Source organism: Amycolatopsis sp. cmx-4-83, assembly GCF_046548815.1.
In the GTDB taxonomy this organism is placed as follows: domain Bacteria; phylum Actinomycetota; class Actinomycetes; order Mycobacteriales; family Pseudonocardiaceae; genus Amycolatopsis; species Amycolatopsis pretoriensis_A.
The window spans coordinates 111,701-227,043 of sequence record NZ_JAEBEF010000006.1 but is presented as its reverse complement, the minus strand read 5'-3'; the positions used below and the strand labels follow the sequence as shown (position 1 = coordinate 227,043).

General features: G+C 72.6%; 88 protein-coding genes and 1 pseudogene (2 of these 89 running past the window's edge). 33 read left to right on the top strand and 56 right to left on the bottom strand.

Annotation, left to right across the window (positions count from 1 at the left end; genetic code table 11):
- Window positions 1-124: the 3' end of an NAD(P)/FAD-dependent oxidoreductase gene (locus tag ACLJQM_RS19920; RefSeq protein WP_410632313.1), read on the top strand. 1,088 nt of this gene lie to the left of the window's left edge; the window shows 124 of its 1,212 coding nt (coding positions 1,089-1,212); its start codon lies off the left edge, out of view; the stop codon is at window positions 122-124.
- A 40-nt stretch (window positions 125-164) separates the two neighbouring features.
- Here the strand turns inward: ACLJQM_RS19920 and ACLJQM_RS19915 are convergent, their stop codons facing one another.
- The 4 genes from ACLJQM_RS19915 to ACLJQM_RS19900 form a co-directional block, all read right to left on the bottom strand.
- The gene (locus ACLJQM_RS19915) at window positions 165-599 is read right to left on the bottom strand and encodes a hypothetical protein (protein ID WP_360769379.1); all 435 of its coding nucleotides are present in this window, start codon (window positions 597-599) and stop codon (window positions 165-167) included.
- Window positions 600-709: 110 nt separating this feature from the next.
- Entirely contained in the window at window positions 710-1,369 is a 660-nt protein-coding gene (locus ACLJQM_RS19910; RefSeq protein WP_360769381.1) for a response regulator transcription factor, read from the bottom strand.
- Window positions 1,366-2,865, bottom strand: coding sequence for a GAF domain-containing sensor histidine kinase (locus ACLJQM_RS19905; RefSeq protein ID WP_410632550.1), 1,500 nt, complete (start codon window positions 2,863-2,865; stop codon window positions 1,366-1,368). The genes ACLJQM_RS19910 and ACLJQM_RS19905 overlap by 4 nt, the downstream gene beginning before the upstream one ends.
- A 149-nt stretch (window positions 2,866-3,014) precedes the next feature.
- Window positions 3,015-3,413 (bottom strand): pyridoxamine 5'-phosphate oxidase family protein, encoded by a 399-nt coding sequence (locus tag ACLJQM_RS19900; protein ID WP_410632312.1) that lies wholly within the window; start codon window positions 3,411-3,413, stop codon window positions 3,015-3,017.
- A 238-nt stretch (window positions 3,414-3,651) separates the two neighbouring features.
- Between ACLJQM_RS19900 and ACLJQM_RS19895 the strand changes: the two genes are divergently transcribed.
- Window positions 3,652-4,266, top strand: a complete 615-nt coding sequence (locus tag ACLJQM_RS19895; protein WP_360769385.1) for a sigma-70 family RNA polymerase sigma factor — start codon at window positions 3,652-3,654, stop codon at window positions 4,264-4,266.
- A gap of 9 nt (window positions 4,267-4,275) precedes the next feature.
- Window positions 4,276-4,806: an AAA family ATPase gene (locus tag ACLJQM_RS19890; RefSeq protein WP_410632311.1), complete on the top strand. Its 531-nt coding sequence runs from the start codon at window positions 4,276-4,278 to the stop codon at window positions 4,804-4,806.
- On the opposite strand, the gene ACLJQM_RS19885 is transcribed toward ACLJQM_RS19890, so the two are convergent.
- Together ACLJQM_RS19885 and ACLJQM_RS19880 are read right to left on the bottom strand one after the other, a co-directional pair.
- Entirely contained in the window at window positions 4,775-6,166 is a 1,392-nt protein-coding gene (locus tag ACLJQM_RS19885) for an MFS transporter (RefSeq protein ID WP_410632310.1), read from the bottom strand. The genes ACLJQM_RS19890 and ACLJQM_RS19885 overlap by 32 nt on opposite strands.
- A 384-nt stretch (window positions 6,167-6,550) precedes the next feature.
- Window positions 6,551-7,351: an IclR family transcriptional regulator gene (locus ACLJQM_RS19880; RefSeq protein ID WP_410632309.1), complete on the bottom strand. Its 801-nt coding sequence runs from the start codon at window positions 7,349-7,351 to the stop codon at window positions 6,551-6,553.
- Window positions 7,352-7,467: 116 nt separating this feature from the next.
- On the opposite strand from ACLJQM_RS19880, the gene ACLJQM_RS19875 reads away from it, so the two are divergent.
- The 3 genes from ACLJQM_RS19875 to ACLJQM_RS19865 all read left to right on the top strand — a co-directional run bounded on the left by ACLJQM_RS19875 (window position 7,468) and on the right by ACLJQM_RS19865 (window position 11,339).
- Window positions 7,468-8,685, top strand: coding sequence for a CaiB/BaiF CoA transferase family protein (locus ACLJQM_RS19875; protein WP_410632308.1), 1,218 nt, complete (start codon window positions 7,468-7,470; stop codon window positions 8,683-8,685).
- 1 nt (window position 8,686) lies between these two features.
- On the top strand, window positions 8,687-9,589 hold the full coding sequence (locus ACLJQM_RS19870; protein WP_410632306.1) for a hydroxymethylglutaryl-CoA lyase: 903 nt from the start codon (window positions 8,687-8,689) through the stop codon (window positions 9,587-9,589).
- Between the two features lie 319 nt (window positions 9,590-9,908).
- A complete protein-coding gene (locus ACLJQM_RS19865; RefSeq protein WP_410632305.1) occupies window positions 9,909-11,339 on the top strand; it encodes a DUF1996 domain-containing protein in 1,431 nt (476 codons plus the stop codon).
- Window positions 11,340-11,409: 70 nt separating this feature from the next.
- Here ACLJQM_RS19865 and ACLJQM_RS19860 read toward each other — a convergent pair.
- Window positions 11,410-11,612 (bottom strand): annotated as a pseudogene (locus tag ACLJQM_RS19860) (IS30 family transposase); the annotation flags it as partial.
- 333 nt (window positions 11,613-11,945) lie between these two features.
- On the opposite strand from ACLJQM_RS19860, the gene ACLJQM_RS19855 reads away from it, so the two are divergent.
- The 4 genes from ACLJQM_RS19855 (at window position 11,946) to ACLJQM_RS19840 (ending at window position 16,160) form a co-directional block, all read left to right on the top strand.
- Complete coding sequence (locus tag ACLJQM_RS19855) at window positions 11,946-12,080, top strand: hypothetical protein (protein WP_255482016.1); 135 nt, start codon at window positions 11,946-11,948, stop codon at window positions 12,078-12,080.
- A 73-nt stretch (window positions 12,081-12,153) separates the two neighbouring features.
- On the top strand, window positions 12,154-14,460 hold the full coding sequence (locus ACLJQM_RS19850; RefSeq protein ID WP_410632304.1) for a YcaO-like family protein: 2,307 nt from the start codon (window positions 12,154-12,156) through the stop codon (window positions 14,458-14,460).
- A 10-nt stretch (window positions 14,461-14,470) separates the two neighbouring features.
- Window positions 14,471-15,697 carry an MDR family MFS transporter gene (locus ACLJQM_RS19845; RefSeq protein WP_410632303.1) on the top strand — a complete coding sequence of 409 codons (1,227 nt, stop codon included), beginning with the start codon at window positions 14,471-14,473 and terminating at the stop codon, window positions 15,695-15,697.
- The gene (locus tag ACLJQM_RS19840; protein ID WP_410632302.1) at window positions 15,690-16,160 is read left to right on the top strand and encodes a GNAT family N-acetyltransferase; all 471 of its coding nucleotides are present in this window, start codon (window positions 15,690-15,692) and stop codon (window positions 16,158-16,160) included. The genes ACLJQM_RS19845 and ACLJQM_RS19840 overlap by 8 nt, the downstream gene beginning before the upstream one ends.
- Here ACLJQM_RS19840 and ACLJQM_RS19835 read toward each other — a convergent pair.
- Window positions 16,120-17,343 (bottom strand): MFS transporter, encoded by a 1,224-nt coding sequence (locus ACLJQM_RS19835; RefSeq protein WP_410632301.1) that lies wholly within the window; start codon window positions 17,341-17,343, stop codon window positions 16,120-16,122. The genes ACLJQM_RS19840 and ACLJQM_RS19835 overlap by 41 nt on opposite strands.
- A 75-nt stretch (window positions 17,344-17,418) precedes the next feature.
- On the opposite strand from ACLJQM_RS19835, the gene ACLJQM_RS19830 reads away from it, so the two are divergent.
- A complete protein-coding gene (locus ACLJQM_RS19830; protein ID WP_410632300.1) occupies window positions 17,419-17,949 on the top strand; it encodes an ArsR/SmtB family transcription factor in 531 nt (176 codons plus the stop codon).
- A 50-nt stretch (window positions 17,950-17,999) separates the two neighbouring features.
- Here ACLJQM_RS19830 and ACLJQM_RS19825 read toward each other — a convergent pair whose 3' ends face one another.
- The 8 genes from ACLJQM_RS19825 to ACLJQM_RS19790 form a co-directional block, all read right to left on the bottom strand.
- Entirely contained in the window at window positions 18,000-18,758 is a 759-nt protein-coding gene (locus ACLJQM_RS19825) for a hypothetical protein (protein ID WP_410632299.1), read from the bottom strand.
- Window positions 18,759-18,903: 145 nt separating this feature from the next.
- The gene (locus ACLJQM_RS19820) at window positions 18,904-20,343 is read right to left on the bottom strand and encodes a glycoside hydrolase family 3 protein (protein WP_360769422.1); all 1,440 of its coding nucleotides are present in this window, start codon (window positions 20,341-20,343) and stop codon (window positions 18,904-18,906) included.
- Window positions 20,344-20,346: 3 nt separating this feature from the next.
- Window positions 20,347-21,177 (bottom strand): carbohydrate ABC transporter permease, encoded by an 831-nt coding sequence (locus ACLJQM_RS19815; RefSeq protein ID WP_247023720.1) that lies wholly within the window; start codon window positions 21,175-21,177, stop codon window positions 20,347-20,349.
- Window positions 21,174-22,160, bottom strand: a complete 987-nt coding sequence (locus ACLJQM_RS19810; protein WP_360769425.1) for a carbohydrate ABC transporter permease — start codon at window positions 22,158-22,160, stop codon at window positions 21,174-21,176. The genes ACLJQM_RS19815 and ACLJQM_RS19810 overlap by 4 nt, the downstream gene beginning before the upstream one ends.
- Complete coding sequence (locus tag ACLJQM_RS19805; RefSeq protein ID WP_247023721.1) at window positions 22,157-23,461, bottom strand: sugar ABC transporter substrate-binding protein; 1,305 nt, start codon at window positions 23,459-23,461, stop codon at window positions 22,157-22,159. The genes ACLJQM_RS19810 and ACLJQM_RS19805 overlap by 4 nt, the downstream gene beginning before the upstream one ends.
- A 946-nt stretch (window positions 23,462-24,407) precedes the next feature.
- The gene (locus ACLJQM_RS19800; RefSeq protein ID WP_410632298.1) at window positions 24,408-25,283 is read right to left on the bottom strand and encodes an FHA domain-containing protein; all 876 of its coding nucleotides are present in this window, start codon (window positions 25,281-25,283) and stop codon (window positions 24,408-24,410) included.
- Window positions 25,284-25,368: 85 nt separating this feature from the next.
- Window positions 25,369-27,471 carry a (Fe-S)-binding protein gene (locus ACLJQM_RS19795; protein ID WP_247023724.1) on the bottom strand — a complete coding sequence of 701 codons (2,103 nt, stop codon included), beginning with the start codon at window positions 27,469-27,471 and terminating at the stop codon, window positions 25,369-25,371.
- A gap of 31 nt (window positions 27,472-27,502) precedes the next feature.
- The gene (locus tag ACLJQM_RS19790) at window positions 27,503-28,024 is read right to left on the bottom strand and encodes a hypothetical protein (protein WP_360769435.1); all 522 of its coding nucleotides are present in this window, start codon (window positions 28,022-28,024) and stop codon (window positions 27,503-27,505) included.
- Window positions 28,025-28,245: 221 nt separating this feature from the next.
- On the opposite strand from ACLJQM_RS19790, the gene ACLJQM_RS19785 reads away from it, so the two are divergent.
- Window positions 28,246-28,908 (top strand): nitroreductase family protein, encoded by a 663-nt coding sequence (locus ACLJQM_RS19785; RefSeq protein ID WP_410632297.1) that lies wholly within the window; start codon window positions 28,246-28,248, stop codon window positions 28,906-28,908.
- 46 nt (window positions 28,909-28,954) lie between these two features.
- Here the strand turns inward: ACLJQM_RS19785 and ACLJQM_RS19780 are convergent, their stop codons facing one another.
- From ACLJQM_RS19780 to ACLJQM_RS19770, 3 genes are all read right to left on the bottom strand, one after another.
- Complete coding sequence (locus tag ACLJQM_RS19780; RefSeq protein WP_410632296.1) at window positions 28,955-31,045, bottom strand: EAL domain-containing protein; 2,091 nt, start codon at window positions 31,043-31,045, stop codon at window positions 28,955-28,957.
- 89 nt (window positions 31,046-31,134) lie between these two features.
- Window positions 31,135-32,226, bottom strand: coding sequence for an alpha/beta hydrolase (locus tag ACLJQM_RS19775; RefSeq protein WP_410632295.1), 1,092 nt, complete (start codon window positions 32,224-32,226; stop codon window positions 31,135-31,137).
- 71 nt (window positions 32,227-32,297) lie between these two features.
- Window positions 32,298-33,617, bottom strand: coding sequence for a cytochrome P450 (locus tag ACLJQM_RS19770; protein WP_410632294.1), 1,320 nt, complete (start codon window positions 33,615-33,617; stop codon window positions 32,298-32,300).
- Window positions 33,618-33,739: 122 nt separating this feature from the next.
- Between ACLJQM_RS19770 and ACLJQM_RS19765 the strand changes: the two genes are divergently transcribed.
- A complete protein-coding gene (locus ACLJQM_RS19765) occupies window positions 33,740-34,555 on the top strand; it encodes an SAM-dependent methyltransferase (RefSeq protein ID WP_247023730.1) in 816 nt (271 codons plus the stop codon).
- A gap of 10 nt (window positions 34,556-34,565) precedes the next feature.
- On the opposite strand, the gene ACLJQM_RS19760 is transcribed toward ACLJQM_RS19765, so the two are convergent.
- Window positions 34,566-37,481, bottom strand: a complete 2,916-nt coding sequence (locus ACLJQM_RS19760) for a glycoside hydrolase family 3 C-terminal domain-containing protein (RefSeq protein ID WP_410632293.1) — start codon at window positions 37,479-37,481, stop codon at window positions 34,566-34,568.
- 334 nt (window positions 37,482-37,815) lie between these two features.
- Between ACLJQM_RS19760 and ACLJQM_RS19755 the strand changes: the two genes are divergently transcribed.
- Genes ACLJQM_RS19755 through ACLJQM_RS19735 form a run of 5 tightly spaced genes read left to right on the top strand, consistent with a single transcriptional unit; the run spans window position 37,816 to window position 43,829 of the window.
- Window positions 37,816-38,820 (top strand): LacI family DNA-binding transcriptional regulator, encoded by a 1,005-nt coding sequence (locus tag ACLJQM_RS19755; protein WP_360769455.1) that lies wholly within the window; start codon window positions 37,816-37,818, stop codon window positions 38,818-38,820.
- Window positions 38,821-38,854: 34 nt separating this feature from the next.
- A complete protein-coding gene (locus tag ACLJQM_RS19750; RefSeq protein ID WP_410632292.1) occupies window positions 38,855-40,081 on the top strand; it encodes an extracellular solute-binding protein in 1,227 nt (408 codons plus the stop codon).
- The gene (locus tag ACLJQM_RS19745; protein WP_396126808.1) at window positions 40,078-41,016 is read left to right on the top strand and encodes a carbohydrate ABC transporter permease; all 939 of its coding nucleotides are present in this window, start codon (window positions 40,078-40,080) and stop codon (window positions 41,014-41,016) included. Before ACLJQM_RS19750 ends, ACLJQM_RS19745 begins: the two co-directional genes overlap by 4 nt.
- Window positions 41,013-41,816, top strand: coding sequence for a carbohydrate ABC transporter permease (locus tag ACLJQM_RS19740; RefSeq protein WP_360769460.1), 804 nt, complete (start codon window positions 41,013-41,015; stop codon window positions 41,814-41,816). The genes ACLJQM_RS19745 and ACLJQM_RS19740 overlap by 4 nt, the downstream gene beginning before the upstream one ends.
- Before the next feature lie 9 nt (window positions 41,817-41,825).
- Entirely contained in the window at window positions 41,826-43,829 is a 2,004-nt protein-coding gene (locus ACLJQM_RS19735; RefSeq protein WP_410632291.1) for a TIM-barrel domain-containing protein, read from the top strand.
- On the opposite strand, the gene ACLJQM_RS19730 is transcribed toward ACLJQM_RS19735, so the two are convergent.
- Entirely contained in the window at window positions 43,830-44,390 is a 561-nt protein-coding gene (locus tag ACLJQM_RS19730; protein ID WP_247023736.1) for a TetR/AcrR family transcriptional regulator, read from the bottom strand. It lies immediately after the preceding gene.
- Window positions 44,391-44,473: 83 nt separating this feature from the next.
- On the opposite strand from ACLJQM_RS19730, the gene ACLJQM_RS19725 reads away from it, so the two are divergent.
- Window positions 44,474-45,355, top strand: a complete 882-nt coding sequence (locus tag ACLJQM_RS19725; protein ID WP_410632290.1) for an aldo/keto reductase — start codon at window positions 44,474-44,476, stop codon at window positions 45,353-45,355.
- A 60-nt stretch (window positions 45,356-45,415) separates the two neighbouring features.
- Here the strand turns inward: ACLJQM_RS19725 and ACLJQM_RS19720 are convergent, their stop codons facing one another.
- The 13 genes from ACLJQM_RS19720 to ACLJQM_RS19660 form a co-directional block, all read right to left on the bottom strand.
- On the bottom strand, window positions 45,416-46,531 hold the full coding sequence (locus ACLJQM_RS19720; RefSeq protein WP_360769466.1) for a GntG family PLP-dependent aldolase: 1,116 nt from the start codon (window positions 46,529-46,531) through the stop codon (window positions 45,416-45,418).
- Window positions 46,532-46,548: 17 nt separating this feature from the next.
- Window positions 46,549-48,024, bottom strand: coding sequence for an argininosuccinate lyase (locus ACLJQM_RS19715; RefSeq protein WP_410632289.1), 1,476 nt, complete (start codon window positions 48,022-48,024; stop codon window positions 46,549-46,551).
- 118 nt (window positions 48,025-48,142) lie between these two features.
- The gene (locus tag ACLJQM_RS19710) at window positions 48,143-49,336 is read right to left on the bottom strand and encodes an ATP-grasp domain-containing protein (RefSeq protein WP_247023743.1); all 1,194 of its coding nucleotides are present in this window, start codon (window positions 49,334-49,336) and stop codon (window positions 48,143-48,145) included.
- Window positions 49,333-50,367 (bottom strand): pyridoxal-phosphate dependent enzyme, encoded by a 1,035-nt coding sequence (locus tag ACLJQM_RS19705; protein WP_360769474.1) that lies wholly within the window; start codon window positions 50,365-50,367, stop codon window positions 49,333-49,335. The genes ACLJQM_RS19710 and ACLJQM_RS19705 overlap by 4 nt, the downstream gene beginning before the upstream one ends.
- Window positions 50,368-50,372: 5 nt before the next feature.
- On the bottom strand, window positions 50,373-51,296 hold the full coding sequence (locus tag ACLJQM_RS19700) for a kinase (protein WP_410632288.1): 924 nt from the start codon (window positions 51,294-51,296) through the stop codon (window positions 50,373-50,375).
- Between the two features lie 11 nt (window positions 51,297-51,307).
- Window positions 51,308-55,300: a non-ribosomal peptide synthetase gene (locus ACLJQM_RS19695; RefSeq protein WP_410632287.1), complete on the bottom strand. Its 3,993-nt coding sequence runs from the start codon at window positions 55,298-55,300 to the stop codon at window positions 51,308-51,310.
- Window positions 55,297-75,336 carry a non-ribosomal peptide synthase/polyketide synthase gene (locus ACLJQM_RS19690; RefSeq protein WP_410632285.1) on the bottom strand — a complete coding sequence of 6,680 codons (20,040 nt, stop codon included), beginning with the start codon at window positions 75,334-75,336 and terminating at the stop codon, window positions 55,297-55,299. Before ACLJQM_RS19690 ends, ACLJQM_RS19695 begins: the two co-directional genes overlap by 4 nt.
- Before the next feature lie 17 nt (window positions 75,337-75,353).
- Entirely contained in the window at window positions 75,354-75,560 is a 207-nt protein-coding gene (locus ACLJQM_RS19685) for an MbtH family protein (protein WP_125315379.1), read from the bottom strand.
- The gene (locus tag ACLJQM_RS19680; protein ID WP_410632284.1) at window positions 75,557-76,873 is read right to left on the bottom strand and encodes an MFS transporter; all 1,317 of its coding nucleotides are present in this window, start codon (window positions 76,871-76,873) and stop codon (window positions 75,557-75,559) included. Before ACLJQM_RS19680 ends, ACLJQM_RS19685 begins: the two co-directional genes overlap by 4 nt.
- Before the next feature lie 379 nt (window positions 76,874-77,252).
- Window positions 77,253-78,506, bottom strand: a complete 1,254-nt coding sequence (locus tag ACLJQM_RS19675) for a glutamate synthase-related protein (RefSeq protein ID WP_410632283.1) — start codon at window positions 78,504-78,506, stop codon at window positions 77,253-77,255.
- Window positions 78,503-79,486: an asparagine synthetase A gene (locus ACLJQM_RS19670; RefSeq protein WP_247023751.1), complete on the bottom strand. Its 984-nt coding sequence runs from the start codon at window positions 79,484-79,486 to the stop codon at window positions 78,503-78,505. Before ACLJQM_RS19670 ends, ACLJQM_RS19675 begins: the two co-directional genes overlap by 4 nt.
- A gap of 31 nt (window positions 79,487-79,517) precedes the next feature.
- Window positions 79,518-80,768 (bottom strand): methylaspartate mutase, encoded by a 1,251-nt coding sequence (locus ACLJQM_RS19665; protein WP_247023752.1) that lies wholly within the window; start codon window positions 80,766-80,768, stop codon window positions 79,518-79,520.
- Window positions 80,765-81,250 (bottom strand): cobalamin B12-binding domain-containing protein, encoded by a 486-nt coding sequence (locus ACLJQM_RS19660; RefSeq protein WP_360780650.1) that lies wholly within the window; start codon window positions 81,248-81,250, stop codon window positions 80,765-80,767. The genes ACLJQM_RS19665 and ACLJQM_RS19660 overlap by 4 nt, the downstream gene beginning before the upstream one ends.
- A gap of 423 nt (window positions 81,251-81,673) precedes the next feature.
- On the opposite strand from ACLJQM_RS19660, the gene ACLJQM_RS19655 reads away from it, so the two are divergent.
- The 4 genes from ACLJQM_RS19655 (at window position 81,674) to ACLJQM_RS19640 (ending at window position 87,972) form a co-directional block, all read left to right on the top strand.
- A complete protein-coding gene (locus ACLJQM_RS19655) occupies window positions 81,674-84,532 on the top strand; it encodes a type 2 lanthipeptide synthetase LanM family protein (RefSeq protein ID WP_410632282.1) in 2,859 nt (952 codons plus the stop codon).
- Window positions 84,533-84,569: 37 nt separating this feature from the next.
- Window positions 84,570-84,749, top strand: coding sequence for a hypothetical protein (locus ACLJQM_RS19650; protein ID WP_160702386.1), 180 nt, complete (start codon window positions 84,570-84,572; stop codon window positions 84,747-84,749).
- 92 nt (window positions 84,750-84,841) lie between these two features.
- Window positions 84,842-85,015 (top strand): hypothetical protein, encoded by a 174-nt coding sequence (locus ACLJQM_RS19645; protein ID WP_247023755.1) that lies wholly within the window; start codon window positions 84,842-84,844, stop codon window positions 85,013-85,015.
- Between the two features lie 68 nt (window positions 85,016-85,083).
- Window positions 85,084-87,972 carry a helix-turn-helix transcriptional regulator gene (locus ACLJQM_RS19640; RefSeq protein ID WP_410632281.1) on the top strand — a complete coding sequence of 963 codons (2,889 nt, stop codon included), beginning with the start codon at window positions 85,084-85,086 and terminating at the stop codon, window positions 87,970-87,972.
- An 18-nt stretch (window positions 87,973-87,990) separates the two neighbouring features.
- Here ACLJQM_RS19640 and ACLJQM_RS19635 read toward each other — a convergent pair whose 3' ends face one another.
- On the bottom strand, window positions 87,991-88,374 hold the full coding sequence (locus tag ACLJQM_RS19635; RefSeq protein ID WP_247023757.1) for an ATP-binding protein: 384 nt from the start codon (window positions 88,372-88,374) through the stop codon (window positions 87,991-87,993).
- Window positions 88,375-88,469: 95 nt separating this feature from the next.
- Between ACLJQM_RS19635 and ACLJQM_RS19630 the strand changes: the two genes are divergently transcribed.
- On the top strand, window positions 88,470-89,081 hold the full coding sequence (locus ACLJQM_RS19630) for a TetR/AcrR family transcriptional regulator (protein ID WP_410632280.1): 612 nt from the start codon (window positions 88,470-88,472) through the stop codon (window positions 89,079-89,081).
- A gap of 22 nt (window positions 89,082-89,103) precedes the next feature.
- On the opposite strand, the gene ACLJQM_RS19625 is transcribed toward ACLJQM_RS19630, so the two are convergent.
- Entirely contained in the window at window positions 89,104-89,661 is a 558-nt protein-coding gene (locus ACLJQM_RS19625; RefSeq protein ID WP_247023759.1) for a YceI family protein, read from the bottom strand.
- Window positions 89,662-89,769: 108 nt separating this feature from the next.
- Between ACLJQM_RS19625 and ACLJQM_RS19620 the strand changes: the two genes are divergently transcribed.
- The 4 genes from ACLJQM_RS19620 (at window position 89,770) to ACLJQM_RS19605 (ending at window position 93,355) form a co-directional block, all read left to right on the top strand.
- Window positions 89,770-90,258: a MarR family winged helix-turn-helix transcriptional regulator gene (locus tag ACLJQM_RS19620; RefSeq protein ID WP_360780638.1), complete on the top strand. Its 489-nt coding sequence runs from the start codon at window positions 89,770-89,772 to the stop codon at window positions 90,256-90,258.
- Window positions 90,255-91,238, top strand: coding sequence for a glutathione S-transferase family protein (locus ACLJQM_RS19615; RefSeq protein ID WP_410632279.1), 984 nt, complete (start codon window positions 90,255-90,257; stop codon window positions 91,236-91,238). Before ACLJQM_RS19620 ends, ACLJQM_RS19615 begins: the two co-directional genes overlap by 4 nt.
- Before the next feature lie 22 nt (window positions 91,239-91,260).
- The gene (locus tag ACLJQM_RS19610) at window positions 91,261-92,019 is read left to right on the top strand and encodes an SDR family NAD(P)-dependent oxidoreductase (RefSeq protein WP_410632278.1); all 759 of its coding nucleotides are present in this window, start codon (window positions 91,261-91,263) and stop codon (window positions 92,017-92,019) included.
- 250 nt (window positions 92,020-92,269) lie between these two features.
- Entirely contained in the window at window positions 92,270-93,355 is a 1,086-nt protein-coding gene (locus ACLJQM_RS19605) for a helix-turn-helix domain-containing protein (protein WP_410632277.1), read from the top strand.
- Between the two features lie 6 nt (window positions 93,356-93,361).
- Here the strand turns inward: ACLJQM_RS19605 and ACLJQM_RS19600 are convergent, their stop codons facing one another.
- Together ACLJQM_RS19600 and ACLJQM_RS19595 are read right to left on the bottom strand one after the other, a co-directional pair.
- On the bottom strand, window positions 93,362-94,258 hold the full coding sequence (locus tag ACLJQM_RS19600) for an IS5 family transposase (RefSeq protein ID WP_410632549.1): 897 nt from the start codon (window positions 94,256-94,258) through the stop codon (window positions 93,362-93,364).
- A gap of 136 nt (window positions 94,259-94,394) precedes the next feature.
- Window positions 94,395-95,327, bottom strand: coding sequence for a helix-turn-helix transcriptional regulator (locus ACLJQM_RS19595; RefSeq protein ID WP_410632276.1), 933 nt, complete (start codon window positions 95,325-95,327; stop codon window positions 94,395-94,397).
- A gap of 62 nt (window positions 95,328-95,389) precedes the next feature.
- Here ACLJQM_RS19595 and ACLJQM_RS19590 point away from each other — a divergent pair, with 62 nt between their 5' ends.
- Window positions 95,390-96,532, top strand: coding sequence for an epoxide hydrolase family protein (locus ACLJQM_RS19590; RefSeq protein WP_360780621.1), 1,143 nt, complete (start codon window positions 95,390-95,392; stop codon window positions 96,530-96,532).
- 15 nt (window positions 96,533-96,547) lie between these two features.
- Here the strand turns inward: ACLJQM_RS19590 and ACLJQM_RS19585 are convergent, their stop codons facing one another.
- The 5 genes from ACLJQM_RS19585 to ACLJQM_RS19565 all read right to left on the bottom strand — a co-directional run bounded on the left by ACLJQM_RS19585 (window position 96,548) and on the right by ACLJQM_RS19565 (window position 100,772).
- The gene (locus ACLJQM_RS19585) at window positions 96,548-97,765 is read right to left on the bottom strand and encodes an MFS transporter (protein WP_410632275.1); all 1,218 of its coding nucleotides are present in this window, start codon (window positions 97,763-97,765) and stop codon (window positions 96,548-96,550) included.
- The gene (locus ACLJQM_RS19580) at window positions 97,758-98,999 is read right to left on the bottom strand and encodes a glycosyltransferase family 2 protein (protein WP_410632274.1); all 1,242 of its coding nucleotides are present in this window, start codon (window positions 98,997-98,999) and stop codon (window positions 97,758-97,760) included. The genes ACLJQM_RS19585 and ACLJQM_RS19580 overlap by 8 nt, the downstream gene beginning before the upstream one ends.
- A gap of 127 nt (window positions 99,000-99,126) precedes the next feature.
- Entirely contained in the window at window positions 99,127-99,660 is a 534-nt protein-coding gene (locus ACLJQM_RS19575) for a GNAT family N-acetyltransferase (protein WP_360780612.1), read from the bottom strand.
- 1 nt (window position 99,661) lies between these two features.
- The gene (locus ACLJQM_RS19570; RefSeq protein WP_360780673.1) at window positions 99,662-100,174 is read right to left on the bottom strand and encodes a TetR family transcriptional regulator C-terminal domain-containing protein; all 513 of its coding nucleotides are present in this window, start codon (window positions 100,172-100,174) and stop codon (window positions 99,662-99,664) included.
- The gene (locus tag ACLJQM_RS19565; protein ID WP_410632272.1) at window positions 100,116-100,772 is read right to left on the bottom strand and encodes a GNAT family N-acetyltransferase; all 657 of its coding nucleotides are present in this window, start codon (window positions 100,770-100,772) and stop codon (window positions 100,116-100,118) included. The genes ACLJQM_RS19570 and ACLJQM_RS19565 overlap by 59 nt, the downstream gene beginning before the upstream one ends.
- A 136-nt stretch (window positions 100,773-100,908) precedes the next feature.
- Here ACLJQM_RS19565 and ACLJQM_RS19560 point away from each other — a divergent pair, with 136 nt between their 5' ends.
- Window positions 100,909-101,508, top strand: a complete 600-nt coding sequence (locus tag ACLJQM_RS19560) for a hypothetical protein (RefSeq protein ID WP_360780605.1) — start codon at window positions 100,909-100,911, stop codon at window positions 101,506-101,508.
- Window positions 101,509-101,526: 18 nt separating this feature from the next.
- On the opposite strand, the gene ACLJQM_RS19555 is transcribed toward ACLJQM_RS19560, so the two are convergent.
- The 10 genes from ACLJQM_RS19555 to ACLJQM_RS19510 form a co-directional block, all read right to left on the bottom strand.
- On the bottom strand, window positions 101,527-101,715 hold the full coding sequence (locus ACLJQM_RS19555) for a hypothetical protein (RefSeq protein WP_247023770.1): 189 nt from the start codon (window positions 101,713-101,715) through the stop codon (window positions 101,527-101,529).
- 113 nt (window positions 101,716-101,828) lie between these two features.
- Window positions 101,829-103,520, bottom strand: a complete 1,692-nt coding sequence (gene groL / locus ACLJQM_RS19550) for a chaperonin GroEL (RefSeq protein ID WP_410632271.1) — start codon at window positions 103,518-103,520, stop codon at window positions 101,829-101,831.
- A 10-nt stretch (window positions 103,521-103,530) separates the two neighbouring features.
- Window positions 103,531-104,556 (bottom strand): NAD(P)-dependent alcohol dehydrogenase, encoded by a 1,026-nt coding sequence (locus tag ACLJQM_RS19545; protein WP_410632270.1) that lies wholly within the window; start codon window positions 104,554-104,556, stop codon window positions 103,531-103,533.
- Complete coding sequence (locus ACLJQM_RS19540; RefSeq protein ID WP_410632269.1) at window positions 104,553-105,251, bottom strand: metal-sulfur cluster assembly factor; 699 nt, start codon at window positions 105,249-105,251, stop codon at window positions 104,553-104,555. Before ACLJQM_RS19540 ends, ACLJQM_RS19545 begins: the two co-directional genes overlap by 4 nt.
- Window positions 105,248-106,285: an amidohydrolase family protein gene (locus ACLJQM_RS19535; protein ID WP_360780593.1), complete on the bottom strand. Its 1,038-nt coding sequence runs from the start codon at window positions 106,283-106,285 to the stop codon at window positions 105,248-105,250. The genes ACLJQM_RS19540 and ACLJQM_RS19535 overlap by 4 nt, the downstream gene beginning before the upstream one ends.
- A 102-nt stretch (window positions 106,286-106,387) precedes the next feature.
- Entirely contained in the window at window positions 106,388-106,759 is a 372-nt protein-coding gene (gene mimD, locus ACLJQM_RS19530) for a propane 2-monooxygenase effector subunit MimD (protein ID WP_247023775.1), read from the bottom strand.
- Entirely contained in the window at window positions 106,756-107,925 is a 1,170-nt protein-coding gene (locus ACLJQM_RS19525; protein WP_247023776.1) for a toluene hydroxylase, read from the bottom strand. The genes mimD and ACLJQM_RS19525 overlap by 4 nt, the downstream gene beginning before the upstream one ends.
- An 8-nt stretch (window positions 107,926-107,933) precedes the next feature.
- Window positions 107,934-108,962 carry a 2Fe-2S iron-sulfur cluster binding domain-containing protein gene (locus ACLJQM_RS19520; protein WP_360780589.1) on the bottom strand — a complete coding sequence of 343 codons (1,029 nt, stop codon included), beginning with the start codon at window positions 108,960-108,962 and terminating at the stop codon, window positions 107,934-107,936.
- Window positions 108,963-109,047: 85 nt separating this feature from the next.
- Window positions 109,048-110,700, bottom strand: a complete 1,653-nt coding sequence (locus ACLJQM_RS19515; protein WP_247023778.1) for a methane monooxygenase — start codon at window positions 110,698-110,700, stop codon at window positions 109,048-109,050.
- Window positions 110,701-110,806: 106 nt separating this feature from the next.
- Window positions 110,807-111,046, bottom strand: a complete 240-nt coding sequence (locus tag ACLJQM_RS19510) for a hypothetical protein (RefSeq protein ID WP_247023779.1) — start codon at window positions 111,044-111,046, stop codon at window positions 110,807-110,809.
- A 138-nt stretch (window positions 111,047-111,184) separates the two neighbouring features.
- On the opposite strand from ACLJQM_RS19510, the gene ACLJQM_RS19505 reads away from it, so the two are divergent.
- On the top strand, window positions 111,185-112,978 hold the full coding sequence (locus tag ACLJQM_RS19505; RefSeq protein ID WP_410632268.1) for a sigma-54-dependent Fis family transcriptional regulator: 1,794 nt from the start codon (window positions 111,185-111,187) through the stop codon (window positions 112,976-112,978).
- A gap of 4 nt (window positions 112,979-112,982) precedes the next feature.
- Here the strand turns inward: ACLJQM_RS19505 and ACLJQM_RS19500 are convergent, their stop codons facing one another.
- Window positions 112,983-113,687 carry a DUF4142 domain-containing protein gene (locus ACLJQM_RS19500; RefSeq protein ID WP_410632267.1) on the bottom strand — a complete coding sequence of 235 codons (705 nt, stop codon included), beginning with the start codon at window positions 113,685-113,687 and terminating at the stop codon, window positions 112,983-112,985.
- Between the two features lie 202 nt (window positions 113,688-113,889).
- On the opposite strand from ACLJQM_RS19500, the gene ACLJQM_RS19495 reads away from it, so the two are divergent.
- Together ACLJQM_RS19495 and ACLJQM_RS19490 are read left to right on the top strand one after the other, a co-directional pair.
- Window positions 113,890-114,366 carry a MarR family transcriptional regulator gene (locus ACLJQM_RS19495; RefSeq protein ID WP_360780579.1) on the top strand — a complete coding sequence of 159 codons (477 nt, stop codon included), beginning with the start codon at window positions 113,890-113,892 and terminating at the stop codon, window positions 114,364-114,366.
- A 17-nt stretch (window positions 114,367-114,383) separates the two neighbouring features.
- Window positions 114,384-114,797: a DUF5655 domain-containing protein gene (locus ACLJQM_RS19490; protein ID WP_360780576.1), complete on the top strand. Its 414-nt coding sequence runs from the start codon at window positions 114,384-114,386 to the stop codon at window positions 114,795-114,797.
- Between the two features lie 193 nt (window positions 114,798-114,990).
- On the opposite strand, the gene ACLJQM_RS19485 is transcribed toward ACLJQM_RS19490, so the two are convergent.
- Both ACLJQM_RS19485 and ACLJQM_RS19480 read right to left on the bottom strand, forming a co-directional pair.
- Window positions 114,991-115,137 (bottom strand): hypothetical protein, encoded by a 147-nt coding sequence (locus ACLJQM_RS19485; RefSeq protein ID WP_410632266.1) that lies wholly within the window; start codon window positions 115,135-115,137, stop codon window positions 114,991-114,993.
- A gap of 56 nt (window positions 115,138-115,193) precedes the next feature.
- Window positions 115,194-115,343 carry the 3' end of a TetR/AcrR family transcriptional regulator gene (locus tag ACLJQM_RS19480; RefSeq protein ID WP_410632265.1) on the bottom strand. The gene runs 495 nt beyond the window's last position, so only the last 150 of its 645 coding nucleotides appear in the window; its start codon lies off the right edge, out of view; its stop codon occupies window positions 115,194-115,196.

The window sequence follows — 115,343 nt, the reverse complement described above, 5'->3', positions numbered from 1 at the left end:
CGCGGGCCTGCACGTCAACCGCTGGGACGAGGGCCTCGACGCGGTGCGCGAGCTGATCCTCAGCGGCCGCGCGGTCGGCCCGGACCGGCTCGCCGATCCCGGCCGGCCACTCGACTCGCACTGACAGAGCGGGGGCCGGAGTGGACTCCGGCCCCCGCTCGACGTCAGTCCGCGCGCCGGTGCCGGCCGCGGCGGGCGCCGGCGAGCGCCCGCACCCGCAGCACCAGATCCCCGCGGCGGGCCTTCTGCGCGTACTCGAGCAGCGCCTCGACCTGTTCCTGCGGCAGCCAGCCCTGATCCGCCCCGGCTTCCAGCCGCAGCAGGTGGGTCACCAGCTCCCGCGAGTCCTCGTCGTTTTCCCCGGCCAGCTCGGCGAACCTGCGGGCCGACTCGACCTCGCCGTCGCACCACGCCGTCATCGCCAGCAGCGTCGCCGTGGCCGTCATGATGTCGCCGCGGTGGACGCCACCTTCCGCCGCCAAGTGCTCCGCCAGCTGGAAACTGCGCGTGCCGACGCCGCCGGCCCCTTCCCGGCGCACCGCTTGCGCGAGTGCCCGGATCTGCTGCGTGACGTAGTCCCCGCTCGACAACCCCGACATGCCGTCCCCTCCACCGCGCACGCCGATCCGTGCGTCCCCCGACAGGTGTACCGCATCGGCGGCTGGATACGTCGAACGCCCCACCGGGTTGCGGCCGATCGGTCCCGGATTCAGCCCGATCGGTCCGGGCCGGCGCGCCGCTGGGACATGTAGACAGCCGCCGACGTGCGCCGTTCGACGCCGAGTTTGTGCAGCACCGACGAAACGTAGTTCTTCACCGTCTTCTCGGCCAGGAACAGCCGCTCCGCGATCTGGCGGTTGGTCAGGCCCTCGGCGACCAGGTCGAGCACCCGGCGTTCCTGCGGGCTCAGCTGCTCGTAGCGCGGGTCGGCGGTGGCGACGTTCTCCCCGCGCAGCTTGTTCATCACCGACGCGGTGAGCGTGGCGTCCAGCAGCGAGCCGCCGCCGGCGACCGTGCGGACGGCGTCGATCAGGGACCGGCCCGACACCTGCTTGAGCATGTAGCCCGCCGCGCCCGCCATGATCGCGCCGAACAGCGCGTCGTCGTCCGAATAGGACGTCAGCATCAGGCACGCCGGCGGCGGTTCCACAGTGGACCGGATCTCGCGGCACACCTCGACGCCCTGCCCGTCCGGCAGCCGGACGTCGAGGATCGCGACGTCCGGGCGGGCCTGCGGGATCCGCACCAGCGCCTCGGCCGCCGTCCCCGCCTCGCCGACCACTTCGATGTCGGGTTCGGCCTCGAAGACGGTCTTCAGCCCGGTCCGGACCAGCTCGTGGTCGTCGAGCAGGAACACCGCGATCGTCATCGTCCACTCCCCTGCTCGCCGGCCCTGGCCGGCAGTTCGGCGGTCCATTCCAGCCGGGCGCCGCCGTCTTCGGCGGCCACCAGCACGCACGTCCCGCCCCAGCGGGCGGCCCGCGCGGCCAGGTTGCCGAGCCCGCTGACCCGGTCGCGGTCCGGCGGCGGGCCCGTTCCGTCGTCGCGCACGACCAGGGTCAGCCGCCGGCCCAGCCCGTCGACGGTCACGTCGACCGACGACGACGTCGCCCCGGCGTGCCGCGCGACGTTCGTCAGCGCCTCGCGCAGCGACGCGATCAAGTCCGAGCGGACGGCGTCCGGCACCGCGGCGTCCAGCGGCCCGTCGAACCCGACGCGCGGCTCGAACCCCAGCGTGTCGCGGGCGTCCACGGCCACCCGCAGCAGCTCCGCGCGGAGGCTGCCGTGCGCCTGCGCGGGTGCCTGCAGCGAAAAGATGCTGTTGCGGATCTCGCGGATGGTGCCGTCGAGGTCCTGGGCGAACCCGGCCACGCGCGCGGCGACCGCCGGGTCGGCGATCAGCCTGCTCACGCCCTCCAGGCCCAGCCCGGTCGCGAAGAGCCGCTGGATGACCAGGTCGTGCAGGTCGCGGGCGATCCGGTCGCGGTCTTCGAACACCGCCAGCTGCTGGCGCGCTTCCTGCGCGCGGGAGAACTCGACGGCGAGGGCGGCGTGCCCGGCGAAGGTCTCGGCCAGCTGGACGTCGGAGTCGGTGAACGGCGACTTGTCGCGGAACTTCGCGACCACCAGCACCCCGAGGGTGTCCTCGCCGACGAGCAGCGGCACCGAGATGGCCGAGTCGAGGTCCTTGATCATCGCCGGCATCGGCCCGGCGCGGTCGCGCTGCTCCTCCTGGACGCGCTCGCCGTAGTCGCGCACGACGACCGGGCGGCGGGTCGCGAACGCGACGCCGGTGGCGGTGCCTTCGGTGGGGACGGTCAGCCCGGTGAGCCGGTCGGCGTCGTCGCCCGGGGGCTCGACGACGTCGAAGATCAGCTGCCCCGGCCCGGCCGGGCGGGCGATCGCACCCGCCGTGCCGCCGGCGACGATGCGGGCGCGTTCGGCGATCAGCCGGAGCGTGGTGTTCAAGTTCTGCGACGCGAGCAGCGCGCCGGTGACGTCGTAAGAGGCTTCGAGCCAGCGTTCGCGGCGGCGCATCTGGTCGACGAGCAGGGCCTTTTCCACGGCCATCCCGGTCGCCGCGGTGAGCGCGCCCAGCACTTCTCGTTCCCGCCGGGAGAACCCGCCGCCAGGACCGGGTTCGATGACGAGGGTCCCGTAGACCTGCGGCCCGGCGCGGACCGGCAGCTCGACCGCGCCGGCACCGGGCTCGCCGCCGAAGCGGGCGACGCCGTTTTCCGGCAGCTCCAGCCGGCCGCGCGGGGCGCCGACCAGCTCGCACGTCGTCGCGACCGCGCGTTCCAGCAGCGACGGCAGCTCGAGCTCGCGGACGATGCCGCCCACGGCCGCGAGGATCGCCGGCATGCTGATCTCGTCCGTCACTTCCCGTCGACCCCGCAGGCTCCGCCCGAATCCCGGGCCACTCCCGGGCCGTCAAGGGTGCCACAGAAGACTGCCCGCGTCGGCCCAATCCGGTTCGTCCATCCGGTGGGTCGATCGGCGGAGCCGGTTCGTTACTGGGCGTGGCAGGCGAGGCGGTGACCGCTGATCGACTCGGCCGGGACGCGCAGGAAGCGGTGGCCCGGCGGCACCGGGCAGGGGCACGGGCAGGCGATGTCGACCGCGCCGGACTCGGTGGCCCGCCCGAGCAGGCTGACGTACCAGCCGGCGCCGAGGTCGTCGGCGTATTCGTCGGCTTCGAACGCGACGACGGCGTCGCGCGCACCCGCGTAGAGGGGACTGGCCGCCGGGACGGCGAACACCACGGCGTCCTCGACGACCGTGAAGCGGACCGGGCGGACCGCCGGCATCGCCCGGTGGGTGAAGATCACCCGCCCGAGGCTCGCCGTCCGCAGCAGCGCCAGGCATTGCTGCCGGTCCAGCAAGAGCCCGAAGCCCACGTCGTCCACCATCGCGTCCCTGTGTTTCTCCTGTGAATAACCCGGTCACCAGCGTGATCGGTGGCCCGGGCGCCCCGATAGGGCCGTTCGGCCCGCCCACCGCCGCGGGCGCGCGGACGCACACCGCGGGCCCGCGCACCAGGGCCGGAAGACCCGGGCCGCAGCGGCCGGCCGGCCGGTGTGGCGACCACGCGGAGTGACTTAGCGTCGTGATCATCCGTGACGGCGAGTGTGGGAAAGGGTGAGGCCGATGTCGCCGCACTCCGCCGAGGGCGCGTCCGCTCCCCCGGCGACGTTCACCCTGGACCCGGACCTCGTCCGGTCGGCGATCCGCGGCGACCGCGCCGCGGTGGCCGGGCTGCTGCACACCTTGCGGCCGCTGGTGTTCCGCTACTGCCTGGGCCGGCTCCGCACCTGGCAGGACGGCTCGTCGGACGCCGAGGACTGCGCGCAGGACGTGCTGCTGGCGATCGTCAACGCGCTGCCCGGCTACCGCTACGCGGCCGACGGCTTCCTGGCGTTCGTCTTCGGCATCGCGTCGCACAAGGTGTCGGACTTCCACCGCCGCCGGGCGCGCGACCGCACGAGCCCGGTCGCCGAGCCGCCCGCCGACCGCTGGACCGGCGACGACCCGACCGGCGAAGAGGTCCAGCGCTCGGCGGCGCTCGACTGGTCGTCCGGCCTGCTCGACACGCTCCCGCCGCGGCAGCGCGAAATCCTGGTGCTGCGGATCATCCTCGGGATGACCGCGGAGGAGACGGCCGCCGCGGTCGGCCTCGCCAGCGCGGGCGCGGTCCGCGTCGCCCAGCACCGGGCGCTGGCCACCCTGCGGCGCGGCCTGCTCGCGCAGAAGCACGCCTCGTGAGGGCCGCGCGTGCGATCATCCCGGGGTGCCCCGCTGCTGATCGCCGTCGGCGGCCTGCCCGCGACCGGCAAGACCACCGTCGCCGCGGAACTGGCCCGCCGCACCGGTTTCGCGTTCCTGCGCGTCGACACGATCGAACAGGCCATCGTCCGTTCGTCGCCGCTCGCGCAGCCGCTCGGGCCGGTCGGCTACGTCGTCGCCCAGGACGTCGCGGCCGACCTGCTCCGCACCGGCGTGAGCGTGATCGCCGAGTGCGTGAACCCGCTCGCGGTGACCCGCGACGCGTGGCGCGAGGCCGGGCTCCGGGCCGGCGCCCGGGTGCTCGAAGCCGAGATCGTCTGCTCCGACCCCGCGGAACACCGGCGCCGCGCGGAAACCCGCGACGTCGGCATCGCGGACCTGGTTCCGCCGACGTGGCAGCAGATCGTGGACCGCGAGTACGAGCCGTGGACGCGCGAGCGCCTCGTCGTCGACACCGCGCGGCTGCCGGTCGGCGAGGCGGTGGCGGTCATCGAATCGGCTGCGCTGCCGCGTCGTTGACGTTCTCCAGGCGGCGGCCCGTGGTGCGCGGGCCGAAGACCGCGATGTCCACCGCGACCACCACCAGCGCGCCCGCGACGACCAGGAACAGTGTGGTCGGGCCGTGCGAGCTCAGCAGCGGGACCAGGACGAACGGCATCGCGCCGCTGGCCAGGCGCGAGAGCGAGTACGTGCCGCTGGACGCCGTGGAACGCAGCGCCGTCGGGAAGATTTCGGCCTGGTAGATGTGGAACGCGTTCGAGAAGAGGTTGCTGGTCGCGGTGTAGAGGAAGCCGAAGATCAGGATCAGCGCCATCGAACCCGCATAGCCGAACGCGATGCCGAACACCGCCATCGCCAGCACCGAACCGATCACGAGGAACTTGCGCTCGACGCGTTCCACGATCGGCAGGGAAAGCGCGGAGCCGACCGGGTAGCCGAGGTAGGTCAGCGCGGCGAACAGCAGCGACTGCGAAACGGCGTACCCCTTGGCCGCGAGGACGAGCGGGACCAGCGTGCCGAAGCCGTAGTAGCCGAGGGTCTGCAGGATGTGGAAGACGACCATCATCCACGTCCGCCGCCGCAGGGCGGGGGCGAAGAGCTCGCGCACGGGTGCGGCGACGCGCTTGCGGGTGACGCCGCGCGGCGGGGCCGGGGTGCCGGCGGTGGCCCCGCGCGCTTCGGCCTCCATGCCGGCGACCAGGTGCTCGGCCTCCTCGGTGCGGCCGACGGAGTCCAGCCAGCGCGGCGATTCGGGCAGGCCGCGGCGCAGCAGGAAGACCGCGGCGGCGCCGAGCGCGCCGATCACGAACAGCCAGCGCCAGCCGGCGATGCCGAAGACCTCGTGGTCGGTCAGGCCGCGGGCGAGGAAGCCGACGACCGGGAAGCCGCAGAACGCGAGCGTGTAGGCCCAGGCGATGAAGCGGCCGCGCTTGCGGGCGGGCAGCAGGTCGGTCAGGTAGGTGTCGGCCAGCGGTGGCTCCGCGCCGAGGCCGATGCCCGCGAAGAACCGCGTGACCAGCAGCATGAGCGCGCTGCCGCTGAACGCGCCGAGCAGCGAGAAGACCGAGTAGAGCCCGAGGTTCACGAGGAACGCCCCGCGCCGCCCGAACCGGTCGGCGAGCCGGCCGAGCAGGAGCGCCCCGAAGAACATGCCGACGAACGTCGAGGCGAGCAGCGGCGGCAGGTCGGCCTTGGTCAGGGCGAACTCTTCGACGAGCACCGAGCTGAGCACCCCGGTCAGGAAGACCTCGTAGAAGTCGAAGAACAACCCGAGCCCGACGGCGACGGTGGCCCGCCGATGGGTGCGGGTGATGGGCAGCCGGTCGAGCCGGCCCGCGATCGTGCCGGTGTCCGGCGCCGCGTCGGGGAGGTGGGCCATCCGTCGTCTCCTTTGACTTCGCCACTATGTGGTTGGCCAACCCATAATGTGACGGCAGGTGCGATGGAGTCAAGGACTCACGGGACGGGGACAGGATGGGTCAGGTGGCGCCGGATCGCAGGTCGGGGCGTGGATCCGGACAAGAGGGGACCGACCGGGAATTTCGCCGCCCCGCAGGTCATGAACGGGTCGTTCATGACCTGCGGCCGGAGGTCCCGGCGAAGTCGCACGGCCGGGCCACTCTGCCGCCGGTGACCCGCTCGCCCCAGACCGGCACAACGTTGCGGACCACACCGACGCGTCTTTGCCGGAGCCCCGGCATCCGGCGAGGTGAACGACTCGTTCATGACGTTGCGGACCGCGGGACCACTCCCCGCAGGCCGCTCAGAGGCCGGAGACCTGCTCCCCGCCTGGCCGGTACCCCAGCCGCTCCGAGGCGCGCCGGGCTGCTTCCACCACCACCGGTGCCAACCGCGGCACGTCGGCCGGTGTCATGCGCTGGGTCGGGGCGCCGATCCCGATGGCCGCGCCGACCTCGCCGTTCAGCCCGAACACCGGGGCGCTCAACGACGCCGCGCCCAGGTCACGTTCCTCGAAGCTCACCGCGTACCCCGTCGACCGGATCTGGCCGAGCTGCTCGGTCAGCAGGTCGATGTCCACCACCGTGCGCGGGGTGAACCGGGCCAGGCCGTGGCCGATCGCGTCCTTGATCGCCAGTTTGTCCCAGGCCAGGAAGACCTTGCCCGCCGAACCCGCGTGCAGCGGCATCACCATGCCGACCACGAACAGCCGGACCACCGGGTGGCGGGACTCGGCCAGCGAAATCACCGTGCGGTAGGCGCCGTCGCGGACGTACAGGCACGCCGTCTCGCCCGTTTCGTCGCGCAGCTGCTGCAGCACCGGGCGGGTCAACCGGACCAGGTCGAGGCCGAACGTGCCGGGCGCCGCCCAGCGGACCAGGCCGAGGCCGACGCGGTAGGTGTCGTCGTAGCGGTCGAGGAAGCCTTCGCGCACCAGGTTGTGCACCAGCCGCTGGCACGTGCTCGCCGGCAGCCCGGTGGACCGCGTGATCTGCTGCAGCGTCAGCTCCGGGTCGTCGATCGTGAACGACTCGAGGATCTGCTTGAACTTGCGCAGCACCAGCACCGGCGTCGTCCCGCCGCCGCTGCGCTCTTCCTCTGCCATCGCCCCGCCCCGTGCCCGTGGTGTGCCGCACAGTCTAGCGACGCTCGCCCCCATTGACTCCACGACACACGCCCGTATTCTGAGTTGACAACTCACATGGTGGTTTGGAGTCGGGCATGAGTGAACAATCCGGGCCCCTCGCGGGCCTCCGGGTGGTCGAACTGGGCAACTTCATCGCCGCGCCCACCGCCGGGCGGCTGCTGGCCGACTTCGGGGCCGACGTCGTCAAGGTCGAGCGCCCCGGCACCGGCGACGAGCTCCGGCGCTGGCGGCTGCACGACGGCGACACCTCGCTGCTCTTCCGCACCCTCGGCCGCAACAAGCGCTCGGTGACCGTCGACCTCCGCCGTCCCGAAGGCCAGGACATCGTGCGGGCGCTGGCCGGGCGCAGCGACGTCCTGCTCGAGAACTTCCGGCCCGGCACGCTCGAACGCTGGAGGCTCGGGCCCGGCGAGCTCCGCGCGCTCAACCCGCGGCTGGTCGTCGTGCGCGTCTCCGGCTACGGCCAGACCGGCCCGTACCGCGACCGGCCCGGCTTCGGCGGTGTCGCCGAAGCGATCGGGGGGCTGCGCGCGCTCACCGGCTACCCCGGCCAGGCGCCCACCCGCGTCGGGGTCAGCCTCGCCGACTCCGTCGCCGGTCTCTACGCGGTGATCGGCGCGCTCATGGGCTTGCTCCGCCGTGAACGCGAGCCCGGCGCCCGCCCCGGCGAGGTCGTCGACGTCGCGCTCTACGAAGCCGTCTATTCCCTGATGGAGTCGCTGCTCCCGGACTTCGACGCGCACGGCGTCGTGCGCGGCCCGGCCGGCTCCGCGCTGCCCGGGGTGGCGCCGTCCAACACCTACCGCTGCGCCGACGGCAAGTACATCGTGGTCAGCGGCAACGGCGACGCGATCTTCCGCCGGCTCGCGCACGCCATCGGCCGCGCGGACCTCGCGGCCGACCCGCGGCTGGCGGACAACGCCGGGCGCGTCCGCCACACCGGCCTGCTCGACGAAGCGATCGGCGCGTGGGCGGCCACCCTCACCCAGGAAGCCGCCGAAGCCGCGCTGCTGGCCGCTTCCGTGCCGAGCGGCCCGATCCTCACCGCCGCGGACATCGCGAAGGACCCGCACTTCGAGGCCCGCGGCATGCACGAACGCCACCGCGTGCGCGTCGGCGCGGGCCGCGAAGCCGAAGTCACCTTCCCGGGCATCGTCCCCGCGCTGGCCGAACGGCCCGGGCGCACCCGCTCGCTCGGGCCGGACCTGGGCGAACACACCGAAGCCGTGCTCGCCGAGCTCGGCATCACCGGCGACGCCGTCGCCGGCCTCCGCGAAATGGGAGTGATCTGACGTGACCGAAGTCCTCATCACCGAGGTCGTGCTGCGCGACGGGCTGCAGGACGAGTCCCTCACCGTGCCGACGCACGAAAAGGTCCGGCTCGCCCGCGGCCTGGTCGACGCCGGCGTCCGCGCGCTCGAGGTCGGCTCCTTCGTCTCCGCGCGCCGCGTACCGCAGCTGGCCGACACCGGCGAGGTGCTCCGCGCGCTGCTGCCGGACACTCCCGCTTGCCTGCACACCCTCGTGTTCACCGAACGCGGGGCGCGGCAGGCGATCGACGCCGGCGCCAAGTCGGTGCGGCTGGTCGTCTCCGCCAGCGACGGGCACAGCACCGCGAACGCCGGGGTCCCGACGGCCGCGGCGCTCGACCGGCTGGCCGGGTGCGCCGAACTGCTCACCGGCGCGGAGGTCGCGCTCGAAGCTTCGGTCGCGACCGCGTTCGCCTGCCCGTTCGACGGCGACACCGAGCCGGACCGGACCGCCGACGTGGCCGCGCGCCTCGGCCGGCTCGGCGCACGGGTCGTCCACCTCGCCGACACGATCGGTGCCGCCCGGCCGAGCCGGCTGCGCGCGGTCGTTTCGGCGGTGCGCGACGAACTGCCGGACGTCCCGCTCGGCCTGCACCTGCACAACACCTACGGGCGCGCGGCCGCCAACGCGTGGGAGGGGCTCTCGCTCGGGATCCGCCGGTTCGACGCCGCGCTGGGCGGGATCGGCGGCTGCCCGTTCGCACCGGGCGCGTCCGGCAACGTCGGCACGGACGACCTCGTCGACTTCTTCCACGGCGAAGGAATCGCGACCGGAATCGACGTCGCGAAACTCGCCGAGGTGCGCGATCAGGTCGGCCTCGCGGTCGGCCACCGGCTCGGCTCGGCACTGGCCGCCATTCCCGCGGTGCCCGCGCCGCTGCGCTGATCCCGGGTTCGCGCAAGGCTTTCCGGCCGGGCCCAGTCGCCGGGCCTCACCTGGGGATACGGACGGGGGTTCAGTTCGGTTCAAACTTTTTTCGGTGCTTGCCCGGTGTCAAAGGCCCGTGTAACTTCCATAACGGAACGATAACCAGCCGGTTGACGGCGCGGCCACGGGCAGGTGAGCGCGCACCCACTGATGTCGGGTCAGTGGACCAGCCGGAAAGCCGTTCCTTGCCGACGCATTCCTGATGGGCACGAGCCTGGGCTCGTACCCGTTCAGTGTCGCGCGTTCCCGCCAGCCCGACACCCCGGAGGATTTCCCCATGCCCAGCAGCACCCAAGGACGGCACCGCCTGTCCCGCAGAACCAAGATCGCGACCGGCGGCCTCGCCCTCGCGATCGCGGTCGGCGGCATCGTCGTCGCGACGACCACCGGAAACACCGGCGAAGCCAGCGCCGACGAGGCGAACCCCGCGTTCTTCGTCGACATCCTGAAGGTGAAGCCGAACCAGTTCGACCCGCGGCCGGTCTACGGCGCCGCGACGGGCACGTTCACCGTCGACTGCGGCCGCAACGAGAACCAGCACTTCAACCCGGACAACTTCATCGCGCAGCCCGGGGTCCGCAACGGCGCCCAGCACCTGCACGACTACGTCGGCAACCTCTCCACCAACGCCGACTCCACCAACAAGACCCTCGCGAAGGCCGGCACCACCTGCCGCAACGGCGACAAGTCCGCCTACTTCTGGCCCGTCGTCCGGATCGACACCGGCGAAGAGGAGAAGAACGAGCCCGCGAAGGCGCCCGACGGCGACCGCGCGCAGGCCGCCCAGGAGTCGAAGACGGTCCAGGTCGCTTGCCCGGACGTCGCGAGCAAGCTGCCGGACATCCCCGACCAGGCGATGGACGAAGTGGACAGCAACCTCGACCAGCTCGACTCCCAGGCCGACGAGGCGAACAAGAAGGTCGCGGCGACGCAGGGCCAGGGCGGCGAGAACCTCGTCCAGAACAGCATCATCGGCCCGCTCAACGACCGCCGCAAGGCGATCATCGACCGAATCCTCACCGCGATCGGCCGGTTCGCGCCGAAGCCGGGCGGCATCGGCGGCCTGCCGTGCGGGACGAAGCCCGGCAAGGACACCGGATCGCCGACGCCGCCGCCGAGCAGCACCGCGGGCGGTGCGCTGCCCGGGCAGGACGACAACAACGAGCTGCCCGGCAACGACGGCAAGATCCTGCGGCCGCAGAAGGTCCAGATCACCTTCCGCGGCAGCCCGGTGGGCAAGGTCGTGGCCATGCCGCGGTTCCTGCGCGTGCTCTACGGCGACGCGAAGGTCTCGACCAACGGTACCGCCAACGCCCGCGCCAGCTGGACGTGCAGCGGGTTCGAAAACCGCGTCACCGAGAAGTACCCGATCTGCCCGGAGAACAGCAAGGTCAAGCGCGTGCACACGTTCCCGAGCTGCTGGGACGGGCAGAACACCGACAGCGCGAACCACCGCACGCACATCGTGTTCCCGGACCAGAACGGCCGGTGCGCCAAGGGCTTCAAGGCGGTGCCGCAGCTGCAGATCTCGCTGACCTACGACATCCCGCACGACATCCAGGTCAAGAAGCAGTACAAAGTGGACGCTTTCCCGCAGGAGAAGCACAACCCGTTCTCCGACCACGACGACTTCGCGAACGTGATGTCGCAGCGGATCATGAACGGGCTGGTCAACTGCGTGAACCGCGGCCGGACCTGCCGGGCGTGAGCTGACCGGAATTCCCCCGACCGGCGGATTCCCGGGGTCGTCGCACCACAGGTGATCGACTGGCTTCGGTCAGGAGCTTGGCCAAGCGCTCGGCTGGGATGTCCCAGCCGAGCGTTTCGCGTGGACGGCGGTTGAGCCGAGCAGGCCGTCGGGGTTCTCGTTGGAGCCGCGTTGCCACGTCGGGTGCGGGTCGCAGACGTGGACCGGGATGCCGGTGGCGATGCCGAACTCGTGGTGACGGCCCATCTCGCTGCCCTGGTCCGAGGTCAGCGACCAGCAGCTGGGGGCAGGCGGCGATTCTGCCGGTGTTGGGCCGCGGCTGACACGGGCGGTTCGGCAGCAGCCGGAAGCGACGGCGGGGCGGGGTCTCGCGGATGTCGGCACCGCACCCCCTGAACAGCTCAGGTGTTGCCACCACCAGAACCCGAGGGTTGGGGCCTTCGTCGTGCGCGGGTCATGTCCGGACCGTGACGAACGCATGGGCGCGGGCGTGCGGATCGCAGTCCAGAAGACGTCAGGACGCACGGCGCCGCCCGAAACTGGTTCCCGTCACCCCGCCCCGGTGGGCCCGCCGGGGGACATCCACTTCACCCCGCAGGAGGAACCATGATCTCGAGCTTCGAGCGTCCCTCGGCCGTCGTCGTCCACAACCGCGCGGTCGTGCACAACCGGGCCGTCGTCCACAACCGCGCCGTGGTCCACAACCGCGCCGTCGTGCACAACCGCGCGTCCGCCAAGTAGTCCCGGCCCAGCCGTAGACGTGCCGCGGCCCTTCCCCGGGCCGCGGCACGGCCCCGCCGACGAGGGGATCGCCATGCCTTCCGACGACATCCGCCTGCAGCTGACCGGCGTCGAGCTCCACGACCTGGAGCCGGAGCTGTGCCTGCTCAGCACCCCGAACGGCGGCCAGTACTCGATCACCGCGCCGGTGGGCGAGTTCCGCGCGTGGCTGAGCCGCTGCGACGGCACCCGGACGCGGGCCGAATTGCTCGCGGGGATGAGCCCGGACCACGCGGAGGTGCTCGACGTCCTCGAAGCGGACGGCTGCCTGCACCCGGCAACCGGCGACGACGGCGCCCGGCGCCTCGCCGCGACGACGGTGCTGGTCACCGGGGCGGCCGAGCTGACGGGACCGCTGGCGGAGGTTCTCGGAGCGACCGGTTACGGGTCGGTGCGGCCGCTGGCCGAAGCCGCGCTCCTGGTGAACCCGGCGGAGGTCCTCCGCACGGCCGGCGATGGTCCGGCGCGGTTCGCGGACCCCGAGGACCCGGCGGAGATCCTCGGCTCGGCCGCCTACAACGCGGTTCCACCGCTCGTCGAAGCCGCGTTCCCCCTGAACCCGGCCGACACCGTCCTCGTCGCCGCCTACACCCACCCCGCCTACCGGGAGCTCGGCGCGCTCGACGCGTTCTGCACCGAGCACGGCGTGCGGTTCTTCCCCTTCCGCTGCGAACGCGGCCAGGGCATCGCCGGTCCCGCGGTCCAGCCGGGCTTCGGCCCCGACTTCGCCGACGTGCTCGCGCGGCGCCGCTCGGCCGCTCTCGACGCCCGGGTCCCCGACGCCTTCGCCGCCGCCGAAGCCCCGCCCGGGCCGCGGTTCCGGCGAACCGACGCCCGCTGGCTGGTCAGCGCCCTCGCCGTCCAGCTCGAACGGTGGATCGCCGGCGAGCCCGCCGAGACGACGACCGGCGAACTCGAGCTCGACCCCGTCCGGCTGACCGCGCTCCCCCGGCCCGTTCTCCCGGTGCCCGACCGGCCCCGGCCGGTCCGGGACCAGGGCCTGCGGCCGGACCTGCTCGTCGACGACCGGACCGGGATCGTGACCGCGGTGCACGAACTGCCCGCCGCGCCGGGGATGCCCGCCCGGCTCAAGGTGTGCGCGGTGGACGTCGCGGACATGCGGCGGGTCGTCGACTGGCCCAACGACCGCCAGGCGTTCGGGACGTCGTGGCACGACTTCGAGCCGGCCCGCGAGTCCGCGATCGGCGAGGCCGTCGAACGCTACTGCGGCAGCTGGCTGCCCCCGGAACGCGAACTCCGCCACGGCAGCTACGACCAGCTGCGCCGCGCCGGCGTCCCGGCGCTGGACCCGCGCCGGCTCAACCTCTACTCGGCCCGGCAGCACCGCACCCCGGGGTTCCCGTTCGCGCCGCTGACCACCGACGCGGAATGCGCGTGGGTGGAAGCCTTTTCGCACACCACGAAGGAGCCGGTGTGGGTGCCCGCGTGCCTCGTCTCGCAGGCACCCGAACCCGGTGGGGCCCGCTTCACCGACCCGCTGATCGCCGGGCTGGCCGGTGGCACGAGCGCCGAGCACGCCGTCACCTCCGGCCTCGAAGAGGTCCTCGAACGGGACACCACGATGGTGTGGTGGGCCAACGCACCGCGGCTGCGCGCCCTGCCGGTGCCGCCCGAGGTGCGCGCGCTCGTCGCCGACACCACCGAAACCTACGAAGTCACGCTGATCCCGCTGGACAACGAGTTCGCCGTCCCGGTCGTCGCGGCGGCGGTGTTCGACCGGGCGCGCCGCTGGCTGTCGATCGGGTTCGCCACCCGCCCCGACGCCCTGGAAGCGGCGAAGAAGGCGCTCGCCGAAGGGTTCACGCTGCAGCACACCTGCCTCGCGCTCGACGACGAGCGCGAACTGGCCGCGATGCGCGACGACCTGCCGCACCTGGGCAACCTGAAGCCGTACCGGGCCGACCGGCGCTACCTCGACTCCTACCGCGCGGACTTCGGCGACGTCGTGGACCTGCTGTGCCAGCAACAGGTCTACCTCGACCCGCGGGCGGCGGCCCACGTCGCGCCGTGGGTCCGCGACCTGCCGGAGCGGAGCTGGGAAGGTCTGCCCGCGCTCGGCGAGCGGACGCTCAAGACCTACCAGGACCGCGTCGAGGCGCGCGGGTTCGAGGTGCTCAGCGTGGACCTCACCACCCGTGACGTCGCCGCGGCCGGGTTCCACGCCGCGCACACGCTGGTGCCGGGGCTGGTGGCCAACTTCCCGGCCGGGCTGCCGTACTGGGGCGACGGCCGCGTGCGCCGCGCGGCGGTCGACCTCGGCTGGCGCGCGCACCCCCTGCCCGAAGCGCGGCTGAACACCTTCCCGCTCCCCCACGCCTGAGGACGCACCGATGGCCGTCACCGCTCTGCTCGGGCTGCCCCGCACCCGGGGCCGCCTCCCGCTGGTCGCCGCCCAGGGCGTGGACGCGCTCGGCACCGGCCTGTTCCTGCCGTTCGCCGTCGTCTACTTCCACGCCGCCAAGGGACTTCCACTGACGGGGGTCGGCGCGGCGCTCTCGCTCGCCGCGTTGCTCGCCCTGCCGGCCGGGCTCTGCGCGGGCCCGCTGGTGGACCGCTTCGGCCCGCGGCGGGTGGTCGTCGCGGCCAACCTGCTGCGGGTGCTCACCTTCACCGGGTACGTCTTCGCCGGGTCGCCGCCGGTCCTGGTGGTGCTGGCGGCGCTGACGTTCTGGGGCGAAGGCCTGTTCTGGCCCGCGTCCGGTGCGCTGGTGGCGCAGGTGGCCGACGACGGGCAGCGCGCCCGCTGGTACGCGATGGAGCGCACGCTGCGCAACGTCGGGATCGGCCTCGGCGGGCTCGCCGGCAGCGTGCTCGTCGTAGTCGGCGGCTACGCGGCGATCGTCGTGCTCAACGCCGTGAGCTTCCTCGTCGCCGCCGTGCTCGTGGCGACCTGGAAGGGCCGGGCGGGCGAAGCCCCGGCGCGGACCACCGCGCCGCGCGGGGGTTACCGGGCCGTGCTCGCCGACCGCGGGTTCCGCCGCGTGCTGGTGACGGTCTTCGTCTTCGCGTTGTGCGACCTGGCTTTGACGGTGCTGCTGAGCGCGTACGTGCTCGACGCGCTGCGGTTGCCGGCGTGGCAGCCCGGCGTGCTGTTCGCCCTCAACACGGTGCTGGTGGTGCTCGCGCAGACGGTCGTGGCCGGGCGGGTGGAGCGGTTCCGCCGGGCGCGGACGCTGCAGGTCGCGGCCGTGGTGTGGGCCGGGGCGTTCCTGCTCTACGCGGCCGTGCCGCTGGTGACGGCGCTGCCCGCGTTCGCCGTGCTGACGCTGGCCACCGCGGTTTTCACGGTGGCCGAGCTGCTGCAGGCGCCGACCAGCAGCGCGTTGACCGTGGCGCTCGCGCCCGCCCACCTGCGCGGGCGCTACCTCGGGCTCGAGGAAGTGCTCTGGGGTGCGGCGCGGGTGCTGGCACCGGTGACCTTCACGGCGTTGCTGGCGGGTGGCCCGCAGCTGCCGTGGCTCGTGCTCGCCGGGTGCTGCATCATGGCGGTGGCCGTCCTCGCGGGACTGAAAGCGGTCCCGGACGCGGCCCCGGCACGGGAGAACGTGGATGCCTGACTGGGCCGAGCTCGCCGACCTCTACCACGAGGTCTACCGGGAGCCGCCGTACGGGGAGACCGAAGCCGACGCGGCGCGGTTCCGCGAAGCGGTGGCCGGACACGCGCAGCTGCCCGGCTTCGCGCTGGAGACCGTCCACAGTGGAGGGATGCTCGCCGGGTTCGCCTACGGGGTCGGCCGCGAGCCAGGCTGGTGGCCTGCCCTGGCAGGCGGCGGACCGCCGTCGTGGATCGCCGGGAGCCCGCTGTTCTACGTCTACGAATTCGCGGTCCGGCCGGGGCAGCGCGGCCGGGGGCACGGCCGGGCCCTGCTCGAAACCTTGCTGGGTGCGCGGACCGAGCCGGCCGCGGTCCTCGCGGCGGCGACCGCGGCGCCGGCGCACGCGCTGTACCGCCGCTGGGGCTGGATGGTGGTGGCGCCGGTCAAGACGGGAGCGTCGGAACTGCTGGCTCGGCGGCTCTGAGGGCGTCCTCGGTCACCACGAACAGCCCGCCCACCACCGCGAACGCCAGCACGGTCATCACGACGAACACCGCGTGCAGCCCGAAGGCCTGCGCGAGCGCACCACCCGCCAGCGCGCCGAGCGACTTGGTGCCCCACGCGACCAGCCGGTGGCTGCTGGTGAGGCGGCCGAGCAGCCGGTCCGGCGTGATCCGCTGGCGCAGCGACACCATCACCACGTTGGACACCAGGATCCCCGCGCCGCCGGCGAAGAAGGCCGCACCGACGACGTACGGGTCGGCGGTCACGGCGAGCACGCCGACCGTCAGGCCGCCGGCGAGCCACGACACCCGGAGCGCGCGGACGCGGCCGAGCCGGCGTTCCACCGTCTCGGCGAGCAGCGACCCGGCCAGGCCGCCCGCGGCGGTCGTCGCCGTCAGCAGGCCGAAGGCCGGACCGGACAGGCCCATCGCCGAGCCGGGACCGACCGCGTAGAGGACCAGGACCGCGAACATGGCTCCGGTGGCGAAGTTGAACGTGCCGACCATGAGGGAGAACGTCCGCAGGACCTTGTGACGGGCGAGGAACCGCAGGCCCTCGGCGATGTCCGCGCGCAGGGTGGTGGGTCGGTCGCCGCGCGGGATCCGGTACGAGCCCCGCACGAACAGCAGCGCGGCGACCGCCACCGCCCACAGCGCCACCGGCGTGACGAACGCGGCCAGCACCCCGGCGGTGACCAGGACCCCGGCCAGCGGCGGCCCGGCGAACTCGTTGGCGGTCTGTTCGACCGCGTAGACCCGGCCGTTGGCGCGCGCGAGCTCGGCCCGCCCGACGACCTGCGGGACGATCGACTGCGCGGCGGTGTCGTAGAGCGTCTCGGCGGTCCCGACACCGAGCGCGACCACGTAGAGCGCCCAGATCGAGCCCCCGCCGAGGGCGGTCAGCACCGCGACGACGGCGACGAGCGCCCCGCGCAGGACGTTGGCGGCGAGCATCGCGCGGCGGCGGTCGAGCCGGTCGACGAGCGCGCCGGCGGGCAGCGCGAAGAGCAGCCACGGGACGCTGAAGGCGAACGCGAGCCCCGCGACCAGCGCCGGCTCGCGCGTGTACCCGACGGCGACCAGCGGCAGGGCGACCTTGAGGACGCCGTCGGCGAGGCTCGACAGGCCCGCGGCCGTCCACAGCCGCCAGAAGGTCCGGTGCATGGATGGAGGATCGCACATCGATGGGCTTTTCTCCATCGATGTGAGCTTTCCCCATCGATCGACTACGCTATGTCCATGAACGAACCACGCCGCCGCCGTCCGGCGACGCCGGAGGAAGCCAAGGCCCTCGGCCACCCGCTCCGGTTGCGCATCATGCGGCTGTGCCTGGTCGACGAGCTGACGAACAAGCAACTGGCCGACCGCCTCGACCGCGACCCGGGCACGGTCCTGCACCACGTCCGCCAGCTGGTTTCAGCCGGCCTGCTGCACCCGGCGCCGGTCCGGACGGGGCCGAGCGGAGCGCTGGAGAAGCCCTACCGCGCGGACAACGAGACCTGGTGGCTCGACGGTCCCCTGGCCACCGCCGACGCGGAGACGCGGTTCGCGCCGATCGAGATCTTCCAGGAGGAGCTGCGCGCGGCGGGCCCGGCTTCGGTGGCGGTGCACGAGAAGTTCCTGCTGCACCTGTCACCGGACGAGGTGGAAGAGCTGGACCGCCGGATCCTGGCGGTGCTGGACGAGTACGTGGCGACCGACCACGAGCGCCCGGACCGGCCGGCGATCGGCGGGATCTTCGTGCTGCACCACCTGAAGCCCGGAACCTGAACCGCCCCCTGCCCGGGGGAGGTGGGCAGGGGGCGGTCCGGTTGGTCAGGTCAGTGGTTCACCTTGAACCACGGCTGTGACCAGCCGAGGTAGGTCTGGCCCCACTTGCTCTTGATCTGGGCGATCGTCGTCTCGGTGTAGCTGCCGTAGCCGTTGATGTCGTTCGACAGGAACTTGCCGCCGCCGATGGAGATCATCGTGTGGCCCGCGCCGCTGCTCTTGAAGAACGCGAGGCCGCCCGCCGGGACCTGGGTGTCGCCCGGGTGCTTGAACGAGGCCGGGATCTGAGTCCAGTGGATGTAGGCCGTCTCCGAGCCCGACGCGGTCCAGCCGTAGTTCTGCGCGTTGATCCGGTCGCACCAGCCCTCGTAGGAGTCGAGGTCGTTCGTGTGGACGCGGGTCTTGGCGTAGGCCACCGCCTGCGCGCAGGTCTTCGGGTTCCCGGTGCCCGCGGTGGTGCAGGACAGGGTCGAGCCCGCGCAGTCCGGGGCCACCCGGCCGTCCGAGCCCGTGTAGACGTAGGCGTCGCTGATGTAGCCGTCGCCGACCTTGTCCCAGATGTCCGACGTGCCGTACTTGCCGTCGACGGTCGATCCGTTGGTCTGGCAGGAGATGGTGACGGCGGTGCCGTCCGCGATCGTGCCGACCGCGCTGCCGCCGGTGCTCGGCGTGGACCGCACGGTCAGCGCGATCCCCGAGTCCGTGTGCACCGTGCCCGTCGCCGCCAGGGCCGGGGCGGCGCCGGCCAGTGCGATCGCCGCGGCGATGCCGGCCACGCCGGCCACCCGCTTCCCGATCCGAATTCTCATTTGTCCGTCCCTCCGGGATTCGTTGTGGGGACAGCGTGGCGGCCGCCGGTACAAGGGCCGTACAAACGCACGCACCGGCCTCTGGAGATGCGGCAAACAGGACGAAGCCCCGCCGGACGGTGTCCGGCGGGGCTTAGACGCGAACTCAGGCCAGGTACTCGGCCGCCGCCCGCAGGCTCACGTAGGAGCCGCTGAACGTGTCGATCCGCGGGCCGCCGTCGTCGGCCGGTCCCGGTGCCCCGGTCTCGACGCGGATGTAGTCCACAGTGGACAACGCGGCCAGCAGCTCCCGCACGCGCGGGTGCCGGTGCGCCTCCCGCGTGACCACGACGACGCTGCGGAACCCCCGCGCCGCTTCGAGAACCGCGTCGGCGTCGTCCGGGGTCGCGGTCAGTACCCGCGTTCCCGGCACCAGCTCGGCCAGGTGCGCACCGAGTCCCCACGGCATCGGGCCGGCCGCGATGCTCGGCTCGGTCTGGACGTCGACGACCAGCGGCGGCCCGTCCAGCCGCACGTCACCCCGCACGCGCAACGCCTTGCGCGCCGCCTCCAGGCCCAGCCGCCGGTCGACCGGGCCGACCGTCGCCGGGGCCGGGTCGGTGCCCAGCGCCGCGGTTCGCGAAGCCGCCTCGGACAGCCGCTCCAGGGGCAGCTCCCCCGCCGCCACCGCGGCCACGATCGCCGCGACGCAGGCGTCCAGGTGCTCGGCCTCGAACGCCGCGCCGCCGAGGCAGAGCGCGTCCGCGCCCGCGGCCAGCGCCCGCACGGCCGAGCGGCCGAGGCCGTCGTGCTTGCCGTACGCGCCCGAAACCGCGCCCATCTCCAGCGCGTCGGTGATGACCGCGCCGGTGAAGCCGAGCTCGCCGCGCAGGACGTCGGTGAGCGCCGTCCGGTTGAGCGTGGCCGGCTCGTCGCCCCAGGCCCGCACGACCAGGTGGCCCGACATCACCGAGCGCACCCCGGCCCGGATCGCCGCGGCGAACGGGACCAGCTCGATCTCGCGCAGCTCTTCGACGGTCCGCGGCAGCACCGGCAGGGCCACGTGCGAGTCCTCGGTCGCCGCGCCGTGGCCCGGGAAGTGCTTCGCGCACGCCGCCACGCCGTACTTCTGCAGCCCGGTCACGTACGCCGCGACGTGCGGCGACGCCTTCGCCGGGTCGGACCCGAACGCCCGGACGCCGATGATCGGGTCCTCGGCCGCCAGCGTCAGGTCCGCGCACGGCGCCAGGTCGAGCGTGACACCGCAGGCGGCCAGCCGTTCGCCGAGCGCGGCGGCGACCGCCGTGGTCAGCTCCGGGTCGTCGGCCGCGCCGAGGGCCAGCGGCCCCGGCACGAACGACCCGGTGTTCACGTCGAGGCGGGTGACGTCGCCGCCCTCCTCGTCGATGCCGACCACAACGCCGTCGCGCTCGCCCCGCAGCTGCGCGGTGAGCGCGGCGACCTGCTCGTCATCGACGACGTTGCGCCCGAACAGGACCACCCCGCCCAGCCCGCCGGCGACGCGGCGCCGGAGCCAGTCCGGCGCGGTCGTCCCGGCGAACCCGGGCAGGAGGACGGCTTCGGCGAGCTTCTCCGGTGTGGACAACGGCTACCCCTTCACGGCACCGGCGGTCGCGCCGGACACGAGCTTGCGCTGCACGAGCAGGAAGAAGATCAGCGCCGGGATGGCGTAGATGACCGACGCGGCCATCACCCCGCCCCAGTCGGTGGCGAACGCCGTGCGGAACGACGCCAGCCACACCGGCAGCGTCTCCTTCGGCTTGTCCTGGATGAAGACCAGCGCGAACAGGTACTCGTTCCACGCGGTGATGAAGCTGAACACCGACGTGGTGACCAGTCCCGGCCCGAGCAGCGGCAGCGTGACGCGGCGGAAGGCGCCGGTCTGGCTGCAGCCGTCGATCATCGCGGCCTCTTCCAGCTCGTACGGGATCCCGTTGACGAAGCCGTAGAGCATCCACACCGTGAACGGCAGCGTGGTGGCGAAGTAGATCAGCAGCAGCGACGGCAGCGTGTTGAGCAGCCCGGCGTCCCGCATCAGCAGGAACAGCGGGATGAACAGGGCCGACACCGGCGCCAGCTGCGCCACCATGACCAGCACCAGGAAGCCCTTGCGGCCGGTGAAGCGCAGCCGCGAGAGCGGGATCGCCGCGAGCGTCCCGGCGATCAGCGCGCACAGCACCGACCCGACGGTGACGATCAGGCTGTTCAGCAGGTACGTCGGGAAGTTGTCCTTGCCGAGCGCGGTGGCGAAGTTGCCGAACGAGAACGACGTCGGGATGAGGTCGTACTTCGGCGAGAGGATCTCGCCGGGCGTGCGCAGCGACGTGACGAACATCCAGTACGTCGGGAACACGATCGCCAGTGCGACCAGCACGCCGACCACCGAGAGCACGATCCGCTGCGACAGCGACTTCTTCACGACAGATCACCTTCCCGGGTCCGGGTGAGCAGCTGGATGTACCGGCCCGTGATGAGCGCGAGCACGATCAGCATCAGGGTCGCGATCGCGCCCGCCGCGCCGAAGTGGTTGCCCGCGATGCCCTTGAGGTACAGCACGACGGCCAGCGTGGTGCTCCCGCCGTCCGGGCCGCCCTCGCGGATCGCCCAGATCTGGGCGAAGGCGTTGAAGTCCCACAGCACCGACAGGAAGGTCACCATGGTGGTGATCGGCCGGATCGCGGGCCAGGTGACCGCGCGGAACGTCTGCCACGCGCTGGCGCCGTCGATGCCGGCGGCCTCGTACTGCTCGCGCGAGACGCCGATGATGCCCGCGTACAGCGAGAACGTCACGAACGGCACGGCCTGCCACACGATGAGCAGCCCGATCACGGCGAGCGTGCTGGGGCCGCTGGAGAACCACGAGAAGCCGATGAAGCCGTGGAAGCCCAGCCGGTCGAGGGTCTTGTTGAGGATGCCGTACTGCTGGTCGAAGATCCACTGGAACACGGTGGTCGTCGCGATCACCGGGGTGGCCCAGGCCAGCACCAGCGTCACCTGGACCATGATCCGCACGACCGGGCCGAGGTGGCGCATGAGCACCGCCAGCAGCAGGCCGCCGAGGATGGTGGCGGCCACGATGGCGGCGGTGAAGACCAGGGTCCGGAAGGTGATCGTCCAGAACTCCGGGTCCGAAAGCGTGTTCGTGTAGTTGTCGAACCCGATCCAGACCGTCTTGCCGGAGACGAGCTGGCCGATGTCGAGCTTGCGGAAGCTGATCGCGAGCACCTGGACCAGCGGCCAGGCGAGCAGCACCAGGATGGCCGCCAGGGCGGGGAGGAGCAGCAGGTACGGGAGGACCCGGTCGCCGAACCGGCCCCGCTTGCGCCGCTTGACCCCCGCGTCGCGCGGCGATGCCGGCGGGGTCGCCCCCGCCGGCATCGTCACATTCGCGGTCGCTGTCATCCGCCGATGAGCTTGTTCAGCGCTGCGTTGGCGTCGGCGGTCGCCTGGTCGAGCGTCTTCTTGCCGGTCAGGTACGCGGTCAGCATGTCCTTGACCGGGTTCTGGCCGGACTCCACGTCACCCCACTTCGGGCTGGCCGGCACGGCCTTGCCGTTCGTGGAGGCCTTCGCCATCACGCTGCCCAGCGGGTCCTTGTCCAGGCCCGTGAGGTCGGTCGACGTGCCCGGCACGACGCCGGCGGCGGCGAGCTGGCCCTGGTACTTCGCGCTGGAGAGCAGCTTGATGTACTCCTTGGCCGCGGCCACGTTCTTGCTGTTGGCCGGGATGGCCAGGTTCGAGCCGCCCAGGAAGACCGGGGCGCTCTGGCCGGCGGTCTTGCTCGGGATCGCGAAGGCACCCGTCTTGGCGGTCAGGCTCGCGTCGGTCTTCGCGGCCGTCGCCAGCTCCCACGGGAGGCCGATCATCATGGCCACCTTGCCGGCACCGTAGACGGTGGCCTGCTGCGGCTTGGCCTCGTCCGCGTCCTTCGGCGCCTTGGTGCCGGAGGTGTCGACGAGCTTCTTGTAGAACTCGAGGCCCGCCTTCGCACCGGCGCTGTCCAGCGTCGCCTTGAAGTTCTTGCCGTCGGCCTGCGCGATGTCACCTCCGTTGTCCCAGATGAAGGACAGCAGCGAGTACCAGTTCTGCCCCGGCATGTACAGCGCCTGGAAGTCGGGGTCCGAGCCGAACTTCGTCTTCAGCTTGGTGATCGCGTCGACCCACTCGTCGTTCGACGTCGGCGGCTTCGTGATGCCGGCCTGCTCGAACATGTCCTTGCGGTAGATGACCTCGCGGTTCGCCGCGTAGAACGGCACGCCGTAGGTCTTGCCGTCGTAGGTGCCCGAGTCGGCGAGGCCCTTCAGCCACTGCGCGCCGTTGAAGCTGTCCTTGTCCCCGGACAGGTCGGTCAGCACGCCTTCCTGCGCGGCGAAGGCCGCGGTCTGCGTGTTGCCGATCTCGATCACGTCCGGCGGGGTGCCGCCGGCCAGGGCGGTGGTCAGCTTCTGCTGGATGCCGTCCCACTGCTGGACTTCGTACTTGACCTTGACCCCGGGGTGCGCGGCCTCGAACTCCTTGTTCAGCGCGTCGGTCAGCGTGGCGGGCGCGGAGCCCGTCATCAGCCAGACCGTGACGTCGCCGGTGATCTGCGCGGGAGCACCGCTCGACGACGCGGCGGTGTCCGATCCGCTGGAGCCCGCGCACCCTGCGGTGGCGAGCGTGAGTGCGGCGGCGCCCGCCGCCAGCTTGAGCCAGCGTTTCACTCGATGCCGTCCTTTCGATACCCGGCCGCCACGGCCAGGCTCCCCAAATGGTGTAGACCAATGTTGGGGTTAGAGTGGTACGTACCACAGGCCCTGTCAAGGCGGTTGCCGGAACGTTGTAAACCCACCGGGCACTCTGACGCGGAGTAGTCACCCGGTCACCCGGTCGCCGCTTCCGGTGGGGGAAGTCGTCCGGATAGGAAGGTGTCCGGGCCGTTTTTCACCGCGAGGGAGCCGGAATCTCGCAGCCGGCGGTTCGGGGGCACGACGAAAGCCGCCCCGGGAAAGAACTCCCGGAGCGGTGGTTGCGGCGAAGCCGGCGTTTTCGCCGGTGGCGCCGCATGTCGGCGGGCGCGGTCCGCGGCGAGCAGCGCTTCGGGGCGGTAGGCGGCCGCGCGGGGTCAGTGCTGGTCAGCGCGACCGCGCCGGCCGGGTTCAGGCGGCGCGGGCTGCCTCCCCTTCGAGCGCGTCGGAGGGGCGCAGCATCCGCGCGGATCGGGCTCGGCGCCGATGACGAGCAGCCCGGCCGGCAGTGGCGAGCGGCCGTCTCGGTCGAGGTGGCGTGCACGAGCCCGTCGGCGCGCTCTACGGCCGTCAGGTAGCCGGTCCCTGCCCGGGTCGCGCCGGAGCGTTTCCGCAGGTCGCCGACCAGCCGTGCGCTCCGGCGAGAGTTCGTCGACGTGCGGCAGGATCGGCTCCACGTTCACTGGCAAACGACCCAAAGCCGCGACATTCTCCGCAAATGTACGAAATGGTTAGTTCGTCCTACCGCGATGAGCGCACCGTGGAAGGGCCGGGCTCGCGCGGGGGCCCGGGACGTCATGAACGACTCGTTCATGACGTCCGAGCGACCTGGGCAGCGAGGAGACCGCGACTCCGTCCACTGTGGACGACTAGAACGGCACGCCGAGGCCGCCGGCGTCGCGGAGCAGGTCACGGGCGCGCGTCACCGTGGAGCGCGCGGACCCGCCGTGCACGACCTCCCGGTCGATCTCGTCCAGGGCGTCGTGCACGGCGTCCTTCGCCGCCGGTGGCAGACGGGCCGCGTCGAGTCCGGTGCGGACCGTGCGGACCAGCTCGGTGACCTGGCGGGCGTCGAGGCCGCGGTGGATCTCCTGGTGTCCACCGTGGACGGTCTTGATGTCGCCGTGGACCGCGTTGGCGACCGTTGCGGCGCCGCTCGCGCGCCGACCATCCCGATCAGCACCACGACGCCACCCAGCCCGAACAGCGCGAAGCCGACCGCGCCGAGCGGAACGCCGTCGAAGACCTCCGGGCCGAGCAGCGGCGGCGACCCGGACGAGACCGAGTCGGAGCCCGCCTTGTTGAACCGGAAGATCACCGACACCCAGCTGCCGAACCCGGCCAGGATCGTCAGCAGCCCCAGCACCATCAGCACACAGCCGGTGCCCTTCCCGGTGGCCGGCAGAGTGATCGCTTCGCCTTCGGGCTTGGTGAACCCGTCGTCGTGGTGCTGCCGGTGCTCGTAGCTGTTGTTGACGTCGCGCCCGGCGTTGTTGCTCGTCCCGGCCGAGACGTCCCCGACGGAAACCCCGCCGGAGGACGACCGCTCCCACGTCCGCGTCTGCCGCGCGCCGCCCTCCCCGTCGGAGTAGACGGCGGCGACCGGGCCGAACTCGAGCCGGTCCCCGGTGCGCAGCGGGTGGTCCTGGCGCGGGGCCAGCCGCCGGCCGTTCACCCAGGTGCCGTTGCGCGAGCCGGCGTCGGCGACCCAGGTGCCGCGCCCGAACAGCCACGAACCCCGGCGCGCCGCCGGCCGCGCCCCGGACCCGCCGAGCGTTTCGATCCTCGCCTCGGCCATCGGCACTCCTCCCGCACGGCTCTCCGCCTTTCGAGGAAGAGCCGTGCGGCGGGTGAGGGGACATCCGGCGAACGGGTGAACCCGGTCAGACCTTCGGTGCCGGGCTGTCCGGGGTCTTCACCCGCTCCAGCAGGAGCTGGGCCACGTCGCGGACGTCGACGTTCTGCGCCTTCTGCTCGCTCTGGCGCTGGACCAAGCCGTCGGTGAGCATCACGCGGCAGAACGGGCAGCCGGTCACGATGGTTTCCGCGTCGGTCGCGATCGCTTCGTCCACGCGCTCGAGGTTGATGCGCTTGCCGATCTGCTCCTCCATCCACATGCGGGCGCCGCCCGCGCCGCAGCAGAGGGCGCGGTCGGCGTGCCGCGGCATCTCCGTGAGCTGGGCGCCCGCCGCGCCGACCAGGTCGCGCGGCGGGGTGTAGACCTTGTTGTGGCGGCCCAGGTAGCAGGGGTCGTGGTAGGTGACGCGCGGGCCGTCCTCGACGCCCTTCACCGGCGTCAGCTGCCCGCCGCGGACGAGGCGGTTGAGCAGCTGCGTGTGGTGCACGACCTCGTAGTGCCCGTACAGCTGCGGGTATTCGCGGCTGAGCGTGTTGAGGCAGTGCGGGCACGTCGTGACGATCTTGCGCAGCCGCGGTTCGCGGCCTTCGAACACGGCGTTGAGCGTCTCGGCCGTCTGCTGGGCCATCATCTGGAACAGGAACTCGTTGCCCGCGCGCCGCGCCGGGTCGCCGGTGCAGGACTCCTCGTTGCCGAGCACGACGTAGTTCACGCCGGCGATGTTCAGCAGCTCGGCCGTCGCGCGGACGGTCTTGCGGGCCTGGTCGTCGAACGCGCCCGCGCAGCCGACCCAGAAGACGTACTCGACGTCCTCCCCCAGCTCGCCGTCGAACACCGGGACGTCGAAGGGGAGGTCCTTCGTCCAGGCGAGCCGCTCGGAGTTGTTCTGGCCCCAGGGGTTGCCCTTGGTCTCCAGGTTCTTGAACAGCCCGCCCAGCTCGGTCGGGAACGCCGATTCGATCATCACCTGGTAGCGGCGCATGTCGACGATGTGGTCGACGTGCTCGATGTCCACCGGGCACTGCTCGACGCACGCGCCGCAGGTGGTGCACGACCAGAGGACGTCGGGGTCGATGACGCCACCGTCGGCCTCCGGGCCGACCAGCGGGCGCGCCTCCTCGTGCTCGGTGCCGGCGAGGATGTAGGGCGCCTCCTCGAAGAGGTTGTCGCGCAGGTTCATGATGACGAGCTTGGGCGACAACGGCTTCCCGGTGTTCCACGCCGGGCACTGCGACTGGCAGCGGCCGCATTCGGTGCACGTGGCGAAGTCGAGCATGCCCTTCCACGTGAAGTCGCCGATCTTGCCGCGGCCGAACGTGTCGTCCTCGCCCGGGTCCTCGAAGTCGATCGCGACGCCGCCGGACTCCATCGGCAGCAGCGGGCCGAGCGCGTCCGGCAGCCGCTTCGCCGAGACGTTGATCGGCGCGACGAAGATGTGCAGGTGCTTGGAGTAGAGCACGATCGACAGGAACACGAGCATGACGCCGATGTGCAGCAGCAGGCCGACGGTCTCGAGCACTTCGGTCGTCGAGTGCCCGAGCGGCTCAAGCAGGTTCCCGACGCCGAGGGAGACGTACGCGCCGTTGTCGTAGGGGAAGTTCCCGGACGCCGAAGAGGCGCCGCGGAAGAAGAACATCGTCCAGACGACGTTGAAGATCATGATCAGGATCAGCCAGGCGCCGCTGGTGTGCGAGCCGTAGAAGCGCGACGCGCGGTCCTTGCGCGCGGGGGCGTTCTTGATCCGGATGATCGTGAACACGCCCAGCGAGACGGCCACGGCGACGGCGATGAAGTCCTGGAGGAAGCCCAGCACCGCCCAGTGGCCGATCCACGGGATCGCGAACCGCTCGTCGAACAGGGCGCCGTAGGCCTCCAGGTACACCGAGGCCAGGATCACGAAGCCCCAGAAGGTGAAGAAGTGCGCGGCGCCGGGCACCGACCACTTGAGCAGCTTGCGCTGGCCGAACACCTCGCGCACCTGCGCGAGGAGGCGGGCGCCCAGTTCGTTCGACCGCTTCGCGTCGGGCTGGCCCGCCTTGATCAGCTGGTACAGGAAAGCCACTCGCTTGCCGGCGACGGCGAGGCCGACGACGGTCATGAGCAGACCGAGGATGAGACGAACGAGCACGAGTCCTCCGCGTCGTGATGGAAGGACCGGCTCAGTGCGAGCCGGTGTAGTACCGGCACGCCTTGCACGCGTACCGCATCTTCGCGACCCGCCAGTGTTTCCGGTACAAGTCGAGGTCGGCCGACCGGCGGACGCCGAGGCGCTGGTAGCGCCCGGGCCGCCGCCGTCCGGTTTCGTACTGCTCGGTCGCGCGGCCGAGGTGGGCGCGCCGCAGCACGCACCCCCGCGTCCGGCAGCGGCCGAGCGCGCCGCGGCAGAAGCGGTGCAGCAGCACGAGGTCGCCGCTGCTGTGCCTTTCGTGACCGATCCAGCCACAGTCACGGCCGAACCGGTCCGTGGCCCCGGTTGCGTGCCGTTCGCGGGCCGGCCTGCTTTCGGCCGGATCGATCACTTCTTCGACCACGCCGTAGCCGGGGTGGTCGCCCGGTCCGGTGAGCCGCACCGGCAGCCCGCAGTACGCGCATTTGAGCGTGCACGGAAGGCAGCCGGAGAGGTGCCGGATCCGCAGTTCGCGCCGGTCTTCGGAGCCGGGTCCTCGGACGCGCGACGCCATAGAGCCTCCCGGAACGACTGTGACCGGCACCACTGCCTGCTACTGGAGGGTAATGAGGAGATCACTTCGCGCGACAGGACCGAACAGCCTAGTTGCCCTGGGCTGTCCGGCGTAAAAATCCAGCAAAGGCAGACCTTACTGTCCGTAGAACGGACGCTTCACACCGCGGATCGTACGTTTGGCCCTGCTGCGGCGAGCGTGTCGCCCGCCACAATCCGGGCATGAGCTACCACCCGGTCCCTTACCAGCCCGCCCGGTTGCCCGACGACGAAGCCCTCGCCCAGGCCGCCGCGCTGCGGCAGCGGATGGAGGCCCGGCGCTCGGTCCGGATGTTCTCCGCCGACCCGGTCCCCGAGCGCGCGGTGCTGGACGCGATCGCGGTGGCGTCCACGGCGCCGAGCGGGGCGCACCAGCAGCCGTGGACGTTCGTCCTCGTCACCGACCCCGACGTCCGCCGCCGCCTCCGCGAAGCCGCCGAAGAGGAGGAGCGGATCTCCTACGACGGCCGCCTCGGCGAGGCGTGGCTCGACGCGCTGCGGCCGCTCGGCACGGACGCGGTGAAGCCGCACCTGACCGACGCGCCGTACCTGATCGTCGTGTTCCAGCAACGCTTCGCCCTCGACGACGACGGCGGCGTCCGCAAGCACTACTACGTCGACGAGTCGGTGGGCATCGCGGTCGGCATGCTGCTGACGGCGCTGCAGGTGGCCGGCCTGGCGGCGCTGACGCACACACCGTCCCCGATGCGCTTCCTCGGCGAGCTGCTCGGCCGCCCCCGCAACGAGAAGGCGTTCGCGGTGATCCCGGTCGGCTACCCGGCCGACGACTGCGTGGTCCCGGACCTGCAGCGCAAGCCCCTGGACGAGGTGCTGGTGCGAATCTAGCGACCGCGGCTCGAGCCCGGACCGCGGTCGATGAGCCGCAGAAACGTCAGAGGCCGGTCGGCTCGGTGAACGCCGGGCCGGACAAGCGGTCCACGCCGCGGTCTCGCCACCACTGCGCCTGGTCCGCGGTCTCCACGCCGGCGACCGCGACCTCCGCGCCGGTCTGGTGGGCCGCGGCGATCAGGGCCGTCAGCGACGGCTCGACCAGCGGGTGGGTGCGGCGCTCCACCAAGCTCGACGCGAGGCGGACCGTCCGGGCCGGGAACTCCGTCAGGCAAGTCGCGTCGCCGAGCTCGTGCAGCTCCGCCCGGACGCCGATCTCGGCCAGTACCTTGAGGTTGTCGGCCGCGTCGCCGGAATCCGACAGCAGCGCCGCCGCCGGGAAGCCGGGGCGGATGGCGGCCGGGGCCAGGCCGGTCGACTCCAGGACGCCGCGGATCTCGCCGACCAGTTCCGGGTCGGCCGCTTGCTGCGGCGTCAGCTCGACGGTGAGCGGGAGCTCGCTCCCGGATTCGAGCAGCCGCTCGGCCGCCGTGCGCAGGAGCCACGTGCCCAGCGGGAGGGCCAGCCCGGTCGCCGCCGCCAGGCGCACGCACGTGTCGTGCGCCAGCACCCCTTCGGCCGGGTGGTTCCACCGCAGCCGGGCCTCGACGCCGCGGGCGGAGCCGTCGGCCGCGGACACCAGCGTGCGGTAGCAGACCTCGATCTCGCCGTTCTCCCAGGCGCCCGCCATCCCCGCGGCCAGGCCGAAGTCGTGGCGGTCGCGCCGGTCCAGTTCGCGGTCGAACAGGCCCCACTGGCTGCCCGTGCGCTGCACGCGGCGCAGCGTCAGGTCCGACGCGTGCAGCAGCTCCACCGGCGTCACGTCGCGCGGCGGCCGGTGGACGACGCCGATCGCGGCCGCCACCGCGACCCCGCGCTGCCCGTCGACGTACTCCGGCTCCGCGAGGTCGTGGGTGATGCGGCGGACCAGCGTCAGCACGCCCGGCGTCTCCGCCCCGTTCTGCACCAGCACGCCGAATTCGTCGCCGCCGAGCCGGGCGACGAGCGCCTCCTCGCCGTCGAAGATCGTCTTGAGCTTCGCCGCGACCCCGCGCAGCACGCGGTCGCCGAGCTCCTGGCCGAGGCCGCCGTTGATCCGGGAGAAGCCGTCGAGGTCGAGGTGGAACAGCGTGACGCCGCGCGCCGGGTCGGCGTCGCGCAGCAGGGTTTCCAGGCGGGTGCTGAAGAACTGGCGGTTCGGCAGCCCGGTGAGGACGTCGTGCAGGGCCTGGTGGGACAGCCGCCGCTGCAGCAGCGAGACCTCGGTGTCGTCGTCGACGATCGTCAGTAGCTGCCTCGGCTTGCCGAGGGCGTCCCGGATCACCGACGCGGCGAACGTGGCCCACATCGGTTCGCCGTCCTTGCCGACCAGCCGCCGCCCGGTGCGCAGCCGGTGCAGCTTGCCCGCCACCAGCTCGCGGTAGGCGTCCCGCAGCTGCTCGACGTCCTCCGGGTGCACCAGGTCGAACAGGCTCAGCGCGCCGATCTCGGCCGGCGTGCGGTTGAGCGTCTTGGCGAGTGACGCGTTGGCCCGCAGCACGCGGCCGTCCAGCTCGGTGAGCGCGACGCCGCTGGCCGAGCCGGCGAACACCTCCTCGAACTGCGCGCGCGTGATGACCTGCTTCTGGCGCGTCTCCTGCTCCACCTTCAGCAACGCGCGGCTCAAGCCTTCCTGGCGCTTCTGGATGTCCTCGCGCTGCATCTCGCCGTAGCCGGAGCTGAGCGCGCCGAGCACCAGCACCACCCGTTCGGCGAGCCCGTCGACGCGGTGCAGTTCCGGCTCGCGCAGCAGCGCCTTGCCGAGCACCTCCAGGCTGCGGCGCAGGCTGTCCGTGCCGACGCAGCGCAGTTCGACGAGCCGGCCGCCCGCGGTCGCGGCCGCGCCGAGGTCGGGCGGGTCGGCGGCGACGGCGTCGAACAGCGTCGTGACGAGGAGGCCCAGCTCGCGCTCGATCTCCTCGGGCGTGTGCGGCAGGTACGCCGTGGTGCTGATCAGGTAGCCCCACTTGCGCGCGAGCGTGCCGAGCCGCCGCGCCGCTCGTTCGGCGGACGGCTTCTGCCGCGGGTGATCACCACGGGGTTGGGGAGCAGTCACCTCAGCCTGTCCTGGGTTCGACGGACGCACTCCGGTCGGTGGGCCGATTTATCTTGGCGCGAAAAGGCGTCCGGCGCACGAAACAGCATTCATCCAATCGAGTGATAACCCTGCGGAGCGATCCCCAGGGCGGATTGCAACCACGTACGGGTGGCGTCCCGGTAATCGGCGGCGTTTTCGTGCAACGCAACGGAATGTCCCGCGCCCGGGAGGACGTACATCGACAGCTTCGACGGGTCGGCGTAATACGGCGCCTCCTGCGCCCGCACCACATCGGGACGGGTGCAGTCACGCAGCGCGAGCAGGCCGCAGAAAAGAACGTCCTTTTCCCCCACCACCTGCAAAACCGGTGCGGTAATTCCCTTCGTCGCCGGCAGCACGATCCCGAACAGCGCCACCGTGCCCATCCCGGGCACCGAAACCTGGTCCTTGGTCGCCTCGTCCGCCGCGATCACGGCGGGATCGGCATCACCACCGGCGTAGAACAACCCAGCGCGGGCGCCCGGCCTCGTCGTGAAGTACAGCGGGTCGCTGCCGAGCTTGCCCAGCTGCCCGTCGAGCAGGGCCGGCTGCAGGCCCAGCGCGGCGCCGAGCGCGAGCACCGGCAGCGCCGGCAGGTGTGTGATGCCGGTCAGGACCACGCCGTCGACGTCGTGGTAGGTCGACGCCTCCACCGCGACCACGCCGGAGCCGACCGAGTGCCCGACGATGACCACCTTCGCGAACGGGACCCCGCCGACGCGCCCGGCGCGCAGGTGGCCGACGACCTCGTGCATCGACTCGGCGGCGGCCCAGACCGACAGCGGCAGGCTCAGCGGGTGGCTGCTGCGGCCCGCGCCGAGCTGGTCCGCGGCGAACGTCGCGTAGCCGTGGGTGGCCATGTCTCGCTGGTAGGAGTAGCGCTGCGGTTCGTAGGGCAGGTCCCAGTACGCGCTGTTGTACGTCCCGCCGTGCACCAGCAGCTGGACGGTGTCGGGCGCCTCGCCGGCGGGCAGGCACAGCCGGCCGTGCACGGTCGCGGGCGCGCCCGGCACCAGCGGCGGCAGCCCCGGTCCGGTGACGGGGAGATCCGTGTCGGTGCACGAGATGGCGGCGGCCTCGGCGGGCATCGCGGCGGTCAGCGAGGCGAGCAGCACCCCGCAGGCGAACAACGCGGACGTCAGCTTGACCGGCAGTCTCACGCCGTACTCCTCCGGATGGGGCGGGCTGTTCGGACCCGAGAACACTACACCCGGTAGTGGAACCGGCACCGTCAGGTCCGCGGCACCACGGTCATCGGCAGGCGGTTCGGCTGCATCGTCGCCTTGAGCTGCGCGTACACCTTCTTGCCCGGCACCGGGACCAGGCGCCAGCGCGCCCCGATCGTCGCGGCGACGATGCCGATCTCCGTCGGCGCGAAGACGTGCCCCGGGCACAGCCGCGCGCCCGCGCCGAACGGGATGTACGCGCCCTTGGGCAGTTCCGCGGTGTGGCCCGGGGTCCAGCGGTCCGGGTCGAACCGGTCCGGGTCCGGGAACCAGCGCGGGTCCCGGTGCAGCGTGTGCTGGCTGACCGCGACCTCGGTGCCCGCCGGGATCCGGACACCGCCGAGCAGGACGTCCTCGCGGGCGCGGCGCATGAGGATCAGCGGCGGGGTGCGGCGGACGATCTCTTTCACGATCTGGTGCGTGTAAACGAGATCCGGCAGGTCTTCGAAACGCGCGGCCCGCCCGCCGAGGACTTCGTCGACCTCCGCGTGGAAGCGCCGTTCGACTTCCGGGTGCTGCCCGAGCTCGTGGAAGAACCAGGCGAGCGCGACGGCGGTGGTCTCCGCGCCGGTGGTGAGGATCGTGATGACCTCGTCGTGCACCTGGCGGTCGGACATGCCCTCGCCGGTGTCTTCGTCGCGGGCCAGCAGCAGCATCGAGAGCAGGTCGCCGTGGTCGGCGCCCTGTTCACGGGCCGCGACGACGGTTTCGCCGATGACGTCCCGCAGGCGCGCGGCGGCGGCGTCGAACCTGCGGTTGGGCGGGATGGGCAGGCGTTCCACGAACTTCGGCGAGAACGCCCGGACCAGCACGTACTTCAGCATGACCGGGATCGACCGCTGGATCTCGGCCAGCGCTTCGGCGCCGAGCGCGGTGGAGAACAACGTCTGCCCTGCGATGGTGAGCACGAGCTCCTGCATCCGCCGGTCGAACTCGACGACTTCGCCGGGCTGCCAGGACTTCGCCAGCTCGTCGGCCAGTTTCGTCATCGTGTTCTCGGCGTAGCCCGCGAGCCGGGTGCGGCCGAACGCGGGCATCACCAGGCGGCGCTGACGGCGGTTCAGCTCACCGTTGGAGGTGGCCAGCCCGTCGCCGAAGAGCGGGCGCATCTTGTCGAAGACCAGGCCCTTGTCGAACTTGTCGGCGTCGGTGGCGAGCACCTGCCAGGCCAGCTCCGGCGTCGTCACCACGTGCACCGGCAGCGGGCCGAGGTGGAGTTTGACGACTTCTCCGTGCGCGGGCAGGGAAGTGAAGAGCTTCAGCGGGTCGCGCAACAGGGGCACGGTGTGCCCGAGCACGGGCCAGCGCCCGGGGACGTTCGTCATGGCCTCGTCTCCTCGTGACCGCGTCACCTTAGCGGGCGACGCGGGCCGCGGCTGTCACTCCACACGAACGGAGGAGGGCGCTACACTCCCGCTCTCCAGAATGGGCGAGGGCAGGAGGTCCCGTGACCGGGGAATCGAGCTGGGTACCGCCGGAGATCGACACCTCGGTGCCGAACCCGGCGCGGGTGTACGACTTCTGGCTCGACGGCGACCACAACTTCGCCGCGGACCGCGCGCTCGGCGAGCAGATCCTCAAGATCATGCCGGGCGTCCGCGACGCGGCCCGCCTCAACCGGGCCTTCCTCCGCCGCGCGGCCCGCTACCTCGTCGGTCAGGGCGTCCGGCAGTTCCTCGACATCGGCTCCGGCATCCCGACGGCGGGCAACCTGCACGAGATCGTCCAGCAGGCCGACCCGTCGTGCCGGGTGGTGTACGTCGACCGCGAGTCGGTCGCGGTCGCGCACAGCGAACTGCTCCTGCAGGGCAACGACAACTGCCTGGTCCTGCAGGCCGACCTGCGCGACGTCAACGACGTCTTCGACGGCGCGGGCAAGCTCCTCGACCTGGACGAGCCGGTCGCCGTGTTCATGTTGCTGCTGCTGCACTTCGTCCCGGACTCCTGGGACCCGGCGAGCATCGTGGCCCGCTACCGCGACCGCCTCGCACCGGGCAGCTTCCTGGCGGTCACGCACGTCGCGGCCGACTCGGAGTCGCAGCGCCTCGACGAGGCGGTCGAGGTGTACAAGAGCAACCAGAACCAGCAGAACCAGCCGGTCCCCCGCACCCACGACGAGGTCCTCGCCTTCTTCGACGGCTTCGAGGTGGTGGAACCCGGCGTGGTCGGCTGCGCGATGTGGAAGCCCGAGGGCGCCGGCGACATGTCGGACGACCCGGCGATCAACGCGCTGCCCTACGCCGGGCTGGGCCGGAAACCTTAGCGCCCGGCCCTCACCGCAGGGAGAACGTCGCCAGGTTCACCGGGCCGTCGAACGTGAGGTAGACGTCGTGGTGGCCGGTCGCCGCCGCCAGCGCCGCCGTCACCGTCGTGTACGCGTAGTGGTCGCCCGTGGCCGGTACCGCCGCCGTGCCCAGGACGCGGCCCGTCGGTGCGTCCAAGTGCACCGTGACCTCGGCCGGCGCCGAAGCCGACACCGAAGCCGAGAACCGCGCCGGGCCGGTCAAAGCGACGTTGCGGTAGGCCAGCCAGCTCCCGGCCACCGCCGCCACCGAGGTGCCGGACGTCTTGGCCGTGTCCGTCAACGTCGTGCCGGCGTAGTCGTCGAAGTTCTCCGCCGGGGTCGGCCGGCTCAGGTCGCGGGGCAGCGCGCGCTCCCCCGGCACGTACACCGGCTGCGCCGCGGAAAGGTCGGCCGCGTTGTGCCCCACGGAGAACTCGCGCACCCCGGCCGCCACCGCGGACCGTCCCCGCGAGACGTCCCACGACGCCAGTTCCGACACCGGGACCGAGAACCGGACCGTGCGGGTTTCCCGCGGTGCCAGTGTCACGCGCTCGAAGTCGCGCAGCCGCTGCACCCCGGAGTCCTTCGAGTACAGCTGGACGACGTCACTCCCGGCCCGGCTGCCGGTGTTCGTCACGTCCACGCTCACGCGCACCGACGAACCGGCCGGCGACGCCCGCACCGCGCCGTAGCGGAAGCTCGTGTAACTGAGCCCGAACCCGAAGGGGTACAACGGCTTCCCGCGGTAGTACTGGTAAGTCATCCCGGTCTTCGCGATGTCGTAGTCGAGGATGCTCGGCAGTCCCGCGTCGGACGCGTACCACGTCTGCGTGAGACGCCCGCTCGGGTTGACGTCGCCGAAGAGGACGTCGGCGATCGCGTGCCCGGTCTCCTGCCCGGCGTGGCTGGTCCACACGACACCCGGCACGGGCAGCGTGTCCCAGCCGGTCGTCGGGTAGCTGTTCTCCGCCACGACCACCGTGTGCGGGTTGACCTTCGCGACCGCCTCGATCAAGGCGCGCTGCGCGGGAGCCAGCGTGGTGCTGATCCGGTCGTTCGCCTCGCGGCCGTTGATGAACGGCATGCTCCCGACCACCACGACGGCGGTCGACGCGCCGCGGGCCGCGCCGACGGCCGAGGAAATGCCGCTGACGAGCACGTCCCGGCCGAACTTCGTGGCGTGCGCGGCGTCCGGGGCGGAGATCGTCAGGACGCCGTCCGCGCCGACGACGGCGAAGCGGTTCGGCCCGAACCACGGCTCGGTCACTTCGTTGCCCGCGTACTCGAGCACGTAGCTGCCGTCCGGCTGCGGGTCGAGCTTGAGCTGCTGCTGCACGAACCACCCGGACGGCTGCTCCGCGTCGTTCACCAGCGCACCACCGGAATAGCTCAGGAACCGCCCGTTCACGGCGGCGCGCAGGGTGTTCTTGCCCGCGCCCCAGTCGTAGACGTCGAACGACTCGGCCGTGCCCGCGGTGGTCGCCCCCGCGGTCACCTTGCCGGGCGTCGCGGGAGCGGTCAGGTAGCGGCCCGTCGCGAGGTCCTTCAGCGCGATGCGGTCGACGCCTTCGGAAGACGCGACCGGGACGCCGAGCCGCTCGGCGATGCCCTGCTTCGGCGTCACGCGGTACGGCATCGTGCCGCTGTACCAGTCTTCGTACAGCGTGTCCGACAGCGGGCCGACGACCGCGACCTTCCCGGCCGCGGCCAGCGGCAGCGCGTTCCGGTCGTTGCGCAGCAGCACGACCTGCTCGGCCGCGGCCTTGCGGGCGAGGGCCTGGTGCGCGGGGGAATTGATCACCGCCGGGGTGATCTTCGCGTACGGGTTGCGGCCCGGCGGGTCGAACTCGCCGAGCCGGAACCGCAGCGAAAGCAGGTGGCGGTCGGCCTTTTCGACGTCGGCCATGCTCAGCAGCCCGCGCTCGAGGGCCTCCTTGACCGCGGCGGCCGTGATCGAGCCGTCGGTGTCGTTGTCGGTGAAGCTGTCGAGCCCGGCCTTGATCGCCGCCGCGTCCGCCTCGGCCTTGGTGGCGTAGTACTTCTCGGAGTTGACCAGGTTGGACGGTGCGCCCGCGTCGCTGACGACGGCGATGTCCTGGGGCGCCCACTTCCGCAGCGCGCCGCCGAGGTCCGGGCTGACCGTGTTCGGGCGGCCGTTCACCAGGTTGTACGACGGCATGACCGCGTTGGCCGCCCCGGCTTCGAGCGGGATCTTGAACGCCTGCTCGTCGTAGTCGTGCAGGATCTTCGTCGGCACCGAGGAGTTGCTGGTGTCGCGGCTGACTTCGTTGTTGTAGGCGAGGTAGTGCTTCAACGTCGGGGCGGCCTGCAGGTAGCGCGGGTCGTCGCCCTGGATGCCGCGGCCGTACGCGGTCGCGAGCTCGCCGGTGAGGTGCGGGTCCTCGGAATAGCCCTCTTCGTTGCGGCCCCAGCGCGGGTCGCGCAGCAGGTTGACGACCGGGGCCCAGAGGTTGAGGCCCCACAGCGTCGGGTTCCGCGCGTTGAAGCCGCGCGCCTCCTGCCCCACCGCCGAACCCACCTGCTTGACCAGCGCCGGATCCCACGTCGAGGCCAGGCCGACCGCCTGCGGGAACACGGTCCCGTCGGCCTTGACGACCGCGCCGTTGTTGTCGTAGTCGGTCGACCAGGCCACCCCGTGCAGTGCCTCGGTGCCGGTCTTGAACACGCCGATGCCGAGCCGCGGGATGGCCGGCTGGTACTGGTGCAGCAGCGAGATCTTCTCGTCGGCGGTCAGCCGGGACAGCAGGTCGTCGATCCGCGCGGCCACCGGCAGCGCCGGGTCGCGGAACGGCGGCGGGGGCGCCGCGAGCGCCGGCGACGGGGCCAGCAGCAGGGTCGCGGTGACCACCGGGACGAGGGCGCGGCGGAACGGGGACAGGCGCACGGACGGCCTCCGGTTTCGTCGAATCGTTTCGACGGCACGGCGCGGAACATTCGCGTCGAGGGTGGGGATGCGACGACTATTACAGCCACGCCGACGGATGGTCAAGACTCACTGGATGCGCTCCCAGCAACTCCGGCCGACCGGCCGAATCTACGCTCTGAGCTGCGGGAAGAACCGTCATCAGCGGCGTTCGACAATTTCGACGAACAACACTGCCGTCGAATGGGAATCGAATTCGCGGGAACCGCGAATCACGCTTGTGTTTCCGGCGGGTGTCACTTACCTTCATGCCATCGTCGATGCGCTTCGACAATGATCTCCCTGGAGGCCGCCCGTGGTCACGATCAACGACGTCGCTTCCGCGGCGGGGGTGGCCCCCAGCACGGTGTCGTACGTGATCAGCGGGAAGCGCTCGATCTCGCCGAAGACCCGGCGGCTGGTCGAAGACAGCATCCGCCGGCTCGGCTACCACCCGCACGCCGGCGCGCGGGCGCTGGCCAGCAGCAAGACGAACGTACTCGCGCTGGTCGTGCCGCTGCGCACCGACCTCAACGTCGCCGTGGTGATGGAGTTCGTCGCCTCGGCGGTCACCGCGGCCCGCGCGCACGACCACGACCTCCTGCTGCTGACCAAGGACGAAGGCCCGGCCGCGCTGCAGCGGGTGGCGTCCTCGGCGATCGCCGACGCGCTGATGGTGATGGACGTCGAAACCGCCGACCCGCGGGTGCCGATGCTGCTCGCGCTCGACCTGCCGGTGGTCCTCATCGGCGTGCCCGACCACCCGGCCGGGCTCAGCTGCGTCGACCTCGACTTCACCGCCGCGGCATCGGCGTGCGTCGCGCACCTCGCCGACCTCGGGCACCGCGCGATCGGCCTGATCGGCCCCTCCCCCGCCGTCTACCGGCGCGGAACCAGTTACGCGACGCGGTTCCTGCGCGGCTTCGACGACGCGGCGAAGACACGGGACGTGCGGGCGGCGAACCGGCCGTGCGCCCACTCCTACGAAGCGGTGAGCGCCTGCCTGGACGACCTGCTCACCGCCGACCCGGACCTGACCGGCCTGGTCGTGCACAACGAGGCCGTCCTGCCCGGTCTGCTCGCGGACCTGCGCCACCGCGGCCTGCGCGTGCCGGAGGACATCTCGGTCATCGCGGTCTGCCCGGACAGCATGGCCGAGCAGCACGCCGTCGCGCTGACCAACGTGGCCATCCCCGCCGAGGAGGTCGGCACCCAGGCCGTCGAAATGACCATGCGCCGGCTCGCCGGCCACACCACCCCGGAGGTCCGGCTGCTCGGGCCCCGCCTCACCCGCCGCGAGAGCACCGCCGCACCGCGCTGATCCGGTTCTGCTCCACCGCCGAAGGAGAATCGCCATGCCCGTAGCCCGTCGCGCCCTCGTGCTGGCCGCGAGCGCCGCGCTCTTGGCCGCCTGCAGCCCCAGCCCGGCGCCCACGACGTCCAGCAGCGCCCAGCCCGCCGGCTCGATCACCGAGCTCGACTACTACGCCGACGAGCAGGGATCGGCGGCGTGGCAGAAGATCCTCGACGCGTGCGCGGGCCGGACCGGCATCAAGATCGAGCGGCAGAAAGTGCCGACCAGCCAGATGCTGCCGAAGGTCCTGCAGGGCGCGAGCTCGAAGACGCTGCCGGACCTGCTGTTCACCGACAACCCGACGCTGCAGCAGGTCGCCGCCACCGGCGCGCTGACGCCGCTGGCCGACTACGGCATCACCACCGACGGCTTCTACGAAAGCATCGTCAAGGCGGGCACCTACCAGGACAAGGTGTACGGCGTCGCGCCCGGCGTGAACGGGCTCGCGCTGATCTACAACAAGGACCTGCTCGCCGCGGCCGGTGTCCAGCCGCCGAAGACCTGGGACGAGCTCAAGGCCGCCGCGGCGAAGCTGACCAAGGACGGCAAGTACGGGCTCGCTTTCTCCGCCATCCCGTCCGAAGAAGGCACTTGGCAGTTCTTGCCGTTCTTCTGGAGCAACGGCGCCGAACTGTCCCAATTGGACTCGGCGCAGTCGGTGAAAGCGCTTCAGTTCGTCACCGACCTGGTGAACTCCGGGTCGGCCTCGAAGTCCGTCGTGACGTGGAACCAGAACGACGTCGCCGACCAGTTCGTCGCGGGCAACGCGGCGATGATGGTCAACGGGTCGTGGAACCTCGCCCGGCTCGACGAGCAGCAGGCGCTGCACTACGGCGTCGTGCCGATCCCGGTGCCGCAGGCGGGCGCCAAGCCGGTGGTCGCCCTCGGCGGCGAAGTCGGCGCCGTGCCGGTCACGAGCGGCCCGGCCCAGCAGGCGGCGGGCAAGGTGCTCTCCTGCGTCCTCTCCGAACCCACGATGCTGCAGTGGAGCAAGGCCCACGCCTACATCCCGTCGAAGACGGCGGTGGCCGCGAAGTTCGGCACCGAGCAGCCCGCGATGCAGGCGTTCGTCGACGAAGTCGGCTCGGCCCGCTCCCGCACCGCCGAGCTCGGCGAGAAGTACCCGAAGGTCTCGCAGGCGCTGGCCGATGCCGTCCAGGCGGCGCTGACCGGGAAGCTGCCGGCCGACCAGGCCCTCAAGGCCGCGCAGCAGGCGAGCGGGTCGTGACCCTGCTCGCCCCGGCCGTCGCGGCACCCCCTCGTGCCGGCCGGAAACCCCGGCGGGACAACCGGTTCGCCGCGTGGCTGTTCCTGCTGCCCGCGCTCGCTTACATCGTCGTGTTCTTCGGCTACCCGCTGGCCGCGAACGTCGTGATGAGCACGCAGGACTACACGGTGAAGTCGTTCTACACCGGCGAAGCCCCGTTCGTCGGCCTCGCCAACTACGCGGCCGTGTTCGGCAACCCGCTGTTTTCGACGGCGGTCGTCGACACGGTCCTGTTCACCGCCGGGTCGCTCGTCTTCCAGTTCGGCATCGGGCTGGCGCTGGCGGTGTTCTTCAACGGCCGCTTCCTCGGCAGCGCGCTGCTGCGCTCGCTGCTCCTGCTCCCCTGGCTGCTGCCGCTGGTGGTCAGCGGCGCGGTCTGGCGGTGGATGTTCGACCAGGACCACGGCGTGCTCAACGCGGCGCTGCGCGCGGTCGGCCTCGACGCGGTCCCGTGGCTGAGCAGCACGGGCTGGGCGCTGCCCGCGGTGATCCTCACCAACATCTGGATCGGCATCCCGTTCAACCTGGTCATCCTGCACGGCGGGCTGCGCGCGATCCCCGCGTCGCTCTACGAAGCCGCCGCGCTGGACGGCGCCGGGGCCTGGCAGCGGTTCCGGCACCTCACCTGGCCGCTGCTGCGGCCGGTCACCGGGATCGTGCTCATGCTCGGGCTGGTCTACACGATCAAGGTGTTCGACGTGATCATGGTCGTCACCGGCGGCGGGCCGGCCAACGCGACCCAGACGCTCACGACGTGGTCCTACCGGCTGTCCTTCCAGGACTTCGCGTTCGGGCAAGGCGCCGCGGTCGGCAACGTCCTCATCCTGGTGGCGACGGTGTTCGGGCTGCTCTACCTGCGCTCGGCGAAGGCGACCCTGGCCGAGGCGGCGGCGTGAAAGCCCGGACGGTGGCCGGCGTCCTGATCGTCGCGGTGCTGTTGTTCCCGCTGTACTGGATGGTCAACGCGTCCCTGCAGCCCAGCGGCGCGCTGCTGCGCCCCGACCCGGCGTTCTTCCCCGTCGACGGCACCCTGGACGGCTACCGGAAAGCCGTGGCGACGCAGGGGCCGGACCTCCTCTCCAGCGTCGTCGTCGCCCTCGGCACGGTGCTCGTGTCGCTGGTGATCGCCGCACCGGCGTCGTACGCGCTGGCGCAGCTGAAGGTGCGCGGCGGTCCCGTGCTGGTGTTCGTGCTGCTCATCGTGCAGATGATCCCCGGCATCGTGATGGCCAACGCGCTCTACACCGTGTTCAGCAACCTCGGGCTGATCGACAACTACCTCGGGCTCGTGCTCGCCGACTCCACCGCGACCATCCCGTTCGCCGTGCTCCTGCTGCGGGCCTTCATGATCTCGGTACCCAAGGAGCTCACCGAAGCGTCCCGGGTGGACGGTGCCGGGTACTGGCGGACGTTCTTCTCGATCATCGTCCCGGTCAGCCGCAACGCGCTCGTCACCGCCGGGCTGTTCTCGTTCCTGTTCGCCTGGGCGGACTTCCTTTTCGCGGTCACCCTCACCACCGGCCGGTCGTTCGAGCCCATCACCGTGGGCATCTACCGGTTCGTCGGCAACCAGTCCGCCGACTGGAACGGGATCATGGCCACCGCCGTGCTCGCCGCGATCCCCGCGGCCGTCCTGCTCGTCGTCGCCCAGCGGTACGTCGTCGCCGGGCTGACCAGCGGCGCCGTCAAAGACTAAGGAGAGCGCTTGATCGCCACGACCGAAGACGGCCGCTCGCTGGAGGTCCGCGTGCGGCACGAGGTGCTGCGCGTCGAGCCGTGGGGCGACGGCAGCCTGCGCGTGCGCGCCGGGCGCCACCGGATCCTCGACGACGTGCCGGGCGCGCTGCTGCCCGCGAAGCCGTCCGCCGCGACCGCCACCGCCGACGGGCGCACCGGCCGGGTCGTCAACGGCGCGCTCACCGCGATCGTGGAGCTCGCCGACACCGACACCGGCATCGACGCGCAGCTGCGGTTCGTCCGCACCGACACCGGCGAGGAGCTGCTTTCCGAGCAGCGGGCGCACTTCTGGTGGCCCGGCGCGCGGCTGTTCATGCCGTCCCGCAACGGCTACGGCCGGCTCGAGCAGCGGTTCGCCGCCTACGACGACGAGCGGGTCTACGGGCTCGGGCAGCACACGCACGGGCGGCTCGACCAGAAGGGCCTCGTGCTCGACCTGGTGCAGCGCAACGCCGAGGTGTCGGTGCCGTTCCTGCTCTCCAGCCGCGGCTACGGGTTCCTGTGGAACAGCCCGGCCGTCGGGCGGGTCGAGCTGGCCGCCAACGGCACCCGCTGGGTCGCCGACGACGCCCGCCAGCTCGACTACTGGATCACCACCGGCGACGGCCCGCGGCAGGTCCTGAGCCACTACGCCGACGCGACCGGGCACGCGCCCATGCTGCCCGAGTGGGCGGCCGGGTTCTGGCAGTCGAAACTGCGCTACCGCACCCAGGACGAGCTCCTGGCCGTGGCGCGCGAGTACCACGCGCGCGGGCTGCCGCTGTCGGTGATCGTGGCGGACTTCTTCCACTGGACGCACCTCGGCGACTGGCGGTTCGACCCGGACGGGTGGCCGGACCCGGCCGGGATGATCCGGGAGCTGGCCGACCTCGGCGTCAAGCTGATGGTGTCGGTGTGGCCGTCGGTCAGCCCGCTCTCGGAAAACTACCGGGAGCTGCACGAGCAGGGCCTGCTGGTCGCCGCGGAGAGCGGGGTCCCGGCGCACGCGCCCTGGAAGGACAAGGGCTTCGACGTCGAGATGCCGGTCGCGTTCTACGACGCGACGAACCCCGCGGCGCGGCGGTTCGTCTGGGCGAAGGTCAAGGAGAACTACTACGACCTCGGTGTGCGCGCGTGGTGGCTGGACGGCGACGAGCCCGAGATCCAGCCCGGCCACCCGCACAACCTCGGCTTCCACGCCGGGCCGGGCTCGGAGGTCTTCAACCTCTACCCGCAGGCGAACGCGCAGGCGTTCCACGACGGCATCCGCGCCGAGGGCGACGACGAGGTGGTGCTGCTGTCGCGCTCGGCGTGGGCGGGCAGCCAGCGGTACGGGGCCGCGCTCTGGTCGGGCGACGTCGCGGCGACGTGGGAGTCGCTGCGCGCGCAGGTCCGGGCGGGGCTGAACGTGGCGCTGGCCGGGATCCCGTGGTGGACCACGGACATCGGCGGTTTCCACGGCGGCGACCCGGCGTCGCCGGAGTACCGCGAGCTGATGGTCCGCTGGTTCTCCTACGGCGTGTGCTGCCCGCTGTTCCGCCTGCACGGCTTCCGCGACCCGCGCCCGCCGTTCGGCCCGGCGATGACCGGCGGGCCCAACGAGGTCTGGTCGTACGGCGACTCGGCGTACGCGGCCATCACGGCGTCGCTGCGGCTGCGGGAACGGTTGCGGCCGTACCTGATGGCGCAGATGAGGGTGGCGCACGAGCAGGGCATCCCGCCGATGCGGCCGCTGTTCGTCGACTTCCCCGGCGACCCGGAGAGCTGGACGGTCGAGGACGCCTTCCTGCTGGGCCCGGACCTGCTGGTCGCGCCGGTGCTCGAGCCCGGGGCCACCGCTCGTGCGGTGTACCTCCCGGACGGTGCCGTGTGGACGGACGCGGTGACCGGGAAGCGGTACGAGGGCGGGACTTCCGTCGAGGCACCGGCTCCGGCGGACCGGATCCCGCTGTTCCTCCGCGACGACGTGGTGCTGCCGATCCGCCCGGAGTGATCAGGGCCGGACGGCGGCCGCCACGAGGTCCAGCAGGCGCCCGGTCCGCGCCGGTTCGGGGCCGGCCGAGAGGCACACGCCCAGCAGCATGAAGGTGACGTCCTCGGGGTCGGCGTCGGCGCGCAGCGTGCCCGCCTTCGCACCGGCTTCGAGGATCGCGCCGATCGCCGCGACGATGCGCCCGCGTGTCTCCGCCGTCACGATGCGCCCGGCCCCGAGGCTGACGCGGAGCGTGTCGGCCATCCCGCGTTTGGTGGCGAAGAACGCGGCGTAGCGGTCCATCCAGGCCCGGAGGGCCACCGCGGGCGGGTGCTGCTCGAGCAGGGCCGGGGCGCTGGCGCAGACGGCGTCGAGCTCGGCCGCGTAGACGGCTTCGACGAGCGCCTCGCGGGTCGGGAAGTGCCGGTAGAGCGTCCCGATCCCGACGCCAGCCTCACGGGCGATGGTCTCGAGCGCGACGGCACCGTCGGCGGCGAAGGCGTCGCGCGCGACTTCGACGAGCTTTTCGCGGTTGCGGCGCGCGTCGGCGCGCACCGGGCGCCCGGTTTCGGACGAAGGCAAAACGGAGGTCCCTCCGATTGTGCTACGGTCGGTTTAGCGGAGGTTCCTCCGCTTCACCATCATCGCACGAAAGCGGGACAGCCATGCCCTCCAGCCAGCTCGCCGGCCACACCGTCTCCCGCGTCGGGTTCGGCGCGATGCAGCTCGAACGCCTCCACGAGGACCGGCCCGCGGCCGTCGCGCTGCTGCGCCGGGCCCTGGACCTGGGCGTCGGTCACATCGACACCGCCGAGTTCTACGGCAACGGCTTCGTCAACGACGTCATCCGCGAAGCCGCCGGCGACGACGTCGTGATCGCCACCAAGGTCGGCGCCGACCCCGACCCGGGCGGCCCGATCCCGCTCCGCCTGGCGCAGCGGCCCGAAGAACTCCGCAAGAGCGTCGAGGACAACCTCCGGACGCTCGGCACCGAGCGGGTCGCCCTGGTCAACCTGCGCCGCGCGGAGCTGCGCCCGGGCCTGCTGGCCGAGGGAGACCAGCTGGTCGACGTCGACGACCAGCTCGCGGTCCTGACGGAACTGCGCGACGAAGGCAAGATCGGGGCGATCGGCCTCAGCAGCGTCGGCCTCGACACCTTCCGGCGCGCCCTGCCGGCGGGCATCGCCTGCGTGCAGAACGCCTACAGCCTCGTCGCCCGCGACGACGAGGAGATGCTCCGGCTGTGCGTGGCGGAGGACATCGCGTGGGTGCCGTTCTTCCCCCTCGGCGGCGCGTTCCCGGGTCTGCCGAAGGTGACGGACGAGCCGGCGGTCCAGGCCGCGGCGTCCGCGCTGGGCGTGACGCCGGCGCAGATCGGGCTGGCGTGGCTGCTGCACCACGCCCCGAACGTCCACCTGATCCCGGGGACGGCGAGCGTGGCGCACCTGGAGGCGAACATCGCGGCGGGGTCGGTGGTCCTGGACGCCGAGACACTGGCGGCGCTGGACGCGGTGCCGTCGCGGTCGCTGGACGCCGCCCTGGGCTGAGTCTTGAACGAGTCGTTCAGGTCACCGGAGGTCCTGAACGACTCATTCAAGGCACCGCCGTCACCGCACCATGGCGTCGTGGCCCAGGAGGTCGCCGAAGACGGAGACCGCGCGGTCGACCGCGTCGTCGTCCACGCCCGCGTGGGTCACCGCGCGGATGCGGTCGTGGCCCAGCTCCTCCACCCGGATCCCGCGGCGGCGGGCCGCCTCGATCAGCGTCCGGGTCGTGTAGCGGTCGTCGCGGACCTTGAAGAACACCATGTTCGTCAGCGGCGGGCCCGGGTCGAGGCGGACGCCCGGGATGCGGGACAGGCCGCGGGCCAGGCGGGCCGCGCGGGCGTGGTCGTCGGCCAGGCGCTCGGTCATCTCCGTCAGGGCCACGATGCCGCAGGCCGCGATCATGCCCGCCTGGCGCATGCCGCCGCCGAGCATCTTGCGCATGCGGCGGGCCGCCGCGATCGTCACGCGGTCGCCGACCAGCACCGAGCCGATCGGGGCGCACAGGCCCTTCGACAGGCAGATCTGCACGGTGTCGGCGTGCTTGGCGACCTCCGCCGCGCTGACGCCCAGCGCCACCGCCGCGTTGAAGATGCGGGCGCCGTCGAGGTGCAGGGCGACGCCGTGGGAGCGGATCAGCCGGGACACCTCGCTCAGGTAGTCCAGCTGCAGCGGCAGCCCGCCGCAGCGGTTCTGCGGGGTCTCCAGGCTGAGCACCGCCGGCGGCGCGATCTGCGGGTCGCTGCGGTCGACCGCGCACGCCTCGGCGATGGCCGCCGGGTCGATGGTGCCGTCGGGCAGGTTCGGCAGCGGGTCGTAGACGATGCCGCCGCACAGCGACGCGCCGCCCGCTTCGTAGACGTAGACGTCGGACTCGTGCCCGACGATCGCCTTGCCGCCGCGCGGGCAGTGCGCCAGCAACGCGGTCAGGTTGGCCATCGTGCCGCTCGGCATCAGGCAGCCGGCCTGCTTGCCGAGCAGCTCGGCGGACAGCTGCTCCAGCCGGTCCACGGTCGGGTCCTCGCCGTAGACGTCGTCGCCGAGCGGGGCGCGGGCGGCGGCTTCCAGCATCGTGGGCGTCGGCAGGGTGAAGGTGTCGCTGCGGAGTTCGACGTGCGCGCCCGGGGTGGACGCGGGTTCCGGGCGCAGCGTCGCGAGGTCGTCGGCGAAAGTGGTCACAACAGGCTCCTTGCGGGTCAGCGGATCAGGGTTCGGACGGCGTCGTCGAGGCCGATTTCGGCCTGGCTCCACCGCCAGCGGCGTTCTTCGGCGGCGGCGCGGATGCGGGCGAACACGGTTTCGGCTTCGGTGACGGCGGCGAGCACGGACTCCCGCGCCGGGCCGCCGCCGTACGCCGCGTGCTGCGTGACTTCGGCCGGGTCGAGCGCGGCCAGGACGTGCGGCGGCTGCCCGGCGAGCCGGACGCGGGCGACCTCGTGCAGCGGGAGGTTCCCGGCGAGGGCCTCCTTGGCGATCGCGCCGACGTCGTGGTGGGCCTGCCGGAACGGGACGCCGGCGTCGACGAGCCGTTCGGCGAGGTGGGTGGCCGCGGTCTGGCCGCCGACCGCGCGTTCGTACATCCGTTCCGGCACCGGTTCGGCGCCCTCGACGACCAGCCGGAGCAGGACGACGGCGTCGGTCGCCGCCTCCAGCGCCGTCCACGCCGGGGCTACGGCTTCGGTGCCGACCGCGATCGCGTTGGTGAAGCGCGCGGTCGCCATGGCCCCCGCCGACGCGGTGAACGCGCCGAGCGGCGCCAGCGCCCGGCCCTGGACGTGCTCCAGCAGGAACGGGTTCCGCTTCTGCGGCATCATCGAGCTCGACCCGACCACGTCGTCGGCCAGCCGCAGCAGCCCGGCCTCGGCGCTGGTCCACGCCTGCAGGTCGTGCGAGACGCGGCAGAGCAGCACGCCGAGCACGGTGGCCGCGGACAGCTGGCGCAGCACGAGGTCCCGGGACGCGACCGCGTGCAGCGAGTTCGCCAGCGGCGCGGCGAAGCCGAGCAGCGCGGTGGTGCGGTGCTGGTCGACCGGCAGCGACGTGCCGCCGACCGCGCCCGCGCCGAGCGGGTTCTGGTCGAGCTCGGCCCCGGCCTGCCAGACGCCTTCGACGTCGCGGACCAGCGCGCACGCCACCCCGGCCAGGTAGTGGCCGTAGGTGATCGGGACCGCGGGCTGGTGGTGGGTGTAGGCGGGCATGGTGACCTCGGCCCAGCGCCGGGCCCGCTCCAGCAGCGCGCGGCCGAGCGCGTCGGACTCGGCGAGCAGCCGTTCGTGCGGCTCGCGCAGCCGGAGCCGGACGACGGTGGCGTTGAGGTCGTTGCGCGAGCGTCCACTGTGGAGGATGCCGCCGACTTCGGCGCCGAGGGTGTCGATCAGGTGGGATTCGTAGGCGAGGTAGCGGCCGCGCGGCGCGGGGACGTCGTGCAGCGGCGCGAACCGCCGGGCCCGCAGGTCTTCGATGCCGGCCAGCAGCGCCGCCGCGGGCCCGGGTTCGACGATGCCGCGTTCGGCGAGCATCACGACGTGGGCGCGGTCGACCTGGCTGATCAGCCCGAGTTCGGCCGCGACCGGGTCGGGTGCGGGTGCGGTGTCGCGGTCGAAGAGGATCTCCCTGGCCGCGGCGGCGATGGGGCTGGTGAGCCTGCCGGTCCCGCCTGGGGCGATGGTCATCGAGGTGCTCCTTCCGGGGTGTCCGGGTGGGGTTCGGGACCGGGCTTCGCCGGTACTTCGGGCGCGGGCCGCTCGGTGCGGGCGGTCCGGGCCACGGTGGTGATGAGGAACCGCAGGGTCATCGGTGGGGGCCTTCCGGGATCAGGGCGGCGCGCAGGCGGTCGAGCGCACCCGCGGCGGCCGCGCGGGCACCACGGGGGCGGTCGGAAACAGCGAGGACGTGCCCCACGCGGTCGCGGTAGTCGCGCGCCGGGCGGACCACGGTGCCGTCCGCGCGGTACAGCCGGGCTTCGGCGACGCCCGGCACCGCCGACGCCTTCGCCACCGCGTCCCCCGCCTCGAGCACCGAGGTCGAGCTCGCCGTGAGGAAGCGCAGTGACGCGCACGCGCGCCGGGACGCCCGCAGGTCCGGCGGCAGTCCGAGTACCGCGGACACCTGCGCCGCCACCAGGTCGACGCCGGTCGCCGCGCGGACCAGCTCCGGGATCATCCCGCCCGCCGGGCGCGGGTTGACCTCCATCAGCCGCGGCCCGTCGGGGGTCAGGCGGATTTCGACGTGCGCCGCGCCGAAACCGAGGCCCAGCGCGGCCACCGCCGCCCGGGACGTGTCGATCAACGCCAGCTCGTCCGCCGGGGGCACCGTGGCTGGGACGTCGTGGCCCACCTCGACGAAGAACGGCGCCGGGCCCAGGTGCTTGCGGACCACCGCCACCACGACGTCGCCGAACAGCTCCACCGAGTACTCCGGCCCGCTCGCGTACGGCTCCACGAGCACCTGCGCCGGGACCGGCAGCCCGCGTTCGTTGTGCGTCACCGAAAGCAGCGCCGCCGCCTGGGAAGCGACCGCCTCCGGCGTCTCGCAGCGCAGCACGCCGACGCTGCCCGAGCCCTCGGCGGGCTTGAGCACCACGGGGAACTCGACCGCCGCCGCGACGGCCGCGTCCACCGAAGTCGCCACCGTGCACGGCGCCCCGAGCACCGCCCGCTGGTGCGCCTTGTTGCGGCACTCCGTCACGGCCAGCGGATCCGGCCCCGGCAGGCCGAGCTTCGCCGCGATCCGCGCCGCGACCGGGATGAAGTACTCCGAACTGCTGGTCACCCCCGCGGGCTCGCCGATGTCCGCCGCCAGCACCGCGCACGCGTCCGCGGTGTCGCACCGGACGACGCGGACGCCGTCTTCGGCCGCGTACGGGTAGCGCGCGGGGTCGGCCGCGGCCAGCACCGGCTCGAAGCCCAGCTCCCTGGCCTGCCGCGCGAACAGCCGCCCGGTACCGGTCGTGTTGCTCTCGACGAGCAAAAGCGTGCGCGTCACGACACGTCACCGAGTGGGCGCCGGCCCCAGTTCAGCCACGTCCACGAGCCACCGGGCTCGGTCGGCGCGACCACTTCGTACGGCTCGGCCGCCCCCGGGTGCGCGAGTCCCTGCGCGCGCAGCCACTCGTCGGAGTAGACGGTGTCCTGGTAGCGGTAGCCCTCGTCCGGCAGCAGCGCGACGACCGTGGCGTCGGGGTTGCGGCGGGAGAACCAGTCCGCGACCTTGAACGACGCGCCGCTGGTCGGGCCCATGAACAGGCAGTGGCGCGCGTACAGCTCGCGCGTCGCGGCGAACGCCTCGGCCGCGCCGATCCAGTGCACCTGGTCGTAGCTCGAGTGCTCGACGTTGGCCGGCACCAGGCTGTTGCCGAGCCCGCGCAGCACGCGCGGCCCGTCCGGCTGGCCGAAGATGGCGCTGCGCTGGGTGTCGACGCCGATCAGCGTCAGCTCCGGGACGAGCATCCGCAGGAACGAACTCGTGCCCGACGTCGAACCGCCGGAGCCGACCGCGCCGACGAGGCAGTCCGGCACGCCGATCGTCTCGGCGAGCTGCTCGGCCACCAGCGCGTACGACCGCGGGTTGTCGGGATTGCTGTACTGGCCCGGAACCCAGTGGTTCGGGTACTCCGCGCGCAGTTCCTCGAGCCGGTCCAGCCGCGCGCGCTGGTAGCCCCCGACGGGACTGGGCTTCGGGCAGATCTCGACGCGCGCGCCGAGGTGCTCGAGCCGGCGTTTGAGCGGGGCGTCGATCGCCGGGTCGCCGACGATCGTGAGCGGGTAGCCGCGCAGCCGGCAGACCATGGCGAGGCCGAGGCCGAAGGTGCCCGACGACGTCTCGAGCACGGTCGTGCCGGGGCCGACTTCGCCGCGCTCCTCCGCGCGGTCGAGCATGAACCGGGCGGGCAGCAGCTTCATCAGGCCGAAGGCGGCGACGTGGAAATTGGGCCGGACGCGGATGATCCGGGGCAGCTCGGTCGCCTCCACAATGGACCGGCTGACGGTGTGGCTGACGGGGGCGGCAAGGGTCATCGGACTCACCTCTCGGTTTCGAACTGCCAGGTCTCGGTCACGTCGAGCCGGGTGGCGGCGAACTCCAGCCGGGCCGGGGTTTCGGGGTCGGTCGCGTCGAAGAGCAGGCCGGCGACGTCACCGCTGTGGGCGACCTGCACGCCGGCCGCCCCCGAGGCGCGGGCGACGGCCAGGATCCCGTCCAGGCCGGGAATGGGCAGGTGGCGCTGGTTGAGCAGGGTGCTGGCGGTGGCGACCCGGCCGAGCAGGCCCGCGTCGCCGTCGCGGACGGCCCGGCGCAGCAGGCCGCGAAGCGGGCGGAACGCCTCGATCTCCCACGACGTGTAGCGCGCGGGCGTCAGCTCCAGGGTGTCGACGCCGCGCCCGCCCGGGCTGGTCCCGAAACCCAGGACGGACAACGGCATCAGCTCGCCGAGGTCCTCGATCGGCTCGCCTTCGCGGTGGGCGAAGACCACGGCCCGCCCGCCGTACATGAGCGAGTCGGACGCGGTCTCGGCTTCGACGGCCAGCGCGCCCACCTCGGCGGGCGGGAGCCGGCGGCCGGTCGCGGCGAGGACCGCGCCGATCGCCGACGTGACGTCCGCGGTCGAGGAGCCGAAGCCGCGGCACAGCGGGATGTCGCTGGTGATGTCGAGCAGCCCGCCCGGCACCGGGTGGCCGAGCCGCGCCAGCGTCAGGTCGGCCGCGCGGCGGGCCTTGCTGCGCCACGCCGGCCGCACGGTCGTGCCGGCGTCCTCCGTGGGCAGGAAGGTCGCACGGGTGCTGTAGAGCGGGCACGGCAGGGTGACCAGGCCGCGGCGCAGCCGGCCCCCGGTGGCGAACACCCCTTGCAGGATTTCGCCGTGGTGGGCGTCGACGCGGAAGCTGCCCGCGCGGGGATCGGTGACGGTGGCGGGTGCCGGTGCGGCGACCGCGAGGTCTTCGGTCATGGCGTTCTCCTTCACTCGTCGGCGGTCACGGCGAGCCCGGCCAGCACGGCCCGGGCCAGCTCCGCCACGTGCGGCGGTTCGACCATGTCCCAGTGGTGGCCCGGCACCGGTGTCACCGTGAGCTCGCCGCGCGTGCGGGCGCGCCAGCTCTCCGGCCGCACCTCCGGGCGGCCCTTCACCGGGTGGGTGCCGGTGGAGGTGATCAGGTGGATGCCGGTGTCGACGACGGCCCGGCAGCGGTAGGCCTCGACGGCGTCCTTGCCGGCCAGGTAGACCCGCGCCATCTGTTCGACGACCGCGTTGCCCGCGACCTCGGAGACCATCCCGCGGTCGCGGGCCTCGGCGAGCATTTCGTCGAGGGTGTCGGCGGCCCCCGGGGCCAGCTTCAGCACGGCCTCGCCGAACCAGGCCAGCGGGTCGCTGGTGTCGACCTCCGGCAGCGGGTTGCCGTAGTCGTCGACGCCGAGGACGGTCGCGTCGATGACGCACAGGTGCTCGACCGCCCGGCCCGCCGCCTCCAGCTGGGCGGCCATTTCGAAGGCGACCGAGCCGCCCTGGGACCAGCCCGCGAGCCGGATCGGGCGGTCCCCCGCGACCGGCAGGAGGTCGGCGACGAACGCGGCGGCCAGCTCCTCGATCGTGTGGACCGGGTCCTCGCCGGGGGCGAACCCGGGCGCCTGCAGGCCGAACACCGGCAGCGCCGGGTCCAGCTCGGCGACCAGCTGCAGGTACGGGAACGGGCTCCCGGCGGTCGGCGGCAGCAGGAACAGCGGGGCGACGCCCGCACGGCCCGGCGAGAGCGGCACGACCAGTCCCCCGGCGCTCTCCCCGGCGCGGATGAGGTCGGCCAGCGCCCGGACCGTCGGGGCGCGGAACACCTCGGCCAGGCCGACGGTCGCGCCCAGCTCGCCCTTGATCCGGTCGACCAGCACGACGGCCAGCAGCGAGTGCCCGCCGACGTCGAAGAAACCGTCGGTGACGCCGACGCGGCGGCCCAGCAGGTCCTCCCACAGCTTGGCGAGGGCCATCTCCAGCTCGTCGCGCGGCAGGACGCCGGACGTCGAAACCGGCGCGGCGTCCGGGGCGGGCAACGCGACCCGGTCGATCTTGCCGTTGGACGTCAGCGGCAGCGTGTCCAAAGTGGTCAGTGTCGCCGGGACCATGTACTCCGGCAGCCGCTCGGACAGGTGCGCGCGCAGGGCGTCGGCGTCCACAGTGGACGGGGCGACGTACCCGGCGAGCGCGCCGTCGCGGACCACCGCGACCGCTTCGGTGACGCCGGGGCCGCCGACCAGCGCGGCTTCGATCTCGCCCAGCTCGATCCGGTAGCCGCGCACCTTGACCTGGTGGTCGGTGCGGCCGACGAACTCCAGGCGCCCGTCCGGCAGGTACCGGGCGAGGTCGCCGCTGCGGTAGAGGCGGCCGGGGCCGAACGGGTTGGCCACGTACTTCGCCGCGGTCAGGCCGGGGTTGCCGGCGAACCCGCGGGCGACGCCGGCGCCGCCCGCGTACAGCTCGCCGGTGACGCCGACCGGAACCGGCCGCAGGTGCTCGTCGAGGAGGTAGACCTCGGTGTTCCAGATCGGGCGCCCGACCGGGATCGGCGTGGTGACGCACTCGGCGGCGGGCAGCAGGTTGATCACGTTCGCCACCGACGTCTCGGTGTGGCCGTATTCGTTGGCCACCACGACGTCGGGGGCGTTGTCCCGCCAGAACTCCAGGGCTTCCGCGGTGAGCTGCTCACCGCCGACGACCAGGTGCGCGGCCGCGGCGGCGGCCTCCGGCGCGAGACAGCGGCGCAGCGGCTCGAGGTGCGCCGGGGTGAGCTTGACGAAGCTGAACTTCCGGCCGCTCGAGAGGACGTCGGCGAGCCCGGCGACCGGGTGCTCGTCCTCCGGCACCAGCGTCACCGTCGTGCCGCACAGCAGCGGCAGGAACAGCCCGGTCACGGTCAGGTCGAAGGCGAGCGACGAGTGCACGGGGGCACCGTCGCCCTCGTCGGCGCGGTAGGCCTGGCGGCACCAGTCCAGGTAGTGCAGCACCCCGCGGTGGCTGATCTGGACGCCCTTGGGGCGCCCGGTCGACCCGGAGGTGTAGATGACGTAGGCCAGGTTCTCCGGGTCGACGACCGGGTCGGTCCACGGCACCGGGTCGTCGGCGACCGGCTCGTCGGCCAGGACGACGACGTCCCCGAGATCCCCGGTGCCCGCGCCGGCGTACCGGCGGGTGGTGACCAGGACCCGTGCACCGGCCTGGCGGAGCATGTACTCCTTGCGGTCCTGCGGGTAGGCCGGGTCGAGCGGGATGTAGTGGCCGCCGGTCTTGAGGATGGCCAGCAGCACCGGCAGCAGCAGCGGGCCGCGTTCGCAGAGCACGCCGACCGGGGTTTCGACGCCGACGCCGTGGGCGCGCAGCCGCTGGGCCAGCCGGGTGGCGCGGGCTTCCAGCTCGGCGTAGCTCAGCTCGGTCCGGCCACAGCGGACGGCGATCGCGTCCGGGGCGGACGCGGCCTGCGCGGCGATCCGGCCGTGCACGGTGCCACGCAGGTAGGGCTCGGCGGTGTCGTTCCACCTGCCCAGCAGCAGTTCGCGCTCGTCCGCGCCGAGGATGTCCACTTCGGACAGCCGGGCGCCGGGGCGGGCGGCGAGCCCGGTGAACAGCCGGACGAAGTGCTCGCCCATCCGGGCCATCCGAACCTCGTCGAACAACGCGGTCGCGTACTCCAGCACGCCTTCCACGGACCCGTCGGCCTGGCGGACGAAGGAGATCATCAGGTCGAACTTCGCCGTCGTCGAAGGCAGGTCGACCGGAGACACCCGCAGGTCGCCCAGCGAGGCTTCGCCTTCGGAAGCGTCGTAGACGGCGAACATGACCTGGACGACCGGGGTGTGCGCGAGGTCGCGCTCCGGCGCCAGCTCCTTGACCAGCCGCTCGAACGGCAGGTCTTCGTGCGCCTGGTCGGCCAGCCGCGCCACGCGGACGCGGTCGGCGAGGGCGGCGAAGTCCGGGTCGCCGGAGAGGTCGCCGCGGGCGACGACGGTGTTCACGAAGAACCCGACCATGTGCTCCAGCTCGGCCCGCCCGCGCCCGGCGACCGGGGTGCCGACGGCGATGTCCTCACGGCCGGTGTGCCGCCCGAGCACCACGTACGCGGCGGCGAGCAGCGTCATGAACGGCGTCGCGCCCGTGGTCTTTCCCTGGTTCAGCACCGCTTCGGCGGCGGCCGCGGGGATGGTGAAGCGGACGGAGGCGCCGTGGTGGTCGCGCTGGGCCGGGCGCGGGCGGTCGGCGGGCAGTTCCAGGGTCTCCAGGCCGGCGAGCCGCTCCTTCCAGTACGCGAGATCCGCCGCGTGGGCGTCGGTCCTGGACTGCTCCCAGGCCGCGAAGTCCGCATAGGACAGTTCGATCGGCGGCAGTTCCGCGCCGGTGTAGAGCTCGCGGAGGTCGGCCATCAGGATCGGCAGGGACCAGCCGTCACAGGCGATGTGGTGGATGTTCAAGGCGAGCACGTGCCGCTCCGGTGCCTCACGGACCAGCAGCGCCCGGAACACCGGGCCGGTGGCGAGGTCGAAGGGACGGCCGACGTACTCGGCGAGCACGGTGTCCAGGTCGCCTTCCACCACCGGCACGTCGACCGGGGCCGGAGCCCCGATCACCTGGCGCGGCCGGTTGTTCTCCGCGGTGTACGTCGTGCGCAGGATCTCGTGCCGCGCCACCAGGGCGTCGAGGGACCGCCGGAGCGCGTCGACGTCGAGGGCGCCTTCGAGCCGCAGGAGCAGCGGCACGGCGTACTCGGCGCTGTCCGGGTCGAGCCGGTCGAGGAACCACAGGCGCTGCTGCCCGGCCGAGAGCGGCAGCGGGGCGCCGCGGTCGGCGCGGCCGAACGCCCGGGCCGGCGTGGCGGCCTGGCCGCGCAGCCGTTTCGCGAGCACCGCGGCCCGCAGCCGCGCGGCGCGCTCGGCGTCGGCCGGCTCGGCGGCGGGGCGGATGTCGAACGTGGTCATGCGCTGGCCTCCTCGGAGAGGGAGTCGAGGAGCTCCTGCTCGGACATGCCGGCGAGCTCGGCCTCGATCTCGGTGTGGACCACGGCGGCGAGCGCGGCGACCGTGGTGGTCTGGAACAGCACGGGCAGGGAGAGGTCCACCCCGAACGCGGCCTGCAGCCGCATCCGGACCTTGGCGGCGAGCACGGAATGCCCGCCGAGGGCGAAGAAGTCGTCGCCGAGCCCGACGCGGGGCACGCCGAGCACCTCGCTCCAGATGTCGGCGATCAGCTGCTCCTCGGGACTGCGGGGGGCGAGGTAGTCCGCCACTTCCTCGGCCGGTTCGGGCAGCGCCGCCCGGTCGAGCTTGCCGCTGGCGTTGACCGGCAGGGCGTCGAGCACGACGAACGCGCTCGGCACCAGGTGCTCCGGCAGCCGCTGCCCGAGGAACGCCCGCAGGTCCGCGGCCGTCACCTCGCCGGCGACGTAGGCGACCAGCCGTTTCTGGCCGGCCGGGTCCGGCTTGGCGAGCACGACCGCCGCGGTGAGCGCCGGGTGCGCCCGCAGCGCGGACTCGACTTCGCCGAGCTCGATGCGGAAGCCGCGGATCTTGACCTGGTCGTCGGTCCGGCCCAGGAACTCCAGCTCCCCGGCGCGGGTCCGGCGGACGAGGTCGCCGGTGCGGTACATCCGCCCGCCTGCCGGGTTCGCCACGAACCGGCTCGCGGTCAGCCCCGGCCGCCCGAGGTAGCCGCGGGCGAGACCCGGGCTCGCCACGTACAGCTCACCCGCGACGCCCGGCGGGACCGGCTGGAGCCGGTCGTCCAGGACGTACGCGCTGGTGTACCGCAGCGCCCGGCCGATGGTGACCGGCGCGCCGGCCACCAGCGGTTCGGACACCGTCGAGACCACGGTGGCTTCGGTCGGGCCGTACATGTTGAGCATCCGGCGCCCGGGTGCCCACTGGGCGACCAGCTCGGGCGGGCAGACATCGCCGCCGACCACGACCGTCCGGAAGTCCGGCAGGTCCGCGTCTTCCACGGTAGCCAGCGCCGCCGGCGGGATGAGCGCGTGCGTCACGCGGCCTTCGGCGAGGACGTCCCGCAGCTGGTCGCCCAGCAGCGGGCCGGGCGGGGTGACGACCAGGGCCGCGCCGGTCATCAGGGACGCGCACAGCTCGAGGATCGACGCGTCGAAGCTCGGGGACACGTACTGCAGCACCCGGTCGCCCGGGCCGACCTGGTAGGCGGCGATGGTGTTGGCCACCAGGGTGCCGAGGCCGGCGTGGCTGACGACGACACCCTTCGGGCGTCCGGTCGAACCCGACGTGTAGATCACGTACGCCGCGTGCTCCGGGCGGACCGCCACGTCCAGCGGGCTTTCGTCCACTGTGGACATGCTGATGTCCTTCAGCACCACCACCGGGTTCGCGTCGTCGAGCATGTACCGGATGCGCTCGGCCGGGTAACCGGGGTCGATCGGGAGGAACGCGGCCCCGGTCTTGACCACCGCGAGCTGCGCGACGACCAGGTCGGCCGAGCGCGGCAGCAGCAGCGCGACCACCGTTTCCGGGGCGGCCCCGCGTTCGCGCAGGGCGTGCGCCAGCCGGTTGGCCGCGCGGTCCAGTTCGCCGTAGGTCAGCGAACCGGGGCCGGCCACGACGGCCGGGGCGTCCGGGTTCCGCCGCACCTGGGCCTCGACGAGCCCGGCGAAGGTGCCGCCCGGCGCGTCGGCTTCGGTGGCGGTGACTTCGGCCGCGTCGAGCATCGGGACGCGGTCGACCGGTCGCGCCGGGTCTGCCGCGAACCCGGCCAGCAGCCGCAGGTACCGGTCGGCGAACGCGGCGACCGTGTCCTCGTCGAACAACGCGACCGGGTACTCCAGCACCCCGCCCACTTCGCCGGAGGCCTGCTCGCGCAGGACCATGGCGAGGTCGAACTTGGCCGCGCCGGTCTCGACGCCGAGCGGCTCGCAGTCCAGCCCGGCGAGCTCCCAGCCGCCCGCGGACACCGTCTGCAGCGCGAACATCAGCTGCACCAACGGGTTCCGGCTCGGGTCGCGGTCGGGCCGCAGCTCGGCCACGACCCGGTCGATCGGGACTTCCTGGTGGCTGAAGGAGTTCAGCGCCGTCTCGCGGACCCGGCCCAGCAGCTCGGTGAAGCCGGGCGAGCCGGTCAGGTCCGCGCGCAGGGCGAGGGTGTTGACGAACTGGCCGATCAGCCGCTCGGTGTCGGGGTGGTCGCGGCCGGCGACCGGGCTGCCGATCGCGAACTCCCGCAGCCCGGTGTGCCGTGAGACGAGCACCTGGAACCCGGCCAGCAGCGTCATGAACAGGCTCGCCCGTGCTTCCGCACCGACCTCGCCGAGCCGGGCGGCCAGCTCCGCGGGCACGGTGAACTCGTACCGCGCGCCCCGCGGGTCGCGCACCGGCGGCCGCGGACGGTCCGCCGGCAGCTGCACGACCTGCGGCACGCCGGCGAGCTGCGCCCGCCAGAACTCGACGTCCGCTTCGGTCGGCTGGGACCAGGCGGCGACGTCGGCGTACTGCACCGGCAGCGGCGGCAGCTCGGCACCGGCGTAGAGGTCACGCAGCTCCTCGGCGAGGATGCCTTCGGACCAGCCGTCGAGCACGATGTGGTGCGCCGACAGGAGCAGCACGTGGTCGTCCTCGGCCAGCCGCCCGAGCGCGGCGGCGAACACCGGCCCGGTGGTGAGGTCGATGCCCCGCACCGCGAGGAACGGTTCGATCGCGTCGATCGCGGTGACCGGCAGCGGGACGGGCCCGGCCGGGTCGACGACCTGCCGAGGTTCGCCGTCGATCTCCACGAACCGGGTCCGCAGGACCTCGTGCCGTTCCACCAGCTTCGTCAGGGCAGCGGCAAGGGCGTCGACGTTGAGCGGGCCGCGGAGCCGGACCGCGTTGGGCACCAGGTATTCCGCGCTCGAGGGCGCCATCCGGTCGGCCAGCCACATGCCGGTCTGCACGCCGGCCAGCGGCGCCGGACCCTCGGGCCGCTTCGGGATCGCCTCGAACTCGCGCCTGGTGGCGCGGGCGACGGCAGCGGCGAGTTCCGCGACCGTGGGCGAGTCGAAGATCAGCCGGATCGGGATGTCCGCCGAGAGCCGCTTGCGCAGCTCGGCGACCACCCGCACGCCCAGCAGGGAGTGCCCGCCCAGGTCGAAGAAGTTGTCGTCGGCGCCGACCCGCTCGACCCCGAGCACGGTCCCCAGCACGCCGGCGACCAGCTCCGCGACCGGCCCCTCCGGGGCGCGGTACTCGGCGCCGGCCGCGGCCGGGGCGGGCAGTGCCTTGCGGTCGATCTTGCCGCTCGTGGTGGTCGGGAACTCGGGCAGCACGCTCAGCGCCGTCGGCACGAGGTACACCGGCAGCCGTTCGCGCAGCTGCTCGCGGATCCCGGCCTCGGTGAGCGTCACGCCGGCCTGCGGGGTGACGTACCCGGCGAGGCGCTTGTCCCCCGGCGTCGGCTGCCACACCGTGACCGCGGCTTCGCGCACGCCGGGCAGCTCCAGGAGGACCTGCTCGACTTCGCCGGGCTCGACGCGGATGCCGCGGATCTTGACCTGCGAGTCCTGGCGGCCGAGGAAGGTCAGCGCACCGTCGGGGGTGCGCAGGCCGCGGTCGCCGGTGCGGTAGAGCCGCTCCCCGGGTTCGAACGGGCTGGCGAGGAACGCCGACGCCGTCTTGACCGGGTCGCCGAGGTAGCCGCGGGCCAGGCCGGCACCGCCGATGAACAGGTCGCCGGGGACGCCGACCGGGACCGGCCGCAGGTGCTCGTCGAGGACGTGGATCTGGTTGTTGGCGATCGGCGACCCGACGCTCACCGAGCCCGCGCCGTCGAGGTCGGCGCGGAGGCATTCGCGCATGGTCGAGTCGATCGAGACCTCGGTGGCGCCCCACTGGTTGTGCAGGGTCGCGGTCTCGCCCAAGCGGTCGAAGAACAGCTTGAGCAGCTCCGGCTGGAGCGCCTCGCCGCTGGTGATGACGTTGCGCAGCGGCTTGAGCGCGGCCCGGTCGGCCGGGGTCAGCTGCTCCAGGAACAGCGTCAGCATGCTCGGCACGAACTGCAGGTTGACCACCCGGTGCTTGACCGCTCCGGCCAGGATCGCGGCCGGGTCGCGGTGCAGCCCCGGCGGGATCAGCGCGACCCGGCCGCCGACGACGAGCGGCCACAGGCATTCCACGGCGGCGTCGTCGAACACCAGCGTCGTCTTCTGCAGGACGCCTTCGCCCGGCTGGAGCCGGTAGGTGTCCTGGTGCCAGCGCAGCCGGTTGACCCAGCCGCGGTGGGTGCTGGCGACGCCCTTCGGCTTCCCGGTGGAACCCGAGGTGTAGTAGATCGACACCAGGTTGTCCGGGTGGGTGGTGTCCGGCCGCGGTTCGGCCGATCCGTCCAAATCGGACACTTCGAGGAAGACGACGTCGGTGCTGTCGGGAGCCGGCGCGCCTGCGTTGACCAGGCAGACCGGGGAATGCGCGTCGCCGAGGATGCCGAGCACCCGCGGTTCGGGCGCGTCGGTCTCGATCGGGACGAACGCGCCGCCGGCCTTGAGGATCGCGACCAGGCCGACGATCAGGTCGATCGAGCGGTCCATCCGCAGCCCGACCGGGACGTCCGGGCCGACGCCGTGCTCGGCCAGCCGCGCGGCGAGCACGCCCGCCCGGCGTTCGAGTTCGGCGTAGCCGATGTGCTCGTCCAGGTATTCGACGGCCACCGCGTCCGGGGTCTTCCGCGCCTGCTCGCTGATCAGGTGGTGCAGGCAGGCGGACTCGTCGTAGGCGACGGCGGTGTCGTTGACGCCGTGGACGAGGTGGTCCCGCTCGGCCTCGCCCAGCAGGTCCAGCTCGCCGACCGGGGTGCCGGGAGCGTCGGCGATCCGGCCCAGCAGCGTGGTGAAGTGGCCGGCCAGCCGCTCGATCGTGGTGGCGTCGAACAGCGCGGTCGGGTACTCGAAGATGCCGGTCAGGGCGCCGTCGGCGTCCTGGGCGAGCGCGAGTTCGAGGTCGAACTTGCTGACCCGGGTGTCGACGGCGAGCTTCTCGACCGCCAAGCCCGGCAGCGCCCAGCCCGCCTCCTCGGTGTTCTGCAGGGCGAAGACGATCTGCACCAGCGGGGTGCGGGTGAGGTCGCGTTGCGGGCGCAGCAGCTCGACGATCCGGTCGAACGGGACGTCGTCGTGGTCGAACGCGGCCAGGGTGCTGGTCCGGACGCGGGTCAGCAGCTCGGTGAACGCCGGGTCGCCGGTCAGGTCCGCGCGCAGCGGCACGGTGTTGACGAAGTGCCCGATGAGCGGCTCGGTCTGCGGGTGGCTCCGGCCGGACACCGGGGTGCCGATCGCGAAGTCCCGCAGGCCCGTGTACCGGCTGATCAGGACCTCGAAGGCGGCGAGCACGGTCATGAACAGGCTCGCACCGTGCCCGGCGCCCAGGTTCTTCAGGCGGCCGACGACTTCGGCCGGGACGTGCACCGGGGTCTTGGCGCCTTCGATGGCCCGGGTGAGCGGCCGCGGCCGGTCGGCGGGCAGCTCGGCGACGTGCGGCATGCCGTCGAGCGCCTGCCGCCAGAAGGCGAGCCCGGCTTCGTCGGACGCGTTCGCCTGCCACGCGGCGACGTCGCCGAACTGCACCGGCAAGGCCGCGGGCGTCATCCCGGCGTAGTGGTCGCGCAGTTCGGCGGCCAGGACGCCCATGGACCAGCCGTCGGCGACGATGTGGTGCAGCAGCAGCACCAGGACGTGGTCGCGGTCGGCCACGCGGCCCAGCGCGGCCCGGAAGACGGGCCCGTGCTCGAGGTCGAGCGGGGTGTCCACCTGCGCCCGCACGAACGCCTCGACGTCGGTCACCTCGACGACGGGGAGCGGCACCGGGCGCACCGGGTCCACCACCTGCGCGGGCTCGCCGCCGGTCTCCACGAACCGGCTGCGCAGCACCTCGTGCCGCGCCACCACCGCCGACAGCGCGCCGGCCAGCGCGCCGGTGTCGAGGACGCCCTCGATGCGCAACGCCAGCGGGACCAGGTACTCCGCCGAGCCCGGGGCGAGCCGGTCGGCGAACCAGAGTCCGCGCTGCACGGGCGAAAGCGGCGTCCGCGCGCCGTGCTCGCGCACCGGGATCGGCTCGAAGTCCACAGTGGACGCGTCCGGCACCAGCCGGGCCAGCGCCGCGATCGTGGGCGCCTCGAACAGCGCCCGCACGCCCAGCCGGACACCGAACTCGGTGCGCATCCGGCCGGTCACCTTGGCCGCCAGCAGCGAATGCCCGCCGAGGGCGAAGAAGTTGTCCGCCACCCCCGGTTCCGGCACGCCGAGGACGTCCGCCCAGATCGCGGCGAGCGCGGTCTCCACGGCGGTGCGCGGGGCGACGTGCCCGGCGACGACCCGCTGCGGCGCCGGCAGCGCGGCGCGGTCCAGCTTGCCGTTGGCGGTGCGCGGCAGCTCGGCCAGCGGCACGATCACCGACGGCACCAGGTACTCCGGCAGCCGGGCCGCCGCGAATCCGGCGACCGCGGCCGGGTCGGCGGTGCCCACGACGTAGGCGACCAGCAGCCCGTCCCGGACCACGACCGCCGCCTGCGTGACGCCGTCGTGCGCGGCCAGTACGGCCTGCACTTCGCCGGGCTCGACGCGGAAGCCGCGGATCTTGACCTGGTCGTCCGCGCGGCCGGCGTACTCCAGCACGCCGCCGGCGTTCCACCGGGCGAGGTCGCCGGTGCGGTACATCCGCTCCCCCGCCCGGAACGGCGACGCCACGAACCGCTCGGCCGTCGCGCCGGGCTGCCCGAGGTAGCCGTGGGCCGTGCCGACGCCGGCGAGGTACAGCTCGCCGACGACCCCGGCGGGCACCGGCCGCAGCCGGGCGTCGAGGACGTAGGCGTGCTTGCCGGTCAGCGGCCGCCCGATCGGGACCGGGCCGTCGACCGCGGTGACGGCGTGGAAGGTGCTGAAGCCCATGGTCTCGGCCGGGCCGTAACCGTTGACCACCGCGACGTGCGGGTACTCCCGCAGCACCTTCGCCAGGTGCGCGGGCGACGCCGCCTCGCCGCCGGTCAGCGCGCGGCGGACCGTGGCGAACACCGCCGGGTGCTCGTCGAGCAAGTGGTTGAACAGGCTCGCCGAGACGTCCAGGACGGTGACGCCGTGCGCCAGGACCAGGTCCTCGATCAGCGCCGGTTCGGGGCGCTGACCCGGCTGGAGCACGACCGTGCCACCGGCCAGGAGCGGGCCGAGCAGCTGCGTGCCGAACGCGTCCCACGACACCGGCGCGCACTGCAGCCAGACGTCGTCCGGGCCGAACCCGGCGTAGTCCTGGCCGGTCAGCGTGCCCACGACCGCGCGGTGCGGGGCCGCGACCGCCTTGGGGACGCCGGTCGAGCCGGAGGTGAACATGACGACGGCGAGGTCGTCCGGGCGGCCCGGCAGGCCGAGGACACCGCCGTCGCGCACGGCGATCGCGGCCGCGTCTTCGACGACGTCGATCCGCTGCCACGGCAGGTGACGGCCGTCGGTGAGGACGACCGCGGCCGACGTCCGCCGCAGCGCGCCGAGGAGGCGTTCCGCGGGGAAGTCCGTGTCCAGCACGGTGTAGGCGGCGCCCGCCTTGAGCACGGCGAGCAGCGCGACGGCCAGCCGCGGTGAACGTCCGATGTGGACACCCACCAGGTCCCCGGGCCGGACGCCTTCGGCGATCAGGTGCCGGGCGAGCCGGTTGGCTTCGGTGTCGAGCTGCCGGTAGGTCAGCGGCGCGCCTTCGAAGACCAGCGCGGTCGCGTCCGGTGCCCAGGCCGCCTGCCGCTCGAAGAGCTCGTGCAGCCGCATGCCGGGCGCGGTCACCTCCGTCGTGCCCTGGGCCAGCAGCGCGGCGCGCTCGTCGCCCAGCAGGTCCAGCTCGGTCACCGGGACGTCCGGCGTCGTGACGGCGGCGGTCAGGAACCGGGCGAACCGGGCCGCGATCGCCGTCGCCGTGGCCGCGTCGAACAGGTCGGCCGCGTACTCCAGCTGCCCGGTCAGCCCGGCCGGGCTGCCGTCGGCGGCGTGGTTCTCCTCGATGCCCGCGGTGAGGTCGAACTTGGCGACGTCCCGGCGGACCGCGACGCCTTCGGTGGCCAGCCCCGGCAGGCTCAGCCGCGCGGTGGCGTTGTTCTGCAGCACCAGCATCACCTGGAACAGCGGGTGCCGGGCGGCCGACCGCGCCGGGTTCAGCTCTTCGACGACCCGCTCGAACGGGACGTCGGCGTGCGCCAGCGCGGCCAGCCCGGCGTCGCGGACGCGGGCCAGGAGCTGCCGGAACGTCGGCTGCCCGGACACGTCGGTGCGCAGGACGAGCGTGTTGACGAAGAAGCCCGCGAGGTCGTCCAGCGCGGTGTCGCCGCGGCCGGCGACCGCGGTGCCGAGCGGGACGTCGTCGCCCGCGCCGAGCCGCGAGAGCAGCGCGGCGAACCCGGCCTGCAGGGCCATGAACAGCGTCGCGCCGCCGCGGCGGGCCAGCTCGGCCAGTCCTGCGTGGACGTCGGCGCCGAGCGCGAACTCCACCGAGCCGCCGCGGTGGCTCGCCACCGCCGGGCGGACCCGGTCGGCGGGCAGGGCCAGCTCTTCCGGCGCCCCGGCGAGGGCGTCCCGCCAGAAGGCGAGCTGGCCGCCGACCTCGTCGTCGTCGAGGACTTCCCGCTGCCACAGCGTGTAGTCCGCGTACTGCACCGGCAGCGGCGCCCAGCCCGGAGTGGCACCGTCGAGGCGGGCCGCGTAGGCGGTGGCGAGGTCGTTCCACAGCGGCGTGGCCGACCAGCCGTCGGAGGCGATGTGGTGCAGCACCAGCAGCAGCACGTGGTCGTCGGCGGCCACCCGGACCAGGTGCGCCCGGATCGGCAGCTCGGTGCGCAGGTCGAAGACGTGCGCGGCGGCCGCCGCGAGGACGCCGGCCAGTTCGTCCTCAGTGGACTCGACGACCGACCAGGGCACCTCGAAGCCGGCCAGGATCTCCTGCCAGGGCTCGCCATCGCGGGACGGGAACACCGTCCGCAGCGACTCGTGCCGTTCGACGACGTCGACCAAGGCCGCGCGCAGGGCGGGCACGTCGAGGGAGCCGCGCAGGCGCAGGGCGCGCGGGACGTCGTAGCCCGCGTTGGCTTCCTCGGCCTGGTCGACGAACCACAGCCGCTGCTGCGCGAACGAGAGCGGGAGCCGCTCGGGCCGCTCGCGCCGCGTCAGCGGCGGGCGCGCCGGAGCGGCGTCCCCGAGGACCTCGGCCAGCCCCGCGACCGCCGGGGTGCGGAACAGGTCGCGGATGCCCAGCTCGACGCCGAGCACCGCGCGGACGCGGCCGATCAGCCGGGCGGCCAGCAGCGAATGCCCGCCCAGGTCGAAGAACCCGTCGTCGAGGCCGACCTCCGGCAGGCCGAGCACCTCGGCGAACAGTCCGCAGAGGACGTTCTCGGTGACGGTCCGCGGCCGGCGCCGGGAGGCGGCGGCGAAGTCGGGGGCGGGCAGCGCGCGGCGGTCGAGCTTGCCGTTCGCCGTCCGCGGCAGCTCGTCCAGCGCCACGATCGCCGAGGGCACCAGGTAGTCCGGCAGCCGCCCGGCCAGGTACGCCCGCAGCGCGGCCGGTTCGGCGGTGCCCACGACGTAGCCGATCAGGCGGCCGTCGCGGACGACGACCGCGGCCTGCTCGACACCGTCGTGGCGGGCCAGCACCGCGCGGACCTCACCCGGTTCGACGCGGAAGCCGCGGACCTTGACCTGGTCGTCGGCGCGGCCGACGTACTCGAGGACGCCGTCGGCGCGCCACCGGACGAGGTCGCCGGTGCGGTACACCCGCTCCCCCGGGACGAACGGGTTCGCGACGAACCGCTCGGCCGTCGCGGCGGGCAGGCCGCGGTAGCCGTCGGCCAGGCCGTGACCGCCGAGGTACAGCTCACCCGTGACCCCGGGCGCGGCCGGGGCCAGGTGCGCGTCGAGGACGTACGCGCGCTTGCTCGCGACCGGGCGGCCGATCGGGATCGCCGTGCCGCCGAGGTCGGCGGCGGTGATCGGGTGGAACGTCGTGTAGCCCATGCTCTCGGCCGGGCCGTAGCCGTTGATCAGCTTGACGTCCGGGTACTCGCGCAGCGCCTTGGTCACGTGCTCGACCGAGGCCGGCTCGCCGCCGGTCATCGCCCGGCGCAGCACCGTGAAGACCTGCGGTTCGGAGTCCAGGAGGTAGTTGAACAGGCTCGCCGAGGCGTGCAGCACGGTGACGCCGTGCTCGGCGACCAGCGCGGCGATCCGCTCCGGCTCCGGGTTCTGGCCCGGCTGCAGGACCGTGCGGCCGCCGTGGAGCAGCGCGCCGAACAGCTGGAGCGCGAAGCCGTCCCACGACACCGGCGCGCACTGCAGCCACACCTGCTCGGCGTCGAAGGTGGCGTAGCCCTGGCCCATCGTGGCGACGACCCCGCGGTGCGAAGTCGCGACGCCCTTGGGGACGCCGGTCGAGCCGGAGGTGAACATGACGCAGGCCAGGTCGGCCGGGGTCAGCTCGACGCCCGGGTTCGCCGTGTCCGGGTGGCTCGGCAGGGACCTGAGCACCCGCTCGACGCCCGCCTGCGCGGTGACCGCGGCCAGCCGCTCGGCCGGGTAGCTCGGGTCCAGCAGGGTGTAGGCGGCGCCGGACTTGAGCACGCCGAGGACCGCGATCGCGAAGTCGAGGCCGCGTTCGATCAGAACTCCGACGACCTCGCCGCGTTGGACGCCGTCGTCGAGGAGGTGGTGGGCGACCTGGTTGGCGCGGGCGTTCAGCTCGCCGTAGGTCAGCGATTCGCCCTCGAACAGGATCGCGACGGCGGCGGGGTCCTGCCGCTCGACGATCGTGTGCAGGCAGTCCACGGGCGCGGCGCTCACCCGGCCGGCGTTGCCCGCGGCCGCCACGAGGTCGCGCTCGGCGGCGGTCAGCACCTCGAACGCGGCCACCGGCGTCGAAGGCGCGTCGGCGATCTGCTCCAGCAGCCGGACGAACGCGCTCGCCAGCCGCTCGGCGGTGGCGGCGTCGAACAGCGCGGTCGCGTATTCGAAGGCACCGGTGATCCCGCCGGCGCCGGGGTGTTCCTCCAGGGCGGCGGTGAGGTCGAACTTGGCGACCGCGCGGGCCACCTCGTACGGCTCGCACTCCACTCCGGGCAGCACCGGCGCCGGGGTGTCCTGCTGCAGCACCAGCATCACCTGGAACAGCGGGTGCCGGGCGGCCGAGCGGGCCGGGTTCAGCTCTTCGACCAGTCGCTCGAAGGGTACGTCGTCGTGCTCGAACGCGCTCAGGTCGGCTTCGCGGACGCGGTCCACCAGCTCGGTGAACGTCGGCGCGCCGCCGAGGTCCGTCCGCAGGACCACGGTGTTGACGAAGAAGCCGACGAGGTCGTCGAGGACCGGGTCGGGCCGGCCGGCAACCGGGGTGCCGATCGGGATGTCGTCCCCGGCGCCGAAGCGCGCCAGCAAAGTGGCGAGTGCGGCCTGCAGGACCATGAACAGGGTCGCGCGCTGCCCGGCTGCCAGCTCCAGCAGCCGGGCGTGCAGTCCGGCCGGGATCGTGATGGCCGCGGACCCGCCGGTGTGGTCCGCGGTCGCGGGCCGGACGCGGTCGTAGGGCAGCGCCAGTTCCTCGGGCAGCCCGGCGAGCGCGCCGGTCCAGTACGCGAGGTCGGTGTCGAGTTCCCGTTGCCACAGCGTGTAGTCCGCGTACTGCACCGGCAGCGGGGTCCACTTCGGAGCGTCGCCGCCGAGCCGGGCCGCGTACGCCTCGGCGAGGTCGCGGAGCAGGACCGGGATCGACCAGCCGTCGCCGGCGATGTGGTGGGTCAGCACGAGCAGGACGTGCTCGTCCCCCTCGCCGAACAGCCAGGACCGCACCGGCGGCGCGGCGGCCAGGTCGAACGGCGTGCGCGCGGCTTCGGCGACCGAGCCGGTCGCGACCTCGAACGGCACCTCGAAGGAGTCCAGGATCACCTGGTACGGCCCGGACTCGTCCTCGGCGTAGTACGTGCGCAGGGCTTCGTGGCGACCGGCCACATCGGACAGTGCCGCCGCCAGCGCGGCGGTGTCGACGGCGCCGCGCAGCCGCAGGGCGATCGGCATGTGGTACGCGGTGTCCGCGGAGTCCATCCGCGCCAGGAACCACAGGCGTTCCTGGCCGGGCGCCAGCGGGAGGCGGGCCGGCCGCTCGCGCCGCGTCACGGCCGGGCGGGCCGCGACGGCGTCGCCGAGGCTTTCGGACAGGCCGGCCACGGTCGGGTTCGCGAACAGCGCCCGCACGGTGACGTCGAGGCCGAGCACCGCGCGGATCCGCCCGGCGAGCCGGGTGGCGAGCAGCGAATGCCCGCCCAGGTCGAAGAAGCCGTCGTCGATCCCGACCTCGGGCACGCCGAGGACCTCGCCGAACAGCTCGCACAGGGCGTGCTCCCGCGCGGTCCTCGGGAGCCGGCCGGCACCGGTCTCGAGGGCGGGCGCGGGCAGCGCCTTGCGGTCGAGCTTGCCGTTCGGCGTCCGGGGCAGCTCGTCGAGCGCCACGATCGCCGAGGGCACCATGTACCCCGGCAGCGCGGCGGCGAGGTGCCGGCGCAGTTCCTCGGTCTCGATCGGCGACGTCAGCACGACGTAGGCGACCAGGCGCTTGTCGCCGGGCCGGTCCTCGCGGACGACGACCGCGCGCAGCGCGACCGCCGGGTGGGTGGCCAGCACGGCCTCGATCTCGCCGAGCTCGATGCGGAACCCGCGGATCTTGACCTGGTGGTCGACGCGGCCGAGGAACCGGAGTTCGCCGTCGCGGCGGCGGGCGACCAGGTCACCGGTGCGGTACATCCGCTCGCCGGCACCGAAGGGGCTCGCGACGAACCGGTCGGCGGTCAGATCGGGCCGCCCGAGGTAGCCGCGCACGACGCCGTCGCCGGCGAGGTACAGCTCGCCCGGGACGCCCGGCGGCACCGGCCGCAGCGCGCGGTCCAGCACGTGCACCTGCGTGTTGGCGATCGGCGTGCCGATGGTCGGCGCCCCTTCGCCGACGCGGGCGGTGGTCGACCAGATCGTCGTCTCGGTCGGGCCGTACATGTTGGTCACCGACGCGGCCCGGGCCCGCAGCGCGACCGCGAGGTCGTCGGGCAGGGCTTCGCCGCCCACCAGGACGTGCACGCCGGAGAGGTCGACGGGCTCTGCCAGCAGCGCGTGGAAGAGGCTCGGCGTCGCCTGCAGGAGGGTGACGTCTTCGGCGAGGGCGGCCAGCGCGCGGGTGTCGCGCACGTCGTCGCGGCTCGCGAGGACGACGGTCGCCCCGGCCAGCAGCGGCGCGAAGATCTCCAGGCCGGCGATGTCGAAGCCGACCGTGGTGACGGCCAGCAGCCGGTCCCCGGCCGCGATGCCGAACCGGTCCACCATGTCCAGGAGGAAGTTCAGCAGCGGGCGGCGCGGGACGACGACGCCCTTCGGGCGGCCGGTCGAGCCGGACGTGAAGATCACGTACGCGGGGCTGTCCGGGGACGCGGTGTGCGCCGGGTTCTCCGCCGGTCCGGCGAAGACGAGTTCGTCGCGGGTGACGACGAGGGCCGGGTCGGCGTCCTCCAGCATCATCGCGATCCGGTCGGCCGGGTAGTCCAGGTCGAGCGCGAGGTAGCCGGCGCCGGTCTTGAGCACCGCGAGCATCGCGACGACCAGGTGCTCGTCGCGCGGCAGGGCGAGGGCGACGTACCGTTCCGGCCCGGCGCCGCGCCCGGCCAGATGCCGGGCGAGCTGGTTGGCGCGGGCGTTCAGCTCGGCGTAGGTCAGCGTCGTCGCGCCGAACTCCAGCGCGGGCGCGTCCGGGGTGCGCGCGGCCTGGGCTTCGAACAGCTCGATGACCGAGGTGTCCGGGACCGGGACCGCCGTGCCGGCGTTGGCCGCGTCGATCGCGGCGGCTTCCGCGGGCGCCAGCAGGTCCACTGTGGACAGCGGCGCGGCGGGGGCTTCGACGGCCGCGGTCAGCAGCCGGACGAACCGGTCGGCGAGGTCGGCCGCGGTGCCCGGCTCGAGGAGGTCGGTCGCGTACTCCAGGTAGCCGCCGATGCCGGCCGGGCTCCCGTCGGCGCCGGCGTTCTCCTCCAGGTTCAGGGTGAGGTCGAACTTCGCGGTCTCCGTGGCGACCGGGACGTCCGCGGCGGTCAGGCCGGGCAGGGTCAGGTTGGCCGCGACGTTGTTCTGCAACGCCAGCATCACCTGGAACAGCGGGTGCCGCGCGGTCGAGCGGGCCGGGTTGAGCCGTTCGACGATCCGCTCGAACGGGACGTCGGCGTGGTCGAACGCGGTCAGGGCGCGCTCGCGGACGCGGTGCACGAGCTCGGTGAAGCTCGGGTCGCCGCCGAGGTCGGTCCGCAGCACGAGGGTGTGGACGAAGAAGCCGACGAGGTCGTCGAGCGCGGCGTCCGGGCGGCCCGCCGACGGCGTGCCGATCGCGATGTCGTCGCCCGCACCGAGGCGGGAGAGCAGGGCGGCGAAACCGGCTTGCAGCACCATGAACAGCGTCGCGTGCTCGCCGCGGGCCAGCTCCAGGAGCCGGGCGTGCAGGTCCGCGTCGAGGGTCACCGGCAGGGTGGCGCCCCGGTGGGTCGCGACCGGCGGGCGGGGGTGGTCGAAGGGCAGGTTGATCTCATCCGGCAGCCCGGCGAGCGTCTCGGCCCAGTGCTCCAGCGAGTCGCCGGTGGCTTCCTGCTGCCACAACGCGTAGTCCGCGTACTGCACCGGCAGCGGCGTCCACTTCGGACTCTCGCCCTCGACGCGGGCGGTGTAGGCGGTGGAAAGGTCACGCAGGAGCGGGGCGAACGACCAGCCGTCGCTCGCGATGTGGTGGGTGACGAGCACCAGGACGTGGTCGTCACCGTCGGGCAGCAGTGCCGCGCGGACCGGGAGGTCGGCGGCGAGGTCGAACTCGCGCGCGGCGAACTCGGCGACGTCCACCGGGCCTTCGGTCCACGGCAGCGCGGTGAGCGGGCGGATCTCCTGGCGGGGGACGCCGTCGGTGTCGGGGAACACCGTGCGCAGGGCCTCGTGCCGCTCGACGACGTCGGCGAACGCGTGGCGCAGCGCGGCCACGTCGAGCGGGCCGGTCAGCCGGAGCGCGCGAGGGACGTGGTAGGTCGCGCCGGCCTGGTCGAGCTGCTCGACGAACCACAGGCTGCGCTGGTTCGACGACAGCGGCAGGACCTCCGGCCGCGGCCGGGCCACGACGGCCGGGCGGGCCTCCCGCGCGCTGTCGAGCACGGCGGCGAGGGCGGCGACGGTCGGCGCGCGGAAGACGTCCGCCACCCCGATCCGGGCGCCGAGCACGGCGCCGATCCGCGCGACCAGCCGGGCCGCGAGCAGGGAATGCCCGCCGAGGGCGAAGAACCCGTCGTCGACGCCGACCGTTTCGACGCCGAGCACGTCGGCGAAGAGCCCGCATAGGACCTCTTCGCGCGGGGTGCGAGGCGCCCGGGACGTGCTCGTGCGCTCCGGTGCGGGCAGCGCGCGGTGGTCGAGCTTGCCGTTGGCCGTCAAGGGAAGCGCGTCGAGGAGCACGAACGCCGAGGGCACCAGGTGTTCGGGCAGCCGCTCCGCGAGGTGGGCGCGGAAGTCGGCCGGCTCGCCCACGACGTAGGCGACCAGGAGCTTCTGCCCCGGCCGGTCTTCGCGGACGACGACGGCGGACTCGGTGACGGCCGGGTGGGTACCCAGCGCGGTCCGGATCTCGCCCGGCTCGACGCGGAACCCGCGGATCTTGACCTGGTCGTCGGCGCGCCCGACGTACGCCAGGACACCGTCGGCGCGGCGGCGCACCAGGTCACCGGTGCGGTACATCCGCTCCCCCGGCGCAAACGGGTTCGCGACGAACCGGACGGCGGTGAGGTCCGGGCGGCCCGCGTACCCGTCGGCGATCCCGCCGCCGGCGGCGTACAGCTCGCCGACGACGCCGGGCGCGATCGGGCGCAGACGCTCGTCCAGCACGTACGCGCGCTTGCCGTTGAGCGGCACGCCGATCGGGATCGGCGCGCCGGTGAGGTCGGCGCTGGTGACGCGGTGGGAGCTGACGAAGATCATGTTCTCGACCGGGCCGTAGCCATTGGTGAAGGCCACGGCCGGGAAGGTCTCGACAGCCCGCGTGAGGTGCGTGACCGACGCCGCTTCCCCGCCGGTGTGCACCTCGCGGACGTGCTCGAACACGCCCGGGTACTCGTCGAGGAGGAAGTTGAGCAGGCTGGCGGAGGCGAACATCGTGCTGACGCCGTGGCGCGCGACCAGCTCGGCGATCAGCGCGGGCTCGGGCTTCGGGCCCGGCTGCAGCACGCAGGCGGCGCCGGTGAGCAGGGCGCCGAAAAGCTCGAACGCGAACGCGTCCCAGGAAACCGGCGCGGTCTGCAGCCAGACGTCGCCGCCGTAGCCCTGGCCGAGGATCGTGGTGGTGACGGCTTCGTGCGAGGCGACGACGCCCTTCGGCGTGCCGGTGGACCCGGAGGTGAACATGACGCAGGCGGGCCCGGCCGGGGACACCACGCGGGCCGGCGCGGCCGTCGTCGGCGTCAGGAAGGACAGGTCGTCGAGCACGAAGGGCGCGTCGACCTGCTCGGCGAGCAGCTGCCGGCGCTCGGCGGGGAACGACGGGTCCAGGAGCGTGTAGCCGCAGCCGGCCTTGAGCACGCCGAGGATGGCGGCGACCAGGTCCGGGCCGCGGTCGAGGCAGATCGCGACGATCCGCCCGGCCGGGACGCCGGCGAGCAGCGCGGCGACGCCGTTGGCGCGGGCGTCCAGCTCGGCGTAGCTGACCGACCGGTCCTCGAACAGCAGCGCGGTCGCGTCCGGCGTGTGGCGGGCGTGGCCCTCGACGACCTCGTGCACGGTGACGGCGGGGACCGCGGGTGCGCGCAGCCCGCCCGCCGTGGCCTGGGCGTGCTCGGTGGCGTCGAGGAGGCCGAGCTCGCCGATCCGGGCGTCGGGGTTCTCCGCGACGGCGGTCAAGACGCGCAGCAGGCGTCCGGCCAGCGCTGCGGCGGTCTCGCGGTCGAACAGGTCGCTCGCGTACTCGAGGAGGCCGGTCAGCTCGCCGTCGCGTTCCTCGAAGATCGCGGCCAGGTCGAACTTCGCGTACCCGATGTCGACGCGTTCGCCGGTGGCGCGCACCCCGTCGAGGGCCAGCTCGGCCGCGACGTTGTTCTGCAGCACCAGCAGGACCTGGAACAGCGGGTGGCGCCCGAGCGAGCGGGCCGGGTTCAGCTCCTCGACCACCCGCTCGAAGGGCACCTCGGAGTGCTCGAACGCGGCCAGGCAGGTCTCGCGGGCCCGGTCCAGCAGCTCGCGGAACGTCGGGTCGCCGCCGGTGGCGGTGCGCAACACGACCGTGTTGACGAAGAACCCGACGAGGTCGTCGAGGGCGGCGTCGGTGCGGCCGGCGACCGGCGAGCCGACCGGGACGTCGTCGCCCGCGCCGAGCCGGGTGAGCAGCGCGGCGAACGCGGCCTGCAGCACCATGAACAGCGTCGCGCCTTCGGCCGTTGCGAGGGCCGCCAGCTTGCGGTGGACCTCGGCGGGGACGTCCATCGGGACGACACCGCCGCGGTGGCTCGCGACCGCCGGGCGGGGGCGGTCGGCGGGCAGCGGCAGTTCCTCGGGGGCGCCGGCCAGTGCGCCGCGCCAGTAGGCGAGGTCGCGCTCGACGGGCAGATCGCGTTGCCACAGCGTGTAGTCCGCGTACTGCACCGGCAGCGGCGTCCACCGTGGAGCGGTTCCGGCCATGCGGGCCGCGTAGGCCTCGCCGACCTGGCGCAGCAGCGGGGCCATCGACCAGCCGTCGCACGCGATGTGGTGCACGACCAGCAGCAGCACGGCGGCGTCGCCGGGCAGGGTGAACAGCGTGGCGCGGATCGGGAGTTCGCGGGCGAGGTCGAACCCGGCCTCGGTCGCGGCGGTCAGGTCGCGGTTCAGCGTGTCCTCTGTGGACGTTTTGACGGCCCACGGGACGTCCCCGCCGGGCAGGATGTGCTGCACCGGCTCGTCGCCGTCGCGGGTGAAGACCGTGCGGAGGGCTTCGTGGCGGGCGACGACGTCGCCGACGGCCAGCCGCAGGACGCCGGCGTCGATCGGGCCGGTCAGCCGGACGGCCTGCGGCACGTGGTAGCCGGCGTTCCGGGTGCCGGCCTGGTCGAGGAACCACAGCCGCCGCTGGGCGAACGAGAGCGGCATCGGCTCGGGACGCTGTCGCGGGGTCAGCGGCACGCGGGCCGGGGCGGCGCCTTCGAGGAGCTCGGCCAGGCCCGCCGGGGTCGGCGCGCGGAAGACGTCGCCGATCGCGGCTTCGAGGCCGAGGGTGGCGCGGATGCCGGAGACGAGCTTCGCGGCGAGGAGGGAGTGGCCGCCGAGGGCGAGGAAGCCGTCGTCGATGCCCACGCCGTCGATGCCGAGGACGTCGGAGAACAGCGTGCAGAGCGCGGCTTCCCGCGGGGTGCGCGGGGCGCGGCCGGTGCGGGCGGCGGCCCAGTCGGGGGCGGGCAGGGCCTTGCGGTCCAGCTTGCCGCTCGGGGTCAGCGGGAGCTCGCCGAGCACGACGAACGCGGCCGGGACCATGTACTCCGGCAGGTGCTCCGCGAGGGCGGCACGCAGGGCGTCGAGGTCCGGGGGGCCGTCCGGCACGAGGTAGCCGACCAGGCGCTGGTCACCCTCGCGGTCTTCGCGGGCCAGCACGCAGGAGCCGCCGACGCCGGGCTGGCGGTCGAGGACGGCCTCGATCTCGCCGAGTTCGACGCGCAGGCCGCGGATCTTGACCTGGTGGTCGGTGCGGCCGAGGTAGTGCAGCGCCCCGGTTTCGTCCCGGCGGGCCAGGTCGCCGGTGCGGTACATCCGCTCCCCCGGCTCGAACGGGCTGGCCACGAACCGCTCGGACGTCAGGCCGGGACGGCCGTGGTAGCCGCGGGCCAGCTGGATGCCGGCGAGGTACAGCTCGCCCGGCTCCCCGGGCGCTACCGGCCGCAGCCGCGCGTCGAGGACGTACGTGCGGGTGTTCCACACCGGACGTCCGATGGGGACGGTGCTGTTCTCCGGACGGCAGGCCCAATACGTGACGTCGACCGAGGCTTCGGTGGGGCCGTAGAGGTTGTGCAGCTCGACGCCGGGCAGCGTCGCGAAGAACCGGGCCTGCAGTTCGACCGGCAGTGCTTCCCCGCTGCAGAGCACGCGGCGCAGGCCGGTGCAGGTCGCGGCGGCGGGGTCGAGCAGGAAGGCCTGCAGCATCGACGGGACGAAGTGGACGGTCGTGATCCGCTCGGCGCGGATCAGCCCGGCCAGGTAGGCGGGGTCGCGGTGACCGCCGGGGCGCGCGAGGACGAGCGTGGCGCCGGTCAGCAGCGGCCAGAAGAACTCCCAGACGGAGACGTCGAAGCTGGACGGCGTCTTCTGCAGCACGCGGTCTTCGGCGGTGAGCCCGTACTCGGCCTGGGTCCAGGCGAGCCGGTTGACGATGCCTTCGTGCGGCACCAGCACGCCCTTGGGGCGCCCGGTCGAGCCGGAGGTGTAGATGGCGTACGCGAGGTCCTTTGTGGACACATCCGGCTCGGCCGCCGGGCGGGCACTGAGGTCGACGGCGTCGAGGAGGATGGTCTCGGCGGCGAAGAGGTGCCGGTGGTGGGTCTGGGTGAGGACGACCGGCGCGGCGCTGTCGGCGACCATGTACGCGAGGCGGTCGGCCGGGTAGTCCGGGTCGAGCGGGACGTAGGCGCCACCGGCCTTGAGCACCCCCAGCAGGGCGATCACCAGCTCAAGGGAACGGTCGGCGCAGACGCCGGTGAGGACGCCGGGGCCCACGCCCCGCTCGACCAGGAGATTCGCGAGCCGGGCGGCTCGGTCGTGCAGTTCTCGGTAGGTCAGGGTCTCGCCTTCGAACACCAGCGCCGTCGCGTCCGGGGTGCGGGCCGCCTGCTCGGCGAGGAGCCGGGTGAGCGTGCGGCCCGCCTCCGGGACGTCGGTGGTGGTGTCGTTCCAGGCCGCCAGCAGCTGCCGGGCGTCGTCGTTCACGGTGATCAGCTCCAGTTCGTTCACTGCCGGCGGGGGAAGGGTCAGCGCATCGCGGCGACGAGGCTCGCCGGGCGCAGGTCGGTCCAGTTCTTCTCGACGTACTCGAGGCAGGCGGCGCGGGTGTCCTCGCCGTGCACGGTCCGCCAGCCGGCCGGGACGTCCACTGTGGACGGCCACAGCGAGTGCTGGTTCTCGGCGTTGACCAGGACCAGGAAGGTGCCGTTCTCGTCTTCGAAGGGGTTGCTCATGATTTCTTCTCCTCTGTGAGTGCGGCCCGGCCGAGTGCCGGGGTGGCGACGAGCAGGGCGAGCGCGACGAGCGCGACCGCGGCGTGGGCGAACATGGTGAGCGGGACGCCGAGCGCCTCGACCATGACGCCGATCAGCAGGTTCCCGACCGGCGTGGCGGCCAGGGTGAACAGCGCGAGGATCGACATCACGCGCCCGCGCATCTCCTTCGTCGACCACCGCTGGGCGAGGCTCACGAGCACGAGTGCGGTGAGGCCGGCGACCAGGCCGAGCGCGAAGAAGGCGGCGATGCCGACGGCGAGGTTCCCCGTGGCCAGCAAGGCGAGACAGCCGGCCTGCGCGGCGAGCCCGAAGGTGGCCAGCCGCCCGGCCTTCTCCCGCGGCGGCCACTTGACCGAGACGACGAAGGCGAGCGACGCCCCGAGCGTCATGGCGGTGAGCAGCCAGCCGGCGCCCCGGTTCCCGCCCAGCAGGACGAGCCCGAGGTTGATCGGCCCCGCACCGCTGAGTTCGAGCAGCCCGGTGACGATCATGGCGGCCCGCAGCGCCGGCCGCTTCGCGACGTAACGGCAGCCTTCGCCGACGTCCTTGGCCAGCTGCCGGACCTTGACGCGCTCCCGGGGTTCGGCCTTGGCGAGGGTCTTGGTGTTCCCGGCGGCGACGGCGGAGACGAGGAAGCTGACCCCGTTGACCGCGGCGACGACGACGAGCCCCCCGAGCCCGGCGAGCCACGACCCGAGCGCCCCACCGGCCGCCTGCCCCCCACGCACGGCGGCGAGGTAGACAGCGTTGCCGCGCACGAGGTGCTCGGGCGGCAGCAGGTTCGGCCGCAGCGCGTCGGAGGCCGGGATGAAGAAGGCACTGGCCACGGCCATGACGACGATCAGCCCGGCGAGGAGCGGCAGGGACGGCCCGGCGAGCAGCACGGCGGCAGCCCCGCCGAGCATGGCCCCGGCCCGGATGAGATCGGTGCCGATCAGCACCCGCCGCGCCCCGGTCCGATCGGCGACGGCGCCGCCGACCAGGAGGGTGAGCACTTTGGGGAGCGAACCGAGCGCGAGCACGAGCCCGGCGAGCGCGGGCCCGGCGGTGCCGACGAGGGTGACGGAAAGGGCGATCAGCCAGACGGCGTCGCCGAAGGAGGAGAGCCCCATGGCGAAGACGAGCCCGAGGAAGGGAGCGGGCAGCGCCCGCGCCTTCGAGGTGCCGCCGCCTTCGGACGTGGTGGTGCCTCCGACCGCGGTGGAGTCGCCGTCCGCGACGGACGACGGCTCGGTTACGGAACCGCCGGCCGCGGCGGGCGGCTCGGTCACGGAACCACCGACCACAGCGGCGACGGTGGAAGCAACCTCCGCAGCGGGCGAGGCAGTGCCCACACCGGCAGCCGCAGCCACCGGCCCGCCCGCCGCAACGTCCGGCACGGCCGCAGCCGCAGCCGCGCGCGGCTCAGCTGCTGCGATGCGCGGCCCGGCTGCCGCGATGCGCGGCTCGGCCGCCGCGGTGCGCGGCTCTGCTGCCACGGTGCGCGGCTCTGCTGCCACGGCGCGCGGCTCGGCCGCCGCGGTACGCGGCTCGGCCGCCGCGGTACGTGGCCCGGCTGCCGCGGTGCGCGGCTCGTCCACGGCGGTCACCACGCACCCCCCGCTGCCGCCGCCGTCGCCCGGGGTCGCCGCAGGGGTGCCGCGGCGCGGGTCATGACAGCACCTCGTGCGCCACTCGCTCCGGCGTGCCCGGGAACCACACGTCCTCCGGGGTCAGCGCGTCCGGCTGGTACTGGCCCAGCGCGCTGATCAGCATCCGCAGCTCCAGCGCCAGCGCCTCCGCGAACCGCACCAGGCCCGACTCCGGGTCCGTGTCCACCGCCAGCAGCGCCGCCCGGCCGAGACCCGCCGCGCGGGCGCCCAGGGCCAGGACCTTCGCCACCCGGGTGCCTTCCCACATCCGGCCCGAAGCCAGCAGGCAGCCCGCCGGGGTGCCGATCCGGGTCAAGCACTCCGCCAGCGGAAGCCCGACCGGCCCGAACGACGTCGGCGTCCAGCCCGAACCGCCCTCGGCGCCGTCGACCGTCACCGCGTCGGCGCCGGCCCCCCACGCCACCGCCGCCGCCGAAGCGACGTCGCGGCCCGGTGGGAGCTTCACCCAGACGCCGGCGCGCGGGAAGTTGTTGCGCATCAAGCGGATCTGCTGCCGCAGGATCTCCGGCGTGAACGTCCCGGGTGAACTGCTCCGCAGCACCGAAGACCCCAGGGAGAGGTCGACCGAGTACAAGGAAGCGAGCGAAGCGGCGGCAGCGGGATCCACCAGCGTCATCCCGCCGAGCCCCGGCTTCGCGCCCTGCCCGACCTTGAGCTCGAACGCCAGCCGCCCGGACTCCAGCAGCGGAGCCGCCGACGGGTCCGAGTACACGAGGTTCCAGACCTCCGCGTCCGCGTCCTCCGTGCTCTGCTGCACGACGACGCCGCCGAGGCCGTCCGGGACCGCGTCGCCGTACGCCCGCAGGCGCTCCAGCAGGGTGCCCGCCGACGGACCGCCGGCCCGGCCGTGGCCGTGCACCGGGACGACGTTCTCGCCGATCACCATCGGGATGCCGAGCCGGGCGGCCTGCGCCGAAGCCGCCGCGCCCAGGCCGGCGCCCGCCACCTGCGTCGAGCCGAACGCCGACAGGTACAGCGGCAGCGAAGACGCGAACCCGCCGATCGACGCTGCCAGCGAGACGTCGCCGTACAGCGGCTCGCGGCCCAGCTCGATCAGCTTCTCCAGGCGCCGCGGGACGAACACCGGCGGCACCAGCCGCGCCGACTCCAGCAGATCCGCGGGAGCAACGGAAGCCGAGCCGAACAGGGACGTCCCGTAGGAAGAAGCGTCCGGGAACACCGCCGCGGCACCGGTCCGGGCCCGCTCCCGGACCTGGTCGGCGGGGAAACCGGCAGCGCTCAGCGCGGTCACGGCGAGACCACCCCCGGCAGCTTCGGGAACGCCGTCGCCTGCCACACCGCGTCCAGCCCGGCCACGTACCGCGTGAACCGCTGCACCCCCAGGCCGAACCCGGAGCTGGCGGGAATGCCGGTGCGGACCAGGTCGAGGTACCACGCGTACTTGGCCGGGTTCTCGCCCGTCTCGCGCATCCGCGTGACGATCCGGCCGTAGTCGTGCTCCCGCTCGCTGCCGGAGCACAGCTCGCCGTACCCCTCCGGCGCGATCAGGTCGAAGTTGCGCAGGACACCCGGCGCCGAAACGCTTTCCCGGTCGTAGAACCCGCGCGAGCCCTTCGGGTAGTCGACGAGGAAGAACGGCCGCGCGTGCTTCTCGGACAGGATCGCCTCGCCCGCCCAGTCGATCTCGGCATCCGCGCTCTGCGGGTGCCCGAGCTCGCGCAGCGTCTCGACGGCGGTCGCGTGCGACAGCCGGCCGAACGCGCCGCCGAGCAGGTCGGTGAACGCGCCCGAGTCGCGGCCGAGTGCTTCCAGCACGTCGCCCGCGTCCTCGACGACCCGGCGCACCACGTGCGCCACCAAGTCCTGCAGCAGGTCGAGCACGTCGTCGCGGGACGCGCCGGCGACCTCGACGTCGAGCTGGTGGAACTCGGCGAGGTGCCGGCTCGTGTTCGCCGTCTCGAGCGGCTCCAGCCGCACGTTCGGGGCGACGTAGAAGATCTTCGAGAAGCCGAGCAGCGACGCCTGCTTGTACAGGATCGCGCTGGTCATCAGCTTGTAGCGGTGGCCGTAGAAGTCGACGTCCACCTGCTTCGCGCCGCGCCCGCCCGGGTCGGTGACCGGGCCGATCACCGGCGGCAGCAGCTCGGTGAAGCCGCGGGCGCCGAGGAACGCGCGCGCCTCGGTGAGCAGCTTGTGCTGGAGGCCCAGCACGTGCCGGGTGGTCTCCGAGGTCAGGTGCGTGCGCGGGTCCGGCGGATCGGTGTGCTCCATGGCGTTCTCACTCCCAGCTGGTCGGGGCGGATCAGGACAGGACCGGGTCGAGCCTTCGGCGGTGGTAGGACAGGTCGGCGAGCAGCCGGGTCGCGCTGACCCGGTCGTCGCCGCGGCGGCCGCCGAGCGCGGGCGGCAGCGGCATCCGGCCGGTGTGCCACCACTGCAGGCGGCCTTCGTCGTCGAGCACGCACCGGGTTTCGCCGCCGTTGTCGGGGTGCAGGCAGTACGGCACGTCGAGCAGGCCGCGCTCGAACGCCGCCGGCAGCGCCTCGGTCAGCGTCGGCGCGAGCGAGCGCACCTCGTCGACGAGCAGCCGGGCCTGGGCGTACACCTCGGTCTCCCCCGGCGGCCCGGCCGGCGCGGGTTCCGCCAGCGCGGTCGCGTGCGCCAGCTGCAGCGCCGAGATGTTCTCTTCGACGGTCGGGATCCGGTGCGCTTCCGCGGTGGTCTTGACGATCAGCCGCTCGGTGCCGGTCCGCACGGCCAGCCGGACGCTCTCGGCGACCAGCTCCCGCGCCCCGGCCGCCGACTCCGGGAACAGCCCCATGTAGGTGTAGAGCACCAGGTGGTGGTCCACGCCTGCCAGTTCCTCGGCGCACAGCCGCCGCATCGCCCACAGCGCTTCGGCATCCTGCTCGGGGCTCGTCTGCTGCGCGTAGCTGGCCGACACGCTGCGCACACCGTGCTCGGCGAAGAACAGGCATTCCAGCACCGACAACGCGACGAGCAGCCCCGGCGGGCACAGCTGGCCGAGCATGCAGCCGCCGAAGCTCTCCAGGTGGCAGTCCACTCCCCGGTCGGCCTGCCCGGCCAGCAGGGACGCCGAGCGCGACCACGCCTTCGCCGCCGTCCGCAGCGGGACGCTGCTGTAGGGCAGGCAGTAGGACACCGGCCCGCCTTCGGAGGCGTCAAGGCCGGCTTCGAGCATCACGGCGAAGATGTCTTCAGGCTGCGCCGAGCCGTGGCGCACCTGGACCGGGAACCCGGGCAGGTCCGCCACCAGCCCCGCGGTGACGGCGGGGCCCAGCGCCACCAGCGGGAAGCCGTTGAGCGGGACCCCGGACTGGACGGACATCGCGGCGAGGTCGTGCTGCCCGGTGCGGGTGTAGCTGTCGAGCGTCACGGTGCCGACGGCCGGGACGCCGGCACCGGCCACCGCACGCAGCCCGCGTCGCATCGCTTCCGGTTCCGAGAACCCCATCCGCGGCTGGACGACGAGCGTCCGGCGGCGGCGGTGCTCGGCCACGAACGCGCTGAACACCGACCGGGCAGCGGTCACCGCAAGGTCCGGATGTTCGCGGCGACGAACTCGCGGAACGACTCGATCGCCTGGCCGGAGTCGCCGGCGCCGACGTGGAAGACCGCGTCGTAGCCCAGCGCCAGCAGCTCGGCCTCCAGCGCGCTGTTCGCGTCGCCGTGGACGCCGAGCTTGCCGCCGATCACGGCGGGCAGCCCGGCCAGGACGGCGTCGGAGCGCAGCGCGGAGATGACCCGGGCGCCATCGACGTGGCCGTGGCCGTTGATGGTGCTGATCACCAGGCAGTCCGGCCGCTCGTCGCGGCAGGCAGCCAGCAGCCGCCCGACCGGGACGCAGGCACCGAGGTTGACAACCTCGTGGCCCATTTCCTCCATGATCAGCTGGAGGGCGACGAGGTTCCACATGTGCGAGTCGGACTCGACGCTGGACAGGACGAACTTCAGCGGGGGCCCCGCGGACACGGCGGGCCGGTCCGGGGTCTGCTCGATCTGGAAGGTGGTCATCGTGCGTCGCTCCCTGTGCGTTCGGGGAACGTCCGCGGTGCGGGCCGCGAACTTCTCACGACGAATCGTCATCGGCCGGCGCCCGGCGCACATGGGTGCGGCGGCCCCGCATTCCCGCGCCGGTCCCGCCCCCCGGTCCGCCTCGCGCGCGGGCGTCGCGGCCGCGCGCATGAGGCGCGGAGACCTGGGTGCCGGCGGTGCCCCGCACGGGGGATCGTGGCCCCGGACCCGCCTCGGAACCCGCGTCCGGCCCGCCCTCCGGACGGCGCAACCGCCCCGTCCGAACGGCTTAATCCCCCACTTCGCGACCAGGCGTTTCCCCGCGCGGTCCCCCATGAACCCCCAGAACGCCCCCATGCCGCGCGGGAATGCGGGCGTAGCACCCCCATGTGGTCCGCGTCACCCGCTGGCATGCTCGATCCCGTGATTCCCCCGCAGCCGAACCCGGCGACCACGACGCTCCCGCCCACCTGGTGGGCGGCCGGGCTGACCCCGCACGAGCGGCGCCCCGGTGGCACCCGCCCCGCGTGGGTGGACTTCGCCGAGGCCGCACTTTCACGTGAAAGTGCGGCCCCCAGGTCGGCACTTTCACGTGAAAGTGCGGACTGGCGGACGGCGTTCGCCGCGGTGTTCCACCCCTTCACCGACGCGGTGCGCGTCGCGATCGCCGGTGCCGCAGCGGGTTCGCCCGCCGTCGACGCCGCGCCGGTCGCCGACGGCTGCGCCGCGCAGCTCGGTCACCAGCTGGCCGGCCTCGCCGCCCGCACCCTGGTGCTGGAGCTCGGAAGGGCGCGGCACAAGGAGATCCTCGACGGCGAGACGCCGCAGGCGCGCTTCGCCGACTTCGTCCGCCGGACCGGCACCCCCGCGGGCCTGACCGACCTGCTGCACCGCTACCCGGTGCTCGCCCGGCTCGCCGCGCAGGCGTCGCTGCACGCCATCGCCGCCGCCACCGAAATGCTGGCCCGGTTCGACGCCGACCGCGTGGCGCTGGCCGCGTTCGTCGGCACCGATCCCGGCCCGCTGGTCGAGGTCAGCGGCGGCACCGGCGACGCGCACCAGCGCGGCCGCTCGGTCCGCGAACTCCGGTTCGCGAGCGGCGCGCGGGTCGTCTACAAGCCGCGCCCGCTCGACCTGCACGCGGCGTTCACGGCGCTGGCCGGCTGGCTCAACCCGCGCGTCCCCGGCCTCGAGCTGCAGACGGTCGACGTGCTGGCCCGGCCTGGCTACGGCTGGCTGCGGTTCGTCGAGCACCGGCCGTGCGCGGACCTCACCGAGGTGGACCGCTTCTACCGCCGCCAGGGCGTGCTGCTCGCCCTCCTGCACGCCCTCGACGGCACCGACGTGCACTTCGAGAACATCATCGCGGCCGGCGACCAGCCGGTGCTGATCGACATCGAAACGCTGTTCCAGCCGGTGCTGCCGGCCGAGAGCGGCGAAAGTGACCCGGCCGCGGAGCTGCTCGCCCGCTCGGTGCACCGCACGATGCTGCTGCCGCAGATGATCGTCGGCGAGCACGGTGCGGTGGACATCTCCGGGCTCGGCGGCGGCCGCGCGGCGGCCCCGGCGCTGGAGCGCGTCGACTGGCTCGACGCCGGCACCGACCGGATGCGGCTGGTCCGGGTGCCCGGCGGCATCGGCACCGGCGTCAACCGGCCCACCCTCGGCGGCGTCGACGTCGAACCGGCCGAGCACGGCGCCGCGCTGCTGGCCGGGTTCCGCGCCGGGTACGACGCCATCGCCGCCGGCGCGACCGAGTTCGCCGCCCTGCTGGCAAGCTGCGCCGGCGCGGGGATCCGCGTCCTGGTCCGCCCCACCAGCTTCTACACGCGGCTGCTCGACGAGACCACGCACCCGTCGCTGCTGGCCGACGCGGCCGCCCGCGACGAAGCGTTCGGGCTGCTGCACGACGACAGCACCGACGACGTCCGACGCGCGCTCGTCGCCGCGGAGCTGACCGACCTGTGGGCGGGCGACGTCCCGATGTTCACCGGTGAGCCCGGCTCCGCCGACGTCTGGGACGCCGAAGGCAACCGGCTGGCCGGCCTGCTCGGCACGACGCCGCTGGCGTCGGTGCGGGCGAAGGTCGCCGACATGACCACGATCGACCGCCGCGACCAGGAGTGGCTGATCTCCGCCGCGCTGGCCACCCGGCCCGCCGCCGAGACCCACGCCGGCAGCGGCGTCAGCGACGGCATCCTGCCGAGCAAGACCCCCGAGCCCGCGCACCTGCTTTCCGCCGCGTGCGGCGTCGCCGACGCCATCATCGCCCGCGCCTGCACGGCGGACGGGCGCGTCAACTGGGTCGGGCTGGAGCTCGTCGACGAGAAGTACTGGACCGTGCTGCCGATGGGCGGCGGCCTCGGCGAGGGCTACCCCGGCGTGGCGCTGTTCCTCGCCCAGCTCGCCGAACTGACCGGCATCGACCGCTACCGGGACCTGGCCGGCAAGGCCGTTTCCGGCCTGCCGTCGCTGGTTTCCGCGCTCGAAGCCGACCCGGACCTCGCCGAAGCGGCCGGGCCGGGCGGCCTGCTCGGGCTCGGCGGCGTCGCCTACGCCGCGGCCCGCCTCGCGCGGCTGCTCGACCGGCCGGACCTGCTGGACCTCTGCGCGCGCACGGTCGCGGTGATGCCGGCCCCGACGCCGCGGACGTCCCCGCGGTTCACCACCGGGCTGGCCGGCGGCCTGGTCGCGCTGCGCTCGGTCGCCGCGCAGACCGGCATGGACCTCGCCACCGTGCTCGCCGGTGCGTACGCGGCCGAGCTCGCGAGCCGCTCCATCGACCCCGATCTCGCCGACCCCGGGTTCGCGCACGGCGCGGCCGGCGTCGACTGGGCCCTGTCCGGGCACCCGCGCGAGACCGCGACCCTGCCGCCGGCGAAGGCCGCGACCGGGCACGGCTGGTGCTCCGGCCTGGCCGGCCAGGTGCTCGCCTACGCCGACGACCCGGCGGTGCTCGGCGGCCTCGACGAGCAGGTCCGGCGCCTCGCCGCCCAGGAACCGCTGCGCGACCTGTCCCTGTGCCACGGCGAAACCGGCATCACCGACGTCCTCGGCGTGCTGGCCGAAACCGGCCACACCGGCGCGGAAGCCGCGCTCGCCACCCGGACCGGCCTGCTGCTGACCGCCGTCGAACAGGACGGCGCGCGCTGCGGCACCCCCGACGGCGTGCCCTCCCCCGGCCTGCTCACCGGACTGGCCGGGATCGGCTACGGCCTGCTGCGGCTGGGTTTCGGCCCCCGCGTCCCGTCCGCCCTGCTCTTGCGCCCCCCGACCCGCTGAACCGCACCCGCCCCACCTCACGAGGAGAGAACCACAGATGCGCGAAACCACGACCGAGACCGCCGAAGCCACCGTCGGCGCCCTGGTGCTCCCGCGGGCGAACCACGCCGGCGCCCGCAACCAGGCGCTCGCCGGCACCCGGCCCCGGCTGTCCGGCGTCACGCTCGACACGCTCGGTTCGCCGACCGTCGTCACCAACGGCACCTTCGCCCTCTGAGTCCCGGTCGCCACGCCGGTCTTCACGACCGGCTTCGCCGAATAGCTTCCGTTTCACCCAGCACGACTACTACCGAGAGTGGAGCCACCTGCATGACCGAGCACGACTTCGCCGGCACGGACAACCCGATCGGCGACTTGACCCTCCCGACTTCCTCCCGCACGGGCGCGCGCAACCACGCGCTGTCCGGCAAGGCGGCGCGGGTCAGCCAGAACTCCCTCACCACCATGGACATCACGGTCGTCACGGGCAATTTCCCCGGATAGTGAGACGATCACCGCGTCGGTAATTCGACCTACGCCCGGAGGACGCCCGTCCGGTTATAGTGACCGCGATGGGCATCCGATCGACGCGCCTGATCGGGCGCGACAGGGAGCTCGGCGCCCTGTCCCAGGCTCTGGAGAAGGCCCGCACCGACCACGGTGGGGCCTTCTTCCTTGTCGGTGAAGGCGGGATCGGGAAGTCCCGGCTCGCCGCCGACGTCGCCGCACGGGCACTGGCGACCGGGCTCCCCGTGCTGCGCGGACGAGCCAGCTCGATCGGCCCGATGGTGCCGTTCCGGCCGCTGGCCGAAGCCCTGCTCTCGCACTTCCGCGGCGGCCACCCGCCCGCGGCGCCCGAGCTCGACCCGCTCGTGCCGGTGCTCGCCCGGCTCGTGCCCGACTGGTACCGCGGCGACCGCCCGCACGACAACGGCAACCTCCTCGTCCTGGCCGAGGCGGTGTTCCGGCTGCTGTCGGTGGCCGGGCGCGAAGGCGGCTGCCTGATCGTGCTGGAGGACCTGCACAACGCGGACGCCGAAACGCTGTTCATCGTCGAGTACCTCGTCGACAACCTGGCGTCGAGCCGGGTGATGCTGATCGGGACCCTGCGCAACGAACCCGGCGAGGCGCTGCGGCTGGCGACCGCGGCGGCGCAGCGCTCGGCCAGCCACACCTTCGAGCTGACCCGGCTCGACGCCGGGCGCACCCGGGACTTCGCCGCCGCCTGCCTGGAAACCGAGCCGGCCGCGGTGCCCACCGCCGTCGCGAACCTGCTGTGGCAGAACAGCGAGGGCGTGCCCTTCGTCGTCGAGGAGCTGCTGCACGGCATGGTCACCGACGGGCTGCTCGTCGGCGGCGCGAACGGCTGGCAGGTCGTCGGCGAACTGCAGGCCCGCGTCCCGGAGGCGCTGATCAGCAGCATCGCCGCGCGCGTCGACGCACTCGGCGCGGACGGCGAGACGCTGCTTTCGGTGGCCGCCGTGCTGGGCAGGCGGTTCCCGCTGTCGGTCGTGCAGGCGGTGACCGACATGGACGACCGCATGCTGCACAACCACATCAGCGCGAGCGTCGCCGCGCACCTGGTCACCACCGACGAGACCACGCCCGGCTGGTACGCCTTCCGCCACCCGCTCACCGCGGAGGCGCTGCTGGCCCGGCTCGTGCCGTCGACGAAGGCGAACCTGGCGCGCCGGGCCGCGGACGCCGTCGAGCTGCTGCACCCGGGCCTGCCCGGCGAGCTGTGCGCGCTGGCCGCGGCGCTGCGGCTGACGGCGATGGACCACCCCGGCGCCGGGCGGCTGTTCGCCGAGGCCGGCCGGCGCGCCCTCGACGGCGGTGCCGCCGACACGGCGGTGACCATGCTGACCCGCGCCGTCGACCTGCTGGCCACGGCGAGCCCCGACGACCGCGCCGACGCGCTGGAGTCCCTGCTGCACGCGCTGGGGCAGACCGGGCAGTTCGACCGCGCCGTCGAGTTTTCCGCTCGCTTCGCCGAGATCGGCCGGCTGGAGCGGGCGGTCGACCTGCACGTCCAGCTGGCGTGGGCGGCCTACATCGGCGGCCGGCACGACGAGTGCCTCAACCAGATCGAGCAGGCCCGCGCCCCGCTCGGCGGCGAGATGACCGAGGAGCAGAAGGCGGGCCTCGACGCCGTCGAAGCGACGCTGTGGCTGGACGTCCCGGGCCCGGCGCACACCGAACGCGCCCGCCTGCTGGCCGAACAGGCGTGGGAGGTGGCCGAGCGCGCCGGCGTGCCGTTCGTGTCGTGCCAGGCGTTGCAGGTGCTCGGCATGGTGGCGCTGGAGACGGACCTGGCGGAGGCCGAGCGCTACCTGCAGCTGGCGCGGCGGCTGGCCGAACGCCACCAGCTGACGCACCTGCGCACCCAGGTGCTGGTCCGCCTCGGCGGGCACCGGATGCTCGCCGAGGGCGACGTCCGCACGTTCGACCTGGCCCGCGCGGAGGCCCAGCGCACCGGCGCGATCACGCTCACCTGCGCGGTCGACGCGAGCCGCGCGGTGCACGCGGTGATGCGCGGCGAGTTCGCGCAGGCGGAGAAGATCCTCGACGAGAACCTGGCCGTCCTCGGCCGGCTCCGGCTCGTCGCGCTGCTGCAGTACACGCACATGACCCGCGCGATGGTGGCCGCCCACCAGGCGGACCGGGTCCGGATGGAGCAGGCGCTCGACGACTTCCGCGCCGAGGGCGGCAACAGCGCGCAGGAGATGGTGCTCAGCGTCGGGCTGGCGCAGGTGTTCTGCTCGCTGCTGGAGGAGGACGCCGAACGCGCCCGCCGCGAGCTGGCGCAGGTGCTGGCCCTGGAGGAGCGCCAGCCGAGCCGCTTCCACCTGGCGGGCCAGCACGGCCTGCGGCTGCTGGTCGAGGCGCTCGACGGCACGGCACCGCCCGAGCGGCCCCCGGCGGCGGTGAGCGGCATGCGCTGGAACCGCCAGTTCGTCCTGCTGGGCGACGCGGTCCGCCACGGCCGCGCCGGGTCCCCGGAACTCGCCGACGAGGCGGTGGCGGCGGCGATCGAGGCGGCGTCGCCGTTCCCGATGAGCAGGCACCTGGGCCTGCGCATGGTGGCGGAGTCCGCCGCGGCCGACGGCTGGGGCGACCCGGTGACGTGGCTCAAGGAAGCGGAGGAGTACTTCCACCAGGCGGACGTGACGGCGGTGGCGAGCGCGTGCCGCGGGCTGCTGCGCAAGACCGGCGTCGCGGTCGGCCAGCGCCGCACGGGCTCGGACCGCCTCCCGGCGGGCCTGCGCTCGGCGGGGGTGACGGTCCGCGAGTACGAGGTGCTGCAGCTGCTGGCGGACAACATGGGCAACAAGGACATCGCCCGGCGGCTGCACATCTCGCCGCGGACGGTGGAGAAGCACGTGGCCAGCCTGATGGCGAAGTCGAACCTGCAGAACCGCAGCGCGCTGACGGAGTACGCGCGCAACACCCCGCACTGACCGCCGCCCGGCGGGGCCTCAGGTGCCGATCGGGATCTCCGCCCAGACCGTCTTGCCGCCGTCTCGGCGGTGGAAGTGACCGTGTCGGCGGCTGCACGCGGCGACCAGCTTCAGGCCGGTGCCGACCGGGGCCACGTCGGGCGCCGCCGGGTCGAACCACGCCGCTCCGCCGGAGTCCTCGATACCGATCCACACCGTCGAATCCGCGCACGTCAGCAGCGCGCGCACCGGGCCGATCGCGTGGCGGACCGCGTTCGCGGCCAGCTCCCCCGCGATCAGCACGACGTCCGCCGCGATCTCGTCCGGCACTTCGTCCGCCGTGGCCAGGCGCTCGCGCACCCAGTCGCGCACCCGGCGGACCTGGGCGGGTTCCCTGTCGAACACGAACTTGTCCAGCAGCATGATTCCCTCCCCGGGGCCGGGAAAACGATTCCCCATCCGCGGGGTTCCGCACACCTCTCCGGGCCGGAATCGCCCGAACGGACTAGATTGGACCCGTGAGTCCAGCCACCAAGCAGCTGACCGCCAAGGGCGCGGCGACGCGGCAGCGGATCGTCGAAGGCGCGGCGGAGGAGATCCGGGAGCGCGGCGTCGCCGTCACGACGCTGGACGACGTCCGGGCGCGGACCGGCACGAGCAAGAGCCAGCTCTTCCACTACTTTCCCGGTGGCAAGGAAGACCTGCTGCTTGAAGTGGCCCGCTACGAAGCGGATCAGGTGATCGCGGCCCAGCAGCCTCAGCTGGGCGGGCTGACGTCGTGGGCGGCGTGGCGGCGCTGGCGCGACACGGTCGTCTCGCACTACACCGAACGCGGGCAGCACTGCCCGCTCAACGTGCTGATCTCCCAGCTCGGCCGCGCGACACCGGGCGCGCAGGCCGTCGTCGGCGAGATGCTGGAGCAGTGGCGGCGGGAGATCGCGGCCGGCATCCGGCACCTGCAGGCGGCCGGCGAGGTGGCCGCGGACACCGACCCCGAACGCACCGCCGCCGCCCTGCTGTCGGGGATCCAGGGCGGCGTGGTGGTGATGCTGTCGACCGGGCGCATCGACCACCTCGAAGCGGCGCTCGACGTCGGGATCGAAAACCTGCGGGCGAGCGGGAACCGGTGAGCCCGGTCCCCGCTCGGCGAAGTCAGGCGTTCTTGATCGCGGAGATCTCGAACTCGAGGGTGACCTTGTCGCTCACCAGCACGCCACCGGTCTCGAGGGCGGCGTTCCAGGTGATGCCGTAGTCCTTGCGGCTGATCGTGGTGGAGCCTTCGAAGCCGATGCGGTCGTTGCCGAACGGGTCCTTCGCGGAGCCCTCGAACTCGAACGGGACGGTCACCGAGCGGGTGACGTCCTTGATGGTCAGGTCGCCGGTGACGTCGAAGGAGGTCTCGCCGGTCTGCTTGACCTCGGTCGAGGTGAAGGTGATCTGCGGGTACTCGTCCATCGACAGGAAGTCGTTGCTCTTCAGGTGCCCGTCGCGGTCCGCGTTGCGGGTGTCGATGCTGTGCGCCTGGATGGTCACCTGGACGCTCGACTTCTCCGGCGCGTCGCCGTCGATCGTGGCGGCACCGGTGAACTCGTTGAAGCTGCCGCGCACCTTGGTCACCATGGCGTGGCGGGCGACGAACCCGATCCGCGAGTGGGCGGCGTCGAGGGTGTATTCGCCGGTCAGCTGGGGGTAGGTGGTCGCGCTGGTCATCGCTGTTCTTCTCTCCTCGTGGTGGCGGCCCCCGGGTGATTGAGGGTTCAACGACACTCTACTCACTTTGGCTGGTTGCGCAAGCAAGCTTTCGGTAGAGTCGCCGGTATGGGTGATCTTTCCGCGCTCGACACCGGAGAAGCCGCGTTCTGGCGGTCGCTGATCCGCGTCACGACCGTGCTCCCGCGCGCCCTGGAGGACCAGTTCCTGCCGGAGACCGGCCTCACGGTCAGCGACTACGGCGTGCTCGTCGCGCTGTCGGAAGCCCCGGACCACCTGCTCCGCATCTCCGCGCTGGCGGCGACGACGGCGTTGTCGCTCAGCCGGATCAGCCGGGTGGTCGACGACCTCACCCGCCGCGGCCTGGTCGAGAAGCGGCGCTGCAAGGAAGACGGGCGCGCGTCCAACGCCGTGCTGACCGCCGCCGGATTGGCCAGACTGGAGGCGGCGTTCCCGAGCCACCTGGCCCGCGTGCGGGCTTCGGTGTTCGACCACCTGAGCGCCGAGGACATCCGGGCGGCCGGGCCGGTGCTGGCCCGGCTGGCCGCGGCGCTCGACGCCACTCCCCCGACCGACGAGGAGCCGAGGACGCGATGAGCGACAAGGGCGAGTACCAGCGGGACCTGAACTACCTCCCGGACCGCATCACCGCCGACGGCCGCGACGGCTGGCCGGTCGAACCCGGCCGCTACCGGCTGGTCGTGGCCCGTGCGTGCCCGTGGGCGAACCGCGCGGTGATCGTCCGGCGGCTGCTGGGCCTGGAGCCGGTGCTGTCGATGGGCATCGCCGGGCCGGTGCACGACGAACGCAGCTGGAGCTTCGACCTCGACCCCGGTGGGCGCGACCCGGTGCTCGGCATCGAGCGCCTGCAGGAGGCGTTCTTCAAGCGCGACCCGCAGTACCCGCGCGGCATCACCGTGCCCGCGTTCGTCGACGTGCCCACCGGCCAGGTCGTCACCAACGACTTCGCGCAGATGACCCTCGACATGTCGACCGAGTGGACCGCGTACCACCGCGACGGCGCGCCCGAGCTGTACCCCGAGAAGCTGCGCGACGAGATCGACGACGTCGCGCAGAAGGTGTTCACCGACGTCAACAACGCGGTGTACCAGTGCGGGTTCGCCCGGTCCCAAGAGGCGTACGAGCACTCCTACCGCAAGCTGTTCGCCCGGCTGGACTGGCTGTCGGAGCGGCTCGCGGGGCAGCGGTACCTGGTCGGCGACACGATCACCGAAGCCGACGTCCGGCTGTTCACCACACTCGTCCGGTTCGACGCGGTCTACCACGGCCACTTCAAGTGCAACCGGCAGAAGCTGACCGAGCTGCCGGTGCTGTGGGCCTACACGCGCGACCTGTTCCAGACGCCCGGGTTCGGCGACACGATCGACTTCCCGCAGATCAAGGAGCACTACTACGTGGTGCACAAGAACGTGAACCCGACCGGGATCGTCCCGCTCGGCCCGGACACCTCGGGCTGGCTGACCCGGCACGACCGCGAGCAGCTCGGCGGCCGCCCGTTCGGCGACGGCACCCCGCCGGGCCCGCCGCCCGCCGACGAGCGGGTGCCCGAGCTGTAGTTCCCGGGCTACGGTGATCGCCATGGAACGCCTGCGCGATCGTCGGATCCTGGTCACCGGCGCCGGTTCCGGCATCGGCCGAGCCACCACCGTCCGCCTGGTGGCCGAGGGGGCGCGGGTCGTGGCCACCGACGTCACGGGCCTCGAAGACCTGCCCGCGCTCGAAACGCTGACGATGGACGTCGCCGACGAAGCCGCGGTGACCGCCGGTGTGACCGCGGCGACCGAGGTCCTGGGCGGCCTCGACGTCCTGGTCAACGCGGCGGGCATCCTGCTGGCGTCACACACGCACGAGACGTCGCTGGAGCTGTGGAACCGGGTGCTGGCGGTCAACCTGACCGGCACGTTCCTGGTGACGCGCGCGGCCCTGCCGGCACTGCTGGCCGCCGAGAAGGGCGTGGTGGTCAACTTCAGCTCGACGTCGGCTTCGTTCGCCCACCCGTACATGGCGGCGTACAGCGCGAGCAAGGGCGGGATCCAGGCGTTCACGCATTCCCTGGCCCTGGAGTACGGCAAGCAGGGCCTGCGCGCGGTGAGCATCGCCCCGGGCAGCGTGAAGAGCGGCATCACGGACTCGGCGGCGAGCTGGCTGCCCCAGGACATCGACTTCACGCTGTTCGGCCGGCTGCTGCCGATCCTGCCGACGGGGCTGACGACGGAGGTCGGCAACGCGGTGGCCCGCCCGGAGGCGGTGGCGGGAGTGGTGGCGATGCTGGCTTCGGACGACGGCGAGTTCATCACGGGCACGGAGATCCGCGTGGACGGCGGAACCCACACCTAGCCCCGCGGGGCGTAACGCGGGTCGCCGTACCTCCGACTCCCGGCATACCCGTGGGAACGGTCACGGGATTCGCCGTGAGGTACGCCGATGACGCCAGCGCCGCCCCACCCGAGGCTTGCGTCGACGCAGCTTCGCGACGGCCGTCGCGGCCCCGAAAGCCGCTGTCGTGCACTGGAGAACCTGCAACGCGAAATCGAAGTAGGGCGTCACCGTCGGGCTCCGTTCGTCGGAAGCTGGGGTGCGGCCACTTTTGCGCACCGAAGCCGCCAATCCGTCGAACGGCGATACCCCGCCGGAAAACCGCAGATCAGCGCACGCGCACAGGGACTATTGCCGCGATATCGCCCGGGAGGCGACGATGCCTGAAGGCGACGCTTGGGCCGAGATCATGCGCAATCTGGGCTCGGATCTGCGCGAGTTGCGGGTATCCGCCCACCTGACCCAGGAAGAACTCGCCCAGCGCATGGGCGGACGACAGCAGAGCTGGGTGTCGGAGGTCGAGAAGGGAAACAGACGCGGCCGGCCGATCAGCTGGGAAGACGTGTCGAGCTGGCTCGAAGCCTGCGGCGTCGGCGCCGGTCTCCTCGAGGACTGGCGAGTCCGCTACACGCCGATCGAATGGGCTTTGGATCTGCGTCGCCGCCGGGGTACCGGACCTAAACGCCGAGACGGTCGAGAGCCTCCGGCCCTCCCCTCGGAAACCATCAGGATCACGGAGGCGATCCGGCAGTTCAAGGCGGTGTTCTTCGAAGAGCTCGACGCGGCCAGGGAGCAGGCACGTCAGCTGAAGAGCCGCGAGGAGCAGCTGACCTCCCAGCTGACCGAAACCACCGGCAAGATGGACGACCTCAAGCTGCAATGCCACCAGGCCGAGCAGCAGATCACCACGGACGGCCAAAAGGAGCAGCACCTGCGCGACCGGATCCGCGGGCTCAGACAGCAACTGCGGGCGGACGACGAGACCATTCACCTCCTGGAGAAAGAGATCCGCTTCACGCGCGAACAACGCCGCATCGCCGAGCAGACGACACTGCGGATGAGCAAGCGGACCGCTGAAGTCGCTCTGCGCTCCCGGACCGCCTCCGATCTTCTGACGGTGCTGTTCGAAGCCACCTGGGCGAATCGGCACGACGAGCGTGCGGGTGGGGAGGCGCCCGACGACCCGCCCGGCGTCCACGAGGAGAGGAAGACCACCCTCGCCGGGATCCCGAAGCCGGCACCCCTGACCACCACCTGGCCGAGCGAGGTGGGACGTTCCAGGACGCTGGTTTCGACGCTGTCGATCATCGCGGTGGCCGTCCTGCTCGCCATCAGCCTCCTCGCGCTGGTCTTCTGAACCCGCCTAGGCCTGTATCGAAGTGGGTCGTAGCCACTCGTTGATCGCGGCGACGTGGACGGTGGCTTCGTAGCGGACAGCAACCTTGTCATAGCGAGTGGCCACCCCACGGTGGCGTTTGAGCCGGTTGATCCCGCACTCCACCGCATGACACTGCTTGTAGATCTCGGGGTCGAAGGCCGGTGGCCGACCGCCCTTCGACCCCTTGGCCTTGCGATGCGCATCCTGATCAGCCTTGCTCGGAATCGTCGCCTTGATCCCGCGACCGCGCAGGTGCGCCCGGTTGGCCTTCGAGGTGTAAGCCTTGTCGGCAAGGACCCGATCAGGACGGGTCCGCGGCCGGCCACCGCCCGGTCGCGGCACCCGGATCCCGGCCAGAACCGGGATGAACTGCGGGCTGTCGCCACACTGCCCGGCGGTCAGCACGATCGACAACGGCTTCTGCCCCTGCTCACACCCCAGATGCACTTTTGTGGTCCACCCGCCTCGCGACCGCCCCAACGCATGATCCTCCGGCTCGACAGTGACCCCGCCCGGCGGCTCGGCCTGCAGATCCCCCTTTTCCGCGCACCCGCCGCATGCTGATGCGCCCGCGCGATCGTGGAATCCACGCTGACATCCCACGTGATCCGCCCAGCCGCCTCGGCCCGGGCCTGCAACGCGGTCAGAATCCGCTGCCAGACACCAGCCCGTTGCCAGCGCCGGAACAACCCATAACAGCCGCCCAGGACCCATAACCCTCGGGCATGTCCCGCCACGTGCGCCGGTGCGCACCCGCCATCGGATCCCATCGATCAGCTGCCGTCTGCTCCACAACGGCGGTCGACCCGGCCGCGACGGCGCGGGCAACAACAGCTCCAGCGCCGCCCACTGCTCGTCGGTCAGGTCGAACCGCCTCGTCACCGCTAGGGTGTCCACGAGGTCTCCGGTGTTCAGGTTCTTCTTGGTCGACGAACCACCTACCGGAGACCTCACCCATTTCAACCACCGACACGCCCAGCACCAGCTCAACTTGCTGGAGACGACTTCGATACAGGCCCTAGGTGGCCGCGGCGTACCTCGCCGAAAGCGCCCGGAGGCGCTCCGCCAGCTCAGGGGGTGACTCCACCTCGAACGGCGCGTCCAGCATCCCCACCACGAACGCCACGACGTCCCACGACTCCGAGGCCAGCTCCCACCGGCACGTCCGCTCGTCGATCGGCGTCAGCTCCCCCTCCACCCGCCCCGCCAGCTCCGACGCCGGCGCGTGGACCTTCAGCCGCGCGCGCAACGGCCACATCTCCCGGCCCATCGTGCGCTTCAGGTACGCCGTCAGGTCGCCGTCCGGCGGTTCGCGGTGGCCGAAGCGAGGTCCGTTGGGCGTGCGAAGAGCCAGCCGGTCCGTGCGGAACGTCCGCCAGTCCGCGCGGTCGGTGTCCCAGCCGACCAGGTACCAGCGGCGGCCCCACGAGACCAGGCGGTGCGGCTCCACCGTGCGGCGGGACTCGCGGCCGTCGTGGCTCACGTAGTCGAAGCGCAGCGTCTCCGCCGCGCGGATCGCCGACGAGACCGCCGTCAGGACCTCCGCCGCCACCACCGGGCCGCGGGCCGGGAGGGCCAGCACGCTCGTTTCCAGTGCGGCCACGCGGTGGCGCAGCCGGGACGGCAGGACCTGCTCGACCTTCGTCAGCGCCCGCAGCGACGCCTCTTCCAGCCCCGAGACGCCGCCCGCGTGCAGGCCGACCACCACCGCGACCGCTTCGTCGTCGTCGAGCAGCAGGGGTGGCAGTTCCGCGCCGGCGCCCAGGCGGTAGCCGCCGATCGGGCCCAGCGCCGCGTGGACCGGGTAGCCCAGTTCGCGCAGGCGGCCGACGTCGCGGCGGATCGTCCGGGTCGTCACGCCGAGGCGTTCGGCCAGGTCGGTGCCGGACCAGTCGCGGTGCGTCTGGAGCAGCGACAGCAACCGCAGCAGGCGGCCGGGGGTTTCGCGCATGGTGCGGAGTCTGCCCGATGATGAGGACCGTTCCTGTCCTACACGGACGAGAAGGTGCGCTCATGGATCCCTTCCGCATCGACGTCCCGCAGGCCGGCCTCGACGAGCTGCACCACCGCCTCGCCCGCACCCGCTGGCCGGGCGAGCTGCCCGGCGCCGGCTGGGCGTACGGCGTCAGCGAACCCCACCTGCGCGAGCTCGCCGAGTACTGGCGCACCGGCTTCGACTGGCGGGCGCAGGAAGCGCGGCTCAACGCGTTCCCGCAGTTCACGACCACGATCGACGGCCAGCGCGTGCACTTCCTCCACGTCCGCTCGCCCGAGCCCGGCGCGACGCCGCTGATCATGACCCACGGCTGGCCGAGCACCGTCGCGGACTTCCTCGACGTCCTCGGTCCGCTCACCGACCCGCGGGCCCACGGCGGCGACCCGGCGGACGCGTTCCACGTCGTCGCGCCTTCGGTCCCCGGTTTCGCGTTCTCCGGCCCGACCGGCGAGCCGGGCTGGAACACGCGCCGGACGGCGCGGGCGTGGGCCGAGCTGATGCGGCGGCTCGGCTACGAGCGCTACGGCGCCCAGGGCGGCGACTTCGGCAGCATCGTCTCGCCCGAGCTGGGCCGGGTCGCGCCGGAGTCGGTGATCGGGGTGCACGTCAACGCCGTCGCGAACGCCGGGGTGCCGACCGCGCCGGGCGACCTCGAGCGACTGTCCGAAGAGGACCGGAAGCGGGCGCGGGAGAACGAAGCCTGGTGGTACGCCCACTCGGGGTACGCCACGCAGATGGCCACCCGCCCGCAGACGCTGGCCTACGCGTTGAACGACTCCCCCGCCGGGCAGCTCGCGTGGAACCTGGAGTGGTTCGTGGACTGGGACCCGGCCGCCACGCGGCAGGCGCCGGTCTCCCGGGACGCGATCCTGACCGACGTGACGATCTTCTGGCTCACCGGCACCGCGGGCTCGGCGGCGCGCCTCTACCTGGAGGCGGCCCAGGACGGCTGGGGCGAGCGCCCGCCACCGTCCGGCGTCCCGACGGCGGTCGCGAACTTCCGCGGCGATCACGCGCTGCGGGGCCTGGCCGAGCTGTCCAACACGGTGACGCGGTGGACGGAGTACGACGACGGCGGGCACTTCGCGTCCCTGCAGGCGCCGGACGTGCTGGTGCGCGACATCCGGGAGTTCTTCCGCGACCTCGGCCTCCGGTCCTGACGGTCGCGGGCCCGCTCAGCCGGCCAGGGGCGCCTTCCGCTCCTGGCCGGCCATCACCCTGGCGTTCAGCACCACCGCGCCCAGCAACGGGAGCAGCCCGGCCAGCGTCCACGTGAGGCTGGTGGCTTCCGCGAACCACCCGATGAGCGCCGGGCCGATCAGGCCGCCCGCGTAGGTGAACGTGGTGAACCGGGACAGGAACGTCGCCGCCCCTGCGCCCGCGCCGCCGGCGTGGCCGACCGCGCTGAAGATCAGGGGCAGCAGGACCGAGCCGCCGAGGCCCAGCAGCGCGAATCCCGCGATGCCGGCCACCCACGACGGGCTCAGCACGACGACGGCGAGCCCGACCGCCGCGATGACGCCGCCGACGCGGAACAGCGCCGGTGCGCCGTGGCGTTCGGTCAGCCGGTCGCCGACGAGCCGGCCCGCGGCTTGGCAGGCGGAGAACGCCGTGAAGCCCAGTGCCGCCGCGGCGAGGGTGGCGCCGCGGGCGTCGTGCAGGAAGACGCCGCTCCAGCTGATCACCATGGCTTCGAGGATCATCGCGGTGAACCCCATCGCCCCGAACACGCACACCCGCCGGGTCCAGCCGGATCGCCAGCTCGCCCGCTTTGCGCCGCCACCACCGGTCTCCTCGACGCGGTCGGCCGACGCCGGCAGCAGTCCGGCCGTGGCCGCCAGGCCGGCGACGACGAGCACGGCGCCGACCCACAGGTAGTGCTCGGCGGCCGAGCTGCCCGCCCGGGTGAACCCGGCGCCCACCAGCGACGCGGCGACGGCGCTGATGCTCCAGGCCGCGTGGCAGCTGCTCATCACCGACCGGCCGCTCTCCCGTTCCACCACGACCGCGTGCGCGTTCATGGCGACGTCGAGCGTGCCGTGCATCATGCCGAGCAGCAGCACCGCGCCGCCGAGCTGGACCGCGTCGCCCGCGAGACCGATCCCGGCCAGCAGGAACGGCGACACGACCACGGCCAGCCGGATCACGCGGGCGCTGCCGAACCGGCCCACCAGCGGGCCGGCGAACTGCATGGTGAGCAGCGCCGCCAGGCCGAACAACGTCAGGATGGCGCCGAGCGTGCCGTCACTGAGCCCGAGGTCGAGCTTCAGCGACGGCACGCGGCTGACGAAGGTGGAGAACACCGTGCCGTTGACGAAGAACACGGCGAGCACGGCCCACCGGGCCCGAGCCACGGCGACGGTGCCGCTCCGCTCGGCGACCTGCTCAGTCATGCTCGGCGCCGAAGCCGGCCGGGACGACGACTTCCCGCCCGATGCGGCGGGCTTCGGTCAGCAGCTCGTCCTGCCACCGCTCCCACACGCCGGCGAACCGGGACGTGACGATCACCGTGTCCACGGACTGGTCGGCCAGCGGCGTGCGCAGGCCCATGGTGTGGTGCCCGACGTGCCCGCCCGCCGCGGCCGCCCGCGCCACCAGTTCGGCGTCGAAGTCCAGCAGGATCGCGGGCGGGACGGCCGCCGGGATTTCCCCGCCGGAGCCGAGGATCGCGATCTTCGCGCCCGCGGGGACGCGCCGTACGGCCGCGGTCAGCTCGGCCGCCACGTCCGTGTCGCGCGCCTGCTCCTGCCACGCCAGCAGGGCGCGGTAGTCCTCTTCGTAGCTCCAGAAGAGGTGCCGGATGGCCAGCGCCAGGCCGATCTCGATGGCGGGCTCGCGGTGCTTGGCCAGGAAGTGGAGCATGTTCCGGGCGAGCTGCTCCCACAGGTCGAACTGCTCCCGGTCGTGCGGCAGGTCGACCACCCAGGCGTCCTCGGCGACGGTGAACCGCACGCCGTGGCGGGACAGCCGGAACGCGAGCTCGGTGTCCTCCGCGCCCCAGCCGTGGAACTCCTCGTCGAAGCCCCCGACGGCCCGGAAGTCGTCCGTGCGGACCGAGCAGTTGATGGTGAAGAAGAGCCGCCAGGGCAGGTGGTCCAGACCGGAGACGATGTCGGCCAGGTACGGGTGCCGGACGTCCTGGAACTCCGGGTCGTGGGCGTGGCGCGCGACCGTCTCTTCCGGACCCACCTGCGCCACGACGCCGGTGATCCAGGACATGTCCTTTTCCGGCTTGTACCCGTAGGCGTAGCCGATGACCGCCCGGCGCTCGGTTTCGTCGGCGTGGGCCGCGAGGTGGCGGAGCAGGAAGTCGGTGCCGAACAGCGGCCCGGTGTCCAGGAAGACCAGCAGCGGTGCGGCCGCCGACCGCGCCCCGGCGTTGCGCGCGGCGCCGGCGCGGAACCCGAGGTCCTCCTGGAAGTGGTACTTCACCCGCAGCCGGTCCGCGAAGGATTCGACGACTTCCTTCGTGGCGTCGGAGGAACCGTCGTCCGCGACGATCACCTCGAACTCGCCGGGCGGGAGCTGCTGGCGCGTCAGGTGCTCGAGAGTGGTGCGCAGCATCTCGCACCGGTTGTACGTGGGTATGACCACGGACACCCGCGGGCGATCCCCGTCCGAACTCATGGTCACCAACCTCTCAGTAGGGTCGAGCGAACATCACGGGGTACACGATTTCCGGGTCACCCCGGCTCCTCCCCCGGACGGGCGACCCCGAATGCGAGAGTGGCACCGCGGACGCGAGTAAGCGTCTTCAAGAATGCTCTTGTCTTCCACGTGGTAGAAATTGCCCTCCCGGGAGCGAGCGGGTCAGCCAGACCACCGTTCCACTGTCCTCAGTAGACACGTGGTGCCGCTCGAACCCGAGCTTGTCCAGCACGCGCAACGACGGGGCGTTCCCCTCGCCCACGGTCGCCCAGAGCCGGTTCCGCCCGGTCGCCGCCGCGGCTTCGAGCACCGCGGCGGCCGCCTCGGTCGCGTAGCCGCGCCCGTGCGCGCGGCGGAACAGCTCGTACGCGATTTCCGGCTCCTCGAGGGTGGAACGGCCGGTGATCAGCCCGCAGTAGCCGATGAAGTCGCCTTCGAGGCGACGTCGGATGGGCAGCAACGCGATCCCGGCCGGCTCCGCCAGCTTCGCGACGAGTACGCGGATGTCCTCGATCGCGGGCGTCCCCTTGCCGCGTTCGGCGTGCAGGGCGCGGAGGTCTTCGGCGTCCGAACCGGTCCACGGCCGCAGGAGCAGCCGCTCCGTCTCCAGGTGGGACGGCATCGGCTCGTACGTGACCACGTCAGATTTCGCGGCGGCGCCGCCGGTCGACCGCGCCGTCCAGGAGCGGGCGCAGTTCCGCCACCACCGTTTCCAGGGGTGCGACGTCGCGGTGGGCCCGGGCCAGGACGATCGCGCCCTCCAGGGTGCTGATCATCAGGACCGCCAGGGACGCGCTGCGGGCCGGCGGGACGCCCAGCTGCTCGAGGGCCGTGGCGACCGGGCGCTGCCAGCCGTCGAACGCCTTGCCCACCGCGTCGCGCAGGGCGTCGCTGGTGGCCGCCGTGTCGGCGACCGTCGCGACGAGGGGGCAGCCCGCGTCGAAGCCGTCGCCGGTGAACTGGTCGCGCCACTGGCCCGCCATCGCCGCGAAGAGCTTGCCGGGGGTCGGGTCCTCGATCTTGGTGACCAGGCGAGCCACCCGCCGGGCGGCGTAGTCGCCCGCCCACGCGACGGCTTCGCCGATCAGCTGGTCCTTACCGCCCGGGAAGTAGTGCTGCAGGGACCCCCGCGGGGCTTCGGCGTGGACGGCCACGTCCCGCATGCCGGTCGCCCCGACACCGTGGATCCGCACCAGGTGCGCGGCGCTGAGCACCATCCGCTCGCGCGGCGTCCTCGTCATCGGCTGCCTCCTTCATGACGTCCGTCATGGTAGCCCAGGCGGGCACGACGAGCGTGAAGTCGCGCTCGCCCCGCTCGTACGTGGGCACCGGCCGGAAGCCCTGGCGCAGGAGCAGCGCTTCGGCGCCGGCGTTCCCGGCCTGGACGGTGGCCCGGACGGTCCACCCCGGCCAGCGCCCGGCCGTCCACAGCCACCGGCTCAGCGCGGTGCCGATCCCCTGCCGCTGCCAGGCGTCGGCGACCAGGATGCCGATTTCGCCGTCGCCCGGGGTTTCCGAGACGAAGTTGAGCAGGCCGACGGGGGTGCCGGCCCGGAACGCGAGGAGCGCGACGCCGTCGGGCGGTCCCGCGAGCAGGAAGCGCTGGTAGCGCCGGAAGACCTCGGCCGGCTCGGCGGGGCCGCCCATGCCGAAGCGGCGCCGGAGACCGGCGGGCGAGCAGGCCGCGACCAGCGCGCCGACGCACTCGCGATCGGCCTCGCCCGCTTCGCGGATCTTTATGACGGTGGTCATAGTGCCATGAGAGCACACCGTGGCCGCCGACACACTATGACCGGTGTCATAGCCCTACCCGGACCGCGCGGTTCACCGGAACGGCCCCCGGGTACGTTGCCGTGGCCGCGCTCCCCCACCGCGAAAGGCGCCTTCGATGCAGCTCTACGCCGAACGGCCGATCCGCCGCACCGCCCAGCTCGTCAGCGACCTGCTCGCGCTGCTGCTCGTCGTCTTCGCGGTGTGGCTGGCGACTTCGGTGTACGACCAGGTGATGAAGCTGCGCGCCCCGGGCGACGGCCTCGTGAACGCGGGCACGGGCCTGCGCGGCACGTTCGACGGCGCCGCGAACTCCGCCGGCGGCATTCCCCTGGTCGGCGACGCGCTGGCGAACGCACTGCACGGCGGCTCGAACGTCGGCAACCAGCTCGCCGACGCGGGCCGCTGGCAGATCGAAGGCGTGGCGGACCTGGCGTGGTGGCTGGCCGCGATCATCGTCGTGCTGCCGGTGCTGACGCTCCTCGTGACCTGGCTCCCGCTGCGCTGGCACTTCGCCCGCCGCGCGACGGCCGCCGCACAGCTGCGGGCGCTCGGGGACGAAGGGCTCGACCTGCTCGCCCTGCGGGCACTGGTGACGCAACCGTTGCGGCGCCTGGCTTCCGGGACCGCGCCGGCCACCGGCTGGCGGGAGCGGGACCGCGACGTCATCGAGGAACTCGCCGGCCGCGAACTGGCCCGGCACGGCCTCGCTCCCTGAGGCCGGGCCGGGGCCGGGTCAGCGCGGGCCCTGCCGGCGGCCGACCGAGCGGCCGATGAAGAAGCCCAGGAGCAGGCCGACGACCAGGCCGATCGCGACGAAGAAGATCACCGTGGCCGCGGCGATCTTGCCGACCGTGCCGAGGAACCCCTTGGCCTCGAACTCCCCGACCGTCGCCAGCGTCTGCGCGAGAACGTAGTGCGTCATGATCTCCAGGGTGGCACCGTTCGCCGCCCCGCGCACGGGGAGAGGTCCCCCCACGGCGGCTCAGGACGCCGGTGGGGGGACCTCCGTTCTCCGTCGGCCGAACGGGCGATGGCTCAGCCGACGGAGGGGCCCATCCCGAGGGACTGCGGGGTGCTCGCGTCGGGCGACGGCTGGTGCAGGCCCCCGTCCAGCGGGCCGAACTCGGTCATCAACGCCGCGCTGCCGCCCCACGGCGTCTGTTCCTCCGCGATCAGCGAGTTCGTCGTCAGCAGCAGCCCCGCCACCGAAGCGCCGTTCTGCACCGCCGAGCGGCACACCCGCAGCGGGTCCACGACGCCCATCGCGATCATGTCGCCGTACCGGTCGTGCAGGGCGTCGAAGCCTTCGTCGTCGCCCAGTTCCCTGGTGCGCGCCACGATCTCGTGGGCCGGGTGGCCCGCGTTGTGCGCGATCAGGTACGCCGGTTCCGCCAGCGCCCGCCGGACGATCTCCACGCCGATCGCCTGGTCGCCTTCGAGACCGAGGCCCTCCAGGGCCTTCTCCGCGTGCAGCAGCGCCGCTCCCCCGCCGGCCACGATGCCCTCGGCCATCGCCGCCCGCGTGGCCGACAGGGCGTCCTCGACGCGGTGCTGCAGCTCCTTGAGCTCCGCCGGGGTCGCCGCGCCGACGTGGACCACCGCGACCTTGCCGGTCAGGGCGCCGATCCGCTCGGTCAGGACGTCCTCGTCGACGCCGAACTGGGCGCGTTCCAGCTCCGCGCTCAGCTGGCCGACCCGGAAGTCCACCGCGGCCGCCGACCCCGCGCCGCCGACGATCGTCGTGCGGTTCTCCGTGACGCGGACCTGCTTCGCCCGGCCGAGGTGCTCCAGGGTCATCGTTTCCATCGAGAACCCGGACTGTCGCGAAAGGACCGCGCCGCCGACGATCGCGGCCAGGTCCTCCAGCTTGTGCAGCCGCCGGTCGCCGAAGCCCGGTGCGCGGATCGCGACCGACTGGAACGTGCCGTTCATGTGGTTGTGCACCAGCATGGACAACGCCGTGCCTTCGACCGTCTCCCCGATCACCACCAGCGGCCGCGGCGCGCGCATCACCTTGTCCAGCAACGGCATCAGCTGCTGCACCTTGGTGATCTTCTCCGCGCACATCAGGATGTACGGGTCGTCGAGCACCGCCTCCAGCCGGCCCGGGTCGGTGACCAGGTAGGGCGAGAGGTAGCCGTTGTCGAACTCGAACCCTTCGACGAAGTCGACGCCCATCCCGATCGACGGCGACTCCTCGACCGTCACCACCCCGCCGTCGCCGACGGTGTGCAGCGCCTTGGCGATCACCGCGCCGACGGCGTCGTCGTCGTTGGCCGAGATCGCCGCCACCCGCGCGTAGTCCGCTTCGGACACCACCGGGTGCGCCTGCTTCTCCAGGTGCGTCACCAGCAGCCCGACGGCGTGGTCGATGCCGCGCTTGACGAGCACCGGGTTGCCGCCGCCGGAGATCGCCCGCATGCCTTCGTGGACGATCGCCTGGGCGAGCACGGTGGCCGTGGTGGTGCCGTCGCCGACGACGTCGTTGGTCTTGATCGCCGCTTCCTTGACCAGCTGCGCGCCCATGTTCTCGAACTGGTTCTTCAGGTGGATCTCGCGCGCGATGGTGACGCCGTCGTTGGTGACCACCGGCGAGCCGGTGATCTTCTCGATGATCACGTTGCGGCCCTTGGGCCCCAACGTGGACTTGACCGCTTCGGCCAGCTTGTCCACACCCGCCAGCAGCAGGTCGCGGGCGTCCGAGCCGAACCGCAGTTCCTTCGCCATGTGCCTGCTCCTAGGGGGTGAGGATCGCGCGGCCGCGCACGCGGCCGGCGTCGAGGTCGGCCAGCGCGTCGAGAGCCGCGTCCAGCGGGTACTTCCTGGTGTGCAACGTGACCTTCCCGGCCTGGGCCAGCACCATCAGCTCCACCAGGTCGTTGTAGGTGCCGACCAGGTTGCCGACGACGTTGCGCTCGGTCGAGATGATGTCGATCGTCGGGATGTCGATGTTGCTGCCGTAGCCGATGACGAAGTGCGACCCGGCGCGCCGCGTCATCGCGAACGCGTCCTGCTGGGCACCCTGCTCGGCGACGAAGTCGAGCACGACCTCGGCACCGTTGCCACCGGTCAGGTCGAGCACCGCGTCGACCTGCTTCCCGTCGGCCAGCACGGTTTCGTCGGCACCCAGCGTCGAGGCCAGCTCGAGGGCGTCGGCGTTGCGGTCCACCACGACCACGCGGGTCGCGGTGAGCGCCTTGAGCGACTGGATGCCGATGTGCCCGAGGCCCCCGGCGCCGTTGACGACGCAGGTGGTGCCCGGGTACAGCAGCGGCACGGACTTGCGCACCGCGTGGTAGGCGGTGATGCCCGCGTCGGCCAGCGCGGCGACGTCTTCCGGCTGCGTCGAGGGGTCGAGCTTGATGCACGCCCGCGCCGACGTCAGCAGGTACTCCGCCATCCCGCCGTCGGAGTCGATGCCCGGGAAGCTCCCGTTGGGACAGTGCATGTCGTCGCCCGCGCGGCAGGCGTGGCACAGCCCGCACGTCGGGGTCGGGTGCAGGATGACCGTGTCGCCGACCTCGACATTGGACACCGCCGGACCCACCTCGTGCACCCAGCCCGCGTTCTCGTGGCCGATCGTGTACGGCAGCGCGACGCCGGACTTCTGGGCCCACTGCTCCTCGATGATGTGCAGGTCGGTGCGGCACACGCCGGCGCCGCCGATCTTGACCACGACGTCGAAGGGTCCGGTGGCGCGCGGCTCCGGGACGTCTTCGATCACCGGGTGCTGGTGGTACTTCTGCAGCCGCACGGCCTTCATCCCGTGCCCTCCTCTTCGCTGGTCAGGGAGTACCGCGCGCGCAACATGCCGCGGCACACCCCGGAATTGGCCTCCATGCTCGTGCGGGTCAGCCGCGCGATGGCCAGGTGGCGCTTCGCGTCGGCGGGGGCGATCGCCGCACCCGTGGCCGGGTCGAGCAGCAGCGGGTCGTCGTCGGCGGCGGGCAGGCCCAGCTCACGGCGGCGGGCGCGCAACCGGTCGAGGTCCGGCCCCGGCGGGACTTCGCCCAACGTCAGCGCGGTCGGGTCTCGCCCGGACAGGGTCCGGCAGACGCGGTCGGTGCCGGCGAGCACGGCCTTGCGGACGAAGTCGTACCGGAGCGTGTCGAGCTCGTCGACGGCCTCGCCCTCGAACGACGCGACGAACCCCTGCCGCGCCGCCACCCCGCGGTTGATGACGTCGGCGGCGAAGTGGTCGTCGAGCCGGATGTCGAGCCCGGTCAGGCCCGGCACCCCGGCCACGGCGTCATAGGCGTCCGCCACCATCAGGAACGCGAAGTTGGGCGCGCAGAAGTAGGTCGGCAGCCGCAGCCGGATGACGGCGCGGCCCTCGTCGTCCACCTCGCAGCGGGCGACGAAGCCGAGGTCGGTGAGGGGTTCGTCCAGCTCGGGATCGCGGACGGTGCCCAGCGCCGCCCACACGGCGGCGCGGGCACCGAGCACCAGGGTGGTCATGAGTTCGGCACGCCGACCGGCTCGACGGACTCCGGGTCCTTGAGCCGCAGTTCCGCGGGCACGTCGATGTCGTAGAGCCGCGCGGCGTTCAGCCCGAGGATCTTCTTCTTCTGGTCGACGGTAAGCGGCGGGAAGTCCGACAGGTCGTCGTCACCGGGCATGGTCCAGTCGACGAAGCCCTCGACCTGCCACTTCGGTTCCCAGATCGCGTAGTCCGCGCCGAAGACCAGCTTGTCCTCGCCGAGCCAGAACATCAGCTCGCCCATGACCTTCGCGAAGAACTTGGGCCGGGCGTGCATCAGGCCGCCGACGACCACGGCCAGCCCCGCGTAGACGTTGCGCTCCTGCGTGGCCATGAAGCAGAAGTCCTCGATGCGCGGCAGGCCGACGTGCTCGACGATGAAGTTGAGACCCTGGAAGTCCGTCGCCACGTGGTCCACATCGGACACGTCGAACGCGTCCTTGTCCAGCGGCCAGATCGTCGGTCCCTTGTGGATGTGGACGTTCTTGACGCCGAGCTCCTCGCACTTTTCGAGGTAGCGCGCGGCTTCCGGGTCCTTCAGGCTCCAGCCGCGGGAGTCCCCGCGCCACTCGGCCGTGTAGAGCTTGACGCCCTTGCAGCCGTAGCGCTTGACGCGCTCGGAGAACGCCTTCAGCCCCTCGTCGCCTTCACGCGGGTCGAAGGTCGTGTTGACGAGGAACTTCCCGGGGTGCTTTTCGGCCAGCGCCGCGTCGGCCTCGGTCGTGTTGAAGCCGTTCTTGTACCACTGCCGCAGGTTCGTCGGCTGGAAGATGGCGGTGTCGACGTGCCCGGCCTCGAACAGGTCGTGCATCATCAGTTCTTCGGAGTACTTCTGGAAGCGGTCGATCGGCCAGTGCGTCTCCTTCGGGCCGAGGCCCTGGTAGGCGTGGAAGCACTCGATCCAGCCCTTGGCGTATTCCTCCTGCCCCTTGACCCAGTTGTCCGGGCTCGCGTCCCAGAAGTGGGTGTGGGCGTCCACCACGAAGTACTTTTCGCCGTCTTTTTCGTACATGGTTGATCCTCCTGAGCGGATCGAGTGCTGCTGTGACAGCCGAGGCTTCGCCTCGGGCCGGGGGCTCCGCCACCCGGAGCCCCCTAAGACCTTCGATGCTGGTTACTTGATGACCTTCAGATCGAAATCGAGGTACTCGGCCGCGTCCTCGGGGTTGGCGAACATGATCGTGCGGTCGTCCTCGTGGATCATCCGCCCGTAGTGCGTGGACATGCTTTCCTCGAACTCGGCCGCGTTGAACCAGCCCTCTTCCTCGCCGGCGGCCTCGTCGACCTCGGCGTAGACCAGGTCCGTCCGGCCCTTCGCGTCGACGCGGATCATCGAGGGCAGCGGGGTCACGGTCACGTTGTCCTTCGTGCTCATGACCTCGGCGATGATCGCGCCGACCTGGTTGTTCATCAGGGTGAAGCCGCACATGTTCGACGCGGTGTTGTCGGCCTTGAACGGGCTTTCCGCCGTCTTGAAGATGGTCACTGGCCCAGCTCCTCCGGTGCTTTGAGGCCCAATTCGGACAGGATTCCGGCGAACCGGCTCTTCACGCGGTCGAGGCCGTCCTCGAACCGGATCGGCTTGGCGTCGGGCTGCGACCACAGCGGCTGCAGCGCGCGGGCCGCCGCGATGCAGCGCGGCACCCAGTCCTCGAGCCACTTCTGCAGCAGCGCCTTGTTGTGGTCGGCGAACTCCTTGTCGTTGACCAGCAGGTGGAACATCGGCTTCGTGTAGCGGAGGTCGCGTTCGGAGAAGTCGAACTCCTCGGCGCCGATCAGCGTCGGGGTGACGAAGTCGCCGTTGGCCGGCGCGGCCTGCTGCACCAGGTTGCTGCGGAACAGCTCGCCGACCAGGGGCTCGAAGACGACGTTCGCGGCGAAGATCGCTTCGCACCAGTCCCAGATCCCGGTCAGCTGCTCGGCGCAGTCCCGCACGCCCTGCCACGCCGGGTCCTCGTTCCAGGTCGCCAGGTGGGCGGTGCCGTCGAAGCCCTCGACCTCTTCGGTGAGGGTCAGGTTGTACAGCGCCAGGTCCTGCGCCGCGCGGATCCGGTGCATGCTGTTCACCGAGATCGCGTTGTTGTGCATGTTGGTCGGCGCGCGGCGGTTGGCGTTGGCGAACAAGTAGAGGCCGAGGCCGTGGTCGACGTGCATCCACGCGCCGACGTGCTTGGCGACGAACTCGACCCAGTTGCGGTTCCACTGCTCGAACGCCTTCGCCTGGCGCGCGGCGTCGATGTTCTGGTTGAGCTGGCGCACGACGTTGGCGTTGTAGCGGTAGAGGGTGAGCTCCCACTCCTCGTTCGGGTCGCGGAACTCGTGCCAGCCGTGGGCCGGCCAGTCGTAGCCCTTGCCGCCGGAGCCCGGGCCGCGTTCGGGCAGCGGCCGGTCCGAACCCCACGCCTTCAGCGCGGTCCACTCGAGCGGGTAGCCGCCCTTGCCGTCGGCGAAGGCGTAGAGCCAGCCCTGGGACAGGTAGTGCCGCGGGTCGGGCTGGACCTCGACCGTGACGTCCTCGTAGTGGCTCTGCTTGCGCTTGGCCGGGGTGAAGTAGTTGTACTGGCGGGCAGTGGAGTCCGGGAAGACCTTCGCGCCCGCTTCGGCGTCGGTGAACGCCGGCTTCGGCACGCTGCGTTCGGAGGTGGCTGTCATGGGTTTCCTTACCCTTCGCCCGTGGTGGTGAACTTGTCGTAGAAGACGCGCTTGTCGGCGACGCCGAGCGCGGGCAGCAGTTCCAGTGCGGCTTCCACCATCGGCGGGGGCCCGCAGACGTAGGCGTCGGCGCCGGTGAGGTCGACGCCGGCCCGGCGCAGGACGTCGGTGACGAAGCCGGTCTCGCCGGTCCAGTCGTCGTCGCCCGGCTCGGAAAGCGCCGGTACGTAACGGAAGTCCGGCAGTTTCTCCTCCAGCTCCCGCAGCTCGGCCTCGAAGCAGAGGTCGTGGCGGCGGCGGGCGCCGTAGTAGAACACCGCCTTCCGGTCGAGACCGCGCTCGGCCATGGACCGCAGCAGCGCCAGGATCGGCGCCATCCCGGCGCCGCCGCCGACGAAGACGAGGTCCTTGCCCGGGTTGTCCCGGAGGGTGAACACCCCGAACGGGCCGGTCACCCGGAGCCGGTCGCCGACCGCGACGTCGGCGTCGAGGAACCGGGAAAACAGCCCGTCGGGGTAGATCTTGATGACGAACTCCAGCAGCCCGTCGCGCGCCGAGGTGTTGGCCATCGAGAACGAGCGCGTCTCCTCGGTGCCCGGAACCGCGAAGTCCAGGTACTGGCCGGGGAAGAACTTCAGTTCCTCGGCCAGCCGCACCACCAGGTGCCGGAGGTCGTGCGTGACGTGCTCGTTCGCGACGACCTCGACGGTCGTCTCCTGGATCGGCAGCCCGGACTGGATCATCTCCTCGTCGTAGTTGAGCAGCTCGATCGTCAGGTCTTCGTAGGCGTGGGCCCGGCACAGCAGCGTGAAGCCTTCCTCCTTTTCGTAGTCGGGGAGCGCGAAGGTCGAGTACCGGTCGTGTTCGACGTCGTCGCCGTCGAGGATGAACGACTTGCACGCCGCGCACTGCCCTTCTTTGCAGCCGTGCATGAGCATGACGCCCTGCTCGGCCGCGGCGCGCAGGATCGTGGTGTCCTCGGCGACGTCGATCTCGATCCCCACCGGCTCGAACCGGACGCGGTGCTTTTCCGCCATCCCAGCCCCAATCCGGCACTTTCACGTGAAAGTGCCCACCTGGGGGCGGCACTTTCACGTGAAAGTGCCGCCCCGGTCGGTCGCGTCAGGCCGTCTGGGGCGCCGGGCGGCCGGCCGGGCCCTGGCGGTTGTAGTCGGCCACGAAGGCGGCGCGCTGCTCGTCGGTCATCTGGTTGAGCAGCACGTTCGGCGACTGCACCTCGGGCATCCGGCGCAGGTGGTCGAGCGTCCACATCTTCTTGGGGTCGAGGTCGAGGTGCGGCTGCGCGACCATGGTCTTGCCGTCGTCGCGCACGAAGCCCATGTCGGAGACGACGTCGGCCCAGTTCCAGCCGTGGTAGAGCGTCTCCCACTCGCGGGCGCCGACCAGCTGGCCCATGTTCGGGGTGTTGCGGCCCTGGTAGGTGGGCCGGAACGCCTCGGCGTCGGTCCAGCGGCACGTCTCCGAGCAGTACGTGCGGTGCTGCCCGTCGACCTCGTCGACGACCATGTCCTCACGGATGAGGCACGGCACCATGCAGGTCCAGCAGCGGTGCGGGTACACGTAGTCGACGTCTTCGGCGACGATCGGGTGGTGCCCGTTCGGCGTCGCGAGGCGGCTGTAGTTCTCCCACCACTTGCCGTACTTGTCGTACCAGCCCGGGTACTTGTACTCGAACCACTCGAAGTCCTCGTCGGTCATCGGGTCGATGCGCCAGTAGTTGGCGAGCCACCCGGTGGCGAAGAACTGCGCGACTTCGTGGACGTAGCCCTTGTTCCAGATCCGGTTCCACGCCTCTTCGATGAGGTCGTGCGGGATGACGAGCCCGTACTTCTCGAGCGGGACCAGGTACGAGCGGTAGTAGTCGTCGTAGATCCACCGGCGCCACATTTCCGCGTAGCTTTCGCGGTCCTTGCGGCGGTCCTTGGTGCCGTATTCGATGAACGTGCCGATCGCGGCGTCGACGACGGCGTGGTTGTTCCACCACGCGTAGCGCAGGTCGCGTTCGAGCAGTTGGTGGTTGCTTTCGTCGGACAGGGCCATCAGCAGGGTGGCGTAGCCGTTGCTGATGTGGCGGGATTCGTCGGACTGCACCGAGTGGAAGACGGTCGGCAGCAGGTAGTCGCCGTTGGCCGCGGCTTCGGCCGGCATCGCGACGAACAGGGTGTTCGTGAACGCCGTTTCGGCGACGATGGTCAGGTAGATGCTCGCCGCGGTGATGGCGTCACCGGTGATGAAGCCTTCGGCGAACTGGCGGCCGATGGTGCCGCAGTAGTCGTTCTGGAAGTTGCGCAGGCTCGAGTTGAAGCCCGCCGGGTCGATGTAGTTCTGCATGTACAGGCGCTTGAGGTTCTGCTGGATCGTCGAGTGGCGGACCTCGTCGATCATCTGGATCGCCTGCCCGTTGTGCAGTTCCGGGTTCGGGACCGTGCGGAACAGCAGCGGCATCGCCCGCGCGGCCGAGATCTCGGGCAGCGGGATGATGGAGAGGAACAGCTTCTGCCACTCCAGCCAGCGTTCCTGGACCTGGCGGAACATGTTGCCGCGGATCGCGCCGTCTTCGGCGCCGTAGACCCGGTGGTCCTTTTCCTCCTGCATCGGGAAGTACGAGCGGAGGACCTGCTTCAACGGGTCCTTCTTCTTGGCCTTCTGGAAGGTGTAGTCGGTGCCGTAGTGCGAAACCGGGGTGTGGTAGGCCGGTTCCCACGACAATTCCTGGATCTTCTGGTGGGCTTTCGCCACACTCTGGCGACTCATGGATCACTCCTTGTCTCCTGAGCTCGCCGCCCAGGGCGTCCTGCGTTCACCATTCAACGGGGCACTCGCGGGTGACGCGGGTCTCAATCTGAGACAGAACCGCTGCTCAGGGCGTTTCGCCGGCGCCGAGCACCTGGGCGCGCAGTGCGGCGAGCTCGTCGTGGACGCCGGCCTGCACGCGCGCGTCGCCCTCGACGGTCGGGACGATGCCGAGCGCGCGCAGCAGCGCGGCGGCGGGTTCTCCGGGGTGGCCTCGCCCGCCGAGGGTCGGGTGCAGGCCCGCCTCGGCCAGGTGGGTGAAGACCAGGTTGACGATCGTCCAGGGGTTGTACGTCTCGGCGGCCATGCCCCCATGGCACCGCCGCCCCGCCGGTGCGGAGCGTCTCAATTTGAGACACCGCCGGGCGCGGGAGGCGCTTAGGCTGGACGGGCGGCACAACGGGTGTGCCCGCACCCACGTGGGCCGCGGGAAGCTGGAGGTCACGTGGACGAGATCGCGCCCGGAACCCTGCTCGCCGACGACGAGCTCGCCCGCACCCGGGTGCGTTTCCTGACCGCCGAAGCGGTGCCGCCCGGCACCGTGCGGCAGACGATCCTCGCCTCGTGGCGGCGCTCGCGGGAGTTCCACGTCGAGGCCGACCGGATCGACCCGCACTACCTCGGCGACCGCAACCTCGACATCCCGCTGATGCGCGGCGCGGAGCCGGTGCTGCACAAGCTCGGCGAGCAGTTCGACGGCCAGCCGATCAGCCTCATCCTCACCGACCCGGCCGGCGTCGTGCTCACCCAGCGGACCGGCGACGCCGACCTGCGGCGGCACCTCGAGCGCGTCGAGCTCGTGCCGGGGTTCAGCTACGGCGAGCAGTCGGTGGGGACCAACGGCATCGGCACCGCGCTGGAGGACGGCCGCGCGACCACGGTGTTCGGCCACGAGCACTACGCCGAGCACCTGGAGAACCTCGCGTGCGCGGGCGTGCCGATCCACCACCCGATCTCAGGCAAGAAGATCGGCGCGGTCGACCTCACCTGCTGGCACAAGGACGCAGGCGGCCTGCTCATCGCGCTGGCCCGCTCGACGGCCGAGCAGATCCGCCAGGCGCTGCTGCGCCACAGCGACCTGCGGGAGATGATCCTCTTCCAGGCCTACCTGCAGACGTGCCGCCGGTGGACGGGCATCGTGCTGGCGTTCAACGACGACATCGTGATGATGAACGACCGGGCCCGGCAGCTGCTCGACCCGGCCGACCAGTCGGTGCTGCTCGGCCACGCCACCGAAGCGCTGGCCGACGGGCGGCGGACCCCGGCGACGCTGTCGCTCTCCAGCGGCCTGCGGGTCCGGGTGTTCTGCCGCCGCGTCCCCGGCCAGCGCGAGACCGACACCGCGGGCGGCGTCCTGTCGGTGAAGCTGATCGAAGCGGAAGAGACCCTGGCCGCGGCGATGCCGATGGTGCCGATGTACCTGCCGGGCGTGGTCGGCTCGGCCCCGCTGTGGCTGCGCTGCGGGCACGAGCTCGACGCCGGCCACCAGCGCGGCGAGTGGGTCGCGCTCGAGGGCGAGGCGGGCACCGGGAAGCTGACCCTGGCGAAGGGCCTGCACCAGCGCCACCACCCGGCGGCCCGCCTCGTCGCCGTCGACGCGGCCGGCGCGCTGGACCCCGACGCCCTGCTGCGCGAGCACGCCGAAGCCCCGATCCGCACGCTGGTCGTCCGCCACGCCGACCGGCTGGCGGCCCCGGCGGCCAACGCGCTCGCGGCCGTCCTGCGCCGGCTGCGCGACGACCCCGCCGCGCCCTGGGTCGTCGTCACGCTGGTCCCCGAGGCCGAGACCGAACCGGCGCTGGCCGAGCTGCTCAAGGCGTTCCCGCGGACGGTCCGGGTGCCGCCGCTGCGCCACCACGTCGAGGACCTGGCGGAGCTGGTGCCCCTCGTCCTGAGCAAGCTCGGCTACGGCGGGCGGCTCACCTGCTCGGCGGCCGCCCTGCACCTGCTGATGCGGGCGGAGTGGCCGGGCAACACCGGGCAGCTGTACGCGGTGCTGCGCAAGGTGGCCCAGCGCCGCCGCGCGGGCACGATCCGCCCCGGCGACCTCCCGGCGGAGTTCCACGCGGTCGCCCGCCGCCCGCTCAACCGGTTCGAGTCGATCGAGCGCGACGCGATCGTGCGGTGCCTGGAGGACGCGGACGGCAACAAGGTCCGGGCGGCGAAGCTGCTGGGCATCTCGCGGGCGACGATCTACCGCAAGATCCACGAGTACGGGATCGTGCCCCCGGCCCGCTGAGGGGTCACTTCGGCGGGTTCACCGCCTTGGCGACGTCGTCGATCGTCTTCGGGTCGACCAGGCCGGTGTCCTCCAGGACGGTCATGTGGTCGAGGACCGTCTGGTTCGCCTCGGTCGCGTGCCGCCGGATGACGTCGTTGCGCGTACCCGCGCGGACCTCGGCGATGGTCGCGAAGATCTTGCCGTGGGACGCGCGCAGCAGGTTCGCGAACAGCTTGTCGAACTCGAGGCCCTGCGCGGCGGTGAGCCGGCGGACCCAGCCCTGCTGTTCGGCACTGGCCTGGTCCGGCAGCCGGACGCCGAGCATCTTCGCGTCCTCGCGCACCAGCTGGTCGAGGTGCGAATGGCCGTCCAGCAGGTGCAGGCCGGCGCGCTTGACCGCGTCGCTGCTCGCGTGGGTCTGCGCGAGCTCCCCCGCGGGCATCTCCCAGAGCCCGGCCTGGCGGACCTTGACCAGGAACGTCTTGTCGAGCTCGGTGACCGGCCCGGCGCCCGCGATGTCACCCGCGCCCTCGGCGGCGGACCCCCTCTGCATGCCGGGCATGTCGTGCCCGTACGCCGGGACCTGCGCCTGGGTCGAGCCGGGCGCAGTCTGGGCGCTCGCCTTGAACACCATGACCGAGCCCACGCCGACCACGGCCAGGGTGGCCACGACGACCAGGAGGGTCCGGGCCCTGACCTTGGCCGTCATGCCACGGTGATCCGGCATCTTTCCTCCTCGTGCGACAGGTTCCTGTACGGGGTACTACGGCTCCCGCGGCGGAGGGGTTCACCGGAATCCGGGCGATTTTCTTTGCACGCCAACGACATCGGAGAAGAAGAAATCCATTGTGGACGCACGCCGAAGCGGACCGGGCGTCCCGGAGTCACCCATCTTGACCGATCCTCTTGCGATTGGCAAGTATTGCTTCATGCAAACCCTCGAAGACGCCGCCTCGGGCGCCGGCCCGGACGTGGTGGCCCTGGACGGCCTCACCCTGGTCCTGGTCGGGATCGCGTGGGAGTGCGCGCACGCGGCACCGGCGGAAGTCTCGTTCCCGCAGACCCGGCTCCTGCTCATCCTCGACCGCCTCGGCCGGGTGCCGAGCTCGCGGCTGGCCGAGGCGATGGGCGTCAACGCCTCGTCGGTGACGCGGCTGGCCGACCGGCTGGAAGCCCTCGGCTACGTCGCCCGCGGGCGCGACGCGCGCAACCGCAGCGTCGTCACCCTGGAGGTCACCGAGACCGGGCACGCGCTGGTGGGCGAGATCCTCGCCCGGCGGCACGCGGCGCTGGGCGAGCTGCTGGACCGGCTGCCGCCCGCGCAGCGCAAGGCCGCGGCCACGGCGGCCCGGCGGCTGGTGCACGCGGCCGCGACCATCCCGGCGCTCGGCCCGGCCGCGCTGTGAGTGCCATGCTGGACGGCATGGCGACCCGCTGGACGTGCCCGCGCTGCGACCGCGAGTTCGCGCGCGCCGGCCAGGGGCACACCTGCGTCCCCGGCTGCACCGTCGAGGACACCTTCGCCGGGAAAGCGCCGTGGCAGCGCGAGGTCTACGACGCCGTCCTCGCGCACCTGCACACCCTCGGCGACGTCCACGAGGACGCCGTCAAGGTCGGGGTGTTCCTCAAACGCGACCGCAAGCTCGCCGAGCTGCGGCCGCGGTCCCAAGACGTCTTGGTGTACCTGTGGCTCCCGCACCCGGTGGAGACGGCGCGGATCGCACCGGCCCGCTGGGCGACCGGCCCCCGGGTGGGGCACCAGCTCAAGCTGCGCGAGGTGTCCGATGTGGACGACGCCGTGCGCGGCTGGCTGACGCTCGCCTACGAGACGTCCTGAGTGATCGGTCCGGGATGAGATGCCGCGCTGCCGACGCGAAGCACCTCGGCCGGCTCGCTCGACCAGCTGCCTCCGCGAACTCCTTCTCGAGCGCTGATGTTCTCGACCACTTCTGGCGAAGTGGTGGTCCGGCAGTGCAGCGGGGCGCTCGAGCGGTCCTTCGGACCGTCGATTCCGTCGTCGTGGCGGTGTTTCACCGGTCGAACACGGTGCGGCTGATGCGGTAGCAGCGGCAGGTCGCCGCGACGTCACCGCTGGCTTCGTCGGCGTGACGCAGGACGGCCAGGCACCGGTTCGCACGCCTGAGCAGGTCCTTCTCGTTCCATACTCGTTCAGCCATGGGTCTGTCTTGATCAGGGTCCCGGACTGTCGACAACCTCTGTCAGTTCTCGAGCGCTAGGCGCGGCCCGGGGAGACCGGGGCCAGGAGCAGGCCGGTGACCGCGTCGATCAGCCCGGTCCCCGCGTCGTCCCAGCTCGCCCTCGGCGTCGCCGCGCCCTCGGCCAGCGCGCGTTCGCGCTCGGCCGTCATGTGGATCATCAGCTG

Bases quoted from the DNA above. Each gene is read 5' to 3' on its own strand.
- ACLJQM_RS19910 (WP_360769381.1), bottom strand. From the start codon at position 1,369: ATGACGATCGCGGTGTTCCTGCTCGACGACCACGAGCTGGTCCGGACC.
- ACLJQM_RS19880 (WP_410632309.1), bottom strand. From the start codon at position 7,351: ATGGCAGAGGAAGAGCGCAGCGGCGGCGGGACGACGCCGGTGCTGGTG.
- ACLJQM_RS19650 (WP_160702386.1), top strand. From the start codon at position 84,570: ATGCGCGAAACCACGACCGAGACCGCCGAAGCCACCGTCGGCGCCCTG.
- ACLJQM_RS19670 (WP_247023751.1), bottom strand. From the start codon at position 79,486: ATGGAGCACACCGATCCGCCGGACCCGCGCACGCACCTGACCTCGGAG.
- ACLJQM_RS19705 (WP_360769474.1), bottom strand. From the start codon at position 50,367: ATGACCCTTGCCGCCCCCGTCAGCCACACCGTCAGCCGGTCCATTGTG.
- ACLJQM_RS19500 (WP_410632267.1), bottom strand. From the start codon at position 113,687: ATGCCGGATCACCGTGGCATGACGGCCAAGGTCAGGGCCCGGACCCTC.
- ACLJQM_RS19495 (WP_360780579.1), top strand. From the start codon at position 113,890: ATGCAAACCCTCGAAGACGCCGCCTCGGGCGCCGGCCCGGACGTGGTG.
- ACLJQM_RS19555 (WP_247023770.1), bottom strand. From the start codon at position 101,715: ATGACGCACTACGTTCTCGCGCAGACGCTGGCGACGGTCGGGGAGTTC.
- ACLJQM_RS19900 (WP_410632312.1), bottom strand. From the start codon at position 3,413: ATGGTGGACGACGTGGGCTTCGGGCTCTTGCTGGACCGGCAGCAATGC.
- ACLJQM_RS19770 (WP_410632294.1), bottom strand. From the start codon at position 33,617: ATGACGAACGTCCCCGGGCGCTGGCCCGTGCTCGGGCACACCGTGCCC.
- ACLJQM_RS19635 (WP_247023757.1), bottom strand. From the start codon at position 88,374: ATGCTGCTGGACAAGTTCGTGTTCGACAGGGAACCCGCCCAGGTCCGC.
- ACLJQM_RS19695 (WP_410632287.1), bottom strand. From the start codon at position 55,300: ATGACCACGTTCGACATCCGCCCCGCCGCCGAGCCGGCCGACGCCGAG.
- ACLJQM_RS19790 (WP_360769435.1), bottom strand. From the start codon at position 28,024: ATGGCGTCGCGCGTCCGAGGACCCGGCTCCGAAGACCGGCGCGAACTG.
- ACLJQM_RS19885 (WP_410632310.1), bottom strand. From the start codon at position 6,166: ATGGCCCACCTCCCCGACGCGGCGCCGGACACCGGCACGATCGCGGGC.
- ACLJQM_RS19565 (WP_410632272.1), bottom strand. From the start codon at position 100,772: ATGACCACCGTCATAAAGATCCGCGAAGCGGGCGAGGCCGATCGCGAG.
- ACLJQM_RS19545 (WP_410632270.1), bottom strand. From the start codon at position 104,556: ATGAAGGCCGTGCGGCTGCAGAAGTACCACCAGCACCCGGTGATCGAA.
- ACLJQM_RS19520 (WP_360780589.1), bottom strand. From the start codon at position 108,962: ATGGCGGAAAAGCACCGCGTCCGGTTCGAGCCGGTGGGGATCGAGATC.
- ACLJQM_RS19875 (WP_410632308.1), top strand. From the start codon at position 7,468: ATGAGTGAACAATCCGGGCCCCTCGCGGGCCTCCGGGTGGTCGAACTG.
- ACLJQM_RS19595 (WP_410632276.1), bottom strand. From the start codon at position 95,327: ATGCGCGAAACCCCCGGCCGCCTGCTGCGGTTGCTGTCGCTGCTCCAG.
- ACLJQM_RS19525 (WP_247023776.1), bottom strand. From the start codon at position 107,925: ATGACAGCCACCTCCGAACGCAGCGTGCCGAAGCCGGCGTTCACCGAC.
- ACLJQM_RS19510 (WP_247023779.1), bottom strand. From the start codon at position 111,046: ATGGCCGCCGAGACGTACAACCCCTGGACGATCGTCAACCTGGTCTTC.
- ACLJQM_RS19835 (WP_410632301.1), bottom strand. From the start codon at position 17,343: ATGCACCGGACCTTCTGGCGGCTGTGGACGGCCGCGGGCCTGTCGAGC.
- ACLJQM_RS19485 (WP_410632266.1), bottom strand. From the start codon at position 115,137: ATGGCTGAACGAGTATGGAACGAGAAGGACCTGCTCAGGCGTGCGAAC.
- ACLJQM_RS19660 (WP_360780650.1), bottom strand. From the start codon at position 81,250: ATGACCACCTTCCAGATCGAGCAGACCCCGGACCGGCCCGCCGTGTCC.
- ACLJQM_RS19800 (WP_410632298.1), bottom strand. From the start codon at position 25,283: ATGGCCGAGGCGAGGATCGAAACGCTCGGCGGGTCCGGGGCGCGGCCG.
- ACLJQM_RS19645 (WP_247023755.1), top strand. From the start codon at position 84,842: ATGACCGAGCACGACTTCGCCGGCACGGACAACCCGATCGGCGACTTG.
- ACLJQM_RS19540 (WP_410632269.1), bottom strand. From the start codon at position 105,251: ATGACCACCCTGGTGCTCGGTGCCCGCGCCGCCGTGTGGGCGGCGCTG.
- ACLJQM_RS19620 (WP_360780638.1), top strand. From the start codon at position 89,770: ATGGGTGATCTTTCCGCGCTCGACACCGGAGAAGCCGCGTTCTGGCGG.
- ACLJQM_RS19905 (WP_410632550.1), bottom strand. From the start codon at position 2,865: ATGCCGGCGATCCTCGCGGCCGTGGGCGGCATCGTCCGCGAGCTCGAG.
- ACLJQM_RS19715 (WP_410632289.1), bottom strand. From the start codon at position 48,024: ATGACCATCGCCCCAGGCGGGACCGGCAGGCTCACCAGCCCCATCGCC.
- ACLJQM_RS19515 (WP_247023778.1), bottom strand. From the start codon at position 110,700: ATGAGTCGCCAGAGTGTGGCGAAAGCCCACCAGAAGATCCAGGAATTG.
- ACLJQM_RS19855 (WP_255482016.1), top strand. From the start codon at position 11,946: ATGATCTCGAGCTTCGAGCGTCCCTCGGCCGTCGTCGTCCACAACCGC.
- ACLJQM_RS19625 (WP_247023759.1), bottom strand. From the start codon at position 89,661: ATGACCAGCGCGACCACCTACCCCCAGCTGACCGGCGAATACACCCTC.
- ACLJQM_RS19895 (WP_360769385.1), top strand. From the start codon at position 3,652: ATGTCGCCGCACTCCGCCGAGGGCGCGTCCGCTCCCCCGGCGACGTTC.
- ACLJQM_RS19560 (WP_360780605.1), top strand. From the start codon at position 100,909: ATGCAGCTCTACGCCGAACGGCCGATCCGCCGCACCGCCCAGCTCGTC.
- ACLJQM_RS19535 (WP_360780593.1), bottom strand. From the start codon at position 106,285: ATGTACGAAAAAGACGGCGAAAAGTACTTCGTGGTGGACGCCCACACC.
- ACLJQM_RS19700 (WP_410632288.1), bottom strand. From the start codon at position 51,296: ATGACCGAAGACCTCGCGGTCGCCGCACCGGCACCCGCCACCGTCACC.
- ACLJQM_RS19840 (WP_410632302.1), top strand. From the start codon at position 15,690: ATGCCTGACTGGGCCGAGCTCGCCGACCTCTACCACGAGGTCTACCGG.
- ACLJQM_RS19640 (WP_410632281.1), top strand. From the start codon at position 85,084: ATGGGCATCCGATCGACGCGCCTGATCGGGCGCGACAGGGAGCTCGGC.
- ACLJQM_RS19850 (WP_410632304.1), top strand. From the start codon at position 12,154: ATGCCTTCCGACGACATCCGCCTGCAGCTGACCGGCGTCGAGCTCCAC.
- groL (WP_410632271.1), bottom strand. From the start codon at position 103,520: ATGGCGAAGGAACTGCGGTTCGGCTCGGACGCCCGCGACCTGCTGCTG.
- ACLJQM_RS19810 (WP_360769425.1), bottom strand. From the start codon at position 22,160: ATGACAGCGACCGCGAATGTGACGATGCCGGCGGGGGCGACCCCGCCG.
- ACLJQM_RS19580 (WP_410632274.1), bottom strand. From the start codon at position 98,999: ATGAGTTCGGACGGGGATCGCCCGCGGGTGTCCGTGGTCATACCCACG.
- ACLJQM_RS19490 (WP_360780576.1), top strand. From the start codon at position 114,384: ATGGCGACCCGCTGGACGTGCCCGCGCTGCGACCGCGAGTTCGCGCGC.
- ACLJQM_RS19825 (WP_410632299.1), bottom strand. From the start codon at position 18,758: ATGAGAATTCGGATCGGGAAGCGGGTGGCCGGCGTGGCCGGCATCGCC.
- ACLJQM_RS19610 (WP_410632278.1), top strand. From the start codon at position 91,261: ATGGAACGCCTGCGCGATCGTCGGATCCTGGTCACCGGCGCCGGTTCC.
- ACLJQM_RS19915 (WP_360769379.1), bottom strand. From the start codon at position 599: ATGTCGGGGTTGTCGAGCGGGGACTACGTCACGCAGCAGATCCGGGCA.
- ACLJQM_RS19830 (WP_410632300.1), top strand. From the start codon at position 17,419: ATGAACGAACCACGCCGCCGCCGTCCGGCGACGCCGGAGGAAGCCAAG.
- ACLJQM_RS19725 (WP_410632290.1), top strand. From the start codon at position 44,474: ATGCCCTCCAGCCAGCTCGCCGGCCACACCGTCTCCCGCGTCGGGTTC.
- ACLJQM_RS19590 (WP_360780621.1), top strand. From the start codon at position 95,390: ATGGATCCCTTCCGCATCGACGTCCCGCAGGCCGGCCTCGACGAGCTG.
- ACLJQM_RS19750 (WP_410632292.1), top strand. From the start codon at position 38,855: ATGCCCGTAGCCCGTCGCGCCCTCGTGCTGGCCGCGAGCGCCGCGCTC.
- ACLJQM_RS19615 (WP_410632279.1), top strand. From the start codon at position 90,255: ATGAGCGACAAGGGCGAGTACCAGCGGGACCTGAACTACCTCCCGGAC.
- ACLJQM_RS19685 (WP_125315379.1), bottom strand. From the start codon at position 75,560: ATGAGCAACCCCTTCGAAGACGAGAACGGCACCTTCCTGGTCCTGGTC.
- ACLJQM_RS19585 (WP_410632275.1), bottom strand. From the start codon at position 97,765: ATGACTGAGCAGGTCGCCGAGCGGAGCGGCACCGTCGCCGTGGCTCGG.
- ACLJQM_RS19785 (WP_410632297.1), top strand. From the start codon at position 28,246: ATGAGCTACCACCCGGTCCCTTACCAGCCCGCCCGGTTGCCCGACGAC.
- ACLJQM_RS19845 (WP_410632303.1), top strand. From the start codon at position 14,471: ATGGCCGTCACCGCTCTGCTCGGGCTGCCCCGCACCCGGGGCCGCCTC.
- ACLJQM_RS19865 (WP_410632305.1), top strand. From the start codon at position 9,909: ATGCCCAGCAGCACCCAAGGACGGCACCGCCTGTCCCGCAGAACCAAG.